Origin of the sequence: Aphanothece hegewaldii CCALA 016 (assembly GCF_003007785.1) — a bacterium.
Taxonomy (GTDB): domain Bacteria; phylum Cyanobacteriota; class Cyanobacteriia; order Cyanobacteriales; family Microcystaceae; genus Chroococcus; species Chroococcus hegewaldii.
Genome location: NZ_PXOH01000019.1, coordinates 1 through 104,867 on the forward strand (window position 1 = coordinate 1; position 104,867 = coordinate 104,867).

Sequence of the window (104,867 nt, forward strand, 5' to 3'; positions counted from 1 at the left end):
AATCAATTTAACGTGAGACGTTTACATAGTAATTATTCTACCCTTATTTCCTCTGGTTTCTCGTTTAAGTCCCATTAATTCCAATTTCCAATTAAGATAAAAGGAGCCCAGTACGCAGGGTTATCATATTGATCATTAATTTTATCGTCTTGTTTAGCTCTAATTAAAGCAATTTGGGCAGCCCGGAGAGCTTCAGCTTTACTAACATTGTTTTTGGCTAAATTTTGATAAAAATTGGTAATTAATTTTAAGGTTGATTCATCAGGAATTGACCATAAAGAGGCTAAAACGCTTTTAACGCCAGCTTGTACGGCTACTCCGGCTAATCCTAAAGATGAACGATCATCACCCTCAGCAGTTTGACAAGCAGTTAGTGCTAATAATTCAATGGATTGAGAATCACCCTCAAATTGTCGCAACACTTTTTCTAATTCTTTGATGGTTAATTTATTGTTGTTTCCAATTACAATAAATGTATCATCTGGAATTGTTCCGAATTGAGCATGAGTCGCAATATGAATTACTTTATATTCAGATTGGTTGAGTTCTTTTTCTAAGTTTTCTCGATTAAATGCCTCATCTAATAAGAGTTTATGATTGGTAAAATTAACTTGGACTTGAGCAACTTCTAAAGGAACATTGAACAGTTTATCGAAATTTTGTTGATCAATTACAGTGGGTTGAGTTACTCCTAAAATGAGTGCGCGTTGATTGAATTTTTGCTCGGATTCGGGTAAGACTAAACTTAAACTAGGTGTCAGAGCGATCGCATAATTCTCAACCAGAAATTTTTCCCCATCATAAAGAGCAGACATGGGAATTGTCCGAAAAAGTCCATCTTGAACAAATACAAGAGTATTGATTTGATTAGACTGTAAATCCTTTTCAAAAGGTCTAATCATCCAATCATATAAAAGTTTGGCTGACGTAAGCTCATAATCATTAATTGCTAGTCTTCCTTCAATTAATTCTTGACGAAAACTAAGAATTTTGCTGTTGACTTGAGTCCGATTTTCAAAAATCCAATGAATTTTCTTTTCTCCATTGGGCAAGCTAAGGATAATCGCTGTTTCTTGGTCTAAAATAATTGAATTAAATATGGCTGTATTCGGTTTGTTTAATTCGGTTTTTTGGTTGGTTTGAGTTTGTCCCAAAAAACAATCATTACCTAAATAGTTTTGTAATTCGGCTAATCTTAGGCGATCAATTGTATCTAAACTTTGGCTAATTTCTTGCTCTTTTTGTGGAAAAGTACGCGACTCATTAGACGCTTCTTTGAGTCGAAGTTGGGCTAATTGACGATAAACTGGTTCAATTTGATCCCTAAAATCAAATTGTATATCTCGCTCGGTGGAAAGAATTTCACTCCGGATTTGTTCTAATGATGTTACTGCATTTTGATAAGCTGCGATCGCTGGTTCAATTTGCCCCTGTGCTTCTCGAATTCTTCCCGTTTGCCATTCCCACAAATACAAACTATCCAAATTTTCTTGATTTTGATCAGCATTCCATTTCGCTTGTTGGGTGTATAAGATCGCTTTTTGATAATCTTGGTTGCACTCGTAAAAATGTCCTAACGCACCCAAAGCAAAGGAATAAACACGAGTATTTTGTAACTCTTTAGCATTTTTCTCGGCTAATGTCAATAGATTTTCGGCTTCTTTTTGAGATAATTTTCTGGTCGTTGGACATTGCGCTAAGGGTTCTGTTAAGTTGGTGCCATCATCGGGTAAATTGGCTAAAGTAATTGCTCCATAAATTTTATCTGGAGAATTCGGCAATGTTTCTAAAAGTTGTAAGCTTTCTTGAATCATTGTCTCTCGCTCAGTTCCAGAAACTTGATTCCCCAATTGTATTAAATTGAGTAATGCTTTAAGTTGTCCAGTTAGATTTTTTTCTTGTCGATAAATTTCTCGGCTTTTTTTAAGAGATTCTTGCGCTTTTTGGTAATTTTGGTCAGCAAGTTCCTTAAATGTATTACCTTGGCTTGATCCTCGCAATAATGCCGAATTAGCTTGAATTTCCCACCGATTAGCCTGTTTTATGTATGTATTCCCCAGACTATTAGAAATTGCTGCTTGATAGGAAGAATTGGATATTTGTGCGGCTTTTTCTAGTATAGTAATACTTTGAGGAAATTGTCCGATCGCTCGATACGCTTCCCCTAAACTGCCTAATGCTGCTATTTCCCCCATTTGGTCTTTTTGTTGTCGGGCAATTTCTAAAGCACTATTAGGAAAACAAGTCATTAATGGATCTAAATCAGAAGAAACATTACCACATAAAAGATTAATACTTTTACGTGATTGACCCAAGGCTGTATAACTTTGAGCTTGTTCAGTTAGGTTGCGGCCAACTTTTTGTAAATCACCTAATTGATTATTGTTATCTATAGCTTGTTGCCAATAAGTGACGGCTGTAGACGCATTTCCTATTTGTTGATAAGTTCTGGCTAAATTTTCGGAAACAATAGCGATATTAGACGGATTATTGGAATTTTTGTAGATACTTAAAGCCTTTTGCCAATCAGCGATCGCCCCTTGATAATCTCCAGTTTGGTATTCTTGTACACCTTGCAAAACAAGCTTATCAGGGTCAACAGATTGCGCTAATAATGGACTAGAGGAAAGTCTACCTAACCCAAGAAAGAAAATTAGGCTACTCAGAAAGAGAAAACCTAAAACAGGTGTTAAAAATGGTTTTTTCATCAATCTAACTTTTCTTATCAATTATTTTTACTATATATTTTGCCACTTTTGCCTAAAAATTAATTTTAAAGTCAAGATTTATTAACTATATTTACTCATCTAAAATGGCTTCTAGATCTCTAGCGCCATGTAAAACTCTTATAATTTCAATATCTGAGTTTAGCACACGATAAAAAACAAGATGATTTTTAAAACCTTTAATAGCCTGTTGCCGAATCTCAGCTAATTCAGGATTAGACAATTGACATTGTTTGCCCATTTGAGGAAGTTTAGATATCTGTTGAAAAGTTTCTTCGGCGGCTGTGAGAAAACGTTCTGAAGCATCAAGGTTATCAGTTGCTATGTAAGTTGCTAGTTCTATTAAATCTTGAATAACCTGTGGTCGTTTATTAATTTTACCCATTAACTTTGGTTAGATTGATCTAATTTAGCAACTCTTTCTCTTACTGCTTGACGAATTAAGAGCCAATTTTGCTCACTCATCGGGGTTGCTTTTCCAGAGTCTAAACCTTCCTCTAAAAGTTTGTTAAGTCGTTCTTGTGCTTTCTGTTTTTGCTCTTTGCGAATTAGGTATAGAAAGTATTCGCTTTTTGTACTATAGCCTCCTTCACTTACCTGTTGATCAATATATAAATTCAGGGATTCAGGTAAAACAATATTAATATTGGTCATTGTCATTTTTTTAGTCTATTCTGTAATTTGAACTTATTGTATCATTTTGAAAAGGAGTTGAGTCCAATTAGAAAAAATCAAGATAAGATCTTCGTCAAATGAGGGAAAAGCAAGAAACATGGGAAATTTAAGACTTAGCAGAAATTGGCAAAACGTTAAAATATTAACTGTGATCAGTGCGCTAGTATTATTTCCCAGTTACACTCTAGCTCAAATAACACCAGACTCTACCCTAGGGAACGAGAATTCAATTGTTAATAAAATAGATGCACTCAATGATAGGATTGATGGGGGAGCGAGACGAGGTGGTAATTTATTTCATAGTTTCCAAGAATTTAACATTAATCAAGGAAAAGGTGTTTATTTTGCTAACCCATCTGGCGTAATCAATATATTTTCTCGCGTAACTGGGGGCAATGCTTCACAGATTTTAGGGGTTCTGGGTGTATTAGGAAAATCAAATTTATTTTTGATTAATCCCTACGGTATAATTTTTGGTAAAAATGCAAAACTCGATATTAGTGGTTCATTTGTTGGGACAACAGCGAGTAGTATTAAATTTGGCTCTCAAGGTGATTTTAGCGCAATCAATCCAGAAAAACCGCCATTATTAACCATTCAACCAGATGCTTTAGTATTTACACAAATTAATGCGATCGCAACAATTGTCAATCAAGCGAGTTTGAAAGTTCCTAATCAAAAAAGCTTGCTGATCGTAGGTGGGGAAATTAAAATGATAGGAGGAAGTGCGATCGCATTAAATGGCAGAGTTGAACTTGTAGGAATTCTTGATTTAGGAACAATAGGTTTAAATGATCAATTTCATCTCAATGTACCTAACGATCTCCAACTCGCCAATATTACCCTAACTCAAAAAGCTAAAGTAGATGCCGCAAGTGGTACAGTCGTTTTAACAGGGCAAAAAATCACTCTCACTGATAGTTCAACCATTGTCGCAGATATACAAGATAACAAAAATGGTCAACGGATGATCATTAATGCGTCTCATTTAAGTATTCAAGATGGCTCACAAATTACTAGCACAGCTAAAGAAAAAAGTCAAGGTAATAGCGGCGGAATCACCGTCAATGCGACAGAAACAGTCGAAGTGATTGGAACATCTAATAATGAACAAGATTCAAAACCCAGTAAACTTTCGAGTGATGCACAAGGAGAAGGCAGCGCGGGCGGTTTAATCATTAACACCAAATATGTAAGACTAGAAGATGGAGGAAAAATAACATCTTCTACTATTGATCAGCCAGATGGCGGTAATATTTTAATCAATGCTTCTGAATCCGTCGAATTAATTGGAAGGGCAAGTCAGAGAGGGCGAGCAAATGATAGAGATCGTGCCAGTGCAATTTCAGTACAAACCAGAGGAGAAGGAAAAGCAGGCGATATTACTATTAACACACAACGGCTAAAAATTCAAGAGGGAGCAGAGATTATCGCTTCTACTTTTGGGACTGGAGATGGAGGAGATATTATCATCAATGCTTCTGATTTAATATATTTGGACGGTACAACATCTAATAACAATTCCAATGACCCAATAAAGAGCAGAATTGTAGCAGAGACAGGACAAGAATTAAAAGTCAATGATCGTCCAGACCCTTTAATTGGCACAGGAAATGGCGGTAATATATCAATTAATTCTCAAAACTTAACAATTCAAAATGGCGCGGAAATCTCTACATCTAGTTTCCAAAAAACAGGTAATGCAGGTAATCTCACAATACGTGTTCAAAATACCCTACAAAGTAACAATGGCACTATTTCTACCTTAGCAAACGAAGCATCAGGGGGTAACATCACTATCTCTGCACAAGATATCCGTTTACGAGGTAACAGCGATATCCGTACCAATGTCGCTAGTGGTGTTGGTGGTGGTGGTGATATTACTCTAACTGCTGAAGAGATTTTAGCCTTCGACGATAGCGATATTTTAGCTTTTGCTCAAAATGGCATCGGTGGTAATATTAGCCTCAATACTCCCATATTCTTCGGCAATGGCTATCAAGCAACTGATCAAGTTAATCAAAATCCTGATACTCTAGATAATAACGATCGAGTTGATATCAATGCTAGTGGTGCAGTATCAGGGGTAATTAGTGTTCCCGATTTAACCTTCATCCAAAATAGCCTTTTTGAACTGCCAGAAACCCTGATTAATACAGAAAATCTGATTGCTTCTAGCTGTGTCATCCCTAATCAACAAAAAGCCGGTACATTTATCCTAACTGGACCAGATGGATTACCTACTCGTCCTAATAATAATCTAACATCTCCCTATCCGACAGGAACAATAGAAACAATTCCAACCCCATCTCCTTCACCAAAAATTGACGAACCGCAGGGGTTTTATCGTCTTAATGATGGAACGATAGTCTTAAGCAAAAAGTGTTATTAATTTTTTCGAGCAAAGCGGTGATGGAAGCCAAAAAAGCCAAAAATAAAGAATTATTATAATTAATCTAATTTTCTCTGATGACGGCTCTATAATCGATCGCATTATCACGATTTTTTATATTTTTGCTTTTTAGACTCATAATTTTAATTAAATGAAACGGAAAATCAATGTTTATTACTTAAATACATTAGTATTAACTAATTTACTACTGCTTACAGAAAGCTTATTTTCAGCCATAACTCAAGCACAAGTAACACCAGACACTACCTTGGGGAAAGAGAATTCAATTGTTAATCAAATAGATGTACTCAATGACAAGATTGATGGAGGAGCAAGACGAGGCGGTAATTTATTTCATAGTTTCCAAGAATTTAATATCAATGAAGGAAAAGGTGTTTATTTTGCTAACCCATCTGGAGTAATGAATATCTTTTCGCGTGTCACTGGGGGCAATGCTTCACAGATTTTAGGTAGATTAGGTGTATTAGGTCAATCAAATTTATTTTTTCTGAATCCCTACGGAATAATTTTCGGCCCTAATTCTAGTTTAGATATTCGCGGCTCATTTGTCTCTTCAACAGCAGACGCGGTAAAATTTGCTGACGGGACAGAATTTAGTTCAATAAATCCGCAAAATAATGCCCTATTAACTATTAGTGTACCAGTTGGTTTACAAACAGGAAATCATCCAGCAACGATCAATATTCAAAACGCAAGACTTTCAGTAGATTTAAATCAAACATTAGCTATTATTGGCGGCAACTTAACCTTAAATGGCGCTCAACTGAACACAGGAGGGGGACAAATTATCTTAGGAGGATTATCCGAAACAGGTTTAATAGGTTTGAATTTTATAAATAATATTCCAATTTTCAGTTTTCCGACAGGAGTCGCTAGAGCAGATATATTAATTGATAACGGAACTGTAGTCGATATTAAAGGTGTCAATGGTGGAACAATTGAAATTAACGCTCACAATCTCGATATTACGGGGAAAAGTGAAATAAGAGCAGGAATTGGTTCAGGAATAGGAAGTGTATCGATTCAAGCTGGAAATATCGACATCACAGCAACACAAGGAATTAAATTAACCAACTTTAGTCAAATCAGTAGTAGCGTAGATTCTGAAGCAGTCGGTAGGGGTGGTGAAATCATCCTTTCTTCCCCTTTTATTTCCCTAACTAATTCTTTTATACGAGCGACTACAAATGGACAAGGGAATTCAGGAGGAATTAAGATCACTACAGGTTCTCTTTTTTTAAATGATGGCGCACAAATTTTGGCGAGTACTCAAAGAAAAGGAAATACAGGAGCGATTAAGATTACAGCCAACGATACTATCTCTCTATCAGGTAACGATAGTCAAGGCTCTCCTAGTTCTATTATCAGTCAAGTAGCACAAAAAGCACAGGGAAACTCAGAAGGTATAGAAATCATTACAGGTTCTCTATTTCTTAATAATGGAGCAAAAGTAGATGCTAGTACTTCTGGAATTGGAAATGCAGGAGCGATTAAGATTACAGCTAACGAGACAATTTCTCTAAACGGTGAAAGAATGTCCCCCAAAGTAAGCTCTACAGCCGCAGGGAACTCAGATGACAGTGAGGATATTATTAGTTTGGGTAGTCGTATTTCTAGTACAGTAAGCTCCACAGCCGTAGGGAACTCAGATGAAATCCAAATCACTACAGGTTCTCTTTTCCTAACCAATGGCGGACAAGTAAACGCCACTACATATGGTCAAGGAAATGCAGGAGCGATTAAGATTACAGCCAGAGATACTATTTATATGGCGGGTCGAGAAAGTCAAAACTTAGCCAGTGCTATTAGAAATATAGTAGCACGCAAAGCCGTAGGGAACTCAAATGAAATCCAAATCACTACAGGTTCTCTTTTCCTAACTGATAGAGTGATAATAACCTCACAAACGAGAGGGAAAGGAACAGCAGGGAATATCACTATTACCGCCAATACCCTAACTAGCAAAGGCGATAGTATAATTCGCTCCGACACTCAAACAAGCTTTAATGCAGGTGATCTCACTTTAAATATATCCGATATTCTTACCTTATCCAATTCAAGCTTAATTGCTATAACAAGAGGAGAAGGAACAGCCGGCGATATTACCATTAATGTACCTCAACTTAATATTACAGAAAGTGCGAACATCTTAGCTAGAACATATGCACTAGGACAAGGGGGTAGTATCACGGTTAATGCACCTATATCCGTAATTTTGGGCGAAAATAGCCAACTCAATGTTATAAGCAGTAGCGCAGGTCGAGCAGGAAACATCAAAATCACCTCTAATACCGTTACCATCGGTAAAGGAGCTAAAATTAGTGCCACCTCCGATGAAAACGCCACCAATTCTGAAGCAGGCGGTAGCATCACTATCAACGCATCTAACCTGTACCTCTCTGGCACACTAGGTATCTTTGCTGAAACTAAAGGCCAAGCCCCCGCAGGCAACTTAACCTTCAAACCTAATGGAAATCAATCTAATCTAAACATACAATTTACCGATAAGGCTGAGATTTCCGCACGAACCACCAGCCAAAAAAGAGGAGGCAGCATCAACATCAGTTCACCCGAAACAATTAATATTGCAGGACAAGGTAAAATCACCGTAGAAACCATAGGAAGCGGACGAGCAGGTAATATTAACATTACAACTGAGCAATTAAACATCGGCAATCAAACCGAAATTACCGCCAGTACCAGAGGAAGCGGACAAGCAGGAAATATAATTATCAATACTCCTCAATTTACCCTAGCACAAAGAGCCATAATACAAGCCTCAACCTCTAGTAGCGGAAATGGAGGCAGTATCACCGTTAATGCACCTATATCCGTAATTTTGGGGGAAAACAGTCAACTTAATGTAGAAACCAGTGGTCAAGGGAAAGCAGGAAACATTAATATTACATCAAATACTGTCACCATCGGGAAAAATGCTCAAATCAGTGCCACCGCCACCCAATCCGCCACCAACACCGAAAGCGGTAGCATTAGTATTAACGCATCTAACCTCAATATCGCAGGACAACTTGGCATTTTCGCCGAAACAACTGGACTTGCTCCCGCAGGTACCCTCACACTTAATCCCATTAGTTCTAATCCTAACCTTATTATCCGTTTTATTGAACAAGGTAAAATTTCAGCTTCTACAACTGCTAGTGGCATTGGAGGCGATATTAACATTAGTGCGCCCAATAATATAGATATTAGCGGAAATGGAACGATCGCAACTGAAACATCAGGAACAGGCAATGCAGGAACAATCAATCTCAGTGCCAATCAACTTCACCTAAACCAAGGGGTTAGAATTAGTGCATCAACAACAGGAAGGGGCAATGCAGGTAACATTAATCTTAATGCCAATCAAATTAACTTACAGCAATCTACAATAACCGCATTTACTAACGGAACGGGAAATGCAGGTAATATCACATTAAATATTCAAAATACCCTAACTAGCAATAATAGTACTATCTCTACTTCAGCCAATCAAGCATCTGGAGGAATTATCACTATCTCTGCACAAGATATCCGTTTGCAAGGTGACAGCGATATCCGTACCAATGTTTCTAGTGGCGCTGGTGGAGGTGGTGATATTACCCTCACTGCTGATTCAATATTAGCTTTCAACGATAGCGATATTCTAGCTTTTGCTCAAGATGGCATCGGTGGTAATATTACCCTTAATACTCCCATTTTCTTCGGCAATGGCTATTCCCCAACTGATCAAATCAATCAAAATTTTGATAATTTAGATAATAATAACCGAGTCGATATTAATGCTAGTGGTGCCGTCTCAGGTGTAATCAGTGTTCCCAATTTAACCTTCATCCAAAATAGCCTGTTTGAGTTCCCAGAAACCCTAATCAATACTGATAATTTATTAGCTTCTAGCTGTGTCGTTCCCAATCAACAAAAAGCAGGCACCTTTATCCTAACCGGGCCAGATGGATTACCCAGTAGCCCTAACGATAATTTTACATCTCCCTATCCGACTGGAACAATAGAAACAATTCCTAAACCATCACTACCATCGAAAATAGACGAACCGCAAGGATTTTATCGTCTTAATGATGGAAAGATAGTTCTAAGCACAAAATGTAATTAATTAATAAAAAAATCATGAAACTTAATAATAAATTGCTGATTTTTGGTTTATTTAATAGTCTCTTTTGGTTTGGAAATATTGAAATAGCACTCGCTCAAAGTTATGAACTAGCTCCGACAACAAATCTAAATTGTCCTGTAGCCGAAAATAGCGAAACTTTCTTAGTAAAAAAAATAGAAATAGTTGGCAAGACTGTCTTACAAAAAGAAATATATGATCTGATTACACCCTATGAAAACCGTCAGTTAACCTTTGAAGAATTGCTATGTTTGCGGACAGAAATTACTCAACTGTATATTCAAAATGGTTACATTACATCGGGTGCATTCCTTCCAAATAATCAAGATATTACGAGCGGTATCGTTCAAATACAAGTCATTGAAGGAGAAATCGAAAACGTCGAAATTAGTGGTTTAAGACGACTCAGACAAGGTTATATCCGTTCTCGTTTAGCTATTGGTATCGATAAACCTTTTAATCAAAACGACTTACAAAGATCCTTAGAACTCTTACAACTCGATCCGCTTTTAGAACAAGTTAACGCAGAATTAACCGTTGGTAGCGCACCAGGACGAAATATCTTAAAATTACAACTAAAAGAAGCTCCCGCTTTCCATGCAGCGATCGAAGGGAATAACTACCGACCTCCGAGTATTGGTTCCGAACAAGGTACAATCTTTTTGGGTCATGATAACTTATTGGGATTTGGCGATCGCATTTCAGGCGAGTATTCCATTTCAGAAGGACTCAATCTTTACGATGTACGATACACCGTTCCAATCAACGCCTATGATGGAACCATCAGCGTTCGTTACTACAACAGTCAGACCGTAATTACCGAATCACTGTTTCGTGACTTAGATATTAGTAATACTGGCGAAACCTTTACCGTCGGAATTCGTCAACCCTTATATCGATCGCCACAAAATGAATGGGCTGTTGGATTAGACTTCGATCTAAGGCGTAGTCGCAGTACCCTAGAAGGTGAATCATTTTGTCTTTCCCTACCCTGTGAAAACGGTTCAACCAAACTATCAATATTACGTTTTTCCCAAGAATGGCTCAACCGTGATCCTAACCGTATTATTGCGGCTCGTTCTCAATTTAATTTTGGCATAGCCGCTTTTGATGCAACAGAAATCGATATAGAACCCGATAGTCAATTTTTTAGCTGGTTAGGACAATTTCAATGGGTGCAAAGAATCACTTCAAGAGTTTTAGTCGTAGGTCGTGCTTATGCTCAACTCACACCCGATGCACTGCCCATTATTGAACAGTTTAGCATCGGTGGGATCGATACCGTTAGAGGCTATGTGCAGAACCAACTCGTAACCGATAATGCTCTTATCGCATCCTTAGAATTTCGTGTACCTTTAACCCAAAATCCTAGTATTTTACAGCTAACCCCATTTTTTGAATTTGGTACAGGATGGAATAATTTATTACCCGATCCAGAAAACTCTACACTAGCAGGTATTGGCTTAGGTTTTCGTTGGTTCATTACTAATGGCTTAAGTATTCGTTTAGATTATGGTGTTCCTCTAATTCCTAAGTCAAATAAAGGCAATACTTTACAAGACAATGGTTTTTATTTTTCCGTTCGTTATCAGCCATTTTAGCTAGTTTCTGCAATTTTTCATCAAGCGTAGGGGTGCGGTTTGGTACACTCATCAGTTACCAGTCATCAGTATTTTGTTTCGTTGACTGATTAGTGTTTACTGTATAAGACCTCTAAGCGAATTAGCAAGGGTTGACGTTAGTATAAATTAAGTTATAAAAAATATATAACCTAATGGCTTATACTGTGTTCGATAAATCTAATCGTCCTTTAGTGTGGATCGGTGGACTGGTAGCGACTGGTTTAACTGTACTAGGTGTGATGACTTACCGCATGGCACAAACTCCCTCACCCCTAGTCGAAATGGAAAAAATGACGATTCCTGCCCAACGGGAAACCCTAGCTGTCGAGATTGAAGCAAGCGGAAAAGTTCAACCGATCCAAAGTGTTAATATTAGCCCAAAAAATCCAGGCGTATTAAAAAGATTGTTAGTAGAACAGGGAATGCAGGTTAAACAAGGACAAACCATAGCCGTTATGGATAATATGGAAGTCTACGCCCAAGGTGTTCAAGCTGAAGCCAAATTTAAGGAAGCTTTAGCCAATCTAGAAGCCGCTAAACGCAGAATTCCTGAAGAAATTCGTCAATATCAAACTCGTTTTGTACAAGCGCAAGCTCGTTTTAAGGAAATTGAATCTCAATATCAACGAGCGCAACAACGCATACCTAAAGATGTCGATCAAGCAAACGCTCAAGTTCAAGCCGCACAATCTCGCTTCCGTTTAGCAGAAAATAGGGTTAAACGCAATGATGCACTGGTTAGAGAGGGTGCCATCTCACAAGATCAGTTTGATGAGGTTCTTAATGAATTTCTTAATGCTAAAGCCAATTTAGATGAAGCTATACAACGTTTAGCCCAAGTCAATAATACCGCTTCTCCAGAAGTCGAAGGGATTAAACAACAAGGAATGCAAGCACAAGCCGCGATCGCTGAAGCTAAATTCGTCCTCGATGAACGTGTCAAAACCCAAGCAACTGAAATAGCTCAACTAGAACAAGCCGCAGCAGGTGCTAGAGCAGAATTAGAGCGCATCAAAATTCAATACCGTGATACTGTTATTACTGCACCCTTTGATGGCATCGTGACCCAAAAATACGCCACAGAAGGGGCATTTGTCACCCCCACTACAGCCGCATCGGAAACCGCTTCCGCTACTTCTAGCTCAATTATTGCCTTAGCTAGAGGGTTAGAAGTCGTCGCCAAAGTTCCTGAAGTCGATATTAGTCTATTACGCCCTAGACAACCCGTGAAAATCGTCGCGGATGCCTATCCTGATCAGGTTTTTCAAGGGCAAGTAATTCGTATTGCCCCAGAAGCGATCGTTGAGGAAAATGTCACATCTTTTGAAGTCACCATTGGTTTAGTCACCGGTTTAGACAAACTTTTATCTAGAATGAATGTAGATGTCACTTTTATTGGTCAACAAATTCCTGATGCTCTTGTTGTACCGACTGTTGCCATTGTGACTCAAGAAGGACAAACGGGTGTGATGGTTCCTGATGAAAAGAAAAAACCTGAATTTAAACCTGTGACGGTGGGTTTAGTATTGGATGATAAAACTCAAATTCTATCTGGTGTCACTCCAGGAGAAAGAGTATTTATTGATTTGCCAGAAGATAAAGATAAAAAAGATAAAGATAAATAGGTTTAAATTCATGGATTTATTAGAAAGTTGTAAAATGGCGATCGCAACTTTAACCGCCAATAAAATGCGAAGTGGTTTGACCATGTTGGGTATTATTATTGGTAATGCTTCTGTGATTGCGATGATTGGCATTGGACAAGGCGCACAACAGTTAGCCTCTAAAGAGTTTAAGAATCTATCTCCTAATACATTATTCATTGTTCCAGGTTCACGAGAAGCTAGAAATGCTACTTTTGATCTCCCCAAAACTCTCGTTTTAGAAGATGCTAAAGCCATTGCTAAACAAGTTCCAAGTGTGATAGCTGTTGCACCCGAAATTAACCGCCGAGAATTAATTTCTTATCGCAATAAAACAACCGCAACTCAAGTGACTGGTGTTACACCCGATCATATGATTGTCCGTAGTTTTGAAGTTAATAAAGGTCGTTTTATTAATTCGATTGATGTCGATCGCAATAAAAGAGTTGTTGCTTTAGGATCAGAAGTAGCTAATCGCTTTTTTAAAGGACAAAATCCCATTGGCCAACAAATTCGCATCAAAGATATTAGTTTTGAAATCGTTGGGGTGATGGCAGAAAAAGGCTCAATGTTAGGCACAAATCAGGATGATTCTGTGTTTATTCCTTTGACTACAATGGCTTATCAATTAGTGGGTAAAACATCTCCTTATGGAATAGAATTAACTTGGATTAATGTAGCTGCAAAAGATGAAGAAACTGTACGAGCAGCCAAGTTTCAGATTGAAAATTTACTAAGATTGCGTCATAAAATTGTCGATGAAGATGATTTTGGTGTAGAAAGTCCGAAACAACTTTTAGAGATTTTTTATAAGATTACCAATGGTCTAACTATTATGTTAGCTTCGATTGCGGGGATTTCTCTATTAGTTGGAGGAATTGGCGTAATGAATATTATGTTAGTCTCAGTAGCCGAACGAACTCAAGAAATCGGTTTAAGAAAAGCAATAGGGGCGAAAGAACAAGATATTTTAGCTCAGTTTTTGATTGAAGCCGTCATTGTCTCTGCTGCTGGTGGTACGATCGGTATTATTTTAGGTGTTGGTAGTGTTTATCTCATCGGTGCAATTTCTCCTCTAACGGCTACCATTTCCCCCTATGCTATCCTTTTAGCGTTAGGTGTTTCGAGTAGTATTGGTTTGTTTTTTGGTGTAATTCCTGCACAACGCGCCGCCAAATTAGATCCCATTGTAGCTTTAAGGAGTATTTAATATATTCATGCTTGACAATTTTACGGAACCAAATTAATATAGTACAAATACACTAAAATAGTAGTGAAATTCTCCGTAGTTCTTGTGGTAATAACTGTGTAAGCTAGTGTATAGGAGCATCCTCAAGCTAAAGGAGGTAGTTACAATGTTATCGTGTTTTAACGTAGCTGATTACTTTATTCGGTTAGCGAATGAAACAGGCTCTTTTGTCAGTAATCTAAAACTTCAAAAACTTGTTTACTATGCCCAAGCTTGGCATCTTGCTCTTTATGACGTTCCTCTGTTTGAAGAGGATTTTCAAGCATGGATACATGGGCCTGTCATACCTACGTTATATCAAAAGTATCGAGTTTTTGGATGGCGACCGATTACAGAAGATGTTAACCCCATATTACCAGAAGCAATTCAAGATTTTCTTAATGAGGTTGCCCAAGAATACTTTGCCTGTGATGCTTATGAACTTGAACAGATGACTCACGCCGAAACTCCTTGGAATAGGGCTAGAGGAGATCTCCCACCCGATGCACATTCTAACGCAGTAATCAAAAAAGAATGGATGAAGGAGTATTACGGGTCTCGTGTCGAAAAACAGGATTAAAAAAACTAATATTGCAAAAGATAGCAAATTAGGGATTAAACCGACGAAGCTAAAGCCATCTCAAGGCCTCAGCTTTTCTTTTAAGTATTGTAAAGATTTAACAATAATGTAGTCAAATGGCAGCAAATCTCCTAAAATCTTAATAGCACATTAACAAAAGAATAATTAACTTTAAAACTAGAAGGTTGTCAACCAAGAAAATGTTAACTAATTTTAACCTTAACTATTTAAGCGGTTGACGTAAAAGTTTTAGCTTTAAACTCTCTCGTCGTACAAATTAAAGTAGTCGAGAAGGCACTCTAATTCTAGTAGTTAGATTGGGACTCGATATTAGGCGCGTAGTTCGTCCATTAGAGGTAAAAGTCTATAAAGCTAATTTTAAACTCAATGCAATATTTGCGTACAGAATTAGTAACTATTATCAGGATAATCACAGCAAGTTTACCTGTACTGAAAAAGAAGCTGTTTATTGGCTGACCCTTCTTGAGCGGTTAAAAGCTTTATCCAGCTTAACGGCTCAAGAGTTGCTAGTCAATCGTAGTAGTACTCTTAGATGTCATCCTATCAATTGGGAGGATACCAGCGAAAATGGATTCGGTTTGCCAAATGAAGAGCAATTAGTTGATACACCTTATCAGTTCTCCCTCTCCTCTAATGAGCATGGTAGAGTTCATGGTTTTTTTATTGATGATGTTTTCTACATTGTTTGGTTAGATCCACAGCATTTACTTTATCCAGAAAAATAAAAAACATTAATTATCTCAACGATCGTTTATCCTAGAAGAAGAGATAACTTTACATAACTTTACATATTCCTTCCTCTATGGATTGTATTATTAATCGTCGAGCGCAGTTTTCTGCAAGTCATCGATATTGGTTGCCCGAACTTGATGAGGCAGAAAATCAACGGCTTTTTGGGGCGGGTAGTCGTTTTCCAGGTCATGGACACAATTACGTTTTGTATGTGTCGATCGCAGGTAAATTAGATCAATATGGCATGGTGGAAAATCTGTCCTATGTCAAGCAAGTGATCAAAAAAGAAATTACTAGCCAACTCGATTATGCTTATTTAAATGATGTTTGGCCAGAATTTAGCGAAACTTTACCCAGTACAGAAAATATCGCACGGATTATTTGGCAACGGTTAGCCCCTCATTTACCTATTGTTAATATTCAACTTTTTGAACATCCAGAACTTTTTGCCGATTATCAAGGAAATAATATGGAAGCATCTTTAACAGTTAAAACGCATTTTAGTGCCGCACATCGTCTCGCTTTACCTGAATTAAGTCTAGAAGAAAATACAGAAATTTACGGTAAATGTGCTAGAACAAATGGTCATGGTCATAATTATCATCTAGAAGTGTCTGTTGTTGGTGAAATTGATTCTCGTACAGGGATGATTGTTGATTTAGGTGATTTACAAAAAATTATTAATGATTATGTGGTTGAACCTTTCGATCACACTTTTTTAAATAAAGATGTTCCTTATTTTACTCAAACCGTTCCAACGGCTGAAAATATTGCTTTCTACATTGCCCAATTATTACAACAACCCATTAAAGAAATTGGTGCAGAATTGGATAAAGTTAAACTCATTGAAAGTCCGAATAATTCTTGTGAAATTTTTTGCCGCAAATCAACCAGACAACTAAATAGTTTACAAAGAGAAGCGGTTTTAGTTGGTTAGAATATTAGGGTTTATTGTTTAATCTGTAGGGGCTTGGTTTTCAATCCCAACCCATAACAAAAATAAGCGGTTTTCTAAGGGTAGAAAGAGCAAAACCCCTACACCAATAACAATGATTTACTCAGGGTTTGGAAACCAAAACCTCTACACCAATAACAATGATTTACTCAGGGTTTGGAAACCAAAACCCCAAGTTTTTTTGATATTTAATATTAATTAATTCTAACTTGTTCTGTATAATCTTTCGGTCGTATTTTGCGAAATAAATCAAAAATCATTCGACGAACTTTTACGGGAAAATAAGATAAAAATAGTCCAAAATTAGTCTTTTGCGAAGTCCCCAACATTTCCGAAGATTTTTCTAATAATCTTCTTCCTTCTTCCGTGTCTCCCTTTTCAATCAATTTGAATCCTAAAGATTGTTGAGTAATTGCTAACTTTTTCAAACGTTCTTGTTCTAATTTTTCATCAGTAAAATGATAGCTATTGATACAAAAATTTTTTGCTTTTAAAAAATGAATACCTTGTTTGAGGCTAGTTTGTCCACCATGAAAGCGATACTCCATTAAATATTCGGGTAAAAAATAACCCTGTTTGCCTGCAATAGCTAATCTAACTAATAAATCAAAATCTTCACAACCATCAGCCTGCGGACGCATATAATCTACGTCTTTTAGACATTCTCGACGAAACAAAGTTGAGCCAACTTGTAAACTTTGATGAGAAAAAGTTTGCCAGAGTAAATCAGGTATTAACCCATTTTGTAATTGAGATTTTCCCCATTTTAATGAATTTTCTTGGGTCGCTGATTCGACTTTTTCGCTATTTTTATTAATAATCCAGTGATTCGTACAAACAAAATCGATTTGAGGATGATTATCGAGAATATTAACAGTTTTTTCCAGAAATTCGGGTGTTAAACCATCATCATCATCGAATTTAATAAAATAATCTCCCGTCGCAGCATCAAAACCCGATCGCATATTACGACTTCTGCCGATATTCTGGGGATGACGGATATAATTAATACGTGGCTCATTATAAGAGTTCACCACTTCGGCTGTATTATCGGTTGAACCATCATCACAGATAATCAGTTCAAAATCAGTATAAGTTTGATTTAAAACACTAAAAATCGAATATCTTAAATAATGAGAACGATTATAAGTAGGAATACAAATTGAGACTTTAGGCATATACTGGATCACATCGCATTCACAGTCCCTATCTTCTATTGTCGATTCGATTTTGTCAATCTGCAACGCTATAAACAAGTTTTGCGTCAAACATACGATAAATTAACTAATTAAATAGCTTTCATCTGATAAATGATGTCTACTCCTAAAATTGCTGCGATCATCTGCACCTATAACCGAGATTATTTTCTCAAGTTTGCCCTCGATAGTCTGTTAACTCAAGACTGTGATGATTATGAGATAATTGTTGTCGATAATGGCTCAAGCGATCGCACATCAGAAGTTGTCGAACAACGGTTAGACGATCGTCGTTTAAAATACGTTTATGAACCAGTCGTCGGTTTATCGGTAGCCCGCAATACTGGGGCTAAAGAAAGCGTTGCCCCCATCCTAGCCTATCTCGATGATGATGCGGTGGCGAGTCCCCAATGGTTACGCCTTTTACTACAAGCTTATACCCAAAATGAACAAATAGCGATCGCAGGAGGCAAAGTAACCCTAATTTGGCCTAATAACCAAACCCCGCCACAATGGATGTCAGAGAGCCTTGCAGGTGGTTTAGGGGCGTTTGATTTAGGGGATAAGGTGGCCTTCATTGACCAGCCGAATCTCACCCCTAGAGGCGTAAATTACTCACTCAGACGTACTTTTTTAGAACAGGTGGGGGGGTTTGATCCTAATCTCGGACGGATTGGCAAACGTTTACTTTCCAATGAAGAATTATATATGACGGAATTAGCTTTAAATAAAGGTTGGCAGGTGGTATATTTGCCAGATGCTTTGGTTGAACATCATGTGTCAAGCGATCGCATTAACCCAAACTGGTTTTTACAACGGAGTTGGTGGCAAGGAGTAAGTGAACATTATCGGGAAGAAATCGCCGGTAGAACTGGTTTAGGACAGATTTCGCGGGGAAGTGAACGCATGGTTAGAGGTTTATATAAAGCCGTGAAATATATAAATAATCCTTCGTTACGTTTTGATAATTTAGTCTATGCTTATGGACAAATTGGCTATTTGAGTGAAGCCATTAAAGGAATGTTCACCCTTTGAAAAAACAGAATTCAAAATATAGAATAAAATGACTAAAAAAGCTTTAATTTGCGGAATTTCAGGACAAGACGGCGCATATCTAGCTCAATTGCTCCTCAACAAAGGATACACGATTTGTGGCACTTCACGAGATGCTCAAGTTTCCTCATTTCGGAATTTAGTTCGTTTGGGTATAAAAGATCAAGTTAAGTTAGAATCAGTTTCTCTCAACGATTTTCGCAGTGTGTTACAGGTTTTACTAAAAATTAAACCCGATGAAGTTTATAATTTAGCGGGACAAAGTTCGGTAGGTTTGTCGTTTGATCAACCCGTCGAAACCCTCGAAAGTATTGCTACAGGAACTTTAAATCTTTTAGAAGCCATTCGTTTTACGGGTGAACCTATTCGCTTTTATAATGCTGGTTCGAGTGAATGTTTTGGCGATATTGGAGATTGTGCGGCGGATGAATCTACGCCTTTTCGCCCCAGAAGTCCCTATGCTGTAGCTAAGTCGGCAGCTTTTTGGGAGGTGGCTAATTATCGTGAAGCTTATGGGATTTTTGCTTGTTCAGGTATTTTATTTAACCATGATTCGCCTTTACGTCCTGAACGTTTTGTGACACAAAAAATTATTGCTGCAGCAAGTCGTATCGCAAAAGGTAGTGATCAAAAGCTTTATTTAGGTAATATCTCTATTCAACGCGACTGGGGTTGGGCTCCTGAATATGTCGAAGCAATGCACTTGATGTTACAACATGATCAGCCCGATGATTATGTGATCGCTACTGGGGAAAGTCGCACTTTAGAGGATTTTGTCAAAGAGGCTTTTGTTACAGTGGGTTTAAATTGGCAAGATCATGTATCGACGGATGCGAGTTTATTACGTCCAACGGATCTGGCTATTAGTCGCGGAAATCCGACAAAGGCTAAAGTAAAATTAGGTTGGCAAGCTCAATCTAAAATGACTGATATTGTTCGGATGATGGTTGAAAGTAAGATGCAGGGCGATCTATGAAGATTTTGATGATTAGTTCGACTTTTCCTTATCCACCGACTAAAGGGGGAACTCATGGCAGAACTTTTAATCTTTTGAAAATGATATCACAAGAGGTTCCCATCACTTTGGTGACACAGCGATCGCCTGATATTAGTGATGAAGATGTAGAAAAGTTAAGTCAGTTTGTTGATCAATTAGTCCTTTTTCCTCGTCCTGTTGATGTTAATCCGAATATTTTGGGTAAAATTAAAAATATCGGTCAGTTTTTACTCTCAGGAACACCGCCTAATGTGCGTTTTCTCCAATTTAATGGGGCAATGCAAGACTGGATCGATGAAGCTGTTAAAACTAATCAGTTTCAGGTGATCACCGCAGAACATAGCGCGAATGAGGTTTTTATACGTCCACAGTGGCAAGATCAGCTTAGAACGGTGATTGATATTCATAGTTCGGTGTATCGGACGTGTAAGAATCAGTTAGAAACGAAAACATCATCTAATGAGTTACGCGATCGCTTATTTCTCCCTTTACTCCGTCGTTATGAAAGGCAAACTATCTGTAAATTCTCTCAAATTGTTGTCACTACTGATGAAGATGAACGACAAATGAAAGAATTTGCACCCGATGGCGAGGTTTCTTTAATTCCCAATGGTGTAGATTTAAGTATTTTTCCTTACCGAAAGTCTGATCCAGGTGGACATCGGTTAGTGTTTGTCGGCGGATTAGATTATTTTGTTAATATCGATGGGGCGGTTTTTTTGGGTCAAGAAATTTTACCGTTAGTACAAGAAAAATATCCTGATACGACTTTAACTTTAGTGGGTTCTAAACCTTCTCCTGAAGTTCTTGCTTTAGCGAAACGCCCTGGTATTACGGTAACGGGGAGAGTTCCTTCTATTGCAGAATATCTTCATCAAGCTACTGTTGCTGTTATTCCCCTAAGAACGGGTTTTGGCATGAAGTTTAAAACCTTAGAGTCAATGGCTGCTGGTGTACCTGTCGTCGGAAGCGATCGCGCTTTGGAAGGTTTGTCCGTTGATAGTTCTAATGTACCGCTTAGAGCTTTACGTGCTAATCAGGTATCAGAATATGTCTCAGCTATTAGTCGTTTGTTTGAAGATGCACCCCTTAGAGAAAGATTATCTCACAATGGACGCGTTTTGATTGAACAAGAATATACTTGGGAATATTTAGGGAAACAATATACACAATTGATTACAGGAACTCCATCATAATTATGTAAGGATTTAGTTTCTTAATCCAGATTTTAATAGGGTTTGGTGACCCGTTCCCCTACAATTATATTTATTGATCCAGTTTGGTTTTGACTGATGATGCGGGTGTTTGTTCTAATTCTTGTTGGAATTGTGAGAATTTTTGTTTTAAATATCCTAGAACATAATGAGGCTGTTGGCTGATTTGCTCGCTAATATTTTCGGGTTTAGATGAGCTTTCGATCGCAATCGACAGATATAGTGGAATTGTTATTGATGCTGCCCAAAATATACGTTTTAGCATTACAGTCCTCCTACACCTCTAGCATCCTCAGCAAGAAAATTGTTATTTATTACAATAAATGGATGTTAGATTTATTGTAAAAGTTTCTGTGACAGTCTTTAAATTGGTTACATATTTTGTAATCTAGAAAACCTTTTCTTCTTTTTCATAATTGTTTACTTTTCTTTGCAATACCGTAATTTATATTAATAAATGATCTTTGTCTATCTTGCTTACAATGAAAAGAGTCCGAAACGTACAAGGATTATCTCTTCACTTTGAACTCATTTTTAGCAATCTAATCATGAATAGTCCTACCGCTACTTTATTAATTTCTTGTCCCGATCAAAAAGGTTTAGTGGCTAAGATCGCTAATTTTATTTATGCCAATGGCGGTAATATTATTCATGCCGATCAACATACGGATTTTTCGGCAGGTCTATTCCTCATGCGAATTGAATGGCAGTTAGATGGCTTTAATTTACCCAGAGATGTTATCTCACCCGCTTTTGCTGCGATCGCTAAACCTCTACAAGCCGTCTGGCAGCTTCATTTCTCTGATACAATACCCAGAATCGCTATTTGGGTTACTAAACAAGATCATTGTTTACTGGATTTATTGTGGCGTGCAAAATCTAGGGAATTTGCCGCAGAAGTTCCCCTTGTTATCTCTAATCATAACACACTAAAATCCATTGCGGAACAATTCGAGATTAATTTTTTTCATCTTCCGATTAGTAGCGAAAATAAAATCCAACAGGAAGCGAGACAGTTAGAAATATTAAGAGAATATAAAATAGATTTGGTGGTTTTGGCGAAATATATGCAGGTATTGACAAGAGAGTTTATTAATTATTTTCCCAATGTGATAAATATTCATCATTCTTTTTTACCGGCATTTGCGGGGGCGAATCCATATCAGAGGGCATATGATAGAGGTGTAAAAATTATAGGTGCTACAGCACATTATATTACGGCCGATTTAGATGAAGGACCGATTATAGAACAAGATGTCGTCAGAGTAAGTCATCGGGATACTGTAACAGATTTAATTCGCAAAGGAAAAGACTTAGAAAGAGTGGTTTTAGCGCGTGCAGTTCGGTTACATTTACAGAATCGGATATTAGTGTATGGAAATAGAACAGTAGTTTTTGCTTAGATATTGGGCATACTCAAGATAACCGTTTGAGATAGTGTGACGTGGGAAAGTATAACGTAGAGACGTATCATGATGAGTCTTTAGCTTATCTAAACATCTTAGAAGAATATCGGAGCGATCGACATAATCTAATTCAGGATTTTTATTTACCTTGCTTAGAAAAATCAGTCTTGTATTGTCGTGCAGTGGGATACTTTTCTAGTAGTTCTATTGTAGCGGTAGCGAGGGGATTAACGGGATTAATTCGCATGGGGGGTAAGATGCGTTTAGTCGCGTCTCCTTATTTAACTCCAGAAGATGTACAAGCGATAATGACAGGGTTACAGGAAAAAGAAAAAGTTATTAGTAAAGCAGTTTTACGGGAATTAACACAAGAGTTTAATAGTGTTGCTAGAGATAGATTAGCTTGTTTAGCGTGGTTGATGAGTCAGGGAGTTTTAGAGATTAAACTGGCAATTGCGATCGATATTAGTAAAAATGGAATTTATCACGAGAAATTGGGTTTATTTTCCGATATAAACGGTAATACCATCGCTTTTACAGGTTCAGCGAATGAAAGTTATACCGCTTTGCAAGATAATTTTGAATGTATCGATGTATTTTGTTCTTGGAAGAGAGAAGAAAAAGAACGTACACTAAGGAAAATACAACATTTTAATTCATTGTGGGAGAATCAGACACAGAATATTCAGATTATAGACTTTCCCACTGCTGCAGCTAAATCATTACTAAAATTTCGTCCCCCTTCACCCACATATAGAGTAAAAGAAGATAAAAATATTTATCGTGTACATTCACAACCTTATCTAAATATAACCTTACGTCCCTTACAAGAGAATGCCCTAAAAGCATGGGAAGAACAGAATTATCGTGGTATTCTAGCAATGGCTACAGGTACAGGTAAAACCCTGACTGCGATAGTAGGGATGATGCGTCTTTCTCATCTCGATTTTATCCTAATTGGCGCACCAACACGGGAGATTATCTTACAGTGGATGGGAGAATTAGAAGAGAAAACCAGTTTATATGCTTCTGTGGTAGCGATGGGAGAGTCGCAACAATGGAGAGAAATATTATTTAGAAAATTACGTTTGTTCCATCATTATAATTTACCGCGTGAACGATTACCGATCGTTGTTTTGGGAACTTATAGCGAGTTGTCTAAAACTAGGATTGCAGATTTAATAGAAGATGCAGGAGGATTACCCGAAGAATCTTTAATTATTGCAGATGAAGTTCATTCTACCGGTTCTGGAATATATCGACGCATCCTTAGAGAAGATTTTCCTTATCGTTTGGGTTTATCTGCAACACCCTTACGTCCCTATGATGAAGAAGGTACAGAAACCGTTTTAGATTATTTTGGGGGAATTGTCTATGAGTTTAGCTTAGAAGATGCAATTAAAGTAGGTATCTTGTGTCAGTATGATTATGCGGTGTATGTTACAAGTCTAACGGAGGAAGAACATACTAAATTTCAACAGATTAGCGCGAAATTAGGACGTTTACTGCAAAAAAAAGGCGAAGATAATCAGATTAATCTCAAAAAATTAGCCATTCAACGCGCACGTCTGATTAAGTCTGCAACTGCAAAATTAGACATACTTTCTCGGATTGTACAAGATTATCCCCTAAAACAAGCAATGATTTATTGTGCAGATATCCATCAAGCAACCCAAGTGAGTCAGAGATTAACCCAACAAGGATATAGAGTAGCACGATATTCATCTATTGATGTTAACCGTCCACAGATTCTTAGACAACTTGCACAAGGAAACTTAGATGCTTTAGTTGCGGTGAAGTGTTTAGATGAAGGGGTAGATATTCCGTCTGTGAGTCAAGGAATTATTTTAGCGAGTGATACATCCCAAAGACAGTTTATTCAACGACGCGGTAGAATTCTTCGTGCTGCACCAGATAAAAAAATTGCTACCCTAATTGATGTTATCGTTGTTCCTCCCCATGAACAAGGTCAACTGATTCGTTCTGAAATTGAAAGAGTCATTTATTTTGCACGTGGGGCAAAGAATCAATCCGAAGTTATTGTTAGATTAGTAGAAGAATTGGGGCATTATGGGATTAGCTATTCTGATTTACTATAAGGGAGGTATAAACAAATGAATATTACTTTAACATCTGAACTAGAACAGTTGATTACAACTCAGCTAAAAACTGGTAAATATCAAACAGCAGAAGAAGTTATCGTAAAAGCTTTACAACTTTTAGAAACGAGTCAGCGTCGTCAGGAGTTAAGTCAGAAAGTAAAAAATTTATTTGATAAAACACAAGCAATACCAGAAGTACAGCAAATTACTGATGAGGAAATAACCAAAGAAATTGAAGCTTATCGCGGAGGAGTATGACTACTATACAAGCAAAAAAACTTACGTTAGAAGATGTACATCGTTTACTAAATCTGGTAGAAAAGTATGAAGAGGTTTCTTTTAGTAAGTTTTTCTCACTCTTACCCGTAAGCGAATCAGAAAAAACAGAACTGCTACAAATTCGTAATGATTTTCGTTCATATTTAAGAGAAAGAAAAGCATTTCTAGGACAAATCAAAGCAATAACCTTATTTCCTCTATTGCGTCTTGCTGGGTTTTATCATTATCCGATGCAAATACAAGTCGAGGAAGGAATAGAAAATATTGTAATCGAAGATGAGGAGACAATTATTACAGGACGATTAGATATTGTTCTGGTGAATAAAGAAAAACCCACGATCAATAATATCCCCTTTTGGATTTTAGTCATAGAAGCGAAAGAAAGTGCAATAGAAGTTCGTCAAGGTTTACCACAGTTACTCACTTATGCTTATAGTAGTCTAGCTCAACAGTCGGTTGTGTGGGGATTAGTCACCAATGGATTACAGTATCTTTTTGTTAGAGTATGTTTGGGGAATCCATCTAAGTATCAATTAATGCCTATCTTAGATTTAATGTACACGACTTCGGCGATCGAATTATTACAAGTTCTTAAAGCGGTATCTCAACAATAAGTATTTATATGGATGAAAAAATTAAAGAACTCGCAGCTAAATATAACATTCCTGAAGAACTGTTTAAAGAGGCTATGAGATTAGAAAAAGAAAAGGTAAACTTAGAAAATCGTCGATTAGTACCGAAGTTAATCGAATTGATAGAACGATACACAGACTCCTCTCAATAAATCCTATGTCATTGCATCTCAGGCAAATTCGTCTAAATAACTGGAAATGTTATCAAAAACAGCAAATACGGTTCAATACTCAGTATAATCGTCATGTTTGGATTATCTTCGGTCAAAATGGTTATGGAAAGACATCATTACTAGAAGCGATAGTCTGGTGTCTTTATGGAAGTGAAGGGATACCCACTAAAGATTTACATAGATATTTTAATAGAGTGGCAGTGAAAAAAAATCCGACTCTTGAATTATCGGTTGAACTCTCTTTCCATGAAACCACCAACGGTAAGAATTATTTTATCAGTAGGACTGCTAAACGAATCGTGCGCGGTACAACTGAGTATGCAGAGATAGCAGAAGCAACCTTTAACCAAGATGGGAATTATCAGAATAATTCCAGAGAATATATTGATAGTCTATTACCTCGTTTGTGTAAGGATTTTTTCTTCTTCGATGGGGTGAAAATAGAACAATATGCGAAACTGACACACACCAACGAAACTAAAGAAGCAATAGAAAAGATTTTAGGTATTCCTGAACTCAAAAATCTAAAATCGGATTCTGAGAAAGCATTACAGAGTATAGAAAAGAAAATAAAGGACTTATCCCAAGCAAATCAGAAATTACAGCATAATATAAAACAATTACAGGATATACAGAGTGATATCGAACTTAGAGACGGACAGTTAGAAAGTGCGAAACAAACTCTAGTCGAAAACATGAGGATACATCAAGACGCGAAAGAACGAGCCAAACAAATCGAAGATTTACGCGGTAAGCTAGAAGAGATTAGTAAATTAGAACAAAAACAAGACTTACTCAAAGAAAAGCTTAAAAGTGCCGAAAAAGATGTCGAAAACGCCATAAGGAAAGCACCGTTACCCTTTTTGCTAGAATTTGTCCAAGAAATGGTCGAAGAATTACAACGCAAAACGATTAAAACAACTCGTTCATTTGTATCAGTAAAGCAATTACAAGAATTATTGGATAGGGAAAATTGTTTGTGTGGTCGTTGTTTGGATGAAAATTCACGTAACTTCATACGAGAACAATTAGCACAAATCGAGAATATGGGAAAATTAACCCAAGAAACGTTATTACAAGATGAGCTAAAAACTAAACTATCTCTCCTTTTACAATATCATAGACCCAATTTGGATCAGATTTTAAATATACGCGATCGTATTTCTGATGACATCGACAACCTCAAACAAGAAATAACCCGACTCAAAAACGACACCCAAGGAACAAATCAGCAAGAAGCAGACGACATATGGAGAAAAGTAGGACAAACTGAACAAAAAGTCCAAGAAACCAGCGATAAAATCGAAAGATTGACCAAAGAAATCGAACAACTGAAGCAAAAAGAAAAAAACCTCAGACAAACCATCGAAACCTTAGCAGGACAAAATAAAGAAACCGCAACCCTAGCCAAACAAGTTAAACTAGCAACAGGACTCAAAGAAGCATCAACAGAACTTATTAACTGGTACATCAATCAAAGTAAAAACGATATCGAAAAACATACCACCGAACGACACCAACAAGTCACCAACAAACCCGAAGAATATATCGGGATAGAAATAAAAAATAACTATACCCTTGGTGTACAAACCGTTACAGGAGAACTCATCAACCCAGAAGACTTAAGCGCGGGAGAAAAAGAAGCACTCGCATTCGCTTTTATCACTGGATTAAATCTAGCATCAAATACAGGCGCACCGCTAATGATGGATACCCCTTTCGGACATCTCGACATAGCACATCAAACGAATATTGTCAAATCTATTTGTTCAATTCCGTCACAAGTCATTTTATTGGCCACAGACCGAGATTTCCCTGATACATTATTAGAGGAATTACAGCCATATCTCGCCGAAACCCACCATATTCGTCGGAAAAATGCCAGTGAAGATACATCTATCGTCGAATCATAATAATACTATGCAACATTTTGACCCTAATGCGATCGTTCGTCCGACACCCGAAGCAAAAGGATATCTAGATGTCCTAAAAAATAACGGGTCTTTTAGTCGGATGATTGATGCGTTTGTTTTTGCAGCATCCTACGCAATGAAACACAACTTAGAAATAGTTCCCCTTCCTTCTGGACGTTCAGAATTAGTATCATTAAGTCTGATTGATGAAGATATCCGACTCGCATTAGAAGCAAGCATCCATATTATCCGTCAGCGTCGTGGAGAGTCATTACCCTCCGATAGTCGAGAAATTCTTGATATTCTCACCCAGTACGCAGAAGCAGGACTCAAAACCCTAAAACAGCGTTGGGATGGTAAAGTCGGTATTCAGATACAAGATGATATTCGTCGTCTCGTCCAAACCTAAAATTATGAAACTTAGTACCCTTAATATTCCAGATAATTTAAAAGTCAACTCAGAACAATTTGAACAATTAGCCATTGCTAACCGAGATTTACATTTAGAACGAACTGCTACAGGACAGCTTATCATTATGCCACCCACAGGAGGAACTACAGGGAGAAAAAATATAGAAATAGAAGGTCAACTCTGGTTATGGAACCGTCAGAATAAATTAGGTATTGTATTTAACTCTTCTACAGCGTTTCATCTTCCTAATGGTGCAGACCGTTCCCCCGATGCAGCTTGGGTGTTAAAAGAGAGATGGGATAATCTGACCCCAGAACAACAAGACTCATTTCCTCCATTGTGTCCCGATTTCGTGATTGAATTACGTTCAAAAACGGATAGTATTGAGACTTTGCGGGAAAAAATGCAAGAGTATCTAGATAATGGGTTACGGTTAGGTTGGTTAATTGACCCAAAAAATAAAGTAGTTGAAATCTATCGTCAAGGTCAAGCAGTCGAGATATTACAGCATCCAGTTAGTTTATCGGGTGAAGACGTTCTTCTTGGGTTCGTTATGGAGTTAGAGGAGTTATGGAAGTAAGAGTTGTAGGGGTTTAGTTTTTAAGATAAATATAGACTTTTTTCTATTCAGCAGTCTAAGTTTGGACTGCAAAAGCCAAAAAATTGACATTTATTTGAGCAAGCCTTAATATTATTGTATGTATAAAGCAAAATTTCCTGAGAATTATGTATCTAGTAAATACATCTCAGGAAGAATCGCAATTAATTTTATTTCTGGAGTCAATTATGTTGCAAACTGCATCAGATGTCAACCCGAATGGGAACGACAATAATACACAGCGTCCTTCTGCTCGTATTATTTTATTGCCTACACAACTAGATGCACAAATGCAAGCATTTGCTGACGCTACTACATCTGGTGCAAGATCTTTTGCTTGTCATGTTTACGAGCAAGGTGGACGAACTCATCTAAGTTTTTCTTTATCCTTAACTGTGTTACTCGAATTAGCAAGATTGCAAACTGCTGAGGCCAAAAAAAACAAGTCAAATGCAGATGAATTGATCAATCGTCCTATTATTCGTCCACATGTTGAAGAAATTGCCAAATATCTGCTAGAGACAGATAACTATATCCTACCACCGTTTATTTTTAACACAAATACACCAATTAAGGTCTTTGCTTTTGGTGAGGGAGTTGTTAAATTTGGATATGCGGTAATTTCTAGTAATGTAGAGTTATATGTCACGGATGGACAACATCGTCTAGAAGCAATTAAAAAAGTATTACCAGAAAAACCAGAGCTACGGAAAGATAGTGTAACTGTTTTAGTTGTTCAAGAAGATGATGTTGATCAAATTCATCAAGATTTTGCTGACTGTGCAAAAAATAAACCTATACCTCCTGCACTACTAGCTGCATTTGATGTGAACGATGTTTTAGCAAAATTAACTCGTGACATAGCAAAAAATCTAGTTATTTTTAGTGGTCGCGTTGATAAAATTTCTAAGACAATAGGAAAAGATCCTAATTATTTGTTTACTATGAATCAGCTTAAAATCGGTGTTGCTGAATTTCTTTTTGGTTCATCTCGTAAGCAAGTGATTGAATCTCGTTCTAATTTAAGCAATGGTGAATTTAAAGCAATGGTAGAACGAGCAGAAACTTTTTATATGGAATTTGCTAAAAATAATGAGATATGGAAACTTCTCTTGCAACCTGCTTCACAAACCGCTAATCTTGACCTATATGCTTTCAGACAGCAAAGAATCGATTTTCTTACAGTCGGTTTTCAGATTATTAGTCGAGTGGGTCATCGTATTTTCTTTGGACAAGAATTTACTTATGCTCAAAAAGAGACTTTAATCAAAGCACTCGCTAGTCTAGACTATGGTCGAGATAATCCACTATGGGAAAATACCGTTGTTATTGATGATGGTAGTGGTAGCAAAAAAATCGTGACTCAAACAGCAGCAGTCGATAAAGCTGTTAAAGTTGCTATCAATGAGGTAAGAGAACTTACAGGAATTAATTTGCTCTAGTCTATATATTAAATATCCGTAGCTAGAGATAAACTGGTAGGGTGGACTAATGCTCACCTTACCAGTAACAGAACTCCATATGACCGTATCTCAAGCATCTCTCTTTCCATCTCGTACCGTTACTGAATTTATTGAAGATGTTAAAACTCTAACTAAGGAAATTCAAGATCTATACTGTCTTGATCAAATTCCTTGGATTATTGGAGTCTCCTGGGGAAAAGATAGTACAGCAGTTTTACAGTTAGTGTGGAATGCGATCGCTGCTTTACCACAAGAGAAACGACATAAAACCATTCATGTCATAACTACAGATACTTTGGTAGAAAATCCGATCCTTTCTTCATGGGTCAGGAAATCGATTGAAAAGCTTGAACAAGCAGCACAAGAACAAAAAATGCCGCTTCAACCTCATTTGCTCTATCCAGCACTCCAAGATAGATATTGGGTTGGTTTGATCGGTAAAGGTTATCCAGCACCTCGTCTTCAATTCCGATGGTGTACAGGAAGATTAAAAATTAATGCTTCTAATCGATTTATTTTGGACGTAATCAAAACCAGTGGTGAAACGATTCTTGTTTTGGGGACTCGAAAAACTGAAAGTACCAAACGTGCTAAAGTTATGACGGAATTAGAGAAAAAACGATTAAGAGATCATCTTAGTCCTAATGCAAGTCTTCCTAACTCTCTAGTTTACAGCCCTATAGAAGATTGGCGAACTGATGAAGTTTGGATGTATTTGATGCAGTGGGAGAATCCCTGGGGAAGCAGTAATAATGATTTATTTACATTGTATCGAGGTGCATCAGCAGATAATGAATGTCCATTAGTTGTAGATACTTCTACTCCAAGTTGTGGTAGTTCTCGTTTTGGTTGTTGGGTGTGTACTCTAGTCGATAAAGATACGTCTTTATCAGTGATGATTCAAAATGATGAAGAGAAAGAATGGTTACAACCTCTAACAGACATTCGTGATGAACTGGATATTCTAGATGACCGAGATAAAAGAGACTTCCGACGTATGTACGGACAAGTTCAACTCTTTGAACGTAACCTAAATGGAGGAATATCTATCGAACCGATACCCGGTCCATATACGAAAAAATGGCGAGAATATTGGTTAAAACGAGTCCTCGAAGCACAAGTACAAGTAAGAAATAACGCTCCAGATGAGTACAAAGATATTACCCTTATTATGCCCGAAGAACTTAGCGAAATTCGTCGTATCTGGTTGGAAGAAAAACACGAATTTGATGACAGTTTACCCAAAATATACGAGGAAGTCACAAAAGAACCCTATCAAGATACTCGTCTTGTCGTCGATAACCATGTTTTCGGTAGCGATGAATGGGACATTTTAGCGGATATCTGTCAAGAGGATACAATGCACTTGGAATTAATGGCGAAATTACTCGATACTGAACGTCAATTTTATGCTAAGTCTCACCGTAAAGGAATCTATCAAGAATTAGAAAAATGTTTTGATTCAAGTTCTCGTCAAAAAGATGATGCTATTAAAAACGCTCATTTACATCGTGACATAAAAATATCTTCTGAGTCTGGTAATATCGACGCATTCAAAGAAATTATTCAAGCAAAAGACAATTCCCAAGAAAATACCAAAAAAGTCATTCAACAACCCGTAAAAGAAAAGGAAAACCCGAATAAACAACTATCTTTATCTTGGGCAAATCTTAAATATCCTACCCAACCAGAAGAGGAATGATTTAGAGAAAAAAATCAGCATCTAATACTTGTTCTATAGTGAAAGGAGATTTATCAGGAAACGATAAACCTGTTTTTCTCTGTGTCACCTCTTTAGCATCTTGATAACATTCAGGGAAAATATCCACCAACTGAGAACGTAAACTAGGACTATCTCTTAAAATTAGTTCTATCTTTTTCCGTTGCTCAATGATAGTATTCTTCCATACTCTGGTGTTATAGTCTCTCTCTTGTTCCCAGTAAGCTAATTTTAATAAATGTTCTAAAACGGTAATTATTCTACTGCTAAGTTGTCGTTTCTCACTTTTTCCTATGCTGATTAATTCTTCGATTAGATTTTCTCTTTCAATTTCTGTCCATCTTCTCTCTTGTAATAAGTTGACGGTTGTCTCTATCCACCGATAAAAATCTTGTTCGTATAAAGTTTTTGTGGCTATTTTCATTTAAATCTACCTTTTTTTACTCAGTTTGTGTCGTTTTCTCTATTCTTTTTAACCGATATGCTGTTAATGGACTGTTTTGAATAATCCTACCCAACAAGAAGAGGAATGATTCAAACAGGTAGAAAATCTTCGTCTAAAACTTCATCTATAGAAAATGGGGAATTTAGGGGAAACTTATCTTTAGTTAAACCCGTTTCTAAAGATGCTTCTTTCCTTGCATTTTTATAACATTCCTCAAATACTTCTTCTAAATATCGTTTTAAACTAGGACTATCTTGTAAACTATCCTGAATTCTTTTGCGATGCTCAAAAATTGTATACAACCAGCTATTAGAACGTCTTTCAGGTTCATATTGATATTTAAGAAGGTGCATCAGGAGTACTCTTAAATTACTTTTAAGTGCATTTCTCTCACTTTTTCCCATGCTGATTAATTCTTCGATTAGATTTTCTCTTTCAATTTCTGTCCATCTTCCCTCTTGTAATAAGTTAACGGTTGTCTCTATCCACCGATAAAAATCTTGTTCGTATAAAGTTTTTGTTTCTATTTTCATCTAAATCTACCTTTTCTTACTCAGATTGTGTCGTTTGCTGCATTCTTTTTAACCGATATGCTGTTAATGGACTGTTTTGAATATCCGTTTCTAATTTGGCGATTAAATCATCTAATTGTGCGATACCTTCATCCATTCGCTTAACTACTTCCCGTAATTGTTTTACTTCTTTTCTTCGGGTTTCTGCATCAGGTATTTTAGGCTGTTGATTGTTCATAAATTCCAATTCCTTTTAATATCTTCAAGACTAGCTTGAATAACATCTATAGTTAATTCAGCTTCGGCTATCGTTCTATCTAACAATTCTAGATTAACACGCTCGGCTACCGGCTGTAACTCATAAATCCTTTTTAACACAACATGAAAGCGATCGTAGTAAAATAAAGCACGTTCTTTTAGATTCTGTAATTCTTCTAATTCTGCCATAGTTTCTACTGTTTCTCCAAATTGGACAAAAATATTAAACTCTAGTCTTGTTGCTTCATCCGTACTGTCTAAAAAAAAATTCTGTAATTCAAAAATATGATTAATAATTTCCTTGTTCAATTTTGCCATTGATTTATTAACCTTGTTAATTTATAATAATTTTATCACTATAATTAAAATAATGCTCTTTATTGAATGATTTTCACGGAATTAGTCTTACAAAACTTTGGTCCCTATTTTGGTCGTCAAGTAATTAATCTAAACCCTCAAATTAATCCAGATGAAAGCAGACCAATTATTCTTTTAGGGGCTATGAATGGCGGTGGTAAAACAACGTTAATGGATGCGATACGTCTTGCATTATATGGACAACGGGCGCAATGTTCTACCCGTAATAATCTTAGTTATAGTGATTTTCTCATTCAAGCTATAAACAGTCAAGCAACTGCCGTAGATCAAACCAGAATTGAACTCGCTTTTAAACAAATTATTAATCACGAATGGCGAGAATTTAGAATCGTTCGTTATTGGACAAAACATCTAAAAGATGGCAAAGATCATTTAGGTATTATTGATGAATATTGGACTGATGATGCACTTTCTGAAACTTGGGATGAATATATAGAAAACTTACTACCTTTGGGTATTTCTAATCTCTTTCTTTTTGATGGTGAACAGGTTAAAGAACTTGCCGATCTAGAAACACCACCACAAACGGTTATCGAAGCAATTCAATCTTTATTAGGTTTAGAATTAGTCGAAAAATTATCGGTTGATCTCGATGTTTTAGTTAGTCGCAAACGAAAAAGTTTAGCCGATAAAAATCAAGTTGCTGATCTCGAAGAAATAGAAGCTAAAATTAAGCAAGCAAAACAAAATCTAGAAGACTTAGAACAAAAATTAGAATTTATTCAAGAACAAGTAGAACAAGCAAAACAAAAATATCATGAATCTCTTGATAAATTTCGGACTGAAGGCGGTAAAATTGCCAGTAATAAAAATGAAAAAGAAATCCAAAAACAAGCTTTAGAATATCAGGTAAATTCCTTTCGTGATGAACTTAGAGATATCTCTGCTGATGTGTTACCTTTGGGTTTAATTACACCTTTACTTAAACAAGCACAACAACAAACAAAACAAGAATTAAAAGTTATACAAACTAAAGCTACTCAAGGTGTTTTAGAAGATAGAGATCACAGACTTTTAGAATATATTATCCAACTTTCTCTCACGTCAGAAAATATCGAAAAAATAGATAAATTCCTCAAACAAGATCACCAAACTCTACAGCAAGAAATTATACAATATGGAGAACCTTGGTTAGGACTTGAAGAAGAAGGACTTAAACAACTCGAAACGATTTTAAGTCATCGTCTTCCCTCTCAAATATCTTTATCACAAGAAAAAATTAACCAAATTCAAAAAATAGAGACAGAAATCGATAATATTGATAGACAACTAGCAGCAGCAGCATCACCCGAAGAATACGATCGCTTAGATAACATCGTCAAAGAAACTCAAAAAGAATATTATAATCTTCAAGAACAATTAGTAACCGTTACTCGTCTTCAACAAGAAGCACAAAAAAGATTTGAGCAAGCGAAAAAAGAACTTAGTACTTACGGAACAGAATATTTAGACAAACAGAATAATGAACATCTTATTCAATCGGCCGAAAAAGTTCAACAAACCTTAGCTATCTTTAAAGAACGTCTTACCCTAAAAAAACTCAATAAACTCGAAGGAGAAGTAACCGAATGCTTTCGTTATCTCTTACACAAATCAAATTTAGTTCACCGTGTCGCTATTAATACCCTAAACTTTAGTCTCTCTCTTTTTGACCCCGAAGGTCAACCCGTCCCAAAACATCGTTTATCGGCTGGCGAAAAACAACTACTAGCGATATCATTTTTATGGGGACTGGCGCGAGTAACGGGACGAAATTTACCTATTGCTATAGACACTCCTCTAGGTCGTTTAGATTCTTCTCACCGTAATAATTTAGTAGAAAGATATTTCCCGACTGCATCTCATCAAGTTATCCTTCTTTCAACTGATACGGAAATTGGCGAAAATGAAGTGAAACAACTTAACTCTACTGAAGCGATCGCACGACAATATCTGTTAGAATACAATCCACAAAAGCGTCAAACTATCGTACACCCTGATCGTTATTTCTGGTAGCTTATGTCTGATCTGATTTATGATGAAATCCTGACACAACTCAAAACCCTAAACGAAAAAATATCATACTTAGAAGATATGTTTCTTCTCGTTCCTGATATTTATCGCTACAAAAAACTACAACAATGTTTAGCAGAGGGTGACTGGTTTGAAGCAGACTTAGAAACTATTAAAATTATTTTAACCGTCACAGGAAAAGAACAAGATAACCTCAGACCTGAAGATATTGTCTTTTTTCCTCTCGATGTTCTTAAAGTCATCGATAGACTTTGGTTAAAATACAGTGAAAATCGTTTTGGTTTTAGTCCGCAATTAAAAGCCTATCAAAAATTGGGGGGAAATAAATCTACCACCATCGCCAATGACCGAAAATTACTCGAACAATGGGGCGAACAATTAGGCTGGAGACAGAAAGACCAATGGCGTAAATGTGATGAATTAGACTATAGCTTAAATGCTCCCATAGGCTGTCATCCCTCTCAATGGTGGAATTCTCCCTATGGCTCAAAAATGACTCATTTCTTTCTCTCTCGTCTCATGGACAATTAGTCTCAGGGGGAAAAAATTCATTAAAAAGTAGAGGGAGGGGCTTGACAAAAGCCGAGATTTCTGCGAAAATTTTTTCATAATGGAAATCTGTGTGTTTGAGAATAGACAATCATATTCCCATTATTTAACATCCTAAATTAAATATACCAGAAATTAAAGAAACTAGCAAGAAAAATCGAGAAATTTTTTGCGACCTTTTGAAAAAAAAATGGAATCACCCATCGAACGATTTCGCCTATCTCAAACAGCCAAAGATCAACTGATCAAACTGAAACGCTACACCAAAATAGAGCAATGGAATATCCTGTGTCGTTGGGCGTTATGTCGTTCCTTAGCCGAACCGAGTATCCCATCACCGATACCCATACCAGCAGACAGTAACTTAGAGATGACATGGCGAGTATTTGGGGGAGAAATGGCAGACTTATTATTAGTCGCCCTTAAACAACGGTGTCATAACGATGGACTCGGAACCGATAAAGAAACCCTAACCCAACAATTTCGGTTACATTTACATCGAGGAATTGGCTATTTAGCTGGAAGTGAACCAGGCATCAAAAAAATCGAAGATTTACTGATTTATGCCTTAGAACCCGAAGATTGTAGGGTATGGCGCGACAAACCCTCAATAAACAAAAAAACGAGAATTAGGGGATAAGATTTCTTCGTCTTTTATTACGCCATCGAGAAATAAGACGAAGACTCAAAAAATAACTAAAAGTAGAAGCAACAACACCCACAATAAACGAACCAAAGAAAAGAGTAATCACAAAATTACCACCCAACTGCATCATTGAATCAAAAGACTGCCAACTATGCTCAAAACTCTTTTCAGTAACCGCAGAATCTCTTAAACCTAATAACCATTCTCCCACCTTATAATTAAAACCAAAAATCGGCACATAAGTAAAGGGATTACTAACCCAAGTTGCAGCAGCAGCAGCTATCTTATTACCTCGAACCAAAAAAGCAAAAAACACCGCAAAAATAATTTGTAAACCCATCCAAGGAAACCAACCCGCAAAAACACCAGATGCTATACCAAGAGAAATTTCTTTTGGATGACCATTAAGACGAAGAAACCGTAAATACCAATAGCGAAAAAACCTTAAGCCATACCAACTATTGTACCGAGGTTTACTCTTTTTCCGAATCGAGATCGAAGAAAGATGCTTTCTAGCCATTAGATTAAAGTAATAATGAGAATAAATGCCTTAATTTCAATTGTAATCTAGCCACTTATTAAAGAACGTGATATCAAACCCAGGAGATACAATAGTAGCGATCGCTACTGCCATTGTTCCTCAACAAGGTAGCATAGGAATCGTGCGAATATCTGGAGAAAATGCCTTAAAGATCGCCAAAACCCTGTTTTATGCCCCAGGAAAACAAAAATGGTCAACTCACCGCGTCTTATATGGATATATTAGGCATCCCGAAACCCAAAAAATCATCGATGAAGTGCTACTACTCATCATGTTAGCCCCAAGATCCTACACCAAAGAAGACGTAATAGAAATTCATTGTCATGGTGGCATTATTCCCGTACAACAAATCTTACAACTGTGCTTAGAACAAGGTGCAAGACTCGCCCAAAGCGGAGAATTTACCCTCAGAGCCTTCCTCAATGGTAGACTTGATCTGACTCAAGCTGAAAGTATAGCAGATCTAGTTGGTGCAAAATCACCTCAAGCCGCCCAACTTGCCCTATCTGGGTTACAGGGAAAACTCGCCCATTCCATCCACAAACTTAGAACAACCTGTTTAGATATCCTAGCCGAAATTGAAGCAAGAATAGACTTTGAAGAAGACTTACCCCCACTCAACGAACAAGAAATACAAGAAAGTATCACCCAAATTCTCCACCAAGTTTATCAGATCCTCGCCACCGCAGATCGAGGAGAACTACTGAGAAGTGGTCTAAAAATTGCGATCGTTGGTCGTCCCAATGTGGGAAAATCAAGCTTATTAAATGCGTGGAGTCGTAGCGATCGAGCCATCGTCACCGACCTGCCTGGAACCACCCGCGACGTGGTAGAATCGCAGTTAGTCGTCGGCGGTATTCCCATCCAAGTTTTAGACACAGCAGGTATTCGAGACACCGAAGATACAGTCGAAAAAATTGGCGTAGAACGATCGCGTCAAGCGGCACAAAACGCTGATCTAGTTTTATTTACCATCGATGCTCAAACTGGATGGACATCCGCAGACGAACAAATATACCAACAAGTCGGCGATCGCCCCCTCATTCTCGTCATCAATAAAATTGATCTCGCCAAACCCGAACTCGCCGCCTTAACACAAAAACATAAAATTGTCAAGACATCTGCAACAAATATACAAGGAATTGAAGAACTCGAACAAGCCATCTTAGAAATGGTCAAAAGCGACAACCTGAGTGCCAAAAACTTAGATATTGCCATCAACCAACGCCAAGCCGCCGCCCTCACAAGAGCAAAAATAGCCTTAGAACAAGTTCAAGAAACCATGAATAACCAATTACCATTAGACTTTTGGACGATCGATCTTAGGAGTGCCATCCAAGCATTAGGAGAAATCACAGGAGAAGAAGTCACAGAATCTGTACTAGACCGAATCTTCAGCCGTTTTTGTATTGGGAAGTAGAATTTAACCTCAGCCCTAGAGCGTCTAAATTAATATATCTTAATAAAAAGAAACATAATTACATTAAGTGGATATGAGCGATCTCAAAGAGAACCGCGTAGCGGCGCGTATTATCGTTATCGGTGCAGGAATAGGAGGATTAACCGCAGGTGCATTACTAGCCAAAAGAGGCTATCAGGTGACAATATACGATCAAGCGATCGTACCTGGGGGTTGTGCATCAACTTTTAAACGATTTGGTTTTACCTTCGATGTTGGGGCGACACAGGTAGCAGGTTTAGAACCAAGAGGCATTCACCATCGTATATTTAAAGAATTAGAAATTGAATTACCAGAAGCAACTTATTGTGATCCCGCTTGTGCCGTTTTTCTTCCCAATGAAACTAAACCGATACAAGTGTGGCGAGATCCTATAAAATGGCAAACCGAAAGACAAAAACAATTTCCTAATAGCGAACCATTTTGGCAACTTTTATCTAAGCTATTCCAAGCGAGTTGGCGGTTTCAGTCACGAGATCCCGTATTACCACCGCGCAACCTATGGGATATCTGGCAACTTTTCCAAGCATTACGCCCTGATACTTTAATTACCGTACCTTTTGCCCTAATGACGGTGGGAGACGCTTTAAAACTGTATGGTTTATATTGGGATCAACGCCTCAAAACATTTCTGGATCTACAGTTAAAACTATACTCCCAAGTTAATGCAGACGAAACCGCCCTGTTATATGCGGCAACGGCTTTATCTGTTTCCCAAGCCCCACAAGGATTGTATCACCTCAAAGGAAGTATGCAGGTATTAAGCGATCGTCTAGTTACGGCCCTCGAAAAATATGGCGGTAAATTATTGATGCGTCACACAGTTGAAACTATCCATACTTCAAACGGTCAAGTTACAGGAGTCACCATCCGAAACCAAAAAACAGGGGAAAAATGGATAGAAAAAGCCGATCAAATTGTTGCTAACGTCACCGTCCAAAACCTAGCAGAAATGACCGAAAATTTCTCGAATTATCAAAAAAGAGTCGAAAAATTACCCGAACCATCTGGCGCATTCGTCATTTATTTAGGAGTCAAACGAGAAGCCATTCCCGAAAACTGCCCACCTCATCTACAATTTCTCTATGACTATGATGGTCCCATTGGTGAAAACAATTCCTTATTTGTTTCCGTCAGTCAATGTGGGGATGGACGCGCACCCGACGGAAAAGCGACAATTATTGCATCATCATTTACTAATACTGCTAGTTGGTGGAAAGGGACAAAAGAAGAATATGAAAGCTTAAAACAACAATATACCCAAGAAGCGATCGCCCGACTCAGTTCATACTTTCACCTCACTTCCGATACAATTATTCATCAAGAATCAGCTACCCCCTTGACATTTGAGCGATATACTGCTAGAGATAAAGGAATAGTCGGAGGAATTGGACAAAGAATACCAACATTTGGCCCCTTTGGTGTTGCGACTCGTACCCCTATTTCAAACCTTTGGTTAGTTGGAGACTCCACCCACCCAGGAGAAGGAACCGCAGGGGTTAGTTATTCTGCATTAACCGTAGTAAGACAAATTGAGCATTAAATAATTTGTCCATTAAAAATTTTTTCGATGGGTATTTCGACATCAGGGAAAGCTAGAGGGGAAATTTTTCCTGTTCTGTATTCTAACTGGATACGATAGCTTATTCCTTCAGGCTGTTGGAAAACAATTACTTTTTTTGCTTTAACATCAATAACCCAATATTCTAAGATACCTGCTTGGGCGTAAAGCTGTTTTTTTTCATTAAGATCTTTATTGAGTGTTGAATCAGAAATTTCAATCAGCCAAAAAATATCTTCACTATAGGGGTGATGCTGACTGTATTGAAACCAAGGAAGTCTTACAATAGCGATATCGGGTTCTGGTTCAGAATCTGCTAGAGTAATAGGACGGGCTTCACTAACCCAAGCACGATCTTTTAAACGATTTCGTAGATAATGGGCTAGTCCTTCGCCATAAACTCTATGAAACGGACTTTCTGGAGTCATTTCTACAATTTCCCCTGATAATAATTCTACATTGCGATCGTCTAAAATTCCTGCATCAATCATGCGATGATAGTCATCAAGCGACCATTTAGCTAAAGTTTTTGTTGACTGGGAAATCATAAAAATGAATTGAAAGTGAATAAGATCTATTATGATCAATCTGTCCGTGAATGAACATAGATTACTCACTTATGGCGCGACTTCCCATCCTAAAATATGATCGAGGCACATTAATTTTACATCCACCACCAAAAGGTAAAGCGTGGTTAGACTTAGCGGAATGGGACGATCGCATAGAAAAATATCGCATACGTGGCATTAATTATCGCCGATTAATCGAAACATTACAAGCCGAAAAAATCGAAATTATTGATCAAGCAAAAGAATTTTCACCACTAGAATTAACCCCTAATTTTGAAAAAAAACCTTATCCTCATCAACAAGAAGCATTACTCGCATGGAAACAAGCACAAAGACGCGGTGTAGTTGTTTTACCCACTGCTTCTGGAAAAACTTATCTCGCACAATTAGCGATTTCATCTACCCCCAGATCGACATTAATTGTTGTTCCAACCATTGATTTAATGCACCAATGGTACGAGCAAATATTAGTCGCATTTCCTGATATTGAAGTCGGTTTATTAGGAGGAGGTTCTAAAGATCGTAGTCCTATTTTAATCGCTACTTATAATAGTGCCGCTATTCATTCAGAAACCTTGGGAAATTTATACGCACTCTTAATATTTGATGAATGTCATCATCTGCCTACAGACTTTTTTCGGACAATAGCAGAAGATGCGATCGCACCCTATAGATTAGGGTTAACAGCTACTCCAGATAGAAGCGACGGAACCCATCAAGAATTAGATCAATTAATTGGAGCAGTTATTTATCGTAAAACCGCCGAAGAACTTTCAGGAAAAGCATTAGCAGAACATCAAATCATACAAATTAAAGTTAAACTCTCTACACCCGAAAGAGAAAGATATGAAAAAGCAATTCAAACTCGTAATGATTTTTTGCGTCAATCTAAAATATCTTTAGGAAGTCTACAAGGATGGCAATTATTTGTACAAGCAAGTGCGAAAACAGCCGCAGGAAGACAAGCAATGTTAGCCCACCGAGAAGCGAAAGAAATTGCCCTAGGAACCGATGGTAAGCTTAGAGTTCTCGCTGATATTATCTGTGAACATTATCCCGAAACTATCTTGATTTTTACGAATGATAATGCAACTGTTTATCGAATATCACAAACATTTTTAATTCCTGCAATTACTCATCAAACCCCCGTTAAAGAAAGACATGATATATTAACTCGTTTTCGAGAAGGAGAATATAAAACATTAGTCACTTCTCATGTATTAAATGAAGGCGTTGATGTTCCCGATGCAAAAGTAGCGATTATTCTTTCGGGAACTGGCTCACAAAGAGAATATATTCAAAGATTAGGAAGAGTTTTAAGAAAAGGCCAACAAGAAAATAAAATAGCGATTTTGTATGAAATAGTAGCCGAAGATACTAGCGAAGAAAAAACCTCTCAAAGACGACAAGGCAAAAAGAAAGAGACTAAATATTCTGTTCCTTCAAATAACCAACAATTAGAATTAATTCCTTTTCCAACATCTAAACCTAAACCATTTCCTAAAGCGGCTGAATCTTCTGTTCAATGGAAAACGGAGAATCAAGAACAACCCGAAGAAGACGATAAAATATTCTAAAATAGAATTAATCTCAAATCCTTATAAACTGTCATATTTAAGTAGGGGTTTGGTCTCCAAACCCAATTGCTAAAATAATTTGCTAACAAAATAGAAAAAAACCTAACTTTATAGCAGATTTGGTATAATTTAACTAACTTTTTTGCTGATTTAATATTAATAGCAATCTAGAAATAAAATTTATGCTTACCATTAGTCAAGATATCAGTTACTTAGAACAATTCATCAAGCTACATGATCTAAGAAATACCGATTTTGAGCATATTGTAATTATTAATCAAGTTACCTGGGAACAATATGAAGCTTTTCTAGAAACATTAGGCGAGCGTCCAGGAATTTCTATAACGTATTTAGAGGGGATGCTAGAAATTATGTCACCAAGCCGCCGTCATGAAATAAGTAAAAAACTCATGGGAATATTATTAGAAGCTTATATGTTTGAAACAGGAATTCGCTTTTATTCTAGGGGTTCTACAACACTTCGTTCAGAAATGGCAGCTAAAGGAATCGAACCAGATGAAAGTTATTGTATCGGAAGTGATAAAGAAATTCCCGATTTAGCTATCGAAATTGTATTAACCAGTGGTGGAGTTAATTCATTAAAAGTTTATAAAGATTTAGGTGTTCCTGAAGTATGGTTTTGGAAAAAAGGAAGTTTATTAGTATTTTCTCTACAAAATGGTGAATATAGCCAAGTGACTCAAAGCCAACTATTGCCCAACTTAGATCTAAAATTACTGGCTAGTTATATCGATGCGGATGATCCTTTTGATGCTCTAACAGAATTTCGGCAAAAAATCAAAAATAGCTAATGTTAGTATTCACTCCTTGAATGTAAACTTTTTTTAATCAAGTTGTTAAGCTGTATTGCAAGTAGCGAACTTCGAGCCATTAGGACTAAAGACTGTGATAGGATGCGATTCGTACTCGCTCATCGTCTATTAGGAGAAAACCTTGGTGTTAAGGGTTGCTGTTGTTGGTTCAGGGCCAGCCGGATCTTCGGCGGCAGAAACGTTAGCCAAAGCCGGGATCGAAACTTACTTATTTGAACGCAAGCTAGATAATGCGAAACCTTGCGGTGGTGCTATCCCTCTTTGTATGGTCAGTGAATTCGACCTACCAGACGAAATTATAGATCGTCGGGTGAGAAACATGAAAATGATCTCGCCTTCTAACGTTGAAGTTGATATTAACCTAGATAGACAAGACGAATATATCGGAATGTGTCGCCGTGAAGTCCTAGATGGCTTTATGCGCGATCGTGCTGCCTCACTTGGTGCTAAACTAATTAACGGTACCGTCTATCAATTAGATATTCCAAGTAATAATACTGATCCTTATACCCTTCATTACGCCGATCACTCCAATGGCGATGCTCAAGGGGTGATGAAAACACTGAAAGTAGATGTAGTCATTGGTGCAGATGGGGCAAATTCCCGTATTGCAAAAGCCATTGATGCAGGGGATTATAATTATGCGATCGCTTTCCAAGAACGCATCCGTTTACCCGAAGACAAAATGGCCTACTATGAAAACTTGGCCGAAATGTACGTCGGTACAGATGTATCACCCGATTTCTACGCTTGGGTTTTTCCGAAATACGATCACGTAGCCGTCGGAACGGGAACCATGAAGGTCAACAAAACCATGATCAAAGACCTCCAAGCGGGTATCCGTCAACGTGCCGCCCGCAAACTAGAAGGCGGTCAAATTATTAAAGTAGAAGCCCATCCCATCCCCGAACATCCTCGCCCTCGTCGCGTCGTTGGTCGTGTTGCCCTCGTGGGAGATGCCGCAGGAACCGTTACAAAGTCTTCTGGTGAAGGTATTTATTTTGCCGCAAAATCAGCCCGTATGTGCGCTGAAACCCTTGTGGAAGTCACTAATGGCGGTCAACGTAACCCCACTGAAGATGAGCTAAAACTCTATCTAAAACGTTGGGATAAACAGTATGGTATTACCTATCTGGTATTAGACTTACTACAACGCGTTTTCTACCGTACAGATGCCACACGAGAAGCTTTTGTCGAAATGTGTTCCGATAAAGATGTACAGCGTCTCACCTTCGATAGCTACCTCTATAAAACCGTTGTTCCCGCTAACCCCCTAATTCAAATGAAAATTACCGCAAAAACGATCGGTAGTTTACTCCGGGGAAATGCACTCGCACCTTAATTCAATAATCTGTAAATAATAATTGTAGGGGTTTGGTTGCCAAACCCTTTTTAGTACGATTTTTTATAAGAGTTGAACCATTAATTGGGTTATCATGTTAGTCATCTAAACCACCGTAAAATTTATTTTACGGCTCATAGCCTAAGTCCGTTTTAACGGACTAAAAGCCTTAAAATTAGTCGGTTTTAACCGACTTTAGCTATAAGACAGGGATTTTAATCCCTGGCAGTATTAAGCTTTTAGACAATTACCTAAATAATTATTGCTCTTTTATTATCGTAGCATTTCTTCTCGTTGTCTGAGTTCGTATAAAAATTGAATTGTTACGTCTTCTAATTTTCTTTGACTAATTGGTTCGGCGAATTTATCAAAAGGATTAAAATCAACAATCTTCTCGCCTAATTGTGATCCCAACGGTTCTAAATGTTTACCTGGTAACTCTTTATGTAAAATTGGAAATTTTTTATTTTCCGATTTCAACTGTCCAATAAACCAGAAAACATCACCTTCTTTATCCTTTTCATTTCCTGCAATAGTATCTTTTTCAAAAGAAATTAAACCCGTTAATTGAAATAATATACTTCCTTCGACAAAACATTTAGTTTGAGCATTTGTTGGCAATACTCCCCAACCTTTTTTATCGAGAAACTTGGCAATAAAAGCTAAAGGTTTAGGAATTGCGCTTTGAGTATCACTAATATCAGGAGCAATTAATAAAGATGGTTGTCCTTTAATTGAGCGTTCTTCAAGAGGAATCATATTAACTGAGCGTTCAATTCTCATCAGCATTCCTTCCCTCTTATCTTTCGCACATTTTGTTAAAATGCTTTCCCATTTTTCGCCACTAAAAAACTCTAACAAAGTAATATATTTACATCCTAAACTATGACCTATCCAGAAATATTTCTGAGGATTGCGATAAATTTCAGCATCATATTTTCCTTGTTCAGTACGATTTAAATAATCAGCCATTTTAGCAATTTTTTCTCTTAAATCAATTTGTTCTTTTAATAAACTAATTGCAATCGGCCAATGACGAAAACCAAAGCGAAACGGCATTGCTACTATTGTATATCCTTCATCAAATAATCTCTCAAAGAAATATTGATAAAACAACGTTGGAAAGGTTCCAAAAAAAGCTCCACCGATAAATAATATTACGCCTTTTGGCTGTGGATGAAGGGCAACCCAACTAAAAGAGATTGGTCTAAACTTAAAAACAGTTTCCATTTTTTTAGGTCTCACAGAAATTTTGTATAAAATTAGTAGATAAGCCTTTATCTACTAAAAAATTTAGAAATTAAGGCTTATTTTATTAAATATAGACTAACTATTACTTCGAGTATCATTATTGAAATGAAAGTTCAAAAAGCGAACCACCATGAGCCGTAGGTAAAGCATAAGCAATTTGATCAAGTTGAACAGGATCTGCTTCTAAATTAGTATAAAATGTACCTCGTTGCTCAGGTGTAATCAAAAGTCTAGCCGAATTAAAACCCGTTGAAAGTGAAGAGATAAAGACTTCTACATATCCTCGTACCTCAAACTTTTTACCATCTAGTAACTCAGGTTTAAGAATATTCGGCTGTAGCAAAAATAAACCTGTTTCACTCGCGGGAATTGTTCGAGTAAATCTAATTTTATTTGGCGAAAAATCTGGTCTAATGTTAGCAATTAAATTAGTTTCTTTTACATCCAAAAAACCAATGAGATCTCCCGCAGCAGGAGCCTCTTTAGAACCCAGAAGATCTTTAATCTTTAGAGGAGGCTGAAGCACAACAGTAAATACTAAAGAGATGGTGGCATTAAAAGCATTTAGATTACTAATCGTTAAAAAATAGCCTTGAATAACAGTACGAGAAAGTTTGGTTATTTTGTCTTTTATTTCTCCAGGAATAGTAGCAGGTAAATCCATTTCTTCGGGAAGTTGTGGCTTAACCAAAAGTTCAAAAGTAGATACAAGCATATTGTCTTCTCAATCGCTATAAGTAATTTGGATTAGCTCCAATCTACTTATAAAATCGAGTAGCTACCACCTAAGTTTAGGAACTTAAGTAAGAACTTAAACAAACGTTATAATTTACCAATTCCACATCACAGGATTATTATCTAAATGATCACTAACTTGTCTACCAATCTTCTGTAAGTCTTCTTTTGATAGTTTTACTTCCAATATCTTCGTATTTTCTCCCGTACTGCGAAAACCTGTAATTATATTTGTTTAGAGTTACAGTAGAGATAGAAGCTTTAATGAGGGATCAGATGGATATAGGTGTTCCCAAAGAAATCAAAGATCAAGAATTTCGTGTTGGGCTAAGTCCTAGTAGTGTCAGAGTTTTACAAGAATACGGTCATAATATTTATGTCGAAACCAGTGCAGGGTTAGGATCAGGCTTTACAGACGAAGATTATATTAGTGCAGGTGCAAAAATTGTCAACAGTGCAGCGCAAGCCTGGGATCAAGAATTAGTCATTAAAGTCAAAGAACCTTTACCAGATGAATACACATTAATCCAAAAAAGTCAAATACTTTTTACATATCTTCATTTGGCGGCGGCTCGGGTTTTAACCGAACAACTCATAGAATCGGGCGTGAGTGCGATCGCTTACGAAACCGTAGCCCTTCCCGATGGCAGACTTCCCCTACTAACCCCCATGAGTATCATCGCGGGACGTTTATCAGTGCAGTTTGGGGCGAGATACCTCGAAAAACAACAAGGCGGGCGAGGTGTATTACTGGGTGGTATTCCAGGAGTGCGTCAAGGACAAGTCGTGATTCTAGGAGGTGGTGTCGTCGGCACAGAGGCGGCACGAATGGCGATCGGTATGGGAGCACACGTTAAGATATTAGACGTGAATGTTGACCGATTAGCCTATCTAGAAACGCTTTTTGGTTCTAGAGTAGAATTACTCTACAGCAACAGGGATCACATAGAATCAGCCGTCATTAATGCAGATTTACTCATTGGTGCAGTTTTAGTAACAGGAAGACGCGCCCCCATTTTAGTCACTCGTGATATAGTAAAAACAATGCGATCGGGATCAGTCATTATTGATGTAGCAGTCGATCAAGGTGGCTGTGTCGAAACCTTACACCCAACCTCACACACACACCCAACCTATGTCGAAGAAGGGGTTGTACATTTTGGTGTCCCGAATATGCCTGGTGCCGTTCCTTGGACTGCGACACAAGCCCTTAATAATAGTACCCTGCCCTACGTCGTAAAATTAGCTAATCATGGGCTAAAAGCTTTAGATCATGATCCTTCATTAGCCGGCGGTTTAAATGTAATCAATTCACGTTTAGTTCATCCGGCTGTACAAGAAGTATTTCCAGATTTAGTGTAGTAGTAGGGGTTTGGAGATTAAGCCCAAAAAACCTACAATTACCCATCATCACTCATTCAAAACCCAAATCTCGATCAATTGCTTTCCACAATCCTTAGAAAATGTTTAATCAGCATAAAATATCACTTATAGCAACAGTATATTTACGGAATTATGCCCCAGATAAAACATAGATTAATAATAAACAATTATAGAAGATGAAGCATTACAGCAATGATAAACCTCATGGTTAGGCGGTTGACGTACTCTTTTTTGATTCTCAACATCTTAAAAAAGAGCTACAATCATTTTGAGAAAGTTCATAGATACCAAATTTTTTTAAGAAGCTGGGTTCAAGTATTCCCGTTAACGCTCTTGTATCCATAATCTATAAATTTGTTATCATCAACAAGAAATTTAAAGTAAAAGTAGTTTAGTTAAATATTAATTTAGGAGTTCTGTAACATTATGGATTTTTTTATTGTAGGTACTAACGGTGCGGATCTGATTATTCCAGGCAATAATTCTGCTAGTAACGATCTCTTAGCTGGCGATGACACGATTATTGGTCTTCAGGGAGATGATACACTCGATGGTGGTAAAGGCGATGATTTGATCAATGGTAATCAAGACAATGATCGTTTAATTGGTGATGTTGGCAACGACACGATTGATGGTGGTAGTGACAATGACTTAATTTACGGAGATTATGTATCATTCAACTCAACTCTTTCCGATGGACTACTGTTGACTTCTATGGGACGAACTTCGGGAGCGACAATTTGGCGGATTCGGAATGGTTTTGACACATCGCAGAATGTAACCTTGAAAGCCTATGATGGCACCATTATATATTCAGGTAAAGTAGCTGCGAATACGAACTTTTATATTGCCTCATCCGTTATTGCTGGTTCCGCTACTCATATACTGCTTGATGGCTTGGGAAATCAGGTAGGAGTAAAAGCGGCAGGCACGCAATCCCTTAGCAGTTTTGATGATAACCTTAATGGTGGTAACAATAATGACACAATTTACGGTGGGCTAGGGGACGATACTATTAATGGTGGTGCAGGCCAAGACCTTCTCTACGGCGATGATGGTAACGATGTCCTGACGGGGGGAAATAATAACGATACCCTAGTAGGGGGATTTGGTGATGATATCCTAGTAGGGGGAAATAATAACGATATATTTGTCTTTGCCCAAGGGGACGGTACTGACATCGTGAACGACTTCCGTGCTGTAGGGGCGGGTACCGACTTGATTGGACTGTCTGGCGGTTTAACCTTCGGGCAACTAAGTTTTTCTCTTAACGACATATTAGTTGGTACAGAAGTCTTGGCAACACTGACTGGCTTTAATACGACGACGCTGACTGCGGCTGATTTCGTAACTATTTAGAATGCAGTCAGAAGATATTTGATTTGAAGGTGGGTTAAAAGCGTACCCACCTCACTGTTAAGTCGATGGTGTTGTATGAATCTTACGTTTTAAGAGTAGTCGCCGTACTCTTAAACCCCCATATAAGAATAATCCCAATACCAAAAATCCAGCAAAAATCGGAAGTGCGATCGCCAAAACCGAAAGCGCGATCGATGAAATTAATTCTAGAGTAGCAAAAATCGGATTTGCTAAACCACCTGTTGCCGTAGTAGAACCAATGCGAAAAATACTGGTTAGACTTTTAATCAGTCCGGCAGAGCCTCCACCAGCGATAATAGCCAGTGTCCATTGTATGAGAGGGTTCATATCAGGTGGCACAGTAGAAGCAGTAATAAACGCACCCACAGCAGCAGCGAGAGGAGTTGCGATCGTATCTAAAACATGATCCAATATGGGAATATAATAAGCCCCAATTTCCAGAAAACTCGCCACCGCAAAAACGATCAGAGATTCATTACTACCCACCCAATCAAAATTAGTCGGTAAGTCCAAAAATCCCGTTAAAGCTGCTAAACTCATAATCAGCAAAGGTATAAATACCCGAAAGCCACTAGCTGCACTAAGACTAATACCAAGTAATAAACTAATAATTGTATTAACGATCGTATATTGATTGAGAGAATCAAGCCCAACGGTGTCCATAATATCCCCTATATTGAACATCAAGTTTTTAATGTCATCATCACAGACACGCTTATTGTGACACTGAGCCATCAAACTCGGTATCGCTTTTTAGAATGATTTTTGAGCAATGTTTTTCTAAAATAATAAAAACCCCCTCCGTGTGGGAGAGAGTCAGCCATCGTGTGAACGAATCCTTGCTTGCTTCGCCTTTATATCTTATTAATGTTTAATAGGTTTCCACTTCCTGCGGATTGATGAAACCTTGGGTAGGAGCAAAATCACCCGTTAGAAGGAAGGCATTACTGATAAATTTAACTTTCAAAAATGATCATCTCATGACATCCATTTTGATTCGTCACGCTCTTATTAAAGATCTGCCAACCATTGTTAAGATTTATAATGCAGCGATTCCAGGGCGACAAGCAACGGGAGATTTAGAACCAATAACAGCCGAAAGTCGCATAACGTGGTTTAAACAGCATAGTCCAACATCTTATCCAATTTGGGTTGCTCAAAAAGAAAATCAAGTCGTCGGTTGGCTCAGTCTACAACGATTTTACGGTCGAGAGGCTTATGCAAAAACGGCGGAAGTTAGTGTTTATATTGCTCCCAATAATCAAGGTAATGGAATTGGTAAACAATTAGTCCAACATATGTTAGAGTCCTGTTCTACATTAAACATAACAACATTAATTTGTTTTATTTTTGCTCACAACTTACCGAGTTTATATTTATTTAAAACTTTTGGCTTTGAATCTTGGGGTTATCTTCCCCAAGTCGCTCTAATGGATGAAAACCATAGAGATTTAGTGATATTAGGACGAAAAATCTAAGTAGAGACGCGATAGATCGCGTCTTGAATAACTACTTAAAATTAGCGATCCTCGCAAACCCGGCAGGATCTAAACTAGCGCCACCCACCAAAACGCCATCAATTTCGGACTCTTGCATCAACTCATCAATATTATCAGCTTTGACCGAGCCACCATATTGAATCGGAACATCTTTATTGTTAAGTTGTTGACGAATTAAACCAACAACTCGGTTAGCTTCCGATGCTTCACAAGTGGCACCAGTTCCGATCGCCCAGATCGGTTCATAAGCAATCACAATATTATTTTGATCAACATCGACCATACCACGTTTAATTTGATTAATAATCACCGATTCGGTTTCGCCCGCATCGCGTTGTGATTTTGATTCACCAACACACAAAATAGGGGTTAAACCCGATCTTTGAGCCGATAAAAGCCGTAAATTAGCAGTTTCGTCGGTTTCACTAAAATATTGACGACGTTCGCTATGTCCGACAATGACATAATGGACACCGAGTTCGGTTAGCATAGAGCCAGAAATTTCTCCAGTATATGCCCCAAGTTTTTCCCAGTGAATATTCTGCGCCCCCAAACGAACCTGACCACCATGTAAGATTTGTGACATGATCGACAAAGATGTAAACGGCGCACATAGAACAATTTCTCTGCTATCGTCTGTGTCTTCTAGTTTCGACTTAAATATTTGCAGGAACTCTAAGGCCTCTGCCTGAGTTTTGTGCATTTTCCAGTTACCAGCAATGATAATTTTTCGCACAGCTTCTATAACGATCTCATTTCAATATTTCTTGTAAACATTAGTTTAAGGCTTCGAGTGCAATTGATGAAAGAGGTTGATCTAGTTTCTCCTCTTCTGATAGTGTTGAAGACTCATCTAACTCAGTTCGGTAATTTCCCTAGCCACTCATCTTTTATTACGGGTCGGAATCGAGGATGATAGAAGTAAGCCTAAAAAAGTTAACTAACTATCATAGCAAAAAATAAACTATTGTGAACCTTTTGATCCTTGCCAACGTCTAAAGCTATGAGTTAGTCTGGAATAAGTCAAACTCATAATGGCTTCGTATAAATTCCAGTTTTTCCATCTCAAGTTTGGGAAACATAAGAATAGCGACAGATCTTCTGCGTGTTTGAAGGAGTCACAACCACTAAAATGCCCACTGCAAAACTCAACCCGAAACAAGCCAACCCGACCCTTTCTGCTGATATGGTGCGTACCTATCTGCATGAAATTGGGAAAGTTCCCTTGCTAACTCATGAGCAAGAAATCGTGTATGGTAAGCAAGTTCAAAAGATGATGACCCTGTTAGAAAAAAAAGAAGAACTAGCAGCAAAACTCGGCTCTGAACCCAATCAAACCGAGTGGGCTGAATCTGTCCAAATGAGCGAAGAAGAACTGAACAAAGCCATCAGTCAGGGAACTCGTGCCAAACGTAAAATGATCGAGGCCAACTTGCGCTTAGTTGTTGCCATTGCCAAGAAATATCAAAAGCGCAACATGGAATTTTTAGATCTAATCCAAGAAGGTAGTTTAGGATTAGAGCGAGGAGTAGAAAAATTTGACCCAACTAAGGGCTATAAATTTTCGACTTATGCCTACTGGTGGATTCGTCAAGCGATTACAAGGGCGATCGCTCAACAAGCCAGAGCGATTCGTCTTCCCATACACATTACCGAAAAACTGAACAAAATTAAGAAAACCCAGCGAGAACTCGCCCAAAAACTCGGACGCAGTGCCACACCAGGCGAAATCGCTCAAGCTCTTGATTTAGAACCAGCCCAAATTCGGGAATTCTTAAGCATTGCTCGTCAACCGATTTCGCTCGATGTACGAGTTGGTGATAACCAAGATACAGAGTTATCCGAACTTCTCGAAGATGATGGCATTTCTCCGGATCACTTCATCACTCAAGAAATGATGAAACAAGATATCGAGAATTTGTTAGCGGAATTAACCCCTCAACAACGTGAAGTCTTGTCCTTACGATTTGGTTTACGAGATGGTAAAGAACTATCTTTAGCCAAAATCGGACAACAAATGAACATTAGCCGCGAAAGAGTCCGACAGTTAGAACATCAAGCTTTAAGCTTATTACGCAGACGGCGTTCTAACGTAAAAGAATACATCGTAGCTAGTTAGCGCAATCTCTGAGAGTAGAAAAACGCGGTAGTCTAGAAAGGCTACCTTTTTTTTATGGCCTTATGTCTCAACTGACTCCCGAACAATACAAAGAAAAAATGCAGCGACGCAAAGAAATCCAAGAACAACGACTTCAAGAGCGATCGCTTTCCTTAGGCTTAATTATTGTCCATACGGGCGACGGAAAAGGAAAAACCACCGCCGCATTAGGTATGGTTGTTCGTTCCTTGGGACACGGATTTAAGTGCGCGATCGTACAATTTATTAAAGGAGCATGGGAACCAGCCGAAAAAGCCATCTTTAGCCAATGGCCAGAACAATTAGAATTTCAGGCAATGGGAGAAGGTTTTACATGGGAAACCCAAGATCGAGACAGAGACATCCAAAAAGCTCAAGAAGCTTGGCAAAAAGGCTTAACATATCTTAAAAACCCAGAATATAAACTAATTCTGCTCGACGAAATCAATGTCGCTCTCAAACTAGGATACTTGGAGGTTCAAGACATTGTAGCGGGACTCAGCCAAAAACCCGAACAAACCCACGTAATCTTAACAGGTAGAGGCGCACCCCCAGAACTGATTCAAGTCGCTGATCTCGTCACCGAAATGAAACTGATTAAACATCCTTTCCGAGAACAAAAAATTAAAGCTCAACCAGGAATAGAATTTTAATCATTATTTTTCGCTAAAACTATTGACAAAATGACCTAAAAGTGCATAAAAAATAAAAAGAAAAACATCTCAACAAAATGTAAAAATTATCTTAAGATTATCAAATAGGACTTTTGAAAGTCCTATAAGAGAATAAACTTTCTTAACAGTAAACAAACCAATAAACCCAAAAAAGTCTTAGGAGGACATCTATGGCGCTCGTACCCATGCGGCTGCTATTGGATCACGCGGCAGAAAATGACTATGGAATTCCTGCTTTTAACGTAAATAATTTAGAGCAAATTATATCTATTATGCAGGCTGCTTCGGAAACCGACAGCCCAGTTATCTTACAAGCTTCTCGTGGCGCACGGTCTTACGCCGGTGAAAACTTCCTCCGTCATCTAATTTTAGCTGCTGCTGAAACTTATCCTAATATTCCCATTGCGATGCACCAAGATCACGGTAACAGCCCTGCCACCTGTTATTCTGCGATCCGCAACGGTTTTACTAGCGTAATGATGGATGGTTCCTTAGAAGCAGACGCAAAAACTCCCGCTAGTTTTGAATACAACGTTAACGTAACCGCAGAAGTCGTTAAAGTCGCTCATTCCGTTGGTGCGAGTGTCGAAGGCGAATTAGGTTGCTTAGGTTCACTAGAAACCATGAGTGGTGATAAAGAAGACGGTCACGGTTTTGAAGGAACTCTTAGCAAAGAGCAACTTTTAACCGATCCCGATCAAGCAGTAGAATTCGTTGAAGCGACTCAAGTAGACGCTTTAGCCGTAGCTATTGGAACCAGTCACGGTGCTTACAAATTCAGCCGTAAACCCACAGGTGAGATCCTAGCGATCAGCCGTATCGAAGAAATTCACCGCCGTCTACCAAATACCCACTTAGTCATGCACGGATCATCTTCCGTTCCCCAAGAGTGGTTAGACATGATCAACCAATATGGCGGTCAAATTCCTGAAACCTACGGTGTACCCATCGAAGAAATTCAAAAAGGTATTAAGAGTGGTGTTCGTAAAGTCAACATCGACACCGACAACCGTTTAGCGATCACTGCGGCTATTCGTGAAGCAGCGTTCAAAGATCCTTCTAACTTTGACCCCCGTCACTTCATGAAACCTTCGATCAAATACATGAAACAAGTTTGCGCCGATCGTTACAAAGAGTTCTGGGCGGCTGGCAATGCAAGCAAGATCAAACAAGTTAGCTTGGATGAATTTGCTGCTAAATACGCGAAAGGTGAATTATCTTCTACCGCGAAAAAAGCAGTTACCGCATAAACTCAATCTAATCCGATTCGTTTATTTATTAAAATCAAGGTAGTTTTAGGGCTACCTTGTTTTTTTGTCATTATTTAATCTAAGTTTTGCGGTTGTAGGGGGTTTAGTCTGTCTACCCGATTTTTTGATTAGTTTAAATCAAACAACAGAACCTCTGCGTTGTTTTCGGCTATCAAATTAATTTCCGTTTCATCACTGATAGCAACTCCATCACCTGCATCTAAAGAAGTACCATTAAGACTTACTTTACCTCTAGCAACTTGTAACCAAGCATGACGATTTTCAGGTAAATTGTAGGAAAGACGATCGCCTTCTTGCAACATTCCAGCATATAATTTAACGTCTTGTTGTAGCGATACAGCATCATTTTCTCCTTCTGGTGAAGCGATTAATTTTAATTTTCCATCAAGTTCATCAAGATTTAATTTTTGTTGTTCATAACTTGGTTGAATTCCTTTTTTGTCTGGAATAATCCAAATTTGTAATAAGTGTACAGGTTCGGTTTCACAGGGGTTATACTCACTATGTAAAATTCCTGTACCCGCGCTCATTTTTTGGATTTCTCCAGGACGAATAATCGAACCATTTCCGATACTGTCTTTATGTTCTACCGCACCGTCTAGAACATAGGTTATAATCTCCATATCTTTGTGTCCATGAGTGCCAAAACCTGCACCCGGAATCACCCAATCTTCATTAATGACGCGCAAACTCCTAAACCCCATAAAATTAGGATCTTGATAGTTAGCAAAAGAAAACGTATGATAACTATTTAACCAACCGTGATCAGCATGTCCTCTTTCAGATGATTTGCGAACGTTAATCATTGCTGTTATCCTCAAAAATCTTTTCTTCTCTAATTTCAATTTAAACAAATTCTTTTTAAAATAGTAAGTACGCACAATTAAGTTAGTTAGTTACCTAAAAGATACTATGACACAACAAGAGAGCAAAATATTGTCTAAATGTCCTGCCGAAATTGCTCTAAAAATCATTAATGGACGTTGGAAACTTTTAATCTTAAAAGAATTATTTTCAGGAACAAAACGCTTTAATGAACTTCAACGAGCCTTATCAGGAGTAACCCAAAAAGTTTTAACCCAACAACTCAGGGAATTAGAATCAGATGGGATTATTAATCGTACTGTTTATCCAGAAATTCCCCCAAAAGTTGAATATTCTCTTACCGCTTTAGGTGACAGCTTAAAACCTTTAACTGAGGTAATGCACGATTGGGGAATCAATCAAACAAAACAATTTTAGAGCATCAGTTGTCTGACTAAAATGAACGATGAAAATCCCACTTTCTTTGATCTTCAGAGATTTTTTTCACCAAACAAACATTACTAGAAAACATTTTAAATTTTAAGTCATTTATCTCAAATGGATTTTGCATAAATCTTTTTGAAATTCTCCATAACTGTGTACTAAGTTGTTCCTCGATTTTAACTGGTATTAGTTCATAGTTTCGGTTTGTCAAAACAAAAGATACAACCTTTCTTACACTCGGCATCCAAATGTCATCAAAAGCTATGTAACCTCCCACAGACAATAAATGATCGATATAAAAAAAATCAACTAAAGTATAATCAAATAGATGATTTCCATCAATAAAAGCAAAATCAATTTTTTCCCCTTGTATAAATAACTGTGGTAAAACTTTATCAGAGCGCTCCTCAAAAAATCTTAATTTATTTTCTAGACCTGCTCTTTTTATATTAAGTAATCCTATAGATTGCCACTTTTGAGATTGTTTAGGATCAATAGCGGTATGATAGCCTGAGCCAGCATCCTGATGCGCTTGGCAGATAAATAAGCTAGATAAACCATAAGCCATGCCAATTTCTAGAGTATTTTTTAGAGAATATTTATTAATAGTTTCTTTTAAGAAAAGACCTATTTTGAGAGGAGTAGCTGTTGGAAAAGGATCAATTAAATTACCTTGGCTGTCTTCGACACGACCTACTGTATAAATATGCTCTAGTAAAGAGTTCATAACTTACCTCTTATTCAAAATAAGTGTAGATTATAGCTTTTCAACTAAAATAAATCAACCTAAAATAATATTTCTAATTCAAAAATTTTTAGTTTAGGTTAAATGTTATATATAATTTAAACATTTTCTGTTGCTAAAAGCTAGAATAGAAATTGGCAAAAAATCTGAAGAGGCTGATTAAATAATACGTCCGACTATGCAAGAATGGATTATTTATAAAGAATTTCGCTTTGAGGCAGCACACAAATTACCCCATCATGAGGGAAAATGTCGCCGTTTACATGGACATAGTTGGGTAGGACGAATTTATGTTAAGGGAAATGAATTAATGACTGAAGGCTCTCAGCAAGGTATGATTATTGATTACGGAGAAATAAAAAAATATATTGAACCACTTTTAGATCAATTTTTAGATCATTATTATTTGAATGAAACGACGGGTTTAGAAAATCCAACGAGTGAACTTTTAGCAAAATGGATTTATGAGCAGTTAGAATCGGCTAAACTTCCTGGTTTATATGCAGTAGAAATTCATGAAACTTGCACATCTGGATGTATGTATCGTAAGTTGGACTAATGTACAGAGCTTTGATAAAATAAGTTAATAACTAAAATTCCAACTAAAATTAATCCGATACCAATTTGTCTGGCTAAATCGAGAGATTGCTGATCAACAATTTAACCAAAAAATGGCATAAATAATTTTAATTGGAATGGTTTTTAAGGTTAAATATATATAAAAATATTCATCTAATGTAAATTCTTTTTGTAAAATAATGGAGCCAATAAAGTTTCAACGAATACAGAGAGCATTAATCCTAATGATAAACCAGATAACAAACCTAAAACTAGATTTTTTTGGGGAGAGGGATAAGCTGAATATTTAGAAAGTTGTGGTTTGGATAAAATTTGCCAAGGTGATGATTGAGAATTTTCATTTCGTAACTGTTCTTGTGTTTTTAAAAATTGATTAAAATCGGATGTTTCTTGATTAATTTTTTGTTGTAATTCTTCATAACGACGAGTTAAAATAGGTAATTTTTCCATTTGAATTTTTAGCGTTTTTATTTGTTCTTCTAACGCTGTTTTTCGGCTTTGCAATACCTGAACTTGATTAGCAGCTTGGATATATTGTTGGTTTAAAGAAAGACGTAAAGCGTTAGGTATAGTAGTAATTTTTAATTGTCCTTGTTGATTTTGTGGGATTTTGCTTTCTTCTTTTTTAATTAAATTTTGTAAGCTTTTTTGTTGTTCCTTTAAAACTTGAATATTAGGACTAGCTTCTAAATAAATCGACGATTCTTGAGCGAGTATAATTTCGACTTCTTGAAGTTGTTTAACTAAACTTTGATAGTAAGGGGATTCAGTTAAATCACCTGATGCGATCGCTTGTTCGGGAGTGACTTTCAATTGTTGTTCTAGGGTCTTAAATAAAGTTGTTGTTTCTTGTAACTGAATTTGTGTTTGATACAACTCCATTTCTAATTTAGCTAATTGCTCTTGTTTTAACTTTTCTTGTTGCTCAGGATTATATAAACGATAAGAAGAACGAAAATTATCTAATTTTTTTTGAGATTGTGTAACTCGTTGCTGTAATTGAGAATATTCTTGTTTAATTAGACCAGATTGCTGATTAAATTGAGATTGATGAGATTTCACCCCGTAATGAAGATACCCATTAGCGATTTCTTTTAAAACTAGCTGAATTTTTAGAGGATCTTGATTGATATAAGCAACTTCAACAATTTTAGTATTTGACAATTGCTTAATTGTTAAAGGGCTTTTTGTCGAATTAATTAAGTCAGGTTCTTGAAGCAAAAATTTATCTAAAATTGGCTTTAAAAGTTGAGAACTTTGTAATAATTCAACTTGATTTTTAAGCTCAACCTCACTTGCTCCAGATGAGATCGGTGCTAAAAGAAGATAAAATTTACCAACATATTTAGTGTCGCTTTGCCAGAGCCACCAACACGCTCCCGCTATAACTCCTAGTGTAATTGCCGTGAGCAGTCGTATTCGATAACCTAAAATTTTATTAACTTGATTTTGATTATTATTGAGTCGCCAAGAACGAGAATGAGTAGTTTCGGTAGGATTCATAATTATTTCACATCACTTTATGTTAATGCCGATTAGCGACCAAACAAGCTAAAAATATTAAAAATACTAAAAAATCCGCCAACTGCCGCGCCAATGGGACTAAAAAAGGTGCTGAGTGTATCTCCGGCTGCTGTTAAACGGTTGCGCTCAACAAAAATCACATCATTATTTTGCAGTGAAGGATTATTTTCTGGTGTAATTCCTTGAGCTAAATCGATTTTAATTTCGCGTCTCGTCACTGAACCATCTCCATTAAGGCGAAGTAACTCTACTGTTCTCGCGTCTGCCCGTTGGTGATCAAACCCACCCGCCGCCGCAATAGCTTGATTTAGGGGTGTATTAGGCGGAATTTCGACGAATCCTGGTTTTTCCACCTCACCAACAACATTGACGCGAATCGTAGCCGCCGAAAAACTTGCACTTGCTAATGCTTCAGCTTCAGAGACATTAATTTCGTCTACTTTAGGAATGTTAATCATGTCACCCTCTTGCAAGATGATATCTTCTTCAATATTTCCCGTTTGTAGTAAATTCCATAAATCAATATTAAGTGCTTGGAGACTACCATCACGGTTATAACGATTAACAGTAATGCGACGAACATCCGCAGTCTGTTTGATGCCGCCCGAAAAACGTAAAGCAAGGGTTAGTCTGGGGGGTTGTCGCTTAGTTGTGCCTGTAGTGCCACCTGTAAGACCTGCAACGGTGTCTGGAGAGACTTTATAAGATCCGGGTCGATTGACTTCACCAATGACTGTAACGCTGATTTCTCGATCAGCCTGAATGCCAAAATTAGCATCAGCGAGTTGTCGTAATTCATTGGGATCTATGGGATCTTTCGTCGGAATCACAATTTGATCGCCATCTCTGAGGGAGACATCCTGGGCGAGATTTCCGAATAGAATCAAATCCCATAGATTGAGCGTCCAGATTTTTTGGGTTCCTCTAACGTTTCGTCTGAGTTCGATTTGTCGAATATCAGCAACGGTTGTAATTCCTCCAGCAGAACGAATCAAATCACTGAGCAAAGGAAATTTACCATCCGAAAGTGCTAAGGTATAAGAACCAGGGTTGTTAATTTCTCCAGCGATCGCAACTTGTAGGGGACGAGGACTGAGCAAATTTACATTAATAATCGGTCGTTTTAGGAAGTTTGCATATCGTTTTGAGAGTAAGTCGCTCAGTTCACCTGTTGTTAAACCCGCTACTTTGATCATTCCCAACAACGGCATTGTGATCGTTCCATCGGCTAAAACCAAACGCTCTCCACTAAAATCGGCTACCTGAAACACCGACACAGAAATGCGATCGCCTGCTCCCAGTGTATAGTTAGTGGTTTCGATCGACTGTATTTTTTGAGTGATTCTTGGGTTTTCTTCAACTGGGCGAAGCGAACGGGGTGACTCTTGGGCTAGACTATAAAAGCAGAAAGTTGTATTAGTTAGTATACTAACTAGCCCGATTGTCCCAAAATAAAAAGAATTCCTAGTTTTTTTGAGGAAAATTCTTTTAAGCATCCCAATTTTTACATTTATTTTTTATTTTTATTATCTTAACATTAACGAAAGAAAAAACATGACGAATAAGCAAAAATTCCCATTTTTATTAGGTTCAAAATGGACAGCTAAACAAAAAACTTGGGGCTGGCGACATTTTCAGGTTGTGAATCGAAAAACTCAGGGCAAATGGGTTTTTGCTGAAATGATGTCATCTTGTGATTCCCAAGTCCGTTTCTGGATTAATGCCAAACAACTGAAAGATAAAAACCTTTGGGATGCTGGCTGGAAAACTTTAACACAAATTAATCATCCAGAAATAGAAGATGATGTAATTCTTTACGATTAATGAGCTTATATGGAAACACCGCGAATTCATCCTGAAACCTTAGAAGAAGTAAAACAACGAGTTGATATTGTTGAAATTATTTCAGAACATGTTGTTTTAAAAAAGCAAGGTAAAAGCTTAGTTGGTTTATGTCCTTTCCATTCTGAAAAAAGTCCTAGTTTTAGTGTTAATCCCAGTAAGCAACTCTACTATTGTTTTGGTTGTGGGGCTGGAGGAAATAGCATTAAATTTCTCATGGAATTGGAAAAACAATCTTTTAGCGAAGTAGTTTTAGATTTAGCGCGACGCTATCAAATTCCATTAAAAACTCTTGATCCACAACAACGACAAGAAATTCAAAAACAATTATCTTTAAAAGAACAATTATACGAAATTTTAGCCGTAGCAACGAGCTTTTATCAACACGCACTCAACCAGACACAAGGAGAAAATGCGGCTGATTATCTAAAAAATAAAAGACATCTTTTAGCAGAAACAATACAAGAATTTAAGTTAGGTTATGCGCCCCCAGGTTGGGAAACATTATATCGCTATTTAGTTGAACAAAAACATTATCCAGTTGATTTAGTTGTACAAGCGGGTTTAATTAAACCTCGTCAAAATGGAAGTGGATATTATGATCAATTTCGAGAACGTTTAATGATTCCAATTGCTGATATTCAAGGTAGAATTATTGGTTTTGGAAGTCGGAGTTTAGGGGATGAGAAACCAAAATATTTGAATTCTCCCGAAACAATTTTGTTTGATAAAAGCAAGACTTTATTTGCTTTAGATAAAGCACGTCAAAGGATTATTAAAGAAGATAATGTGATTGTTGTAGAGGGTTATTTTGATGCCATTGCACTCCATGAACAAGGAATAACAAATGTAGTTGCTTCTTTAGGAACTGCTTTTGGTCAAATGCAATTAAAACAATTATTAAAATATACAGAATCTAAACAAGTAATTTTGAATTTTGATGGGGATCAAGCAGGTAAAAAAGCAACGCAACGCGCTATAACAGAAATGTCTACACTGGTATATTCAGGACAAGTTAACCTAAAAATTTTGAATCTTCCTCAAGGGAAAGATGCTGATGAATTCTTAAAATCTAGTGCAACAGCCAAGAATACTTATCAAGAATTAATCCAAAAATCTCCCCTTTGGATTGATTGGCAAATCAAAGAATTATTACTAGAATATGATTTAAAAAAAGCAGATCAATTTAAAGCCATCGCTCAAAATATGGTCAAATTATTACAAAAATTAGAAGAACAGAATCAACGGTCTTATTATATCCGTCATTGTGCCGAGATTTTAGCTCAAGGAGAAAGCAGAATTATTCCCATACAGTATAAAAGTTTATTAACACAACTAAAAAAACCACAGTCCCGATCGCTCAAACCTTCAAGCCCAACTTTTGTTACTAATTCGGAGCGAAATTTATTAGAAGAAGCTGAAGAAGAATTATTATTAATTTATTTATATTGTCCAGAGCATCGAGAGGAAATATTACAACTGTTAGAAGAAAAAGATCTTGTTTTTAGTCTATCCCATCATCGATTTTTATGGCAAATCATTGATCAATTATCCTTAGAATCTTCGGCTGACTTACTTTCTCGATTACAAAATAGATTATTAAGCGAATCAGAAAAGATCGATCAGTTAGCTCATTTCTTCCATTTAACCAAAAACAGACAAGAAGTATTATTTAGAGCCGAAGTAATCATCAAAAATGCGATCGCCGCACTAGAGCGAGTCAGTTGGGAAAAATATCGCCACTATTGCCTACAACAATGGCAAAGCATTAACAAACAAGAAAAACCCGATCTTTGTCAATATTATTTTCAAGAATTTTCAAAAGCAGACAACTATATGAAAAAACTTGATGAATTGCGAATCAATCAAGCCGAAAATGTGTCTTAAAGTAAAGACGCGTCATGGCGTGTCACTACATGGCGCGTTTCTACCAAATAACTAAATCAAATCCTGTCCGTAAGCTTCTTCGCCGTGTTCATGGATATCTAAGCCTTGTTCTTCGATAGTAGACTTAGTTCTTAATGGCATAAAAGCACCGAGAACCTTAAGGATCAGAAAAGTTGCCGCCGCCGCAAAAATGTAAGTAGCAACTACACCCACAATTTGCTTCCAAAGTAGGGCAAAATCACCGTAAAATAAGCCATTAGCCCCAAAAGAATTAACTTCTTTCGTTGCAAAAAGACCCGTTAGAATCGCTCCAATGGTTCCACCGAAACCGTGAACCGGAAAAGCATCAAGGGAATCATCAAACTGTAATTTTACGCGTAGACTCACCGCATAGAAACAACCAACAGAAGTGATCGAACCAATCAAAATAGCAGCAATAGGAGTGACAAAACCAGCAGCAGGGGTAATACCTACTAATCCCGCTAAAAATCCTGTAGCGATCCCCAGTGCAGTTGGTTTGCCTCTTAAAATCCATTCCAACAGAACCCAAGTCAAACCAGCCGCCGCCGAAGAAACAACAGTCGCCACAATTGCCACAGTTGCCAAGCCACCTGCCCCTAAAGCACTACCGCCATTAAATCCGAGCCAGCCAAACCAAAGTAGACCAATGCCGAGTAAAACATAAGTAACATTATGGGGTGGAGAAGGTTGATTTGGATAATTGAGACGAGGACCGAGGAGCCAAGCCGCTACTACAGCCGAAACACCAGAGCTAATATGAACGACCGTTCCTCCCGCAAAATCCAAAGCCCCTAAAGTTAAAAGCCAACCTTTGCCCCAAACCCAGTGAGCAAGGGGAGAATAAACGAAACTCGACCAAAGGAGAACAAACCAGAAATAGGCTTTAAAGGTCATTCGTTCGACAATTGCCCCTGAAATCAAAGCAGGAGTAATGATCGCAAACATCATTTGATAGAGCATGAATACTTGATGAGGAATGGTTGGTGCGTAACCCACGGGATCGGGTTGATCAAAAGATACACCATTCAAAAATATCCATTTTAGGCTACCAATGATGGGATTAGCGGCAAAAGCTGGCTCACTACCTGGATTTAATTCAGTAGGCGCGAAAGCCAAGCTATAGCCCCACAAAACCCAAGTGACACCAACGAGTCCCATCATGATCAGACTCATCATCATGGTGTTAAGGACGTTACGAGAGCGAACTAAGCCACCATAAAAGAAAGCAAGACCAGGGGTCATGAGTAGAACTAAAGCGCAAGAGATAAGCATCCACGCCGTATCACCTGTATCTATGGTGGGTTCAGCAGCAGCAGTTTGAGCGAAAGCGTTGTCCATGCTAGGGGCAAGCAAAAACCCTAAAACAATAACAACGATGAGAAAAGACTTTTTAATCACGTACTTTTTATCCTGTAAAACTGACAAGAAACTAATAAAAAAATGGGTGTAATTAGCTTAAAGGCTAATAAATAATTTTTAGTCAGATTTTTATCCTTTTTTCGGAAATCATTTAACAACAAGCCTTATTTGTTACACCCATCAATTAACTTTGTATGATTTGATACGAAAAATGAAAATTATATTTCAGAATTGTATAAATCAACTCGACTAGAACTACTTGAACGAGAGCCAGTCAAGACATCCGCTTCTTTGACAAAACCGCTATAAGCTTCCATGCCATGTTCAGCAATGTCTAAACCTTCGATCTCTTCTTCTTGAGTAACTCTGATCCCCAGTGTGGCTTTGAGTGCCATCCAAGCGATCGCACTGAAAATAATCGTAAACGCGCCAACACAGACTGTTCCGATGATTTGGTTAATTAGTTGACCAATACCATGACCGTATAAAAGACCCGTTTCCATGCTAAATAGACCAACGGCGAGAGTTCCCCAAACCCCATTAACGAGGTGAACCGAAAGCGCACCAACGGGGTCATCAATTTTGATGCTATCGAAGAAAGCAACGGCATAGACAACTAAAACACCAGCCACCAAACCAATAATCACGGCACCTAAATAGGAAACCACGTTACAGCCAGCCGTTACAGCCACCAAACCAGCGAGAATACCGTTAATAATCATTGAAAGGTCAGGTTTGCCATCTTTAAACCAAGAGGTAAAAGTAGCAGCAATACCACCAGCAGCACCAGCTAAGTTAGTCGTCACAGCGATATAGGGTACTTTTTCATCTACGGCTAATTGAGAGCCTGGGTTAAAGCCAAACCAGCCGATCCAAAGAATCAAACAACCTAATGTAGCAATACTGAGATTATGACCTGGAATGGCATTAATTCGACCATTAGAGTATTTACCAGTACGGGGACCCAAAATTGTTGCACCCAATAAAGCCGCCCAACCGCCTACCGCGTGAACGACCGTTGATCCCGCAAAGTCTCTAAAACCGCCGTTATCGCCTTGTAGCTTGAATAGCCAACCGCTTACACTCCAGACCCAGTGACCTGTAATTGGATAAGCAATACCAGTTAGTAGTAAACTAAAAATCAAGAAGTCAACAAACTTGATTCGTTCTGCTACTGCACCAGATACGATCGTCGCTGCGGTTCCGGCAAACGCCACTTGGAATAGGAAAAAGACTGGAACGGGTAAACCTTCGGGGAAAGGCGATAAACCATAGGTTTCGGGTGTCCCACTCAAGAATAAACCACCACTGCCGATAAAACCATTATTTGGCCCACCGAACATCAGGGAAAATCCTAAAATCCAGTAGGCTATAGAAACCAAGGCAAAAACGATTAAGTTTTTTGCCAGAATGTTTACAGCATTTTTCTGACGACACAAACCCGTCTCTAACATAGCGAAACCAGCATTCATAAAAATAACCAGAATCGCTGCAATTAAAACCCAAATCGTATTGAGAGACATTCTTAGGGTTTGCATATCACCAGAGAGGCTCTCAAGGCTCAGAGGTGGCGTATCTTGGGCTGATACCGCCGTATGAGCGAGTAAAACAATAAAAGCTGTCAGGGGTATACAAGCGAGCCAAGCTGGTTTAAAAGACTTGGTTATCACTCGCAACGGCTCTAAATAGGGTGCATTCCCTAAAGAATCCATAGACTTTCGTATATCAGTTTGTTTCATGAATATTCATCTCAAATTGTTAGGGATGGCTAGAAGATTAGGCTAAACTTACAAGCATTCACAGAAGGACATATCATATATCAAAGTGAATAGCTCTAATAATGTTTAATCTATCTTGATTTTATTTAGAGTCTCTAAGCATATGGAATAAGCTGAGTACAGCATCTCAAATCCATAAAATCTTGATTTTTTTATCGTTTGCTTTCTGTATTGAACATTACATTTTACCCAGACAAAGTGTAAAGATTGATAATGCGTGTTTAAAGTTACGATAAAGACGGTTTGCCATAATGAGATTAGATACTCTTAAAGGCAGTAGCTAGTATAAATTACGATGAAGGACTTTTCCGAATTTGAGACCCCCATCATTGAAACACCTTTTGATCGAGAAATGATGCAACGATGTATACATTTAGCGAAGAAAGCGCAGGGTCAGACGGCACCTAATCCCCTTGTTGGGTCTGTTATTGTTAAAGAGGGTCAGATTATTGGAGAAGGGTTTCATCCTGGCGCAGGTCAACCCCATGCCGAAATTTTTGCTTTACGAAATGCTGGTGAACAAGCTAGAGGCGCAACAATTTATGTTAATTTAGAGCCTTGCGCTCATTATGGACGTACTCCTCCTTGTACTAAAGCTTTAATCGAAGCAGGAATCGCTAAAGTTTTTCTGGGGATGATCGATCCTGATTATCGGGTTTGTGGTAAAGGTATTCAACAATTACAAGATGCAGGAATAGAGGTGATCGTTGGTGTCTGTGAAGCCGACTGTCGTAAGCTTAATGAAGCTTTTATCCATCGCATTCGCTATCAACGACCTTTTGGTATCCTTAAATACGCCATGACCCTAGATGGCAAAATTGCCGCGTCTACGGGTCATAGTGCTTGGGTGAGTGGCACAGCATCCCGTAAAATGGTTCATCAATTAAGGGCTACTTGTGATGCGGTCATTATTGGTGGTAATACGGTGCGTCGTGATAATCCCTATTTAACCACCCATCATGAAAAAGCTCATAATCCTTTACGGGTGGTGATGAGTCGTACCCTTGATTTACCTCTAGAAGCCCATCTATGGGAAACTCAAGAAGTATCGACCCTCGTTTTTACCGAAATAAAAACCAACCCCACCCTACACAAACAGTTGCTTAAACACGGGGTAGAAGTAATTGAATTGCCTGTTCTTAGTCCTGCTACCGTTATGGAACATTTGTATCAAAAAGGATTGTGTAGTGTGTTGTGGGAATGTGGCGGTACATTGGCAGCTAAAGCGATCGCAGATGGAGCAGTACAGAAAATTTTCGCTTTTATTGCTCCCAAAATTATCGGCGGAAACATGGCACCCTCTCCCGTTGGTGATTTAGGATTAGAAAAAATGACCGATGCTTTAGAATTAGAAAATGTCTCTATTCATTCTATTGAATCAGATCTTTTAATTGAAGGTTATTTACCTAAAAAAGCTTGGTTAGTTTAGAAAAACTACTTTTTAGCCCGACAATATTCTTGATAGCCTTGAATATAGTCCATAATAATTCCTACTGCTTCGGGGCGTAAATTCCGTTCAGGTGGGAAATTTTTAACAACCGTTGACACCATTTTATAAATCTCACACCACTGAGCAAAATCAGCCAAATACACTTGAGATTGTACTAACTTATAAATGAGTGCGATCGTAAAATCGTTCGGTTGTCTCGCCGCAGCAGTCGATACTAATGTTAAAGCATCCGCTTGCTCTATTTCACCTGTACCACCTAAAGCTTTTAAAGTAAAATAATCATCCATCGCCAACAGATAACCCAAAGCAAATAATTCTTCTGTAGTTAAAGTTTCTATTTTCAAATTTGAGCGATTTTGTTGATAACGTTTCGCTAAATAATCCAAATAAATCGCAGCATTACTTTGACCTTCAATAGACCAACCCAAAGCATTAATAATCGCAGCACGAATATCATTTTTAATCATTGGGTCACTCAAAGCAGCCATTAAAGGTGGTGTAAGTTGTTTTTTTGCTGCTAAATTAACTAATTCAACATCTTGATAAGCTTGAGAAAAATCAGTACTCGTTAAAGGACTATCCGCTTTAGCCATAGGAGTTGTCCAATAAATCAAACTAGCTGCAAACCCTGATAAAAGATATTTAATTACTTTTTTCATTTGACAAATTATTAACAACAAGAATCATGATGTTTATCTTGATTTTGGCTCATAGGAACCGGATCATAACCGCCTGGATGCCAAGGATGACACCGTAAAACCCGTTTAGTCGCTAACCAAATTCCCCGCAAAGGGCCAAAACGATCAATCGCTTCAATGGCATACACAGAGCAAGTAGGACGAAAACGACAACTTGGAGGGAATAAAGGCGAAATAAAAAGACGATAGCCACGAATTAGTCCAATAAGGATGAATTTCATAGTAGTCCCCAGAATGGCATAAAGTGGTATTTAGACGAATTCAAAAGTTAAGCGGTTGTCTGATTTATTTCCTCCTACTCAACTTCTCTACTCTGTTCCATTCTCGCTTAGTTTAGTCGCTCTTTACTTGGGTTTGATTATTCTAGTCGCCGAGAGATTGAAGCGTTATTATTCAAGCAATAGCGAACTCACCCGCAAAGTCGTTCATATTGGGACTGGCAATGTTATTCTACTCGCTTGGTGGTTAAAAATTCCCGCTTGGATTGGAATCGGTGCCGCCATCATTGCCGCTATCATTGCTTTAATTTCCTATTTTGTGCCAATTCTACCAAGTATTAACAGCGTAGGACGCAAAAGCTTAGGAACCTTCTTTTATGCGCTTAGTATTGGTGTATTAGTTGGGTGGTTTTGGCCCATCGAACAATATCAATATGCAGCGATCGGGATTTTAGTCATGGCCTTTGGGGATGGTTTTGCAGCCATTATCGGTCAACGTTTTGGTCAACATCCCTACACGGTTTTGGGAAGTCAAAAAAGTTGGGAAGGTTCACTCACAATGGTTGGAATTAGTTTTATCGTAACCGGTTTAATTTTAGCCTCTGTTTACGGCAATCTGGGTATAATCTGGTTAATTGCGGCGATCGTTTCTTTAAATGCGACAACTTTAGAAAGTTTTTCGACATTGGGTTTAGATAATTTAACCGTACCTATTGGAAGCGCTGCTGTCGCCTTTTTTCTGTGTCAATGGTGGATTAGTTAAAATTATCTTGGTGCTTTGCTCCAACCATTGGCGATCGCTTCTGACTCCGAGCAAAACCATCTTTCACCCTTACTAGGATCAATAATAGTTGATTCATAGTCTTCCGCACCAGGAACATGATAAATTCTACGTCCTGAGTTGATAGAAATATTACCTTTGAAGCGTTCATTTCATTAACAAAAACGCTACTTAAACATAAACATTTCTCCGCGCTTTGTTATCACACTCAACACTCTTCTTTTTCCGTTGCTACAAACCAAACTATCTCACCAATACTAGGATATCGACCTAAAGCATCCCATTCAGCCTTGATTTGACTAATGATTTCAGTAGATGGTAACTTCCATACTTCAAAATTTCCGTCTTTGGTGAAATTACCAGCCTCAATTAACTTATCATTCAACAATTCTTCAATTAATTTTATGGTTTTTCTACGAACTTCTGAGACATCTGTTTCTGATCCAGAATTTCTAAATTCCCATACAATAGACCACAAGCCTACATAATCTTCAGCACATTCTATTAATATTGAATCTCTTATTGTCATAATTTTTTGGCTCAAACTAAGGGTTACACTTGATTTTCCTGACTGTTTGACCTAATTGAGCTAGCAATTTCAGAGCCTCATCTACTTCTCTACACCCTACACCTTAGCTCGAAACTTGTCATTAATGAAAGGCAGTAGGAGACTTATTTTATGAATAAAAGAAGAGTTAATCTAACTTGGTTAAAGACTGAATTTCCGTAGGTGTTACCCTTAAATCATCAATAATCTGCTTAATGACGCTGGCTACAGGAACCGCTAATAATAATCCCAAAACACCACCAAGCTGCGCCCCAATAAATAAAGAAATCAATAACCAAATTGGATTTAAACCGATGAGATCTCCCATTAATTTAGGCGACAAAACATTATCAACAATCTGATTAACAATTAAATTGGATATAAAAAATTTAATACCGATATCCAGTTCATTAAAACACAGTAATATCGTCAGAAAAAAACCTAAAATACCTCCAGCAATGGGAATCAATGAAGTAACACCCAAAGCAAAGGCAAATAGAATAGAATAAGGAATATTCAGTAAAATAAAAGCAATGACTAGAGCAACAATAGTAATTACGCAGAGAATTAAACGACTAAAAAAATAATCTTTAAAGGTTTTTTGTGTATATAAAGGTATTTTTTTATCCCAGGGCGCGGGAAGCCAACTAAAAATACCGTCCCAGAATTTTTGACCACCGATGAGTAAAAAAATCGTAAATACTAAGACGATCAAAGAATTGAAAAAACTGCCAATTGTTCCTGCTAATAATCCTAATACTTGGCTGCCAACTCCTTCCAAACGTCCGTAAAATCTTGTCGCAGAAACAGAAACAATTTTACCCACATCAAAAGGAAGTCTAGTCAGAATTGGCGTTTTAGATAAAGTATCTAGATTTTGTTGTGTATCTTCTAACCATTGTGGCGCACTATTGAGTAAACTACTCAGTTGAGTTACGATTAAAGGAATCAAAACAAGAGCCGAAGCAAACACGATAAAAAGAGTCGATAATAAAACTAAAGTAATCGCCCATCCTCTTTTCATTCCTTCTTTTTGTAAAAGTTTAACAGCTAATTCAAGTAAAAAAGCTAAAAGATTGGCGATGATCACAAAAGTGACTAAGGAACGAAAATAGTTGAGAACTAAGACAAGTAGCCACCCATTTAGAAATAAAATAGGAAAGATAATTGCTAACCGTAACCATTTCGGAAAGGTGAGAAAAGTTTTATACATTGAAGATCCGTAAAAGCGATCGTGCCAAACTCGTTTTCAATTTTACCTAGAGTTTTGCATCCATTGTATTTTTTTGGCTTAAGATGGACGTGAACCAACAGCCTTTAATCATTAAATCACCGTGTTTACGATCACAGATCAACAAAATCAATACCTAACCTATATTCTCTCTGATTCCGAGTCGGATGCTCATCTAAAAGTAGTTCCCGATCGCGGAGGTATTATTACTCATTGGCAAATCAAAGGTAAAGATATCCTCTATCTCGATGAAAAGCGTTTTGCCGATCCTACCCTAAGTGTACGCGGTGGTAATCCTATCTTATTCCCAATCTGCGGTAATTTGCCGAATAACACCTACACCCACAAGGGAGAAACTTACACCCTCAAACAACACGGTTTTGCGAGAGATTTACCCTGGCAAGTCATCGCCCAAAATACTGATAACTGTGCTAGTTTGACAATATCTTTAGAAAGTAATCCCACGACAAAAGCCGTTTATCCTTTTAATTTTCAACTGGCTTTTACTTACCAACTTCAAGACAACCGTCTAAAAATTATCGGACATCTGACTAATCATTCTACGGAAAAAATGCCTTTTTCTTGGGGTTTCCATCCCTATTTTCTAGTAGAAGACAAAAATCAGCTAGTTTTGGATATTCCTGCTACCCAATACCAAAACCAAATCACACAAGAGATTCATCCGTTTACAGGGGGTTTTGATTTCAACCAAGACGAGATCGATGTCGCTTTTAAAAATGTTTCTCGTTCATCGAGTGGCTATACAGATTATTCCCGTCGCCATGAGATTAGTTTAACTTACTCAGATATTTATTCTACCGTCGTTTTTTGGACAGTCAAAGGAAAAGATTATATTTGTCTTGAGCCTTGGAGTGCGCCGCGCAATGCCCTTAATACGGGTAAATCCTTGCTTTATGTCGATCCTGGTGCAACATTTAGCTCATGGGTAGAAATGAGTTTGACATTCTCTTCCCCATAAACGGGGTGAGATTCTTGGTTCAATGAGTCCACTTAAACTAGATGCCTTGCGATATCTAGTCCAGAGGTGGTTCTCTCCTCAAGCGTTCACTTTCCCCATGCCCTGGGGTAGTTGTATTTCTACAAGATTTGTTTGTTAGAGACGTGCCATGGCACGTCTGTACAATGCTGTTCGTCTAGTTCCTGCTTTCGATTTTACCTGTCCACAGGCGGAAGCTAGAAAAATTGGACAGAACCCTATATCTTTGATTTTCAAGGTGCAGCGTTAACCGTTTAAATTACTAGGTTTTTAGACAGGTTGACTACCTTCCCTGTTCAACGTTCATTGTAGCACTTCTTGTGGCTACAATGGTATACTGCCAAATTTTAAGAGTTCGTTTATCGGACAAGGAATGGGAAAGATTAAATGCTTACGCACTCATCTAAAAACTCTACTCTGACCGCATAAACGCGGTCATCCGCAAGCCCCGCCTTTGCAAGGCGGGGAACGGATAACAGAGATGGTTGGCGATTACATCATTTATACTGCCCAAAAAGCCGCCCTGAAGGGCGAGGCTTTAAACCCAATTTTTCGGTAAAAAACTTTTAGATTTTCTCTTGCATAGAATAAATATCTGTGATACTATGATAAATCGTGTGGAAAATACAACGGGACGCTAGCTCAGCGGTAGAGCACTCGGCTTTTAACCGATTGGTCTTGGGTTCGAATCCCAGGCGTCCCACTTTTATTAAATTTGTCTTGTCTAATTTAACTAGCTTAAGTCATGAGACAGTAAATAAATTTACTGGCTAATTACCTAATCAATTTTTTAACTCAACAATGTATAAACTTAAATGGTTGACAATTCTTTGAATAAGGATTTATATAAGTGTAAGCAAAGTTCCTTATTTGTTTATTGATAAACTTACACTGAATAATGGTCAATTTCATGCAAAACAATTTAATAAACAACAAAATCGCTATTCTCTTTAGTGCAGTTATTGGTCTTGGATTTACCACATCACCTACAATGGCAGCAAGCGTAATTGGGATTGATGGCTTTATTGATGTCAACTCTGAATACATATTTGGATTTAGTGGTGCAAGCACTAATTCTTTAACACTAGAATTGTCTGATAATACTACTATTACGTTATTTACTGACCAAAGTGAATTTACTTCTGGAATTAGAAATCAAGGCTGGTGGAGTGCAACTGAGTCAAATGATGATATCAATGATAATTACATCGTAGGCGATATTAGTAATGATCAAACATCACTTCTTAATAACTTTTTTTCCTTCGATATATCTAGTCTTTCTGGAACCGTCACATCTGCGACTTTGAACCTACAAAGATATTTCGGACAATCAGATTTAGGACAACAAACTCAAACCTACTCTTTATATGATGTATCTACTGATGCCGCCATATTAAATAATAATATGGGAACTAGCGGTGCAATTTTTAATGATTTAGGATCAGGTAAAAATTACGGTAATTATAACGTCACCGTTGCTGGTGATGACGATGAAATTATAGCTTTCTCGTTAAATTCAAATGCCATTAGCGACCTAAATAATGCCATCTTAGCTAACTCAAACTTTTTTTCCATCGGCGGAACTTTATTTCCTAGCAATGTACCTTCTGTACCTGAACCCGCTTCTATTTTTGGTATTTTGACTGTTGCTGGTTTAGGATTAATAATAAAGCGAAAAAATCGCAATATTGTAGATTAAATAGTTAAATTGAATTTTCTTGCCCGCTACAGTCTGAGTTTGTGGCGGTGCAACAGTATATTTTAATGATGAGAAGCAAGAATATACCGAAATAAATATTCAGCAATTTCTATCTGATTTTTAGCTTTTTCGGGAGAATCAGCCCAAACCGTTACACCATGTTCGAGAATCAGTAAAGCGGGAATATCGGGTAATTTATTTTGAAAACGCTCAATAATTTCTTGAGCAATTTGCGGAACATTCAAGTAATTTTTAAAGACAGGCATTGTAACTAGGGGATTTTCTTGCCATATTCCCAAACCTTTAACCATTTCAATCGGTGGTAAAGGTAAGTTATCACCTTCAATATAACGCGTCATCAAATTAGCTTCTACTGAATGAACATGATAACAAGCATTTGCCTTACTGAAAAGAGAATAAATAGCTTGATGAATACTGGTTTCAGCAGAGGGGCAATTTTGAGGATTAGGAGATTCTAAAACCTCACCTTCTAAATTCATTCTAACAAAATCATTTTCTTGTAAATTTCCTTTACTTTTGCCACTTGCAGTAATCCAAAAACTACCATCATTAAGTCTAGCCGATAGATTTCCTGCTGTGCCAACCATCCATCCTTGTTGATAGAATAGACTCGCAGATGAAATTAATTCAAGACGGGGATCATTATTCATTATGCTTTATGTTTCGCTAAATAACTTTGAATGTCTGAAAAATCGTGCCAAGAAATATAAGATTTATTTTCAGCTTCGAGATAATCAATCAAACGATCACGAGCAAAAACCAAATCAGCCGAAATAGCCATATTAATATCAGTTACAGAATCACCGATCGCTATCGATTCATCTACTAAATATTGTGCCATAACTTTCACCTTAGCAACTAATTCAGTTTCATCCTCAAAACCCGAAATAACTTTTAAATAATCATAACGAGTATCAACATCTAGAGCAAAAATAGCCGAGACTTTTGAGAGCAAACCCTCCCGTTTTAAAACCGTTTCTACCATATCACGCAAGCCCCCCGACACAACCACAAAAGGTATATTCTCTCCTTGCAAAAAATCTAAAAATTGACCCAATCCATAACGGATCGGTTTATCTTGAGCATATGCTAAAATATCACCATAACAAATTGAGGGAATAGATTCTAGGATCTGACGGACACCCTCTCTTAAAGTTATTTGACGATGATACATTTTTGGCATCACTTCGGCGGATAATTCGGGGGCGAATTCCTTTAGCATTCCCGCAAATGTTTCAATAGCTGTAATCGTTCCATCAAAATCACAAAAGACAACTCGTTTCAAATGTTCTGGCATTATAATTATCGTTTGATCAGGTCATTTCTTTGCTATAGTTAATTATATCAACTAACTCCATATTTTATTTTTTAGATACTTGAAAAAGATAATGGTTAAAATCATTAGTCGTCAATCACTAGGAAGTCAGCCCGTTTATGATATAGGACTTGAAAATGATCATAACTTTATTTTAAATAACGGTTTCATTGCTTCAAATTGTTTTAATAAATCCCATTCAACTGCCTACGCATACATTACTTTTCAAACCGCTTATCTTAAAGCAAATTATCCAGTAGAATACATGACTGCTTTGCTAACAGCAAGTAGCGATGATAAAGATAAGATTGAAAAATATCGTGAGAATTGTCAGAAAATGAATATCACGGTTGAGCCACCTGATATCAATCGTTCCCACAAACATTTTACCCCCCTAAAAGATAAAATACTTTTTGGATTATCGGCGATCAGGAACTTGGGAGAAAATACCATTGATGTCATTTTAAAAGCTAGAGAATCTCAAGGAAAATTTGAATCACTAGCTGACTTTTGTTCGAGAGTCGATTTACAAGTGGTTAAAACTAAAGCCATAGAAACATTAATATACTGTGGTGCATTTGATCCAATCAACCCTAATCGTAATCAGCTAATACATGATCTAGAATTAATTCTACCTTGGGTGCAAAAAAAAGCCAAAGAAAAAGAAACTGGGCAACTGAACATATTCGATTTAATAAAAATTAATTTACCAGATGAACCAACCCAAGAAAATGAATTTGCTCAAATACCAAGTGCGCCTCCTGTCCCAGATTTTCCCTTACCAGAAAAGCTAAGAAATGAAAAAGAACGGTTAGGATTTTATGTTTCCGAACATCCGCTAAAAGCCATTCAAATAAGAGCAAAAATGCTTTCACCAATCAATTTAAGCGAATTGAGCGACGCACTAAAAAACAAAAAAGTTAATGCTATTGTCGGCATTACAGCTATCAAAAAAGTTACCGACAGACAAGGTAAACCAATGGCTTTTTTAAGCTTAGAAGATGCTTCAGGACAAAGTGAAGCCGTAGTTTTTGCCAGTGCTTACGAAAAAATTCAATCTATATTAATAGAAGACCATCATTTAATTGTTTGGGGAAAAGTAGAGCAACGAGATGATAAATATCAAATTATTGTTGAAGATGCTCAATTAATAGAAACTGCTAAAATGCTCATGGTTAATTTATCGATTCAACAAGCGATTAATCAATCAATACAAAACTCTATTAAAGGAATTTTACAAGGAAATGCCGGGGAAAAAAATCAAGGTAAAATACCAGTAGTAGCGATAATAGGAACAGGCAACGATCGACAATTTGTCCGCTTAGGTCAAAACTATTGGATACAAGATGAATCGACCGTTATTCAATCCTTGACAAATGCTGGTTTTTCTGCTTATGCTCAACCATTAATTAAAAATTCTTAAAATATTAAAGTAAGACTATTTTCATCCAGACAAGAGCCGAATCGCTGTAAAATAAGACTATAAGAAAAAATTTTTTTTCAAATATTACCTTAAATGCCTACCTTGGTCACACCCACCACACTTTCATCATTTCCCCTCACAGCGATCGTCGGCCAAGAAGCCATAAAACTCGCCCTTTTACTAGCTGCTGTTGATCCAACTTTAGGCGGTGTAGTCATCGCAGGACGCAGAGGAACCGCTAAATCAGTAATGGCTAGAAGCATTCACGCCCTACTTCCGCCTATCGAAATCATTCAAAATAACCCTTTTAATTGTGATCCCAACACACCTCAAGAATGGGATGATCTCACTCAAGAACTCTATCAAACAACCGAAAATATCCCAACTGAAATTATTCGCGCCCCATTTGTCCAAATTCCCCTAGGAGTCACCGAAGATCGTCTTTTAGGCTCAGTAGATGTCGAAGAATCCGTCAAACGCGGTGAAGCTGTTTTTCAACCTGGATTACTCGCCCAAGCCCATCGCGGCGTATTATATGTCGATGAAATAAATTTACTCGATGAACAAATTGCCAATCAATTATTAACCGTTCTCACCGAAGGGCGCAACCAAATTGAACGCGAAGGAATCAGCTTTCAACATCCCTGTAAACCCCTACTCATTGCCACTTATAACCCAGAAGAAGGCTCACTACGCCCTCATCTGATGGATCGGATTGCGATCGCACTCTCAGCCGATGGTGTACTAGCCCTCGATCAACGCCTCGAAGCAGTAGACAGAGTGATCGAATACGCCAAATCTCCCCAAATCTTCCTCAATCAATACAACGAAGAAATAGACGATCTCAGAACAGAAATTATTCTAGCCAGAGAATGGATCAAAGACGTTAAAACAACACCCGATCAAATCGCCTATCTCGTTGAAGAAGCCCTACGAGGTGGAGTAGAAGGACATCGCGCCGAAATATTTGCCCTCAAAGTAGCCAAAGCAGCAGCAGCCTTAGAAGGACGCAATTTTATCAGTGCAGATGATCTTAAACGAGCCGTAGAACTCGTAATTGTGCCACGTTCCACCATCCTACAACCGCCACCCGACCAACAACAAGCCCCACCGCCACCGCCACCACCACCCCAACAGCCCCAAGACGAATCAAATCAAGAACAAGAACAAGAAGAAGAAAACAAGGAAGAACCTGAACTCCCTGAACCCCCAGGAGTCCCAGAAGAATTTATCTTTGATGTAGAAGGCGTAATTCTAGATCCTAGCGTTCTCTACTTTGCTCAAGCCGCCCAACGACAAGGAAAATCAGGCAGCCGTAGTATGATTTTCTCCGAAGATCGAGGACGCTACATCAAACCCGTTTTACCCAAAGGCAAAGTCAGACGCATCGCCGTAGATGCCACCTTGAGAGCCTCTGCACCCTACCAAAAAACACGCCGTCTAAGGCAACCAGAACGCCGCGTAATCATTGAAGAAGGAGATTTGAGGGCAAAACGCCTCGCACGTAAAGCCGGCTCTCTAATCGTTTTTGTCGTGGATGCTTCGGGATCGATGGCCTTAAACCGAATGCAGTCAGCAAAAGGTGCGGTGATGCGTCTACTCACAGAAGCTTATGAAAATCGAGATCAAGTAGCGTTAATTCCCTTTCGAGGCGAGAAAGCCGATGTATTATTACCGCCGACTCGTTCGATCGCATTAGCCAAAAGACGCTTAGAAACCTTACCCTGTGGAGGTGGATCACCCCTAGCACACGGTTTAACCCAAGCCGTTCATGTTGGCACAAATGCTAAAATGTCTGGAGACATTGGACAAGTGGTTATTGTTGCCATTACCGATGGTCGTAGTAATATTCCTCTAGCCAAATCTCTTGGAGAAACCCTACCAGAAGGCGAAAAACCCGATATTAAAGCAGAATTACTCGATATTGCCGCAAAAATTCGCGCAATGGGCATGAAATTACTTGTTGTCGATACTGAGAAAAAGTTTGTTTCAACGGGTTTTGCCAAAGAACTTGCAGCTAAAGCCGGTGGGAAATATCATCATTTACCTAGAGCAACCGAACAGGCGATCGCTTCGATGACCAAAAATGCGATCGCAGATATAATGTAAGTTAGTTAGGACAAGTGTTAGAAGTTGTCGATAAACTAAATTTATATTATCTCTGGCAATCGATATGCCTCTTAACGAACTTTTAACCATCGCTAGTCAACTTTCTCATCAAGATAAACTGCGCTTGATTCATTTTCTTCTTCTCGCAGTTGCTAGGGAGGACGGGTGTAGCTTAGAACCTACTGAGGAGCGTGATTCAGAGAGCGCACTTCTAAACCAACTGGTATCGACTGAAGCAGTTGTATGGTCACCTCATGCGGATGAAGCAGCAGTTCAAGCGTTATCAGATCTTCTGGCGGCAGCACAGGGAACAGCTAATGAGTGACAGTCAACGCTTTCGATTCACCGAGCGAACTGATTCCTTGGGCAGAGCCAGTATCATGCCATATTTGCCCATTACGCTTACCAACAGAAGCAAGTCTATAGAAGTGATGGCATTATTGGATACGGGTGCAAGTGTTAACGTTTTGCCTTACGATATTGGTGTCGAGTTAGGAGCAGACTGGGAAGAGCAGACTATTCCTATTGAGTTAAGTGGAAATCTAGCTCGTAACGAAGCACGAGGCTTGGTGCTGTCTGGTACAGTTGCTCCGTTTTCACCTGTCTTGCTGGCATTTGCTTGGACTCAATCAAGAGATATACCTGTAATCCTTGGACACATGAACTTTTTTGCCGCGTTCAATGTATGTTTTTATCGGCACGATCTAACTTTTGAAGTTCGTCCCATAGCACAAGAATTATCTTGACTCTTTGCAATACATTCATCTAACCTAAAAGCATAACTTCGACTATCTCACCTGCATTAATTAAAGATGTGCCGATGGGAATAACAGCTAAAGCATTCGTTAGAGCTAAATTAATTAAATTAGCTGAATTTTGACTCCCTTTAGCCAAATGAAACTGATATGAGCCATTAATTAATTCTAATTGTCCCCAACAATAAGTTTCTCGTTTACCATCCGATCGCAATATTTCAGTAGTTGGTACTTTAATAAAATTAGGCCGCCAGTTATTTCTTAAACCCGATAATTTTTTAAAAACAGGTTGTACAAAACGCCAACAACTGACTAAAGCTGAAACAGGATTCCCAGGTATGCCAAAATAAAGACAATTATTGGCAAAATTAGCGACTGTTAAAGGTTTCCCCGGTTTAATAGCAACACTCCGAATATGAATCATTCCGCCTAATTCTTCGAGTAATTGTTCCACATAATCATAATCTCCCACAGAAACACCACCTGTGGAAAGAACTAAATCGGCTTCGGCGATCGCTTCTCTCATTGTTTCTTTTAATAATTCGGGTTGATCGGGTATAATTCCTAAAGAAATTGGAATCCCTCCCCAACTCTCAATTAAAGCCATTAAAGCATACTGATTTGAATCAATAATTTGTCCTGGTTGTAAAGTTTGTTCTGGTGTAATTAACTCATCACCTGTTGAAAATATCGCCACTTTAGGACGACGATAAACCGTTAATTGTAACAATTGCGCTGTAGCTAAAACAGCGATTTCGGGTGCATTGATTTTAATTCCGGGTTGTAATAAACATTGTCCAGCTTTTGTAAAAGTTCCTCGATGCCTCACAAAATCTTGAGGTTTAGGAGGAGAAAAAATCAAAACTTGTTGCTCTAATCGCTGTGTATTTTCTTGTATGATAATAGTATCCGCACCATCGGGTAACATAGCTCCTGTAAAGATACGGGAAGCTTGCCCAGACTGTAAAACTTTCTGCGGTTTCTTTCCGGCGGAAATCTCTTCAATTATTTCTAAAATAATTGGCGTTTCCTGACTACAATTTTGGACATCATCATATTTCACCGCATAGCCATCCATTGCGGAATTATCCCAATAAGGAAAATCTAATTTACTCGTAACAGTTTGAGCTAATATTCTGTTATTTACTGACGCTAAAGCGATCGTTTCAGTCTCTTGAAGCGGTTGTACTAGAGCGAGAATAATTGATTCTGCTTCTTGGGGAATTAACATAAATGTAGTGGAGTTGTGGAAAAAATCACTCATAACTGAGACTATAAAATAATTCTTAATCAAAAGTCAAAAATTGTTTTGTATCCCTAAAAGCAGAAATTAAAATCCGCCTTTTTATTACGGAATATTAACCGTTTGGGGCAAAAATATTTTATTATGTAAACTTCTATGAAGACTACAGAAAAAAACCTTTAAATATTCGTCAAAATTTGTACAAAGCATTAAGCTTAATCATCATAAGGGTATTTAAGTTTTAAGGATATAAACACATGGACAAAGACGTACAAAAGTATCGTATGGTTTGCACCTTAACCTTTGGCGATATTTATGGTCAGATCATCGTATGGTTAATCGTAATTTTCCTTACGTTAGCCTCTACTCTAGCCCTCTGGAGTAGCACACGCCAAATTTATGCTCTAGCGACAGTCGGGATTGTTTTAGTATTAACCCTACCATTCTTATTATTTGCGTTCGTAACGACTTTACTTAATCATATTGAATTTTCGCCGATTGAAGCTCCCGTAACGAGTCATAGAACTACACCGAGAGTTAATCCCACGCAAAAACCAGCACAGGCGGCGAGTTAATACCTTGTATAAAGGCAAAATGGGCCATTTAACCTCTTGTTTTGCCTTTGTCTTATTCTTATTTAAGAAATTGAATTAACGCTTCTAATTTCGTCCAGCCAGCACCAGAATTAAGAATGTCTTTAGCGATCGTAATGCCTTTGGCGTAGTCTCCCATTACCACAACTTCGCCCACTTGTAAAGCTAAAGCCGCATTGAGAGCAACCGCATCTTGTTGAGCAGGAGTGCCTTTACCTTGCAAAACGTTTTTGAGAATTGTCGCATTTTCCTCAAGATCGCCCCCTTTTAAAGCAGCGATCGGAACATTAGTTAAACCCAGTTCCCTAGGATTAATACTCTCTTGACGAACCTGATTTTCGTCCAAAATCGCCAAATCCGTCCAGTCTCCCAAACCTGCCTCATCTAACTTTTCTCGTCCATGTAAGACGATCGCGGATCTAGTTCCCAGTTGGTTTAAAGCTTGAGCAACAACAGCTAAAAATTGAGAATCATAAACCCCAATCACTTGCCCAGTAGGACGCAAAGGGTTTACCAAAGGACCCAGAAGATTAAAAACCGTTCGTACTTTAAGAGTTTTTCGTAGAGAGGCGACACTTTTTAGAGCAGGATGCCAACCAGGAGCAAAAAGAAAAGTTATTCCCACTGCGGCTAAAGCATCTTCAACTTTTTGGGTAGGTGCGCCCAGATGTACTCCCAAATACTCTAAAACATCGGCTGATCCAACTTTACTCGATGCCGAACGATTTCCATGTTTAGCGACTTTTAGCCCGGCTGCTGCGGCAACAAACGCTACTGCTGTAGAAATATTAAACGTTGATGCGCCATCTCCTCCAGTACCGCAAGTATCAATTACAGGGGACGAATGCTGTATATTACTTTGATATAACGATTGAGCCTGCAAAACCTTCGCCATGCCCGCTAATTCTGTGGCTGATACTCCTTTAGCTTGAATAGCTGCTAAAATCGCTCCAGACAAAACAGGGGGAATATCTTCTATAAGCCATCCTTGCATCAGTAAAGAAGCTTGTTCATGTGAAAGAGATTGTTTATCTAAAAGCTGTTGTAGTAAACTTGGCCAGTCGAGGGTAAGGTTTTGCATAATTGACAACGGTTTTGAGCTTAACAAGGAGTATAGCGAAAATTCAAGACCGCAAGTTGTTCAAAAAAATAAAAAAGATCGCCCGTAGTATATTGGACTAACAGGCGATTTTTAAGGTTAATCAACACTAATTCATTGAATAATTAAGCGGGTACCATTTTCTTTTCCATTTGCTCTCTGGTCCAAAAACGACCTTTTGCGATCGCTTCGATAAACTTTTGTCCGATACTTTGCATATCGCTACCGTCTTGACTGGTGACAATTCCTTGATCAGCCTTAGCTTTCCCGTTAGAACCAGCTTGATCAAAGTTTACACCTTTAAGATGGGCTCCCTTCAGTAACTCAACCCCTTCGCCAGTTGCCGCAATCGGTTTACAATGTTTGAAAGCCTCATGAACAAACTCAATCGCATCATCTTTATTAACCAGCATTTCTACGCTTTGTTTGCCACCTGGTACATACACCGCGTCAAACATCACTGATGCTGCCGTGAGGAATGTCTGATTAACTTCGATTTCTTGACCATCAGCACCTTTAATTGTTCCTTTAAACTCGGAGACAACTTGAGGTAATACACCCGCTTGTTTTAAGATTTCTTTGATCTCCATCACTTGAGAAGAATTAACCCCATCTGCCGCTAAAATAGCCACTTGACGAGTTTTAGCAGATTTCTCCATCTTCTCTTTCATTTTTTCCATACTGACTGCGGGCGAACTTTGTCCGTGATTTTCGGTCACTGCTTTAGTGGGTGCCGCCACACCGATACCTTTAGCCACAAGTTTAGCAAGTTCGTGATCAACCTGATTGAATAACTCGACCATTCGTTCCCGAATTGCTTTGGTTTGGACTTTTCCTAACTCAAAGTGAGCCGCTTTTACTAAATGATCTTTCTCGATATCAGTTAGACTATTCCAGAACAAAGTCGCTTGGCTAAAATAGTCTTTTTTAAACGATTCAGCACGTTTACGAACCTTATTTCCTTGAACTGATTCAGAATAATGACTAAAAGCACTCATCCCTTCTGGTGTCATCATCGGACAACCACCGCCAAGAGAGTTCGGGTAATAGTTAGTACGTCCTTGTTTAATATTCGTCTGCATAAAACCGTCTTGCTGATTATTATGGACGGGACACACTGGACGATTAATTGGTAAGTGAGCAAAGTTAGCACCGAGGCGATATAATTGCGTATCGTGATAAGAGAATACCCGACTTTGTAGTAGTGGGTCATCCGTGAAATCAATACCCGGTACAACTCGTCCTGGATGAAAGGCAGATTGTTCAGTTTCGGCAAAATAGTTATCGGGGTTACGGTTTAAAACCATTTTTCCGACGGGTATAACGGGTACAAGTTCTTCTGGAATAAATTTAGTCGAATCTAGGATATCAAATCCGAATTTATTTTCATCTTCTTCTTCAATGATTTGTACACCTAATTCGTACTCTGGATAATGACCCATTTCGATCATTTCCCAAAGATCACGCCGATGATAGTCTGGATCTTTTCCTGAGAGTTTTTGAGCTTCATCAAAAACGAAAGAATGTACACCAAGTAAGGGTTTCCAATGCAATTTAACAAAACGTGCTTTTCCTTCTTCATTAACGAAGCGGAAGGTATGAACCCCAAATCCTTGGATCATACGATAGCTTTTTGCTAAAGTGCGATCGCTCAGAAACCACATGATCATGTGCATCGATTCTGGCACTAATGAGATAAAATCCCAGAAATTGTCATGGGCTGATGACGCTTGTGGTATTTCGTTATTGGGTTCGGGTTTGACAGCGTGAATGATATCAGGGAATTTAATCCCATCTTGGATAAAAAATACTGGAATATTATTCCCTACAAAATCGTAGTTACCTTCTTCGGTGTAAAACTTAATCGAGAAACCTCGTACATCTCGAACGGTATCAGCAGAACCGCGAGAACCACCGACATTAGAAAAACGAACAAAAACGGGCGTTTTTACTGAAGGATCTTGCAAAAATTTCGCTTTTGTGTATTTGGCCATCGATTCATAAACTTGAAAATAGCCATGCGCTCCAGCACCTCTAGCATGAACAACCCGTTCGGGGATACGTTCGCGGTCAAAGTGGGACATTTTTTCTAAATGATGAAAATCTTCTAGGAGTGATGGCCCGCGTTCACCCGCTTTTAGAGAATTATCGGTATCACTAACACCTACTCCTTGGTTAGTCGTCATGTATTCGCCTACTTCTTGGCGAAACGGTTCCATGTCTTTGATCTTGCTATCTTCGTTGATTTGATGATTGTTCGGCTCGCTCATGGTGTTCCTCTTAGGAGTGCATCGACCTCTACTCTGACGAAGATCGAAACCCTAAAACCTCATTCTGTGGCAGTATTTTTCAGACGAGCAAATTTATCACAAGATAGATTTTATGGCATTTTTTTAGTTTTTATGGTAATAAAATTTTTTCCCATGAAAGTCTTAAGGAAGAACTTGACGAAAAAACTCTAGAAGCATTCTTCACCGATACGGGCGCGTCCAAAAGCGAAGAATTGCTATATTTTACTGAATATGGTTTTTTTGGTTAGTCAAATGAGGATTTTAGCTTGATCCTTTCCTTGCTGCTTTAACCATATCAATTAGGGTATGATGAGCGTCTTCAGAATCTTTGAGTGTATGATCGAATTCTACTCGAATCGGTACTGTTTCCCCGTTAATTTGTACGGCTAAATTCATTCCTTGGGGATCAATAGATGACATTTGTGCGGTTTGAGCATCGGGCGTTTTACCAAAGACTTTAGCATAAAGCACGATCGCTTCGGAGTGATCTTCGTTCATGTGTTGGCAAATGCGATCGCTGATAGCGGGAGTAATCGGATCAGACATAATTATTTTATCTTATAATGTTGACGACAAAAGGCGATGACTTGGGATACTTTACTGGTTTGTTGAGGATAGAATATTTTTGGTCTAGCAATGACTAGCAACGGGATATTCAACTCTTTTGCGACTAACCGTTTGATGTCTTCTCCTCCTTCTCTTCCTGATGCTTTGGTGACAACGAGTGATATTTTCCACTGTAACCAAAGGGCTTTTTCTAATTCTGGACTAATCGGAGGACGTAAGGCGATAATACGATCAGGACTAAAACCAGCAGCATTCGCCACTAATAACGAGTTTACAACAGGAAGAATCCTAGTATAAAGGGTTGCTCGATTTTGCCAAGGTTGAAATAATGGTAAAGTTTTGTAACCAATCGTTAGTAAGACACGTTGTCCGGATAGATAATCACCCTGTAACAGTGTCTCAATGTCTATTTCATTGACTGAGTGATCTTCTATTTTAGGTCGTTCATAACGCAAATAAGGTATTTTGTTTTGATTTGCCAAGTCGATCGCTATTCGTGATATTTCTGTAGCATAAGGATGAGACGCATCGACAATAGCTGTTATTTTCTCACTTTGATCGGGTTTACCAATTTTTACGGTTAATAGGGGAGACTCAGGATACAGGTTTTTCGCGCTTTGGGTGGTTACTGTTACGATGCAAGGAATAGCATGAGTCGCCATTTCTACGGCTAGAATAGCACTGTCACTCGTTCCCCCAATTAACCAAATACTCATTTCAATACTTAGCCTCGAAAAATTGTTATATTAGATGAACTGTTGTGATTATTATGGTAAAAAAAACCATAAAGATTTGTAAACTGTGCTAACTACCCTTCTAACCCAAAAAAGTAACTCAGATCATTTAATACCAGACGACTTATTTACAGCTATTAATGACTTAAAACGAGATTTAAACGCTGTTGTACTGGCGCATTATTACCAAGACCCTGATATACAAGATATTGCGGATTATATTGGCGATTCTCTCGGATTATCTCAACAAGCGGCGATGACAGATGCGGATGTCATTGTCTTTGCGGGTGTTCATTTCATGGCCGAAACAGCTAAAATATTAAATCCTGATAAATTAGTATTATTGCCCGATTTAAATGCTGGATGTTCTTTAGCCGATAGTTGTCCTCCCCAAGAATTTTCTAAGTTTAAAGCGAAATATCCCGATCATCTGGTAATTTCTTATATTAACTGTACGGCCGAGATTAAGGCCATGAGTGATATTATTTGTACCAGTTCCAATGCCGTAAAAATCGTTAATCAAATTCCTTTAGATCAGCAGATTATTTTTGCACCAGACCGAAATTTAGGACGATATGTCATGGAACAAACGGGACGTAATTTAGTCCTCTGGCAAGGAAGTTGTATCGTTCATGAAACCTTTTCCGAAAGAAAAATTATTCAGCTAAAAATAGAACATCCAGAAGCCGAAATCATTGCTCATCCCGAATGTGAACCCGCTATTTTGCGTCATGCAAGTTATATCGGTTCAACAACAGCATTACTAAACTATTGTCAAAAAAGTTCCAGTCAAGCCTTTATTGTGGCGACGGAACCAGGCATCATTCATCAAATGCAAAAAGAAGAACCTCAAAAGATCTTTATTCCCGCACCAGCAATTAATAATTGTGCTTGTAATGAATGTCCTCATATGCGATTAAATACTCTAGAAAAATTATATTTAGCGATGAAAAATAAACAACCAGAAATTACCTTACCCGAAGACATTCAACAAAAAGCTTTACGTCCGATTCAAAAAATGCTCTTAATGTCGTGAAAAACAATTTATAAAAAAAGCGAAATTAGGAGCTAATTTTTTACAATTCTTAATCATTTTTGGAGTTAATGCTAACACTAACATCAATTTTTGTATAAAGGTCTAGACTAATCCTGTAAAAATGATAAATTGAATATAGAAGTAATAAAGCTTCTCTGGCAAAGAGAACAGCCAAACCAATAAAAAGTCAAAAAGAGGTACACCGCGCTGTTTAATTTACCTACCATCTGTCTCGTTAACCGAAAACATCACCCAAACCGAAAACAGATTATTCTTCAAACTAGGTAGATAGGGAGTTAGAATTAATTACAACTCCGTGAAATCTCGCAAAAGGGAAGAAGTCAACTGAAGAGTAGGTCTTGGGTGATGTTGTTTAAAGAAAAAATTTAGCTCATTTCTTTAGACTTAAACACTACAATAATTAAAGTTGAGTGTTAGATAGTGGAGAGGTGAATTATTGAAATGACGGAAGATAAATTATTTACCCAAGAAATTATAGGAATACCATCTCATCCCTATTCAAAGCAGCAATTGATTAGACAAAAAATCTTACTAAGTCTGCTCAATCAAGCTAGAGAATTATTTGAATTAGAAAACGTTTCGGAATTACTAGATCAACAAGCACAATTACTCGCTCAGAGTGAACAGCGCGAAGAAAAACTACAAGCGGCTTTAAGTGAAGAATTAGCAAAACGTAACGATGATTCAAAAAAAGAAGCCGAACGAGAGCGATCGATCTCATTAGTCATTGATAAAATCCGTCAGACCCTCGATATTAATATTATATTCCAAACAGCAGCAACAGAAGTCCAAAAACTTCTTGCCGTTGAACACATTACGATTTATAAATTTCGGGAAGATTACGGCGGGGATTTTATCTTTGAATCTGATCCTAAACCCTTTCCTCGTCTGGTGGGGAGAAGTTGGAATGATGATCATTTGATGGAAACCAAAGGTGGAAAACTACGAAAAAATCATCCTTGTGTCGCCAATGATACAGAAAAAGATGAGCGTTTTTCCATCTGTTACCGTTCAACAATTACCCTTTTTGAGATTCGTTCTTTTGCTGCTGTTCCTCTATTTCTCGGTGAAACCTTGTGGGGAATACTAGCCGCCTTCCAACATAGTAGCCCGAAAAATTGGCAAACAGACGAAGTAAAATTATTACAAAAAGTCGGCATTCAACTGGGAGTCGCCCTACAACAAACCGAATATCTCAAACGAATTCAACAGCAATTTGAACAAGAACGGGCGTTATCACAAGTTATAGATAAAATTCGTCGGACATTAGATTTAGAGACAATCTTTCAAACCACCGTTACAGAAGTTCGTCAACTCTTACAAACCGATCGCGCTGCCATTTATCAGTTTATCCCAGAAACCGATTGGGTAGAAGGCGAATTCATTTCCGAAGCCGTTTTAGCCCCCTACCACTCTGTCTTATCCGAACGAGTCGCCGATCATTGTTTTGGACAAAATTATGCAACTTTTTACCAAAGAGGGCGAATTTGGTCGCTTAGTAACATCGATACTGCTCAAATGAGCGAATGTCACATCGCTATTTTAGCTCGCTTTCAAGTCAAAGCCAATCTTGTTGCACCTTTGTTAAGTGGCGAAAAACTGTGGGGGTTACTGTGTATACATCAGTGTGAAAGTCCGCGTCATTGGCAAGAATCAGAAATCGAATTTGTCAGCAAAATTGCCACTAACTTAGGAGTCGCCTTACAACAAGCGGAATTACTAGCGCAAACTCAAGCGCGATCGCAAGAATTACAACTAGCCCTAGCACAAGTCGAAGCCCAAAAAGAACAACAAAAAGCTTTAACACAAGTTATTGATAAAATCCGTCATACATTAGACATTGATACAATTTTTAAAACAACGGCCACAGAAGTACGCCAACTTCTCCAAGCGGATCGAGTTGCTATTTTTTACTTCACTCAAAATGAACGCTACACGGATGGGGTTTTTATTGCCGAAGATGTCAAAACTGGATTTCACTCGGCTCTTGCGGCAAAAGTCCACGATCATTGTTTTGGGGAAAAACACGCGACTTATTACCAAAAAAATCGCATTTGGGCAGTGAATGACATTGAAAAAGCGAATTTATCAGACTGTCATCTAGCGACATTAAATCGGTTTCAAGTTAAAGCAAATCTCGTAGCCCCATTACTGATCGGAAAAACCTTATGGGGATTACTTTGTATACATCAGTGTGAAAGTCCGCGTCATTGGCAAGAATCAGAAATCGAATTTGTTAGCAAAATTGCCACCAACTTAGGGGTAGCCCTGCAACAGGCTAAATTACTCGCTCAAACTCGGAAACGCACCGAAGAATTACAAACTGCACTAGGACAAGTAGAAGCTCAAAAACAACATCTTAGCCATGTAGCCGCCCAAGAAAAAGCATTAGCCAGAGTAATTGAGAGAATACGTCAGACACTCAATGTTGAAGACATTTTTAGCGCAACAACCGAAGAAGTGCGACAAATTATCAATTGTGATCGGGTTGTTGTTTATCGCTTTTATGAAGACTGGAGCGGTGAATTTCTTTATGAGTCGATGAGTGAAGAATGGCGGCCGTTAATTTGGTCTCCAGGACTAAAAACCGTTTGGGAAGATACCTATCTTCAGGAAACCCAAGGAGGGCGTTACCGCTATCATGAAATATTTGCGGTTGATGATATTTATCAGATGGGTTTCACTGATTGTCATATCGGAATTTTAGAACATTTTCAAGTCAAAGCTTTTGTGGTTGTACCTGTTTTTGTTGGCGATAAACTTTGGGGTTTATTAGGAGCTTATCAAAATACCAAAAGTCGGCAATGGAAACAGCGAGAAATTGCGTTATTAGACCAAATTGCCAATCAATTAGGAGTCGGTGTTTATCAAGCGCAGTTATTAACTCAAACAAAAAAACAATCTCAGGAATTAGAAACAACTTTAGCCGATTTAAACGCAATTGTCGATAATTTAGCAGATGGATTACTCGTTATTGATATTTTGGGACGGATTACTCGTTTTAATCCAACTTTACTATCGATGTTCCGCCTAGAACAAGTTAATCTAATTGGAAAACATATCGCTACGGTTTTTAGTGAAAAACTCGTACAATTGGTAGAACAAAGCGAACGATGTCAACAAAAAGTCGTGACGGCTGAAGTAGACTTAGATCAAGGCAGAGAAGGACAGGCTTTAGCGACGAGTATTATTAAAGATTCTCAAAATGATGAGGGTTTACAATGTTTGGGATCAGTGATTTTAATTCGAGATGTCACTGTAGAAAGAGAAATTGATCGGATGAAAACTGAGTTTTTGGCGAATGTTTCTCATGAATTAAGAACACCTCTAACCTCCGTTTTAGGCTTTGCTTCTTTGATTAAAGAAAAACTTAGAGATGTGATTATACCTTCAGTCGCAACAGATAATACAAAAGCTCACAAAGCTTTACATAAAGTTGAAACAAATATTGACATTATTGTCTCAGAAGCAGAACGGCTAACAGATTTGATCAATGACGTTCTCGATATTGCTAAGATGGAGGCAGGCCAAATAGAGTGGGATATTCATCCGACTTCTCCTCTAGAAATGATTCAACGAGCGATCGCTACTACTGAACCTTTATTTCAAAATCAACAAATCACTTTTATTCAAGAAATTGAACCTAATTTACCAGTGATTTTAGTTGATGAAAACCGCTTTATTCAAGTTTTACTTAACTTAATTTCTAATGCCGTCAAATTTGCTGATCAAGGCGTTGTAACTTTTCGGGCAAAACTTGAAGGAAATCAGTTATTGTTCAGTATTAGTGATACAGGCGTTGGTATTCCAGACGAATATAAAGACGTAATTTTTGAACGTTTTAAACAAGGGGGAGATGTTCTAACCGATAAACCCAAAGGAACTGGTTTAGGATTACCAATTTGTAAACAAATTATTGAACATCATGGCGGTAAAATTTGGGTTGAAAGTGTTTTAGGACAAGGTAGCACATTTTTTATTAGTATGCCAGTGATGCCAGAAATGATCAAAATACATGAAGAAATGAAGTCTATTAATCGTTTATTTGAGGATAATTTATGAGTAAAAAAGTTCTCATTGTTGACGATGAACCAAATATCTTAATTTTGATGGAACAAGCTTTAGAAAAATTAGAAGATGACTATGATGTTACTCTTTTAACGGCCAAGAATGGACTCGAAGCCTTAGACATTATTAAACAAGAAACCCCCGATTTAGTTTTTCTTGATGTCATGATGCCGAAACTCAGTGGATTAGATGTTTGCCGCATCATTAAAAATGAATTTCAAATGGATAGTATTTATATCATTATGCTAACTGCAAAAGGTCAAGAATTTGATAAAAAAAATGGAATTGCTGTAGGTGCGGATTTATATATGACTAAGCCATTTAGACCTAAAGAAGTTTTCGTTAAATCTTTAGAAGTTTTGGGGTTTATTAAAGAAAAGGATGATTCAAATTAATTTAAAAAAAATCTTATTAAAGCCGAATATTTTAGCCATTCTTGAGCAGTTACAAGAACAGCTAAAGATAGAAATTAGTATTTGTGATACAGAAAATAATTATTTATTAGGGCAAGATAATTCTGCTTTTACTTATCAGCGTCCCATTGAGATTGAAGGACAAGTATTATGTTGGCTGCAAAGTATTGATGAAAAAGCCGAAATTATTAGAAATATTTTAAATTTTACGTTACAACAAGAATTTGAAAAAAAATCTTTAGCAAAAGAAATATTAGAAAAATACGAAGAAATTAACTTATTTTATGATCTTTCCTCAAAAATATCAACTTGTTTAAAAGTAGAAGAAGTTGTTCAAGTTATTTATAAAGAAGTTAAAAAACTGATTAATGTTGATTATATTTCAGTTATCTTAGTCAATTCAATAACAGGAGAGTTAGAAACTTTAATTACAGGTCGAGATAAAGTAACGAAGAAAGCGGCTGATAAAAATTATTTAGGAATTGCTAATTATGTTTTACAATCGGGAAATCCTGAAATAATTAATGACGTTTTGACTGATCAAAGATATAGTCCAGGTACAACTCAATTCCGTTCTTTAATTTGTGCGCCTTTAACGATTCAAAATGAAATTATAGGTGTAATTAATATAAGTCATCCTGAAACCATGACTTATACAACATCAGATTTAAAATTAATTGTTTCCTTAACTTCTCAAATTGCCGCCGCGATTCAAACTGTACAATATTATGAACAATTGAAAGAATATTCTCAAACTTTAGAGCAAAAAGTTGCTGAAAGAACATTAGAATTAGAAAACGCTAAATATGAATTAGAAAAACTAGCAACAATTGATCAACTTACCCAATTAGCTAACCGTCGTAAATTTGATGAGTATTTACTGTATGAATGGAAACGACTTAAAAGAGAAAAATTACCGATTTCTTTAATCCTTTGTGATGTAGATTATTTTAAATTATATAATGATTGTAATGGGCATCTACGAGGTGATGAATGTTTAAGAAAAGTTGCCCAAGTCCTGCAAAATACCATTAGAAGACCAGCCGATTTAGCTGTACGCTATGGGGGTGAAGAATTTGCTATTGTTTTATCAAATACCAATGGTGATGGTGCAATTAAAGTCGCACAACGAATACAAATGGCGATCGAAGATCTAAAAATTTTCCATCCTCTATCAACAGTTAGTCAATATGTGACGATTAGTCAAGGGATTTCTAGCTTATTTCCGACACCGACAAATTACCCTGAAGATTTGATAAAAATGGCGGATTTAGGTCTTTATCAGGCGAAAAATAGCGGGCGTAATTGCTATATTTTAAATTTATTGAATTAATGATTAAATAGGGTTTGGAGACCAAACCCCACGTCATCAATTATCATGGGTTAATTTCCCTGAGTTGAAGGTGTTGTTACTGGTTTATTTCGCATACTTTCTTGTTGTTGACGTTTAAATTTGTCAGCTGCATTTTGCAATTCACTATTTGTATCTTCTTGAAATTCCGATGAATTCCGACTCCGACGGAAATTGGAGTTATGAATTAAATCCATCGGATTAAAAGAATTGCCAAATGTGCCACCTGTCAAAGCATCTTGTTCATTGTCTTGATAGCCATTATTCGTGTTAGCGTTGGCTTGAGCTAGACTAGACTCAGTAAAAAATCCTAGACTCATCAACAGGCTTAAACTTAACGTGAGAGTGATTTTATTCATAATTTACCTGAAAATATTTAAGCAAAACGACGACGTAATAAAGGTTGAATCGCCAATAAGACCAGTGCATCAAAAGCTAGTAAAATTAGAAGAACTAACCCAAAGCTAATATCTGCCCAAGGCGTTTCTAATACTATACTATTCAAATTCCAAGAGGAATTAAAATAAATATATCGAATGGGTTCGATCGCATAAGTTAAAGGATTAAGACTAGCAATCACCTGTAACCAGTTAGCCATAAATGATAATGGAGCAAGGGCGGTACTTGCAAATAATAATGGTAGATTGGTCACAAAAATAACTGCAATCAATTCAATATGTCCGGGTAAAGCAAAAGCTAAACCTAAACTCAACGCCGTCATTCCCAAAACAACGAGAAAGACAATTAAACCAATCATAGCTAAACCGAGTGCATTGGGTAAACCTGCTCCCAAAACCGCACTCGCTAAAATAATCACCGCCGTTTGAACAAAACTGAGGGCGATAATATAAATAGTAGATGCGGCAACAATAGAATAACGAGAAGACAAAGGAGCGACCAATAAACGGTTTAAAAAGCCAAATTCTCGGTCAAACATAACGGGTAAACCTGCATTTAAAGCCCCCGAAAAAGCCGTAAATACAATGATTCCTGGTGCAAGAAACTTAGCATAACTAAGATCATTGCCAAATAAACCTTGTGGGGCATTGTAGAATAAAGCACCAAATAAAATAAGCCACATAAAAGGCTGAATGATACCCGCTATCAAAGTTGAGGGGCGACGTTGTAGTTGTATAAAAAGACGTTTGGTTAAGGCGAGGGTTTCTTGAATAAATTCGCCAAATTCGTTGGAAGAATCGGTTAATTCAGTAAAAGAAGGATTCGGGGTTAGTTTAGAAGGTGTTAGGGTTTGACTCATATTTATTCCTATTTCATTTCTTGTTTTTTCTCTGCTTTTAAATCTCGCATTCCGAGCGCCGCGATTTCTGCATCCATCAAAGTTCTGCCAGTCGCAGCAAGATAGACATCATCTAAACTGGGACGAGATTGCGCCATACTAAAAATCGGTAAACCAGAATTTAAGAGGGTTTGCTCAATTTTACTTAAAGGATTACTCTGAGGGGTAACAATGAGGTTAAGAGAGTTGCCTTGAGACGGGTTGACGATGACTTCTTCGACAAAAGGTAAAGGAGTAAGAAAAGTTTTGGCTTTTTCTGCTTCTTCAGGGGCGGTAAATTCTCGAATTCGTAACGTAATGCGATCGCCTCCTATTTGATCTTTTAACTCAGATGGCGTACCTTGGGCAATTACCACACCATGATCAATAATCGCTAGACGATTGGCTAAAGCGTCAATTTCTTCTAAATAGTGACTGGTAATCAGAACGCTTGTACCAGATTCCGAGAGTTTGCGGAGGAAATCCCAAACAATCACCCGACTTTCGATATCTAAACCTACCGTCGGCTCATCTAAAACTAAAATTTCGGGTTGATGGAGTAAACCGGCGGCTAAATCGAGACGTTTTCGGATTCCTCCAGAATAAGTACCCGCTTTGTTGTCGGCGTAGTCTTGCAACCCCAGTAATTTTATGAGTTCTTCGATCCGTGTTTTTGCGGTTTTAGGAGGTAAGTGATAGAGTGCCGCCTGTAAATTGAGTAATTCTCGCCCTGTCAAGACCTTATCAATTGCCACCTCCTGCGCCACATAACCGAGTCTTCGCCGCGCCGCTTTGGGGTTATCGATGGCGGATACACCCCCCACTTGAATCGTGCCGCTATCGGGTTTAGCGAGGGTACACAGACAACGAATCGTCGTGGTTTTCCCCGCACCATTGGGGCCGAGTAAACCAAATATTTCGCCAGGTGGCACGACAAAAGAAATATCTTTGACAGCTTCTACCGAGCCATATCGTTTTTTTAGATGATCAATGATGACAACAGGAGTCATATTTGCATTCAAAGAGGCTACACAAATCTATACAATTCTTCTATATCTCTATTTTGACATTTCATTACGCGAAAAGGGTGGAACTTTTTTAATCTCGTCAAGTGACTTACTCCGCAGTTTTCGGAGGATTGCAAATATAGATTAACAATTCTTGTACTTTTTGGGTTAATTCTTCAGAAGGATTTTCTACAGAAGACATTTCCTGTAAAGCATCTGACCACATATCTAATTTAGCAAAATAGTTCGCTCGTTCTAAAGCAATTTCTTCATCGGTTGCTTGTTCTAATCTTAGTTGAGCTTCTATGCTTTTTAGTTCTTTAGTGATGACATCTCGTTCTTCTAAACCCATTACTTTAAAGCTACGTCGCCATATTGATTTATCAGCTTGATTGAATATTTCCCAATCATAAATCTGTCCTGGTTGTAGCACTTTTCCAGTATAGAGAATTCCTTGAAAAGTTTTTTCGGGTGATGCTGTCGTAATAATTTGACTCCATAAAATTGTCTGTTCTTGTTTTGGATCGAACGGACTATACAACCGAATTTCTAAAGGTTGGTTTCCTTGCCACAGAAAAAGAGGATTATTGTGCCAAATAACATTTTTTTCTTCTAGTATCCCTGGACTAACTGGGCAAACTCCCCGTGAGCCTAATTTTGGCTCTTTGCGTGTTTTAAAAAGGTTTAAAATAGCTGACCATGTTGATCTTTTTCTTTTAACTTGTGGAGTTGGACTTGGACTCGGTTGACTTTGTTTAATTTGAACAGTTGAAGCTCTCACTATTGAATTAAATGATTGTTTTGTCAAGCCGATAATCAACATTATCACTAATAATAATATTTGTATTTTTAGGGGTTTATTTTTCATACAATGACTTCCTTAAAGATGGTAAAATATAGAACCAAAAAGCTAGTGATGGCAAAAACAAAGGGAAAATAATTTTAAAAGTAATATAAATTTGTATACTGAGCAGAATATAGAGAAGATTTACACTAAATAATTTAAGGATTAATCCTTTATGTTGAAGTGAAAAAGACTCTAATTGTAACGCGATCGCTTGAGCAAATATGGCAGCAATCAGAAGCATCCAAAGATCGGGTATAGGAATAATGATATGTCGCGTCAGCCAATGATGAATCATGTAAGAATGTATTTCACCACCCGTAATACTATCATCTGAATCCTGCCAAAATACGAACGCCAAAGGAGGATTAAAGTAATCTTTTTCGCCATCAATTCCAGCTTCTGAATAGCCACCCGATGCTATTAAAATAACTTGTCCGTTAATTATATTTTTTTTGTCTAATAATTGCCATGCAAGTATTTTTTGATAAACGCTTTCTGGTGGTAATGAAAAATCAATAATCGGTTGTAACCAACGTTGTTGAAAGTATTCGCTAAATTGAGTAATCGGGTTAATTTGTACAGTTTGAAGAAAATTCAGTGAATAATTCTCTGTTTTAGATTCAGCCAAAAAATTTAATATTTCAGTTTTATAATTATTTTGATTAGCTATTTGAGAGAAAGTAAGACCATCGGTAAACAGTGCATGATTAACAGCTATTAAATAACTAAAAGGACAAATATTAGTGCAATCATTGGGCAAAGTAAGATAAATAAGAGAAGATGTAATCGAACCTTGCATGACAGATTTTAGACTGGCAATATCAGGAATAATACCGATTTCTTTTTCTCCTTTTTCTAGGGCAGCAAAAATTAATGATATTTGATAATTTTTTCTAGCATTTTCGATTGATTTAGCGAGAGTCTTATCATTTTCGCCTTGAGGACGATCAAGTAAATAATCTATGCCAATCACTTTAGCATTAAGTGTAGAAGCTTTATCAATTAATTTCGCAAGATATTTACGATTGAGGGGATTTATTTCGGTAATTTTTTCTTTATTAAATGACTCATCATCGATAGAAACTAATAAAACTGGTGGAGTTATATTTGGAGGAATTTGACGGGTTATCTCACGATAAATCGCTTGTACGACTATTCGTCTATCGAGTAAAAATGCTTGAATTGAAGGAAATAAACTGAGTAAGATTAAAAAACTAAGAATCATCGCTTGTTGAGAGTTAGGCAACCATCGTTTTAAAAATGATTTCCATCCCATCTGCTCAATTTTATAAAAAGTAGCTTCAGGATGACAAAAGAGTGAAGGAATTAAATAAGCTGAAGGATATTCTAGGTTTTTATTGTGTTTAAGAAATTGACAAGAGTCCCAGACTGCATCACTAACATTTTTTTCTTGTGCCAAACTTTCAAGGAACTTGACAAAAAAGACCTGTGCTACACTATTTTGTATCGGTTCACGCAAAATAGCAACTTGATTTAAACCCAAATCGATCAAAGCATTAGCAATACTCAACCCACAACAAGAATTAAACAGAGCAAATTGTAAACCTTTTGTTTGTGCTATTTTTAAATAAGGTGTAATTTCACGAATTGAAATGGTAGTACGTGGAGCGATCGCAAGTTCTCCACCTGTTAGCTCAGTTTCTTGACTGTGACCTGCAAAATATAATATATCCCATCCTAAAGGATCACAAATCGTCTGACAAATTTCTGATTTGAATTGAGTAATGGATTGATCTTCAGTCTGAGCAAGAATTTTAATTTCTGCTAAATTGGACATAGAAGACAATGCTTTAAAATCATTATTAAAGTCGAGTCCTGTACGATCGCCAAAAATTGCTAAGATCCTTGCACCACTATGACAATAATGATCTCTCTTTGTCCCATGAGTTGAACGAATGTTGATGGGAGTTCGCGTTAAACGGATCGACACAGGTGCAACGATTTCTGTTTCAAGTTCCCAAGCTTCCCAAGGAAGTCTTTCTAGTTCAATAGATGAACAAGTTAGAAAAAGATGAATTTGCTCTATTTTCGTTTCTTTAACCCATTTTCTAATGATTGTCGTAATTTCTGTCCGAATTTTTAAAAGTTGTTCACTATTTAACCATGTTTTGAATATTGTTAATAATTGATTTTCGGATTGTACGAGATGAGCATAGGGATCGAGTGGCATCATGCTACCTTGATCTTGTATACGTCCTCTCATGTTATTTTGATAATTTTGATAATATCGAATATAGGCACGTTGCCAAACATGATAAGATTGTCGCAGCGTTTCAGGATAAGTAATATTTGCTTGAACTTGTTGTCCGTTTCCCCAAAATAATTCAAACAAACAAGTTTGCTCAATTTGAGTAACCTTAAGTCGTAAAACATGACTTTTCATGATGTATGTTCAGAATATAAGGTGAAAGGAGGTAGGGTCAGAGTATTATTTTTGTTTAAAGCGATCGTCGTGATAAACTGTTCGTCAAGTTCACCAATAACCCTTGTATAAAGATAGCTTTGCTCACTATTTGCTGTTACTTCTTGTTCTCCTAAAATTCCTGTACCATCACTAATTTGTAGTTTTAATCCTTCGGGTAAAGTTTGATTCGATTTCGATGTACCTAAAATTAATAATAATGACCATTCGGTTTGTTCTTCCATTAACCAAGCTAAAGCATATAATTGTAATGAATAATCGTTTATACTAATGTTTTGTGATGCTCCTCTTGCGGTATTAGGTATTGACATTCCTCGTTGTTGAAGTTCCTCAAGAATAATGTCAAATGTCGGAAGATTACGAAAAGAAACGGTAGCAAGTTCAGGTGTTGGTAACAGTGTCCATGATAAACCTTCGCAGAATTCATCTAATTTACCTTGTAACCATAACCCCACATTGATCATACTCATGAGTGGTGAAATCGGTTGAGTTTCTTCTGGTGCGACAATATTGGGTAGTTGAATCGCTGAAGGCTCTAAACATCTAAGATATAACAATAAATGATTAATATCTTGATCAAACCAAGCTAAAGAAATTTCGTAGGTTTCATCGGGTTGTACTATTAAATTTCCCGATCGCTGATATTGTTGTAATTGATCGTAACGTATCAATCCTTCGATGACGATTTGTTCTTGTTCTTCATCAACACTCACCAACACATAAAAATGAGCAATATCTTTCGGAGATTCGAGCGCTGTTCTCGCTATTGTTATGATTTCATCATCTAGCGTTCCCTGAGTTAATAAACATAGCTTAAATTCCCCGATTTTTAGTTGACAAATTGTGTTTAATGTGCTAAACAAAAGAGACTGATCGAGAATGAGTGCGGGATCTCTTTGATTGAGCCATTCCTGAAAACCCGATAGAGCAAGATGATTTAAATAAGATTGCCATTGTTGATCGAGTTCAGGAAGAGAAAAACTCAATTGTGCAGCTTGTTCTATTTGTTCGGGAGTCAATGCGATCGTATCAACAGATGAACTAGCGTAATCTAGAAAAAGGTTTGAAGAACTAATCATAATAAGTTTTCATTTAGTGGTTAAGATAACGACAAAGGGAGCAAGCAAAAATACTTTTTACAGGACGATTTTTAGCCATACTAGCTTCGGCTGCAGCTTCTTCAATCATCGTGGTGACTTGTTCTTCTAGTGCTAGTTCAATTTGTTTTTCTTGTTTTTGAAGTAGCTCAGGATTAGTATAAATAGCCGCGAGTTCGATGATTTGATGGGGCAAATTTTGTAACATATGTTGTCGTATATCGGCACGAAAATTTTTAAGTTGCATCAAACGAGTAACTTGATATTGTTTTTCTAAACCGATAGCAAGAGCAATATCTGTCATAGAATAACCTTGACAGTGAAATAATTTTAGGGCTGTGAGAAATTGTTGTTTTTTGGGTACTTTTTGTAAATTCAACCATTGAGGGACAACAAATGCGATCGCTTGTTCTAAGCAAGTCAAAAATTGCTGAAGATAACGATTTAAGAATTCTTCTTGTGCTAAAGAGTCTAAGTCTTCATAGTTTTCTGTAACTTGTTGATACTCAACTTGAAGAAGAATGTCAGAATGATCAAAAGATTCTTGTTTTAGTTTACCTCGTCTAACAGCGATCCGATATTGCCGTAGTTGTTCTGCTAAATCTTGTAACTGAGTCAGGGTTTGTTCTGGAGTCAAAGACAACCCTAAAAACATCGCAATTTGTTGTAATTGCTCAGACGATGGTGTAACGCATTTTCCCTTAATTCCTGCTTTTCGGTTTTCTAATCGCTTTTGACGATAGATTGTGTGATAGGCTTTTAATAATAGACTAGCTTGGGCGATCGCTGCATCATTTTGATGATGGAACTCTTTAAAAATGCGCTCTTGTTGTTTAGGATCTGTATCATTGAGGATAGCCCAATCGCTAATCAAATCAAGACCACATTCTTTTAAAAAGCGGTTTAAATTTTGCTCATAACGAACTAACCGAGTTGTCCAAGTTGATAAACTAGCCAGTTTAGGATCGAAAGTTTGCAAAATTTTAGTAGCCATAGATTTATATTCCGTTGCTCCTTTGTGTTTCAAGTCGTCTAGAGTATCATCTAAAACAAAAGGAAATAGGTCATAACGATTAAATTGATAGTTTTGGCCGAATTGTCGTTCAAGGTTAATACAAACCTGTTTAATTTGTTCCGAAATAAAACAGCGTAAACAAATTTGAGCGATTAAACCGACTGTTGATTCCTTTTGCGCGAGTAAAGCAAAAAGATGACGTTGCATCATCGAGTCTGAAAAAGGAATTTGATTCGCTTTCGTCGAACATTGCTGTTTAATAAAGCTTTTAGCTTGAGCAATTTCTTCAATTTTTATTTTTCCTTGACTATTGAGTCGATTAAATGTCCAATAATTTCTTACTGCGCTCATAGGGTCATAAAATTTCAGTCATAGACGATATAACCTCCTTAATTATGATCTGTAGAGCATGATTTAGTCGCTCTTCTGAAAAAAGCATTGTTACATTTGTGACTTTTTTCATTTCTCTAGCAAGTGTCAATATATATTTCTAGAGCAAAATAGGTTATGCAAAATTATGATCCTTCTTCTTCAAAAAAATGCTTGACAAAATATAAGAAATATGCTAATTAGTTAGCATTTAATTAACGAAATGAGTTTAGGAAGCTTGGGATAAAGAGAGCTTCACGGATGTAATTGTTTTTTGAAAGCCTCTAAAGATGCCCAACGACTATCAATATTAGGTTTAGAATCTTCGAGAGTAATTAATGGCGGTTGACAATCTTTTCCACAGAGTTTCTGTAAAGGCATCGTGAGGGATAATTGCTCATACAGCCAGATTTCGGGATCAAAATGACCATCAGATGGGAGAGTTTCTGATAAATCTTCCATAGGTACTTCTCTTTCTAGAGGAATATATTTATCTTGATCGGCGTTGTCATCTAACCAAATAATTTCGGAAGTTTGTAGAGAAATACGATGATTGTATTGTTGTAAACAGCGATCGCAAGTTAAAGTAATGATGGTTTCTGCTTGTACAAAAACATCGAGAAAAGTGCCACCGTGACGAATAGCGAGTTTACCTCGAATGGGTGTGAGGGTTTCAAGTTCTGAAATAAAATCATCAAGGAGAATCACTCTTTTATGATCAGTTGCTTTGAGAAGATGAGGAATATAAATGGCATCCATTCCGGAGGTCACTCCAACATGAAAGGAGACGGCTAGAATAATTGTAACAATTTATCGAAGCGGATTAGAAAGATTTTAGCTTCGCCAGCGTAAGACTCTAGCATCGATCGGATTTTTAAACGGACGGTTTTCTTGTTGGGATAGGGAGTATTCCTGTTTAAGACGGTAATACCATTTCGCTTGTGTATCAGCATCATCAATTAACATTAACGATGGATTATAAACTAAACCTTCTTGCTGTTTAATTACCACATCTCGATCTTGCCCTAAAAACTGTAAAGTTAGAGAACGTAAAATCGGTTTAAACATCCCCATCCAAGGAATTGTCCAATACAAACTCTGATGGACTTCACACTGAGTTTCATCAATAGGAGTCACCGTAGTAAAGGAACAAGCTTGATAACGATCGCCTCTTAAAATTTCAGTTCGCACCGAAGGTAATTCAAAAATAATCTCGATCGAAATGTTATTCCCCAAAAGCTTATAAGGTTTAGCACTAACTGGCATATCATAGGGAACAAGACGAAAACCTTGTCGAATAGGTTCATAAAGCTTTTCTTTAACTCTAAATTTTCTCGGTCCGCTACGCCACCACCAAGAAGTATGAACAAATGGCCCATGTGCGGGGTCCATTAACCCGATGACTGCGTGATCGATATGACAAGCAAAATGAAGAGTTTCTGAAATATGAGGAAGTGATTCGCCAAAACCTGGAATTATCGGCACAGAAGGTAATTCTAATTCATTAATCCCCCGTTTAAAATCTTCAGGAATATAAACCCAGATATTCCCTTGAACTTCTCGACAAGGATAACTTTGTACTTGGATGCGTTGAATGTCTAACTTATCGTATTCCGTCATCGATGGGATATGAGAACATTTTCCATCTTCTGTATTGAATTTCCAGCCATGATAACAACAGCAAACCCCATCACCTTCGATCCAACCGTGATGTAGAGGAATACCCCGATGAGGGCAAATATCTCGCATAGCAAAGACTTGACCATCCTCCCGTCGTCCGACGAGAATTGGATCGCCTAACATTTTCTTACCGACAAGTTGACCTACTTTTAGATTTTTTCCTGGCATCGCTATGTACCAGAAATCCCGTAATAGGGTTGACATTACTTCAGCAACCTCCTCAAATCAGTCCAAATTTTTTTTATGCCTCCTTTATTACTGATCATAAAACCCATTGATAGTCTTCTGAAGTGCCGATAAAATACAGTTAAACGTATGCTCATTTTAGTGATGAAATCATCTATTTTTCTAGGATTAGGTGCTATTTTAGCGGGTTTAGCCGTTGCTGGTGGGGCATTTGCCAGCCATGCCTTAAAAGATCGTCTCACAGAACGAGCCTTAGAAATTTTTGAAACTGGAATTCGATATCAGATGTATCATTCGTTGGCTTTGTTATTGGTTGCTCTTTTTCTAAGTCAGTCTCAAACAGGACAAAGTTCCTTAAATGTGGCGGGTATAGCTTTTTTAGTCGGTATTGTTCTTTTTTCAGGTAGTTTATATGCTTTAGCCTTGAGTGGTATTAAGTGGTTAGGAGCAATTACGCCTTTAGGGGGAGTTGCATTTTTAATCGGTTGGGGATGTATTGTGAGTGCTGCATTTACCGCTAAACCGTCACCCTAAAACCAGAAATAAGTGTGCCAGAAGAGGCCATAACCTGATAAATTTACCGAAAGAGTAACAAATACACTTGATCAGTGATAAGTATAGTATGAGAGTCCTGGTTATTGGCGGTGATGGCTATTGCGGTTGGGCAACTGCATTACATTTATCAAATCGTGGTTATGAAGTCGGAATATTAGATAATTTAATTCGTCGGCATTGGGATGCTCAATTAGGGGCTGATACATTAACTCCGATCGCTCCAATTCAACAACGGTTACAACGCTGGAAAGATTTAACGGGGAAACACATTGATCTGTATATTGGTGATATTACCGATTATGCGTTCCTTAGTAAATCTTTACGTCAGTTTGAACCAGATACGATCGTACACTTTGGTGAGCAACGTTCCGCGCCTTTTTCGATGATCGATCGTGAACACGCGGTGATGACACAAGTCAATAACGTTGTTGGAACACTGAATATTCTCTACGCAATGAAAGAAGATTTCCCAGATGCTCACTTGGTTAAACTGGGAACGATGGGCGAATACGGAACGCCTAATATTGATATTGAAGAAGGTTACATCACCATCGAACACAACGGACGTAAAGATACACTTCCCTATCCGAAACAACCAGGAAGTATGTATCATCTGAGTAAAGTTCATGATAGCCATAATATTCATTTTGCCTGCCGTATTTGGGGACTACGGGCAACAGACTTAAATCAGGGTGTGGTTTATGGAGTTCTCACCGATGAAACGGGTATGGATGAAATGCTCATTAACCGTCTTGACTATGATGGAGTATTTGGGACTGCTTTAAACCGTTTTTGTATTCAAGCGGCGATTTCTCATCCTCTGACAGTATACGGAAAAGGTGGACAAACAAGAGGATTTTTGGATATTAGGGATACTGTGCGATGTATGGAATTAGCGATCGCTAACCCAGCCAATTCAGGCGAATTCCGCGTATTTAACCAATTTACGGAATTATTCAGTATTAATGATTTAGCCCTAAAAGTTAAACAAGCTGGTATTTCACTGGGTATAGATGTTGAGATCAATAATCTCGAAAATCCGAGAATTGAACTGGAAGAACATTACTTTAATGCCAAAAATACAAAATTATTAGATTTAGGTTTAGAACCTCATTATCTATCGGATTCTCTTTTAGATTCTCTACTGAATTTCTCGATTAAATACAAAGATCGAGTAGACATGAATCATATTTTACCTAAAGTGACTTGGAAAAGATAGAGCATATCATATAAGGTGGGCAAGACCCACCTTAATATAAATTTTTGGCTTTAGTGACTCTAGTGAACTACCCATCGCGCTTTGCTACGCATACAGCGTGGGCTTGCTGTTTCAACGGGATGTGCTTTCTATCCCGAAAGATAGCGAGTCTTACCTTCCCTCCACACGCCAGGAGTCCTAGTTCCTAAGACCCATAATTTTTCTTGCAACATAGCCCACTTAGCTTGGTTTTCGCATTGGGAAAAATGGTCAAGATTGCTCAATTATACCAAATCCGTAGTTATTAGCCATTGTATACAAAGAGGTTTTATCCAGCCTTGAAAACTTCTGGATCTGGCCACCAATGATAGTTAGTCAAAGCTTGAATTTGAGGTTGCATTTGTGCAAGAACATGACAGCGTTGAGCGAGAACCACTTCCAAAGCATCAAGAGTTTCAAAGCTCTTGTTGACCAAAGGCTCATCAGCCAAAGCCCAAAGTCTCTCGGCTGGTTGTAATTCGGGAGAGTAAGGAGGTAAAGGCTCAAAAAAGATGCCTAATGGTAACTCAACTTTCTCGCTCATATGCCATCCAGCGCGGTCAAGAACCAAAAGGATAATTTTGTCTTGTCCTGCTCCTACAGCTGCGGCAAAGGATTTT

97 protein-coding genes and 1 tRNA gene are annotated in these 104,867 nt (G+C 37.7%); 55 read left to right on the forward strand and 43 right to left on the reverse strand.

Annotated features, from left to right (window positions below):
- Positions 1-74: 74 nt before the first annotated feature.
- From C7H19_RS15985 to C7H19_RS15995, 3 genes are all read right to left on the reverse strand, one after another.
- Complete coding sequence (locus C7H19_RS15985; protein ID WP_106457928.1) at positions 75-2,708, reverse strand: CHAT domain-containing tetratricopeptide repeat protein; 2,634 nt, start codon at positions 2,706-2,708, stop codon at positions 75-77.
- Between the two features lie 91 nt (positions 2,709-2,799).
- On the reverse strand, positions 2,800-3,111 hold the full coding sequence (locus C7H19_RS15990) for a type II toxin-antitoxin system RelE/ParE family toxin (RefSeq protein WP_106457929.1): 312 nt from the start codon (positions 3,109-3,111) through the stop codon (positions 2,800-2,802).
- Positions 3,111-3,380, reverse strand: a complete 270-nt coding sequence (locus C7H19_RS15995) for a ribbon-helix-helix domain-containing protein (RefSeq protein ID WP_106457930.1) — start codon at positions 3,378-3,380, stop codon at positions 3,111-3,113. Before C7H19_RS15995 ends, C7H19_RS15990 begins: the two co-directional genes overlap by 1 nt.
- A 118-nt stretch (positions 3,381-3,498) precedes the next feature.
- Here C7H19_RS15995 and C7H19_RS16000 point away from each other — a divergent pair, with 118 nt between their 5' ends.
- The 8 genes from C7H19_RS16000 to C7H19_RS16035 all read left to right on the forward strand — a co-directional run bounded on the left by C7H19_RS16000 (position 3,499) and on the right by C7H19_RS16035 (position 16,703).
- Entirely contained in the window at positions 3,499-5,793 is a 2,295-nt protein-coding gene (locus C7H19_RS16000) for a two-partner secretion domain-containing protein (RefSeq protein ID WP_106457931.1), read from the forward strand.
- A gap of 151 nt (positions 5,794-5,944) precedes the next feature.
- Positions 5,945-9,922 (forward strand): two-partner secretion domain-containing protein, encoded by a 3,978-nt coding sequence (locus C7H19_RS16005; protein WP_106457932.1) that lies wholly within the window; start codon positions 5,945-5,947, stop codon positions 9,920-9,922.
- A gap of 14 nt (positions 9,923-9,936) precedes the next feature.
- A complete protein-coding gene (locus C7H19_RS16010) occupies positions 9,937-11,541 on the forward strand; it encodes a ShlB/FhaC/HecB family hemolysin secretion/activation protein (protein WP_106457933.1) in 1,605 nt (534 codons plus the stop codon).
- 173 nt (positions 11,542-11,714) lie between these two features.
- The gene (locus tag C7H19_RS16015) at positions 11,715-13,187 is read left to right on the forward strand and encodes an efflux RND transporter periplasmic adaptor subunit (RefSeq protein WP_106457934.1); all 1,473 of its coding nucleotides are present in this window, start codon (positions 11,715-11,717) and stop codon (positions 13,185-13,187) included.
- Positions 13,188-13,197: 10 nt separating this feature from the next.
- A complete protein-coding gene (locus C7H19_RS16020) occupies positions 13,198-14,415 on the forward strand; it encodes an ABC transporter permease (RefSeq protein WP_106457935.1) in 1,218 nt (405 codons plus the stop codon).
- A 145-nt stretch (positions 14,416-14,560) separates the two neighbouring features.
- Positions 14,561-15,013 (forward strand): Panacea domain-containing protein, encoded by a 453-nt coding sequence (locus tag C7H19_RS16025; protein WP_106457936.1) that lies wholly within the window; start codon positions 14,561-14,563, stop codon positions 15,011-15,013.
- A gap of 317 nt (positions 15,014-15,330) precedes the next feature.
- Positions 15,331-15,759, forward strand: coding sequence for a hypothetical protein (locus C7H19_RS26475; RefSeq protein ID WP_219907664.1), 429 nt, complete (start codon positions 15,331-15,333; stop codon positions 15,757-15,759).
- 77 nt (positions 15,760-15,836) lie between these two features.
- A complete protein-coding gene (locus C7H19_RS16035; RefSeq protein WP_106457937.1) occupies positions 15,837-16,703 on the forward strand; it encodes a 6-pyruvoyl trahydropterin synthase family protein in 867 nt (288 codons plus the stop codon).
- Positions 16,704-16,915: 212 nt separating this feature from the next.
- Here C7H19_RS16035 and C7H19_RS16040 read toward each other — a convergent pair whose 3' ends face one another.
- Positions 16,916-17,899, reverse strand: a complete 984-nt coding sequence (locus C7H19_RS16040; RefSeq protein WP_106457938.1) for a glycosyltransferase family 2 protein — start codon at positions 17,897-17,899, stop codon at positions 16,916-16,918.
- Positions 17,900-18,034: 135 nt separating this feature from the next.
- Between C7H19_RS16040 and C7H19_RS16045 the strand changes: the two genes are divergently transcribed.
- The 3 genes from C7H19_RS16045 to C7H19_RS16055 are packed head-to-tail and all read left to right on the forward strand — an operon-like array spanning position 18,035 to position 21,163.
- A complete protein-coding gene (locus tag C7H19_RS16045) occupies positions 18,035-18,952 on the forward strand; it encodes a glycosyltransferase family 2 protein (RefSeq protein WP_106457939.1) in 918 nt (305 codons plus the stop codon).
- A gap of 28 nt (positions 18,953-18,980) precedes the next feature.
- A complete protein-coding gene (locus tag C7H19_RS16050) occupies positions 18,981-19,946 on the forward strand; it encodes a GDP-mannose 4,6-dehydratase (RefSeq protein WP_106457940.1) in 966 nt (321 codons plus the stop codon).
- A complete protein-coding gene (locus C7H19_RS16055) occupies positions 19,943-21,163 on the forward strand; it encodes a glycosyltransferase family 4 protein (protein ID WP_106457941.1) in 1,221 nt (406 codons plus the stop codon). Before C7H19_RS16050 ends, C7H19_RS16055 begins: the two co-directional genes overlap by 4 nt.
- Before the next feature lie 70 nt (positions 21,164-21,233).
- Here the strand turns inward: C7H19_RS16055 and C7H19_RS16060 are convergent, their stop codons facing one another.
- Complete coding sequence (locus C7H19_RS16060; RefSeq protein WP_106457942.1) at positions 21,234-21,446, reverse strand: hypothetical protein; 213 nt, start codon at positions 21,444-21,446, stop codon at positions 21,234-21,236.
- Positions 21,447-21,729: 283 nt separating this feature from the next.
- Between C7H19_RS16060 and purU the strand changes: the two genes are divergently transcribed.
- The 10 genes from purU to dndC all read left to right on the forward strand — a co-directional run bounded on the left by purU (position 21,730) and on the right by dndC (position 31,861).
- The gene (gene purU / locus C7H19_RS16065) at positions 21,730-22,584 is read left to right on the forward strand and encodes a formyltetrahydrofolate deformylase (protein WP_106458014.1); all 855 of its coding nucleotides are present in this window, start codon (positions 21,730-21,732) and stop codon (positions 22,582-22,584) included.
- A 41-nt stretch (positions 22,585-22,625) separates the two neighbouring features.
- On the forward strand, positions 22,626-24,686 hold the full coding sequence (locus tag C7H19_RS16070) for a DEAD/DEAH box helicase family protein (RefSeq protein ID WP_106457943.1): 2,061 nt from the start codon (positions 22,626-22,628) through the stop codon (positions 24,684-24,686).
- A gap of 15 nt (positions 24,687-24,701) precedes the next feature.
- Positions 24,702-24,947, forward strand: coding sequence for a ribbon-helix-helix domain-containing protein (locus C7H19_RS16075; protein WP_106457944.1), 246 nt, complete (start codon positions 24,702-24,704; stop codon positions 24,945-24,947).
- Positions 24,944-25,582: a restriction endonuclease subunit R gene (locus C7H19_RS16080; protein ID WP_106457945.1), complete on the forward strand. Its 639-nt coding sequence runs from the start codon at positions 24,944-24,946 to the stop codon at positions 25,580-25,582. Before C7H19_RS16075 ends, C7H19_RS16080 begins: the two co-directional genes overlap by 4 nt.
- Positions 25,583-25,590: 8 nt before the next feature.
- The gene (locus C7H19_RS25770; protein ID WP_181280640.1) at positions 25,591-25,752 is read left to right on the forward strand and encodes a hypothetical protein; all 162 of its coding nucleotides are present in this window, start codon (positions 25,591-25,593) and stop codon (positions 25,750-25,752) included.
- 5 nt (positions 25,753-25,757) lie between these two features.
- The gene (locus C7H19_RS16085) at positions 25,758-27,686 is read left to right on the forward strand and encodes an AAA family ATPase (protein WP_106457946.1); all 1,929 of its coding nucleotides are present in this window, start codon (positions 25,758-25,760) and stop codon (positions 27,684-27,686) included.
- Between the two features lie 7 nt (positions 27,687-27,693).
- The gene (locus C7H19_RS16090; protein ID WP_106457947.1) at positions 27,694-28,095 is read left to right on the forward strand and encodes a hypothetical protein; all 402 of its coding nucleotides are present in this window, start codon (positions 27,694-27,696) and stop codon (positions 28,093-28,095) included.
- 4 nt (positions 28,096-28,099) lie between these two features.
- Positions 28,100-28,678, forward strand: a complete 579-nt coding sequence (locus C7H19_RS16095) for a Uma2 family endonuclease (RefSeq protein WP_106457948.1) — start codon at positions 28,100-28,102, stop codon at positions 28,676-28,678.
- 206 nt (positions 28,679-28,884) lie between these two features.
- A complete protein-coding gene (locus C7H19_RS16100; protein WP_106458015.1) occupies positions 28,885-30,138 on the forward strand; it encodes a DNA sulfur modification protein DndB in 1,254 nt (417 codons plus the stop codon).
- A 79-nt stretch (positions 30,139-30,217) separates the two neighbouring features.
- Positions 30,218-31,861: a DNA phosphorothioation system sulfurtransferase DndC gene (gene dndC, locus C7H19_RS16105; RefSeq protein ID WP_106457949.1), complete on the forward strand. Its 1,644-nt coding sequence runs from the start codon at positions 30,218-30,220 to the stop codon at positions 31,859-31,861.
- Between the two features lies 1 nt (position 31,862).
- On the opposite strand, the gene C7H19_RS16110 is transcribed toward dndC, so the two are convergent.
- From C7H19_RS16110 to C7H19_RS16125, 4 genes are all read right to left on the reverse strand, one after another.
- A complete protein-coding gene (locus C7H19_RS16110; RefSeq protein ID WP_106457950.1) occupies positions 31,863-32,303 on the reverse strand; it encodes a DUF29 domain-containing protein in 441 nt (146 codons plus the stop codon).
- Between the two features lie 110 nt (positions 32,304-32,413).
- The gene (locus C7H19_RS16115) at positions 32,414-32,857 is read right to left on the reverse strand and encodes a DUF29 domain-containing protein (protein WP_106457951.1); all 444 of its coding nucleotides are present in this window, start codon (positions 32,855-32,857) and stop codon (positions 32,414-32,416) included.
- A gap of 16 nt (positions 32,858-32,873) precedes the next feature.
- The gene (locus C7H19_RS16120; RefSeq protein ID WP_106457952.1) at positions 32,874-33,074 is read right to left on the reverse strand and encodes a hypothetical protein; all 201 of its coding nucleotides are present in this window, start codon (positions 33,072-33,074) and stop codon (positions 32,874-32,876) included.
- The gene (locus C7H19_RS16125; RefSeq protein ID WP_106457953.1) at positions 33,071-33,412 is read right to left on the reverse strand and encodes a hypothetical protein; all 342 of its coding nucleotides are present in this window, start codon (positions 33,410-33,412) and stop codon (positions 33,071-33,073) included. The genes C7H19_RS16120 and C7H19_RS16125 overlap by 4 nt, the downstream gene beginning before the upstream one ends.
- Before the next feature lie 66 nt (positions 33,413-33,478).
- Here C7H19_RS16125 and dndD point away from each other — a divergent pair, with 66 nt between their 5' ends.
- The 3 genes from dndD (at position 33,479) to dndE (ending at position 36,674) form a co-directional block, all read left to right on the forward strand.
- A complete protein-coding gene (gene dndD / locus C7H19_RS16130; protein WP_106457954.1) occupies positions 33,479-35,467 on the forward strand; it encodes a DNA sulfur modification protein DndD in 1,989 nt (662 codons plus the stop codon).
- 3 nt (positions 35,468-35,470) lie between these two features.
- Positions 35,471-36,016 (forward strand): GUN4 domain-containing protein, encoded by a 546-nt coding sequence (locus tag C7H19_RS16135; protein ID WP_106457955.1) that lies wholly within the window; start codon positions 35,471-35,473, stop codon positions 36,014-36,016.
- Positions 36,017-36,224: 208 nt separating this feature from the next.
- Entirely contained in the window at positions 36,225-36,674 is a 450-nt protein-coding gene (gene dndE / locus C7H19_RS16140; protein ID WP_106457956.1) for a DNA sulfur modification protein DndE, read from the forward strand.
- Here dndE and C7H19_RS16145 read toward each other — a convergent pair.
- Positions 36,664-37,200 (reverse strand): DUF2062 domain-containing protein, encoded by a 537-nt coding sequence (locus C7H19_RS16145; RefSeq protein WP_106457957.1) that lies wholly within the window; start codon positions 37,198-37,200, stop codon positions 36,664-36,666. The two genes, dndE and C7H19_RS16145, sit on opposite strands and share 11 nt — an antisense overlap.
- A gap of 70 nt (positions 37,201-37,270) precedes the next feature.
- On the opposite strand from C7H19_RS16145, the gene mnmE reads away from it, so the two are divergent.
- Together mnmE and crtD are read left to right on the forward strand one after the other, a co-directional pair.
- The gene (gene mnmE / locus C7H19_RS16150) at positions 37,271-38,641 is read left to right on the forward strand and encodes a tRNA uridine-5-carboxymethylaminomethyl(34) synthesis GTPase MnmE (protein ID WP_106458016.1); all 1,371 of its coding nucleotides are present in this window, start codon (positions 37,271-37,273) and stop codon (positions 38,639-38,641) included.
- A 73-nt stretch (positions 38,642-38,714) separates the two neighbouring features.
- Positions 38,715-40,223 carry a C-3',4' desaturase CrtD gene (crtD, locus tag C7H19_RS16155; RefSeq protein WP_106457958.1) on the forward strand — a complete coding sequence of 503 codons (1,509 nt, stop codon included), beginning with the start codon at positions 38,715-38,717 and terminating at the stop codon, positions 40,221-40,223.
- Here crtD and C7H19_RS16160 read toward each other — a convergent pair.
- Positions 40,220-40,789: a Uma2 family endonuclease gene (locus C7H19_RS16160; protein WP_106457959.1), complete on the reverse strand. Its 570-nt coding sequence runs from the start codon at positions 40,787-40,789 to the stop codon at positions 40,220-40,222. The genes crtD and C7H19_RS16160 overlap by 4 nt on opposite strands.
- A 71-nt stretch (positions 40,790-40,860) precedes the next feature.
- On the opposite strand from C7H19_RS16160, the gene C7H19_RS16165 reads away from it, so the two are divergent.
- The 3 genes from C7H19_RS16165 (at position 40,861) to chlP (ending at position 44,562) form a co-directional block, all read left to right on the forward strand.
- Entirely contained in the window at positions 40,861-42,387 is a 1,527-nt protein-coding gene (locus tag C7H19_RS16165) for a DEAD/DEAH box helicase (protein WP_106457960.1), read from the forward strand.
- 182 nt (positions 42,388-42,569) lie between these two features.
- On the forward strand, positions 42,570-43,199 hold the full coding sequence (locus tag C7H19_RS16170) for a Uma2 family endonuclease (protein ID WP_106457961.1): 630 nt from the start codon (positions 42,570-42,572) through the stop codon (positions 43,197-43,199).
- Positions 43,200-43,341: 142 nt separating this feature from the next.
- A complete protein-coding gene (gene chlP, locus C7H19_RS16175) occupies positions 43,342-44,562 on the forward strand; it encodes a geranylgeranyl reductase (RefSeq protein WP_219907665.1) in 1,221 nt (406 codons plus the stop codon).
- Positions 44,563-44,835: 273 nt separating this feature from the next.
- Here chlP and C7H19_RS16180 read toward each other — a convergent pair whose 3' ends face one another.
- Both C7H19_RS16180 and C7H19_RS16185 read right to left on the reverse strand, forming a co-directional pair.
- Positions 44,836-45,792, reverse strand: coding sequence for a DUF1350 family protein (locus tag C7H19_RS16180; protein ID WP_106457963.1), 957 nt, complete (start codon positions 45,790-45,792; stop codon positions 44,836-44,838).
- A gap of 118 nt (positions 45,793-45,910) precedes the next feature.
- Positions 45,911-46,528: a hypothetical protein gene (locus C7H19_RS16185; RefSeq protein WP_106457964.1), complete on the reverse strand. Its 618-nt coding sequence runs from the start codon at positions 46,526-46,528 to the stop codon at positions 45,911-45,913.
- A gap of 296 nt (positions 46,529-46,824) precedes the next feature.
- On the opposite strand from C7H19_RS16185, the gene ald reads away from it, so the two are divergent.
- Both ald and C7H19_RS16200 read left to right on the forward strand, forming a co-directional pair.
- Entirely contained in the window at positions 46,825-47,910 is a 1,086-nt protein-coding gene (gene ald, locus C7H19_RS16195) for an alanine dehydrogenase (RefSeq protein WP_106457965.1), read from the forward strand.
- A 447-nt stretch (positions 47,911-48,357) separates the two neighbouring features.
- Positions 48,358-49,290, forward strand: a complete 933-nt coding sequence (locus C7H19_RS16200; RefSeq protein WP_106457966.1) for a calcium-binding protein — start codon at positions 48,358-48,360, stop codon at positions 49,288-49,290.
- Between the two features lie 57 nt (positions 49,291-49,347).
- Here C7H19_RS16200 and C7H19_RS16205 read toward each other — a convergent pair whose 3' ends face one another.
- Complete coding sequence (locus C7H19_RS16205) at positions 49,348-49,974, reverse strand: DUF4126 domain-containing protein (RefSeq protein ID WP_106457967.1); 627 nt, start codon at positions 49,972-49,974, stop codon at positions 49,348-49,350.
- A 326-nt stretch (positions 49,975-50,300) separates the two neighbouring features.
- Here C7H19_RS16205 and C7H19_RS16210 point away from each other — a divergent pair, with 326 nt between their 5' ends.
- Positions 50,301-50,789 (forward strand): GNAT family N-acetyltransferase, encoded by a 489-nt coding sequence (locus C7H19_RS16210; RefSeq protein WP_181280644.1) that lies wholly within the window; start codon positions 50,301-50,303, stop codon positions 50,787-50,789.
- Between the two features lie 31 nt (positions 50,790-50,820).
- Here C7H19_RS16210 and tpiA read toward each other — a convergent pair whose 3' ends face one another.
- Positions 50,821-51,546, reverse strand: a complete 726-nt coding sequence (gene tpiA / locus C7H19_RS16215) for a triose-phosphate isomerase (RefSeq protein WP_106457968.1) — start codon at positions 51,544-51,546, stop codon at positions 50,821-50,823.
- A 396-nt stretch (positions 51,547-51,942) separates the two neighbouring features.
- Between tpiA and C7H19_RS16220 the strand changes: the two genes are divergently transcribed.
- From C7H19_RS16220 to fba, 3 genes are all read left to right on the forward strand, one after another.
- The gene (locus tag C7H19_RS16220; protein WP_106457969.1) at positions 51,943-52,929 is read left to right on the forward strand and encodes an RNA polymerase sigma factor, RpoD/SigA family; all 987 of its coding nucleotides are present in this window, start codon (positions 51,943-51,945) and stop codon (positions 52,927-52,929) included.
- Positions 52,930-52,991: 62 nt separating this feature from the next.
- Complete coding sequence (gene cobO / locus C7H19_RS16225) at positions 52,992-53,600, forward strand: cob(I)yrinic acid a,c-diamide adenosyltransferase (RefSeq protein ID WP_106457970.1); 609 nt, start codon at positions 52,992-52,994, stop codon at positions 53,598-53,600.
- Positions 53,601-53,791: 191 nt separating this feature from the next.
- A complete protein-coding gene (gene fba / locus C7H19_RS16230; protein WP_106457971.1) occupies positions 53,792-54,871 on the forward strand; it encodes a class II fructose-bisphosphate aldolase in 1,080 nt (359 codons plus the stop codon).
- Positions 54,872-54,999: 128 nt separating this feature from the next.
- On the opposite strand, the gene C7H19_RS16235 is transcribed toward fba, so the two are convergent.
- A complete protein-coding gene (locus C7H19_RS16235; RefSeq protein ID WP_106457972.1) occupies positions 55,000-55,698 on the reverse strand; it encodes a pirin family protein in 699 nt (232 codons plus the stop codon).
- Between the two features lie 106 nt (positions 55,699-55,804).
- Between C7H19_RS16235 and C7H19_RS16240 the strand changes: the two genes are divergently transcribed.
- The gene (locus C7H19_RS16240; RefSeq protein WP_106457973.1) at positions 55,805-56,134 is read left to right on the forward strand and encodes a winged helix-turn-helix transcriptional regulator; all 330 of its coding nucleotides are present in this window, start codon (positions 55,805-55,807) and stop codon (positions 56,132-56,134) included.
- Positions 56,135-56,150: 16 nt separating this feature from the next.
- On the opposite strand, the gene C7H19_RS16245 is transcribed toward C7H19_RS16240, so the two are convergent.
- Positions 56,151-56,867 carry a class I SAM-dependent methyltransferase gene (locus C7H19_RS16245; protein WP_106457974.1) on the reverse strand — a complete coding sequence of 239 codons (717 nt, stop codon included), beginning with the start codon at positions 56,865-56,867 and terminating at the stop codon, positions 56,151-56,153.
- Between the two features lie 196 nt (positions 56,868-57,063).
- Here C7H19_RS16245 and queD point away from each other — a divergent pair, with 196 nt between their 5' ends.
- Positions 57,064-57,444 (forward strand): 6-carboxytetrahydropterin synthase QueD, encoded by a 381-nt coding sequence (gene queD / locus C7H19_RS16250; protein ID WP_106457975.1) that lies wholly within the window; start codon positions 57,064-57,066, stop codon positions 57,442-57,444.
- Positions 57,445-57,617: 173 nt separating this feature from the next.
- Here the strand turns inward: queD and C7H19_RS16255 are convergent, their stop codons facing one another.
- A complete protein-coding gene (locus tag C7H19_RS16255; RefSeq protein WP_106457976.1) occupies positions 57,618-58,967 on the reverse strand; it encodes a GumC family protein in 1,350 nt (449 codons plus the stop codon).
- A 32-nt stretch (positions 58,968-58,999) separates the two neighbouring features.
- Complete coding sequence (locus C7H19_RS16260) at positions 59,000-60,484, reverse strand: polysaccharide biosynthesis/export family protein (protein WP_106457977.1); 1,485 nt, start codon at positions 60,482-60,484, stop codon at positions 59,000-59,002.
- A 58-nt stretch (positions 60,485-60,542) separates the two neighbouring features.
- Here C7H19_RS16260 and C7H19_RS16265 point away from each other — a divergent pair, with 58 nt between their 5' ends.
- Both C7H19_RS16265 and dnaG read left to right on the forward strand, forming a co-directional pair.
- Positions 60,543-60,812 (forward strand): TIGR02450 family Trp-rich protein, encoded by a 270-nt coding sequence (locus C7H19_RS16265; RefSeq protein ID WP_106457978.1) that lies wholly within the window; start codon positions 60,543-60,545, stop codon positions 60,810-60,812.
- Between the two features lie 9 nt (positions 60,813-60,821).
- Entirely contained in the window at positions 60,822-62,717 is a 1,896-nt protein-coding gene (dnaG, locus tag C7H19_RS16270) for a DNA primase (RefSeq protein WP_106457979.1), read from the forward strand.
- A 51-nt stretch (positions 62,718-62,768) separates the two neighbouring features.
- On the opposite strand, the gene C7H19_RS16275 is transcribed toward dnaG, so the two are convergent.
- Together C7H19_RS16275 and C7H19_RS16280 are read right to left on the reverse strand one after the other, a co-directional pair.
- Positions 62,769-64,076 (reverse strand): ammonium transporter, encoded by a 1,308-nt coding sequence (locus C7H19_RS16275; protein WP_106458018.1) that lies wholly within the window; start codon positions 64,074-64,076, stop codon positions 62,769-62,771.
- 239 nt (positions 64,077-64,315) lie between these two features.
- Positions 64,316-65,836, reverse strand: a complete 1,521-nt coding sequence (locus C7H19_RS16280) for an ammonium transporter (protein ID WP_106457980.1) — start codon at positions 65,834-65,836, stop codon at positions 64,316-64,318.
- A gap of 334 nt (positions 65,837-66,170) precedes the next feature.
- On the opposite strand from C7H19_RS16280, the gene ribD reads away from it, so the two are divergent.
- The gene (gene ribD / locus C7H19_RS16285) at positions 66,171-67,304 is read left to right on the forward strand and encodes a bifunctional diaminohydroxyphosphoribosylaminopyrimidine deaminase/5-amino-6-(5-phosphoribosylamino)uracil reductase RibD (RefSeq protein ID WP_181280641.1); all 1,134 of its coding nucleotides are present in this window, start codon (positions 66,171-66,173) and stop codon (positions 67,302-67,304) included.
- Positions 67,305-67,309: 5 nt separating this feature from the next.
- Here ribD and C7H19_RS16290 read toward each other — a convergent pair whose 3' ends face one another.
- Both C7H19_RS16290 and yidD read right to left on the reverse strand, forming a co-directional pair.
- The gene (locus C7H19_RS16290) at positions 67,310-67,984 is read right to left on the reverse strand and encodes a hypothetical protein (protein WP_106457981.1); all 675 of its coding nucleotides are present in this window, start codon (positions 67,982-67,984) and stop codon (positions 67,310-67,312) included.
- 11 nt (positions 67,985-67,995) lie between these two features.
- Positions 67,996-68,244, reverse strand: coding sequence for a membrane protein insertion efficiency factor YidD (gene yidD, locus C7H19_RS16295; protein WP_106457982.1), 249 nt, complete (start codon positions 68,242-68,244; stop codon positions 67,996-67,998).
- A gap of 55 nt (positions 68,245-68,299) precedes the next feature.
- Between yidD and C7H19_RS16300 the strand changes: the two genes are divergently transcribed.
- Positions 68,300-69,004: a diacylglycerol/polyprenol kinase family protein gene (locus C7H19_RS16300; RefSeq protein WP_106457983.1), complete on the forward strand. Its 705-nt coding sequence runs from the start codon at positions 68,300-68,302 to the stop codon at positions 69,002-69,004.
- Between the two features lie 2 nt (positions 69,005-69,006).
- Here the strand turns inward: C7H19_RS16300 and C7H19_RS27345 are convergent, their stop codons facing one another.
- The 3 genes from C7H19_RS27345 to C7H19_RS16315 form a co-directional block, all read right to left on the reverse strand.
- Positions 69,007-69,153, reverse strand: a complete 147-nt coding sequence (locus C7H19_RS27345; protein ID WP_483860660.1) for a sunset domain-containing protein — start codon at positions 69,151-69,153, stop codon at positions 69,007-69,009.
- A 77-nt stretch (positions 69,154-69,230) separates the two neighbouring features.
- Entirely contained in the window at positions 69,231-69,551 is a 321-nt protein-coding gene (locus tag C7H19_RS16310) for a hypothetical protein (protein ID WP_106457984.1), read from the reverse strand.
- A 166-nt stretch (positions 69,552-69,717) separates the two neighbouring features.
- Positions 69,718-70,782: an AI-2E family transporter gene (locus C7H19_RS16315; RefSeq protein ID WP_106457985.1), complete on the reverse strand. Its 1,065-nt coding sequence runs from the start codon at positions 70,780-70,782 to the stop codon at positions 69,718-69,720.
- Between the two features lie 121 nt (positions 70,783-70,903).
- On the opposite strand from C7H19_RS16315, the gene C7H19_RS16320 reads away from it, so the two are divergent.
- From C7H19_RS16320 to C7H19_RS16330, 3 genes are all read left to right on the forward strand, one after another.
- Complete coding sequence (locus C7H19_RS16320) at positions 70,904-71,779, forward strand: aldose epimerase family protein (protein WP_106457986.1); 876 nt, start codon at positions 70,904-70,906, stop codon at positions 71,777-71,779.
- A gap of 649 nt (positions 71,780-72,428) precedes the next feature.
- Positions 72,429-72,500: transfer RNA gene (locus tag C7H19_RS16325), tRNA-Lys, on the forward strand.
- A gap of 207 nt (positions 72,501-72,707) precedes the next feature.
- Complete coding sequence (locus C7H19_RS16330) at positions 72,708-73,496, forward strand: PEP-CTERM sorting domain-containing protein (RefSeq protein WP_181280642.1); 789 nt, start codon at positions 72,708-72,710, stop codon at positions 73,494-73,496.
- Between the two features lie 62 nt (positions 73,497-73,558).
- Here the strand turns inward: C7H19_RS16330 and mtnB are convergent, their stop codons facing one another.
- Both mtnB and C7H19_RS16340 read right to left on the reverse strand, forming a co-directional pair.
- On the reverse strand, positions 73,559-74,167 hold the full coding sequence (gene mtnB, locus C7H19_RS16335) for a methylthioribulose 1-phosphate dehydratase (protein ID WP_106457988.1): 609 nt from the start codon (positions 74,165-74,167) through the stop codon (positions 73,559-73,561).
- Positions 74,167-74,802 carry an HAD-IB family phosphatase gene (locus C7H19_RS16340; protein WP_181280645.1) on the reverse strand — a complete coding sequence of 212 codons (636 nt, stop codon included), beginning with the start codon at positions 74,800-74,802 and terminating at the stop codon, positions 74,167-74,169. The genes mtnB and C7H19_RS16340 overlap by 1 nt, the downstream gene beginning before the upstream one ends.
- A gap of 103 nt (positions 74,803-74,905) precedes the next feature.
- Here C7H19_RS16340 and C7H19_RS16345 point away from each other — a divergent pair, with 103 nt between their 5' ends.
- From C7H19_RS16345 to C7H19_RS16360, 4 genes are all read left to right on the forward strand, one after another.
- Complete coding sequence (locus C7H19_RS16345; protein WP_106457990.1) at positions 74,906-76,255, forward strand: helix-hairpin-helix domain-containing protein; 1,350 nt, start codon at positions 74,906-74,908, stop codon at positions 76,253-76,255.
- Positions 76,256-76,348: 93 nt separating this feature from the next.
- Positions 76,349-78,364, forward strand: a complete 2,016-nt coding sequence (gene bchD / locus C7H19_RS16350; RefSeq protein WP_106457991.1) for a magnesium chelatase ATPase subunit D — start codon at positions 76,349-76,351, stop codon at positions 78,362-78,364.
- A gap of 64 nt (positions 78,365-78,428) precedes the next feature.
- Positions 78,429-78,689: a hypothetical protein gene (locus C7H19_RS16355; protein ID WP_106457992.1), complete on the forward strand. Its 261-nt coding sequence runs from the start codon at positions 78,429-78,431 to the stop codon at positions 78,687-78,689.
- Positions 78,682-79,110: a pepsin/retropepsin-like aspartic protease family protein gene (locus C7H19_RS16360; RefSeq protein ID WP_106457993.1), complete on the forward strand. Its 429-nt coding sequence runs from the start codon at positions 78,682-78,684 to the stop codon at positions 79,108-79,110. Before C7H19_RS16355 ends, C7H19_RS16360 begins: the two co-directional genes overlap by 8 nt.
- Before the next feature lie 19 nt (positions 79,111-79,129).
- Here the strand turns inward: C7H19_RS16360 and C7H19_RS16365 are convergent, their stop codons facing one another.
- On the reverse strand, positions 79,130-80,350 hold the full coding sequence (locus tag C7H19_RS16365) for a molybdopterin molybdotransferase MoeA (RefSeq protein WP_106457994.1): 1,221 nt from the start codon (positions 80,348-80,350) through the stop codon (positions 79,130-79,132).
- Between the two features lie 269 nt (positions 80,351-80,619).
- On the opposite strand from C7H19_RS16365, the gene C7H19_RS16370 reads away from it, so the two are divergent.
- Positions 80,620-80,937, forward strand: a complete 318-nt coding sequence (locus C7H19_RS16370; protein ID WP_106457995.1) for a hypothetical protein — start codon at positions 80,620-80,622, stop codon at positions 80,935-80,937.
- A 58-nt stretch (positions 80,938-80,995) separates the two neighbouring features.
- Here C7H19_RS16370 and trpD read toward each other — a convergent pair whose 3' ends face one another.
- The 4 genes from trpD to C7H19_RS16390 all read right to left on the reverse strand — a co-directional run bounded on the left by trpD (position 80,996) and on the right by C7H19_RS16390 (position 85,628).
- Entirely contained in the window at positions 80,996-82,039 is a 1,044-nt protein-coding gene (gene trpD, locus C7H19_RS16375) for an anthranilate phosphoribosyltransferase (protein ID WP_106458020.1), read from the reverse strand.
- A 140-nt stretch (positions 82,040-82,179) separates the two neighbouring features.
- Positions 82,180-84,324 (reverse strand): catalase, encoded by a 2,145-nt coding sequence (locus C7H19_RS16380; protein WP_106457996.1) that lies wholly within the window; start codon positions 84,322-84,324, stop codon positions 82,180-82,182.
- A gap of 282 nt (positions 84,325-84,606) precedes the next feature.
- Positions 84,607-84,891 (reverse strand): DUF2470 domain-containing protein, encoded by a 285-nt coding sequence (locus C7H19_RS16385; RefSeq protein WP_106457997.1) that lies wholly within the window; start codon positions 84,889-84,891, stop codon positions 84,607-84,609.
- Between the two features lie 2 nt (positions 84,892-84,893).
- Complete coding sequence (locus C7H19_RS16390) at positions 84,894-85,628, reverse strand: cobalt-precorrin-6A reductase (protein WP_106457998.1); 735 nt, start codon at positions 85,626-85,628, stop codon at positions 84,894-84,896.
- Positions 85,629-85,713: 85 nt separating this feature from the next.
- Between C7H19_RS16390 and nadA the strand changes: the two genes are divergently transcribed.
- The 4 genes from nadA (at position 85,714) to C7H19_RS16410 (ending at position 92,517) form a co-directional block, all read left to right on the forward strand.
- A complete protein-coding gene (nadA, locus tag C7H19_RS16395) occupies positions 85,714-86,682 on the forward strand; it encodes a quinolinate synthase NadA (RefSeq protein WP_106457999.1) in 969 nt (322 codons plus the stop codon).
- Between the two features lie 462 nt (positions 86,683-87,144).
- On the forward strand, positions 87,145-90,765 hold the full coding sequence (locus tag C7H19_RS16400; protein WP_106458000.1) for a GAF domain-containing protein: 3,621 nt from the start codon (positions 87,145-87,147) through the stop codon (positions 90,763-90,765).
- Positions 90,762-91,166 (forward strand): response regulator transcription factor, encoded by a 405-nt coding sequence (locus C7H19_RS16405; RefSeq protein ID WP_106458001.1) that lies wholly within the window; start codon positions 90,762-90,764, stop codon positions 91,164-91,166. The genes C7H19_RS16400 and C7H19_RS16405 overlap by 4 nt, the downstream gene beginning before the upstream one ends.
- Positions 91,153-92,517 carry a sensor domain-containing diguanylate cyclase gene (locus tag C7H19_RS16410; protein WP_106458002.1) on the forward strand — a complete coding sequence of 455 codons (1,365 nt, stop codon included), beginning with the start codon at positions 91,153-91,155 and terminating at the stop codon, positions 92,515-92,517. Before C7H19_RS16405 ends, C7H19_RS16410 begins: the two co-directional genes overlap by 14 nt.
- Positions 92,518-92,567: 50 nt before the next feature.
- Here C7H19_RS16410 and C7H19_RS16415 read toward each other — a convergent pair whose 3' ends face one another.
- The 9 genes from C7H19_RS16415 to C7H19_RS16455 form a co-directional block, all read right to left on the reverse strand.
- On the reverse strand, positions 92,568-92,894 hold the full coding sequence (locus tag C7H19_RS16415) for a hypothetical protein (RefSeq protein WP_106458003.1): 327 nt from the start codon (positions 92,892-92,894) through the stop codon (positions 92,568-92,570).
- A 17-nt stretch (positions 92,895-92,911) separates the two neighbouring features.
- Positions 92,912-93,793 (reverse strand): ABC transporter permease, encoded by an 882-nt coding sequence (locus C7H19_RS16420; RefSeq protein WP_106458004.1) that lies wholly within the window; start codon positions 93,791-93,793, stop codon positions 92,912-92,914.
- Positions 93,794-93,801: 8 nt separating this feature from the next.
- Positions 93,802-94,821 carry an ABC transporter ATP-binding protein gene (locus C7H19_RS16425; RefSeq protein ID WP_106458005.1) on the reverse strand — a complete coding sequence of 340 codons (1,020 nt, stop codon included), beginning with the start codon at positions 94,819-94,821 and terminating at the stop codon, positions 93,802-93,804.
- Positions 94,822-94,927: 106 nt separating this feature from the next.
- On the reverse strand, positions 94,928-95,686 hold the full coding sequence (locus tag C7H19_RS16430; RefSeq protein WP_106458006.1) for a hypothetical protein: 759 nt from the start codon (positions 95,684-95,686) through the stop codon (positions 94,928-94,930).
- Positions 95,676-98,069, reverse strand: coding sequence for a CHASE2 domain-containing protein (locus C7H19_RS16435; RefSeq protein ID WP_106458007.1), 2,394 nt, complete (start codon positions 98,067-98,069; stop codon positions 95,676-95,678). Before C7H19_RS16435 ends, C7H19_RS16430 begins: the two co-directional genes overlap by 11 nt.
- Positions 98,066-99,187 carry a DUF1822 family protein gene (locus C7H19_RS16440; protein ID WP_106458008.1) on the reverse strand — a complete coding sequence of 374 codons (1,122 nt, stop codon included), beginning with the start codon at positions 99,185-99,187 and terminating at the stop codon, positions 98,066-98,068. Before C7H19_RS16440 ends, C7H19_RS16435 begins: the two co-directional genes overlap by 4 nt.
- Positions 99,188-99,200: 13 nt before the next feature.
- Positions 99,201-100,571 (reverse strand): hypothetical protein, encoded by a 1,371-nt coding sequence (locus C7H19_RS16445; protein ID WP_106458009.1) that lies wholly within the window; start codon positions 100,569-100,571, stop codon positions 99,201-99,203.
- Positions 100,572-100,844: 273 nt separating this feature from the next.
- Entirely contained in the window at positions 100,845-101,348 is a 504-nt protein-coding gene (locus C7H19_RS16450; protein WP_106458010.1) for a YceD family protein, read from the reverse strand.
- Positions 101,349-101,423: 75 nt separating this feature from the next.
- Positions 101,424-102,473 (reverse strand): Rieske 2Fe-2S domain-containing protein, encoded by a 1,050-nt coding sequence (locus tag C7H19_RS16455; RefSeq protein ID WP_106458011.1) that lies wholly within the window; start codon positions 102,471-102,473, stop codon positions 101,424-101,426.
- 126 nt (positions 102,474-102,599) lie between these two features.
- On the opposite strand from C7H19_RS16455, the gene C7H19_RS16460 reads away from it, so the two are divergent.
- Both C7H19_RS16460 and C7H19_RS16465 read left to right on the forward strand, forming a co-directional pair.
- A complete protein-coding gene (locus C7H19_RS16460) occupies positions 102,600-102,989 on the forward strand; it encodes a DUF423 domain-containing protein (RefSeq protein ID WP_106458021.1) in 390 nt (129 codons plus the stop codon).
- 88 nt (positions 102,990-103,077) lie between these two features.
- Positions 103,078-104,229: an NAD-dependent epimerase/dehydratase family protein gene (locus C7H19_RS16465; RefSeq protein ID WP_106458012.1), complete on the forward strand. Its 1,152-nt coding sequence runs from the start codon at positions 103,078-103,080 to the stop codon at positions 104,227-104,229.
- A gap of 307 nt (positions 104,230-104,536) precedes the next feature.
- Here C7H19_RS16465 and C7H19_RS16470 read toward each other — a convergent pair.
- Positions 104,537-104,867, reverse strand: a 331-nt coding sequence (locus C7H19_RS16470; protein ID WP_181280643.1) for a transposase, incomplete at its 5' end; no start/stop codon positions are given.

Coding starts and splice junctions, on each gene's coding strand:
- C7H19_RS16010 (WP_106457933.1), top strand. CDS start 9,937: ATGAAACTTAATAATAAATTGCTGATTTTTGGTTTATTTAATAGTCTC.
- C7H19_RS16420 (WP_106458004.1), bottom strand. CDS start 93,793: ATGAGTCAAACCCTAACACCTTCTAAACTAACCCCGAATCCTTCTTTT.
- C7H19_RS16450 (WP_106458010.1), bottom strand. CDS start 101,348: ATGGATGCCATTTATATTCCTCATCTTCTCAAAGCAACTGATCATAAA.
- mtnB (WP_106457988.1), bottom strand. CDS start 74,167: ATGAATAATGATCCCCGTCTTGAATTAATTTCATCTGCGAGTCTATTC.
- C7H19_RS16360 (WP_106457993.1), top strand. CDS start 78,682: ATGAGTGACAGTCAACGCTTTCGATTCACCGAGCGAACTGATTCCTTG.
- C7H19_RS16165 (WP_106457960.1), top strand. CDS start 40,861: ATGGCGCGACTTCCCATCCTAAAATATGATCGAGGCACATTAATTTTA.
- C7H19_RS16085 (WP_106457946.1), top strand. CDS start 25,758: ATGTCATTGCATCTCAGGCAAATTCGTCTAAATAACTGGAAATGTTAT.
- C7H19_RS16330 (WP_181280642.1), top strand. CDS start 72,708: ATGCAAAACAATTTAATAAACAACAAAATCGCTATTCTCTTTAGTGCA.
- queD (WP_106457975.1), top strand. CDS start 57,064: ATGCAAGAATGGATTATTTATAAAGAATTTCGCTTTGAGGCAGCACAC.
- dnaG (WP_106457979.1), top strand. CDS start 60,822: ATGGAAACACCGCGAATTCATCCTGAAACCTTAGAAGAAGTAAAACAA.
- C7H19_RS16310 (WP_106457984.1), bottom strand. CDS start 69,551: ATGACAATAAGAGATTCAATATTAATAGAATGTGCTGAAGATTATGTA.
- C7H19_RS16425 (WP_106458005.1), bottom strand. CDS start 94,821: ATGACTCCTGTTGTCATCATTGATCATCTAAAAAAACGATATGGCTCG.
- C7H19_RS16185 (WP_106457964.1), bottom strand. CDS start 46,528: ATGCTTGTATCTACTTTTGAACTTTTGGTTAAGCCACAACTTCCCGAA.
- C7H19_RS16080 (WP_106457945.1), top strand. CDS start 24,944: ATGACTACTATACAAGCAAAAAAACTTACGTTAGAAGATGTACATCGT.
- C7H19_RS16120 (WP_106457952.1), bottom strand. CDS start 33,074: ATGAACAATCAACAGCCTAAAATACCTGATGCAGAAACCCGAAGAAAA.
- C7H19_RS16265 (WP_106457978.1), top strand. CDS start 60,543: ATGACGAATAAGCAAAAATTCCCATTTTTATTAGGTTCAAAATGGACA.
- cobO (WP_106457970.1), top strand. CDS start 52,992: ATGTCTCAACTGACTCCCGAACAATACAAAGAAAAAATGCAGCGACGC.
- C7H19_RS16385 (WP_106457997.1), bottom strand. CDS start 84,891: ATGTCTGATCCGATTACTCCCGCTATCAGCGATCGCATTTGCCAACAC.
- C7H19_RS16180 (WP_106457963.1), bottom strand. CDS start 45,792: ATGGAAACTGTTTTTAAGTTTAGACCAATCTCTTTTAGTTGGGTTGCC.
- C7H19_RS16125 (WP_106457953.1), bottom strand. CDS start 33,412: ATGGCAAAATTGAACAAGGAAATTATTAATCATATTTTTGAATTACAG.
- C7H19_RS16245 (WP_106457974.1), bottom strand. CDS start 56,867: ATGAACTCTTTACTAGAGCATATTTATACAGTAGGTCGTGTCGAAGAC.
- C7H19_RS16445 (WP_106458009.1), bottom strand. CDS start 100,571: ATGAGCGCAGTAAGAAATTATTGGACATTTAATCGACTCAATAGTCAA.
- C7H19_RS16075 (WP_106457944.1), top strand. CDS start 24,702: ATGAATATTACTTTAACATCTGAACTAGAACAGTTGATTACAACTCAG.
- C7H19_RS16365 (WP_106457994.1), bottom strand. CDS start 80,350: ATGTTAATTCCCCAAGAAGCAGAATCAATTATTCTCGCTCTAGTACAA.
- C7H19_RS16280 (WP_106457980.1), bottom strand. CDS start 65,836: ATGAAACAAACTGATATACGAAAGTCTATGGATTCTTTAGGGAATGCA.
- purU (WP_106458014.1), top strand. CDS start 21,730: ATGAATAGTCCTACCGCTACTTTATTAATTTCTTGTCCCGATCAAAAA.
- C7H19_RS16090 (WP_106457947.1), top strand. CDS start 27,694: ATGCAACATTTTGACCCTAATGCGATCGTTCGTCCGACACCCGAAGCA.
- C7H19_RS16200 (WP_106457966.1), top strand. CDS start 48,358: ATGGATTTTTTTATTGTAGGTACTAACGGTGCGGATCTGATTATTCCA.
- C7H19_RS16405 (WP_106458001.1), top strand. CDS start 90,762: ATGAGTAAAAAAGTTCTCATTGTTGACGATGAACCAAATATCTTAATT.
- dndC (WP_106457949.1), top strand. CDS start 30,218: ATGACCGTATCTCAAGCATCTCTCTTTCCATCTCGTACCGTTACTGAA.
- C7H19_RS16345 (WP_106457990.1), top strand. CDS start 74,906: ATGGTTAAAATCATTAGTCGTCAATCACTAGGAAGTCAGCCCGTTTAT.
- C7H19_RS16415 (WP_106458003.1), bottom strand. CDS start 92,894: ATGAATAAAATCACTCTCACGTTAAGTTTAAGCCTGTTGATGAGTCTA.
- C7H19_RS16100 (WP_106458015.1), top strand. CDS start 28,885: ATGTTGCAAACTGCATCAGATGTCAACCCGAATGGGAACGACAATAAT.
- C7H19_RS16035 (WP_106457937.1), top strand. CDS start 15,837: ATGGATTGTATTATTAATCGTCGAGCGCAGTTTTCTGCAAGTCATCGA.
- C7H19_RS16135 (WP_106457955.1), top strand. CDS start 35,471: ATGTCTGATCTGATTTATGATGAAATCCTGACACAACTCAAAACCCTA.
- C7H19_RS16255 (WP_106457976.1), bottom strand. CDS start 58,967: ATGAATCCTACCGAAACTACTCATTCTCGTTCTTGGCGACTCAATAAT.
- C7H19_RS16025 (WP_106457936.1), top strand. CDS start 14,561: ATGTTATCGTGTTTTAACGTAGCTGATTACTTTATTCGGTTAGCGAAT.
- C7H19_RS16055 (WP_106457941.1), top strand. CDS start 19,943: ATGAAGATTTTGATGATTAGTTCGACTTTTCCTTATCCACCGACTAAA.
- bchD (WP_106457991.1), top strand. CDS start 76,349: ATGCCTACCTTGGTCACACCCACCACACTTTCATCATTTCCCCTCACA.
- fba (WP_106457971.1), top strand. CDS start 53,792: ATGGCGCTCGTACCCATGCGGCTGCTATTGGATCACGCGGCAGAAAAT.
- C7H19_RS15990 (WP_106457929.1), bottom strand. CDS start 3,111: ATGGGTAAAATTAATAAACGACCACAGGTTATTCAAGATTTAATAGAA.
- C7H19_RS16170 (WP_106457961.1), top strand. CDS start 42,570: ATGCTTACCATTAGTCAAGATATCAGTTACTTAGAACAATTCATCAAG.
- C7H19_RS16290 (WP_106457981.1), bottom strand. CDS start 67,984: ATGAAAAAAGTAATTAAATATCTTTTATCAGGGTTTGCAGCTAGTTTG.
- ald (WP_106457965.1), top strand. CDS start 46,825: ATGGATATAGGTGTTCCCAAAGAAATCAAAGATCAAGAATTTCGTGTT.
- C7H19_RS15985 (WP_106457928.1), bottom strand. CDS start 2,708: ATGAAAAAACCATTTTTAACACCTGTTTTAGGTTTTCTCTTTCTGAGT.
- C7H19_RS16400 (WP_106458000.1), top strand. CDS start 87,145: ATGACGGAAGATAAATTATTTACCCAAGAAATTATAGGAATACCATCT.
- C7H19_RS16160 (WP_106457959.1), bottom strand. CDS start 40,789: ATGATTTCCCAGTCAACAAAAACTTTAGCTAAATGGTCGCTTGATGAC.
- crtD (WP_106457958.1), top strand. CDS start 38,715: ATGAGCGATCTCAAAGAGAACCGCGTAGCGGCGCGTATTATCGTTATC.
- C7H19_RS16235 (WP_106457972.1), bottom strand. CDS start 55,698: ATGATTAACGTTCGCAAATCATCTGAAAGAGGACATGCTGATCACGGT.
- C7H19_RS16110 (WP_106457950.1), bottom strand. CDS start 32,303: ATGAAAATAGCCACAAAAACTTTATACGAACAAGATTTTTATCGGTGG.
- ribD (WP_181280641.1), top strand. CDS start 66,171: ATGAAGGACTTTTCCGAATTTGAGACCCCCATCATTGAAACACCTTTT.
- C7H19_RS15995 (WP_106457930.1), bottom strand. CDS start 3,380: ATGACCAATATTAATATTGTTTTACCTGAATCCCTGAATTTATATATT.
- dndD (WP_106457954.1), top strand. CDS start 33,479: ATGATTTTCACGGAATTAGTCTTACAAAACTTTGGTCCCTATTTTGGT.
- C7H19_RS16060 (WP_106457942.1), bottom strand. CDS start 21,446: ATGCTAAAACGTATATTTTGGGCAGCATCAATAACAATTCCACTATAT.
- C7H19_RS16455 (WP_106458011.1), bottom strand. CDS start 102,473: ATGTCAACCCTATTACGGGATTTCTGGTACATAGCGATGCCAGGAAAA.
- C7H19_RS25770 (WP_181280640.1), top strand. CDS start 25,591: ATGGATGAAAAAATTAAAGAACTCGCAGCTAAATATAACATTCCTGAA.
- C7H19_RS16465 (WP_106458012.1), top strand. CDS start 103,078: ATGAGAGTCCTGGTTATTGGCGGTGATGGCTATTGCGGTTGGGCAACT.
- C7H19_RS16015 (WP_106457934.1), top strand. CDS start 11,715: ATGGCTTATACTGTGTTCGATAAATCTAATCGTCCTTTAGTGTGGATC.
- yidD (WP_106457982.1), bottom strand. CDS start 68,244: ATGAAATTCATCCTTATTGGACTAATTCGTGGCTATCGTCTTTTTATT.
- C7H19_RS16115 (WP_106457951.1), bottom strand. CDS start 32,857: ATGAAAATAGAAACAAAAACTTTATACGAACAAGATTTTTATCGGTGG.
- C7H19_RS16045 (WP_106457939.1), top strand. CDS start 18,035: ATGTCTACTCCTAAAATTGCTGCGATCATCTGCACCTATAACCGAGAT.
- C7H19_RS16430 (WP_106458006.1), bottom strand. CDS start 95,686: ATGAAAAATAAACCCCTAAAAATACAAATATTATTATTAGTGATAATG.
- C7H19_RS16095 (WP_106457948.1), top strand. CDS start 28,100: ATGAAACTTAGTACCCTTAATATTCCAGATAATTTAAAAGTCAACTCA.
- C7H19_RS16410 (WP_106458002.1), top strand. CDS start 91,153: ATGATTCAAATTAATTTAAAAAAAATCTTATTAAAGCCGAATATTTTA.
- C7H19_RS16390 (WP_106457998.1), bottom strand. CDS start 85,628: ATGAGTATTTGGTTAATTGGGGGAACGAGTGACAGTGCTATTCTAGCC.
- dndE (WP_106457956.1), top strand. CDS start 36,225: ATGGAATCACCCATCGAACGATTTCGCCTATCTCAAACAGCCAAAGAT.
- C7H19_RS16370 (WP_106457995.1), top strand. CDS start 80,620: ATGGACAAAGACGTACAAAAGTATCGTATGGTTTGCACCTTAACCTTT.
- C7H19_RS16040 (WP_106457938.1), bottom strand. CDS start 17,899: ATGCCTAAAGTCTCAATTTGTATTCCTACTTATAATCGTTCTCATTAT.
- C7H19_RS16145 (WP_106457957.1), bottom strand. CDS start 37,200: ATGGCTAGAAAGCATCTTTCTTCGATCTCGATTCGGAAAAAGAGTAAA.
- C7H19_RS16260 (WP_106457977.1), bottom strand. CDS start 60,484: ATGCTTAAAAGAATTTTCCTCAAAAAAACTAGGAATTCTTTTTATTTT.
- C7H19_RS16050 (WP_106457940.1), top strand. CDS start 18,981: ATGACTAAAAAAGCTTTAATTTGCGGAATTTCAGGACAAGACGGCGCA.
- C7H19_RS16315 (WP_106457985.1), bottom strand. CDS start 70,782: ATGTATAAAACTTTTCTCACCTTTCCGAAATGGTTACGGTTAGCAATT.
- C7H19_RS16355 (WP_106457992.1), top strand. CDS start 78,429: ATGCCTCTTAACGAACTTTTAACCATCGCTAGTCAACTTTCTCATCAA.
- C7H19_RS16205 (WP_106457967.1), bottom strand. CDS start 49,974: ATGGACACCGTTGGGCTTGATTCTCTCAATCAATATACGATCGTTAAT.
- C7H19_RS16380 (WP_106457996.1), bottom strand. CDS start 84,324: ATGAGCGAGCCGAACAATCATCAAATCAACGAAGATAGCAAGATCAAA.
- C7H19_RS16220 (WP_106457969.1), top strand. CDS start 51,943: ATGCCCACTGCAAAACTCAACCCGAAACAAGCCAACCCGACCCTTTCT.
- C7H19_RS16275 (WP_106458018.1), bottom strand. CDS start 64,076: ATGGACAACGCTTTCGCTCAAACTGCTGCTGCTGAACCCACCATAGAT.
- C7H19_RS16460 (WP_106458021.1), top strand. CDS start 102,600: ATGAAATCATCTATTTTTCTAGGATTAGGTGCTATTTTAGCGGGTTTA.
- C7H19_RS16000 (WP_106457931.1), top strand. CDS start 3,499: ATGGGAAATTTAAGACTTAGCAGAAATTGGCAAAACGTTAAAATATTA.
- C7H19_RS16240 (WP_106457973.1), top strand. CDS start 55,805: ATGACACAACAAGAGAGCAAAATATTGTCTAAATGTCCTGCCGAAATT.
- C7H19_RS16005 (WP_106457932.1), top strand. CDS start 5,945: ATGAAACGGAAAATCAATGTTTATTACTTAAATACATTAGTATTAACT.
- C7H19_RS16440 (WP_106458008.1), bottom strand. CDS start 99,187: ATGATTAGTTCTTCAAACCTTTTTCTAGATTACGCTAGTTCATCTGTT.
- C7H19_RS16435 (WP_106458007.1), bottom strand. CDS start 98,069: ATGAAAAGTCATGTTTTACGACTTAAGGTTACTCAAATTGAGCAAACT.
- C7H19_RS16020 (WP_106457935.1), top strand. CDS start 13,198: ATGGATTTATTAGAAAGTTGTAAAATGGCGATCGCAACTTTAACCGCC.